The sequence below is a fragment of the Pseudomonas boreofloridensis genome (genome assembly GCF_030580795.1).
In the GTDB taxonomy this organism is placed as follows: Bacteria; Pseudomonadota; Gammaproteobacteria; order Pseudomonadales; family Pseudomonadaceae; genus Aquipseudomonas; species Aquipseudomonas boreofloridensis.
In genome coordinates this window covers 1-115,343 of record NZ_JAUQOQ010000001.1, presented here as the reverse complement: position 1 = coordinate 115,343, position 115,343 = coordinate 1, and the positions used below count along the sequence as shown (strand labels likewise).

The 115,343-nt window shown below is 64.5% G+C and carries 77 protein-coding genes, 1 tRNA gene and 1 riboswitch (1 of these 79 running past the window's edge); of the genes, 33 read left to right on the top strand and 45 right to left on the bottom strand.

Annotation, left to right across the window (positions count from 1 at the left end):
• Positions 1-9: the 3' portion of a hypothetical protein gene (locus Q6A47_RS00390; RefSeq protein ID WP_304482524.1), read on the top strand. 627 nt of this gene lie to the left of the window's left edge; the window shows 9 of its 636 coding nt (coding positions 628-636); its start codon lies off the left edge, out of view; its stop codon occupies positions 7-9.
• A 46-nt stretch (positions 10-55) separates the two neighbouring features.
• On the opposite strand, the gene Q6A47_RS00385 is transcribed toward Q6A47_RS00390, so the two are convergent.
• Entirely contained in the window at positions 56-601 is a 546-nt protein-coding gene (locus Q6A47_RS00385) for a hypothetical protein (protein ID WP_304482523.1), read from the bottom strand.
• 156 nt (positions 602-757) lie between these two features.
• On the opposite strand from Q6A47_RS00385, the gene Q6A47_RS00380 reads away from it, so the two are divergent.
• Both Q6A47_RS00380 and Q6A47_RS00375 read left to right on the top strand, forming a co-directional pair.
• The gene (locus Q6A47_RS00380; RefSeq protein WP_304482522.1) at positions 758-1,249 is read left to right on the top strand and encodes a GNAT family N-acetyltransferase; all 492 of its coding nucleotides are present in this window, start codon (positions 758-760) and stop codon (positions 1,247-1,249) included.
• A gap of 41 nt (positions 1,250-1,290) precedes the next feature.
• Positions 1,291-1,644: an SH3 domain-containing protein gene (locus Q6A47_RS00375; RefSeq protein ID WP_039578394.1), complete on the top strand. Its 354-nt coding sequence runs from the start codon at positions 1,291-1,293 to the stop codon at positions 1,642-1,644.
• 555 nt (positions 1,645-2,199) lie between these two features.
• Here Q6A47_RS00375 and Q6A47_RS00370 read toward each other — a convergent pair.
• Together Q6A47_RS00370 and Q6A47_RS00365 are read right to left on the bottom strand one after the other, a co-directional pair.
• A complete protein-coding gene (locus tag Q6A47_RS00370; protein WP_304482521.1) occupies positions 2,200-3,603 on the bottom strand; it encodes a GGDEF domain-containing protein in 1,404 nt (467 codons plus the stop codon).
• 162 nt (positions 3,604-3,765) lie between these two features.
• Positions 3,766-5,595, bottom strand: a complete 1,830-nt coding sequence (locus Q6A47_RS00365) for an SLC13 family permease (protein ID WP_039578391.1) — start codon at positions 5,593-5,595, stop codon at positions 3,766-3,768.
• A gap of 189 nt (positions 5,596-5,784) precedes the next feature.
• Here Q6A47_RS00365 and Q6A47_RS00360 point away from each other — a divergent pair, with 189 nt between their 5' ends.
• Positions 5,785-7,581, top strand: a complete 1,797-nt coding sequence (locus Q6A47_RS00360; protein ID WP_304482519.1) for a glycoside hydrolase family 15 protein — start codon at positions 5,785-5,787, stop codon at positions 7,579-7,581.
• Positions 7,582-7,668: 87 nt separating this feature from the next.
• On the opposite strand, the gene nuoN is transcribed toward Q6A47_RS00360, so the two are convergent.
• From nuoN to Q6A47_RS00285, 15 genes are all read right to left on the bottom strand, one after another.
• Entirely contained in the window at positions 7,669-9,138 is a 1,470-nt protein-coding gene (gene nuoN / locus Q6A47_RS00355; protein ID WP_029614119.1) for an NADH-quinone oxidoreductase subunit NuoN, read from the bottom strand.
• A gap of 7 nt (positions 9,139-9,145) precedes the next feature.
• A complete protein-coding gene (nuoM, locus tag Q6A47_RS00350; protein ID WP_029614118.1) occupies positions 9,146-10,678 on the bottom strand; it encodes an NADH-quinone oxidoreductase subunit M in 1,533 nt (510 codons plus the stop codon).
• 58 nt (positions 10,679-10,736) lie between these two features.
• Complete coding sequence (gene nuoL, locus Q6A47_RS00345; protein WP_039578386.1) at positions 10,737-12,590, bottom strand: NADH-quinone oxidoreductase subunit L; 1,854 nt, start codon at positions 12,588-12,590, stop codon at positions 10,737-10,739.
• Entirely contained in the window at positions 12,587-12,895 is a 309-nt protein-coding gene (nuoK, locus tag Q6A47_RS00340) for an NADH-quinone oxidoreductase subunit NuoK (protein WP_008096201.1), read from the bottom strand. The genes nuoL and nuoK overlap by 4 nt, the downstream gene beginning before the upstream one ends.
• 3 nt (positions 12,896-12,898) lie before the next feature.
• The gene (gene nuoJ / locus Q6A47_RS00335) at positions 12,899-13,399 is read right to left on the bottom strand and encodes an NADH-quinone oxidoreductase subunit J (protein WP_039578378.1); all 501 of its coding nucleotides are present in this window, start codon (positions 13,397-13,399) and stop codon (positions 12,899-12,901) included.
• A gap of 10 nt (positions 13,400-13,409) precedes the next feature.
• On the bottom strand, positions 13,410-13,958 hold the full coding sequence (gene nuoI, locus Q6A47_RS00330; RefSeq protein ID WP_016488223.1) for an NADH-quinone oxidoreductase subunit NuoI: 549 nt from the start codon (positions 13,956-13,958) through the stop codon (positions 13,410-13,412).
• Between the two features lie 11 nt (positions 13,959-13,969).
• Positions 13,970-14,977 (bottom strand): NADH-quinone oxidoreductase subunit NuoH, encoded by a 1,008-nt coding sequence (nuoH, locus tag Q6A47_RS00325; RefSeq protein ID WP_029614116.1) that lies wholly within the window; start codon positions 14,975-14,977, stop codon positions 13,970-13,972.
• Positions 14,974-17,688 carry an NADH-quinone oxidoreductase subunit NuoG gene (gene nuoG, locus Q6A47_RS00320; protein ID WP_304482515.1) on the bottom strand — a complete coding sequence of 905 codons (2,715 nt, stop codon included), beginning with the start codon at positions 17,686-17,688 and terminating at the stop codon, positions 14,974-14,976. Before nuoG ends, nuoH begins: the two co-directional genes overlap by 4 nt.
• A gap of 130 nt (positions 17,689-17,818) precedes the next feature.
• A complete protein-coding gene (gene nuoF, locus Q6A47_RS00315; protein ID WP_295481787.1) occupies positions 17,819-19,183 on the bottom strand; it encodes an NADH-quinone oxidoreductase subunit NuoF in 1,365 nt (454 codons plus the stop codon).
• A complete protein-coding gene (gene nuoE, locus Q6A47_RS00310; RefSeq protein ID WP_029614115.1) occupies positions 19,180-19,677 on the bottom strand; it encodes an NADH-quinone oxidoreductase subunit NuoE in 498 nt (165 codons plus the stop codon). Before nuoE ends, nuoF begins: the two co-directional genes overlap by 4 nt.
• A 2-nt stretch (positions 19,678-19,679) precedes the next feature.
• Entirely contained in the window at positions 19,680-21,461 is a 1,782-nt protein-coding gene (nuoC, locus tag Q6A47_RS00305) for an NADH-quinone oxidoreductase subunit C/D (protein ID WP_029614114.1), read from the bottom strand.
• A gap of 79 nt (positions 21,462-21,540) precedes the next feature.
• On the bottom strand, positions 21,541-22,218 hold the full coding sequence (locus Q6A47_RS00300) for a NuoB/complex I 20 kDa subunit family protein (protein WP_029614113.1): 678 nt from the start codon (positions 22,216-22,218) through the stop codon (positions 21,541-21,543).
• A gap of 10 nt (positions 22,219-22,228) precedes the next feature.
• The gene (locus Q6A47_RS00295) at positions 22,229-22,642 is read right to left on the bottom strand and encodes an NADH-quinone oxidoreductase subunit A (protein ID WP_029614112.1); all 414 of its coding nucleotides are present in this window, start codon (positions 22,640-22,642) and stop codon (positions 22,229-22,231) included.
• Positions 22,643-23,384: 742 nt separating this feature from the next.
• Complete coding sequence (aceA, locus tag Q6A47_RS00290) at positions 23,385-24,710, bottom strand: isocitrate lyase (protein WP_039578362.1); 1,326 nt, start codon at positions 24,708-24,710, stop codon at positions 23,385-23,387.
• A 266-nt stretch (positions 24,711-24,976) separates the two neighbouring features.
• A complete protein-coding gene (locus tag Q6A47_RS00285) occupies positions 24,977-25,711 on the bottom strand; it encodes a secretin N-terminal domain-containing protein (RefSeq protein WP_304482514.1) in 735 nt (244 codons plus the stop codon).
• A 212-nt stretch (positions 25,712-25,923) separates the two neighbouring features.
• Here Q6A47_RS00285 and Q6A47_RS00280 point away from each other — a divergent pair, with 212 nt between their 5' ends.
• Positions 25,924-27,366 carry a SulP family inorganic anion transporter gene (locus tag Q6A47_RS00280; protein WP_304482513.1) on the top strand — a complete coding sequence of 481 codons (1,443 nt, stop codon included), beginning with the start codon at positions 25,924-25,926 and terminating at the stop codon, positions 27,364-27,366.
• 21 nt (positions 27,367-27,387) lie between these two features.
• Here Q6A47_RS00280 and Q6A47_RS00275 read toward each other — a convergent pair whose 3' ends face one another.
• Entirely contained in the window at positions 27,388-27,816 is a 429-nt protein-coding gene (locus Q6A47_RS00275) for a hypothetical protein (protein ID WP_304482512.1), read from the bottom strand.
• Positions 27,817-27,972: 156 nt separating this feature from the next.
• Here Q6A47_RS00275 and Q6A47_RS00270 point away from each other — a divergent pair, with 156 nt between their 5' ends.
• Positions 27,973-28,275: a hypothetical protein gene (locus Q6A47_RS00270; RefSeq protein ID WP_039578349.1), complete on the top strand. Its 303-nt coding sequence runs from the start codon at positions 27,973-27,975 to the stop codon at positions 28,273-28,275.
• 4 nt (positions 28,276-28,279) lie between these two features.
• Here Q6A47_RS00270 and Q6A47_RS00265 read toward each other — a convergent pair whose 3' ends face one another.
• On the bottom strand, positions 28,280-29,530 hold the full coding sequence (locus Q6A47_RS00265) for a 2-aminoadipate transaminase (RefSeq protein WP_304482511.1): 1,251 nt from the start codon (positions 29,528-29,530) through the stop codon (positions 28,280-28,282).
• Positions 29,531-29,655: 125 nt separating this feature from the next.
• A complete protein-coding gene (gene gcvA, locus Q6A47_RS00260; protein WP_039578343.1) occupies positions 29,656-30,552 on the bottom strand; it encodes a transcriptional regulator GcvA in 897 nt (298 codons plus the stop codon).
• A 354-nt stretch (positions 30,553-30,906) separates the two neighbouring features.
• On the opposite strand from gcvA, the gene Q6A47_RS00255 reads away from it, so the two are divergent.
• Positions 30,907-32,037: an HPP family protein gene (locus Q6A47_RS00255; RefSeq protein WP_304482510.1), complete on the top strand. Its 1,131-nt coding sequence runs from the start codon at positions 30,907-30,909 to the stop codon at positions 32,035-32,037.
• Here Q6A47_RS00255 and Q6A47_RS00250 read toward each other — a convergent pair.
• A complete protein-coding gene (locus Q6A47_RS00250; protein WP_304482509.1) occupies positions 32,010-33,299 on the bottom strand; it encodes a leucine-rich repeat-containing protein kinase family protein in 1,290 nt (429 codons plus the stop codon). The genes Q6A47_RS00255 and Q6A47_RS00250 overlap by 28 nt on opposite strands.
• Positions 33,300-33,458: 159 nt before the next feature.
• On the opposite strand from Q6A47_RS00250, the gene Q6A47_RS00245 reads away from it, so the two are divergent.
• Positions 33,459-35,348: a propionyl-CoA synthetase gene (locus Q6A47_RS00245; protein WP_304482508.1), complete on the top strand. Its 1,890-nt coding sequence runs from the start codon at positions 33,459-33,461 to the stop codon at positions 35,346-35,348.
• A gap of 2 nt (positions 35,349-35,350) precedes the next feature.
• Here the strand turns inward: Q6A47_RS00245 and zapE are convergent, their stop codons facing one another.
• Positions 35,351-36,424 (bottom strand): cell division protein ZapE, encoded by a 1,074-nt coding sequence (zapE, locus tag Q6A47_RS00240; protein ID WP_304482507.1) that lies wholly within the window; start codon positions 36,422-36,424, stop codon positions 35,351-35,353.
• Positions 36,425-36,533: 109 nt separating this feature from the next.
• On the bottom strand, positions 36,534-36,776 hold the full coding sequence (locus tag Q6A47_RS00235; RefSeq protein WP_039578330.1) for a hypothetical protein: 243 nt from the start codon (positions 36,774-36,776) through the stop codon (positions 36,534-36,536).
• A gap of 289 nt (positions 36,777-37,065) precedes the next feature.
• Here Q6A47_RS00235 and Q6A47_RS00230 point away from each other — a divergent pair.
• Positions 37,066-37,140 (top strand) — tRNA-Gln (locus Q6A47_RS00230).
• Between the two features lie 100 nt (positions 37,141-37,240).
• On the opposite strand, the gene Q6A47_RS00225 is transcribed toward Q6A47_RS00230, so the two are convergent.
• The 5 genes from Q6A47_RS00225 to Q6A47_RS00205 all read right to left on the bottom strand — a co-directional run bounded on the left by Q6A47_RS00225 (position 37,241) and on the right by Q6A47_RS00205 (position 44,442).
• Complete coding sequence (locus Q6A47_RS00225; protein ID WP_304482506.1) at positions 37,241-39,625, bottom strand: PAS domain-containing hybrid sensor histidine kinase/response regulator; 2,385 nt, start codon at positions 39,623-39,625, stop codon at positions 37,241-37,243.
• A gap of 11 nt (positions 39,626-39,636) precedes the next feature.
• Positions 39,637-40,098, bottom strand: a complete 462-nt coding sequence (locus Q6A47_RS00220) for a response regulator (RefSeq protein ID WP_029613330.1) — start codon at positions 40,096-40,098, stop codon at positions 39,637-39,639.
• A gap of 23 nt (positions 40,099-40,121) precedes the next feature.
• Complete coding sequence (locus Q6A47_RS00215) at positions 40,122-42,401, bottom strand: ATP-binding protein (protein WP_295481765.1); 2,280 nt, start codon at positions 42,399-42,401, stop codon at positions 40,122-40,124.
• 297 nt (positions 42,402-42,698) lie between these two features.
• Complete coding sequence (locus tag Q6A47_RS00210) at positions 42,699-43,847, bottom strand: M14 family metallopeptidase (RefSeq protein WP_304482505.1); 1,149 nt, start codon at positions 43,845-43,847, stop codon at positions 42,699-42,701.
• A gap of 79 nt (positions 43,848-43,926) precedes the next feature.
• Complete coding sequence (locus Q6A47_RS00205; protein WP_029613329.1) at positions 43,927-44,442, bottom strand: DUF4880 domain-containing protein; 516 nt, start codon at positions 44,440-44,442, stop codon at positions 43,927-43,929.
• A gap of 545 nt (positions 44,443-44,987) precedes the next feature.
• Between Q6A47_RS00205 and Q6A47_RS00200 the strand changes: the two genes are divergently transcribed.
• The 4 genes from Q6A47_RS00200 to Q6A47_RS00185 all read left to right on the top strand — a co-directional run bounded on the left by Q6A47_RS00200 (position 44,988) and on the right by Q6A47_RS00185 (position 49,533).
• Entirely contained in the window at positions 44,988-45,503 is a 516-nt protein-coding gene (locus Q6A47_RS00200; RefSeq protein ID WP_029613327.1) for a sigma-70 family RNA polymerase sigma factor, read from the top strand.
• Positions 45,500-46,447 (top strand): FecR domain-containing protein, encoded by a 948-nt coding sequence (locus Q6A47_RS00195; protein WP_304482504.1) that lies wholly within the window; start codon positions 45,500-45,502, stop codon positions 46,445-46,447. The genes Q6A47_RS00200 and Q6A47_RS00195 overlap by 4 nt, the downstream gene beginning before the upstream one ends.
• 67 nt (positions 46,448-46,514) lie before the next feature.
• A complete protein-coding gene (locus Q6A47_RS00190) occupies positions 46,515-48,911 on the top strand; it encodes a TonB-dependent receptor (RefSeq protein WP_304482503.1) in 2,397 nt (798 codons plus the stop codon).
• 118 nt (positions 48,912-49,029) lie between these two features.
• Positions 49,030-49,533 carry a hypothetical protein gene (locus Q6A47_RS00185; RefSeq protein WP_304482502.1) on the top strand — a complete coding sequence of 168 codons (504 nt, stop codon included), beginning with the start codon at positions 49,030-49,032 and terminating at the stop codon, positions 49,531-49,533.
• Positions 49,534-49,678: 145 nt separating this feature from the next.
• Here Q6A47_RS00185 and Q6A47_RS00180 read toward each other — a convergent pair whose 3' ends face one another.
• The 4 genes from Q6A47_RS00180 to Q6A47_RS00165 all read right to left on the bottom strand — a co-directional run bounded on the left by Q6A47_RS00180 (position 49,679) and on the right by Q6A47_RS00165 (position 60,236).
• Positions 49,679-49,882 carry a cold shock domain-containing protein gene (locus Q6A47_RS00180; protein WP_304482500.1) on the bottom strand — a complete coding sequence of 68 codons (204 nt, stop codon included), beginning with the start codon at positions 49,880-49,882 and terminating at the stop codon, positions 49,679-49,681.
• A gap of 131 nt (positions 49,883-50,013) precedes the next feature.
• Positions 50,014-58,317, bottom strand: a complete 8,304-nt coding sequence (locus Q6A47_RS00175) for an RHS repeat-associated core domain-containing protein (RefSeq protein ID WP_304482499.1) — start codon at positions 58,315-58,317, stop codon at positions 50,014-50,016.
• A gap of 204 nt (positions 58,318-58,521) precedes the next feature.
• The gene (locus Q6A47_RS00170; RefSeq protein WP_116888470.1) at positions 58,522-59,343 is read right to left on the bottom strand and encodes an aldo/keto reductase; all 822 of its coding nucleotides are present in this window, start codon (positions 59,341-59,343) and stop codon (positions 58,522-58,524) included.
• Positions 59,331-60,236, bottom strand: a complete 906-nt coding sequence (locus Q6A47_RS00165; protein WP_304482498.1) for a LysR family transcriptional regulator — start codon at positions 60,234-60,236, stop codon at positions 59,331-59,333. The genes Q6A47_RS00170 and Q6A47_RS00165 overlap by 13 nt, the downstream gene beginning before the upstream one ends.
• A gap of 118 nt (positions 60,237-60,354) precedes the next feature.
• Between Q6A47_RS00165 and Q6A47_RS00160 the strand changes: the two genes are divergently transcribed.
• From Q6A47_RS00160 to Q6A47_RS00150, 3 genes are all read left to right on the top strand, one after another.
• A complete protein-coding gene (locus Q6A47_RS00160; protein ID WP_029613319.1) occupies positions 60,355-61,053 on the top strand; it encodes a CoA transferase subunit A in 699 nt (232 codons plus the stop codon).
• 34 nt (positions 61,054-61,087) lie between these two features.
• A complete protein-coding gene (locus Q6A47_RS00155; protein WP_295481738.1) occupies positions 61,088-61,744 on the top strand; it encodes a CoA transferase subunit B in 657 nt (218 codons plus the stop codon).
• A gap of 106 nt (positions 61,745-61,850) precedes the next feature.
• Positions 61,851-63,269, top strand: a complete 1,419-nt coding sequence (locus Q6A47_RS00150; protein WP_116888467.1) for a short-chain fatty acid transporter — start codon at positions 61,851-61,853, stop codon at positions 63,267-63,269.
• Positions 63,270-63,323: 54 nt separating this feature from the next.
• Here Q6A47_RS00150 and Q6A47_RS00145 read toward each other — a convergent pair whose 3' ends face one another.
• The 4 genes from Q6A47_RS00145 to Q6A47_RS00130 form a co-directional block, all read right to left on the bottom strand.
• Positions 63,324-64,451, bottom strand: coding sequence for a mechanosensitive ion channel family protein (locus Q6A47_RS00145; RefSeq protein ID WP_039578301.1), 1,128 nt, complete (start codon positions 64,449-64,451; stop codon positions 63,324-63,326).
• A 115-nt stretch (positions 64,452-64,566) separates the two neighbouring features.
• Complete coding sequence (locus Q6A47_RS00140) at positions 64,567-65,271, bottom strand: SDR family oxidoreductase (RefSeq protein ID WP_029613315.1); 705 nt, start codon at positions 65,269-65,271, stop codon at positions 64,567-64,569.
• 109 nt (positions 65,272-65,380) lie between these two features.
• Positions 65,381-66,265, bottom strand: a complete 885-nt coding sequence (locus Q6A47_RS00135) for a LysR substrate-binding domain-containing protein (RefSeq protein WP_304482493.1) — start codon at positions 66,263-66,265, stop codon at positions 65,381-65,383.
• The gene (locus tag Q6A47_RS00130; protein WP_304482492.1) at positions 66,262-68,907 is read right to left on the bottom strand and encodes an excinuclease ABC subunit UvrA; all 2,646 of its coding nucleotides are present in this window, start codon (positions 68,905-68,907) and stop codon (positions 66,262-66,264) included. The genes Q6A47_RS00135 and Q6A47_RS00130 overlap by 4 nt, the downstream gene beginning before the upstream one ends.
• Positions 68,908-69,076: 169 nt before the next feature.
• Between Q6A47_RS00130 and Q6A47_RS00125 the strand changes: the two genes are divergently transcribed.
• From Q6A47_RS00125 to Q6A47_RS00105, 5 genes are all read left to right on the top strand, one after another.
• Positions 69,077-69,580, top strand: a complete 504-nt coding sequence (locus tag Q6A47_RS00125) for a GNAT family N-acetyltransferase (protein WP_116888463.1) — start codon at positions 69,077-69,079, stop codon at positions 69,578-69,580.
• 50 nt (positions 69,581-69,630) lie between these two features.
• Positions 69,631-70,107, top strand: a complete 477-nt coding sequence (locus Q6A47_RS00120; protein WP_304482491.1) for an isochorismatase family protein — start codon at positions 69,631-69,633, stop codon at positions 70,105-70,107.
• A gap of 224 nt (positions 70,108-70,331) precedes the next feature.
• Positions 70,332-71,147 carry a substrate-binding periplasmic protein gene (locus Q6A47_RS00115; protein WP_304482490.1) on the top strand — a complete coding sequence of 272 codons (816 nt, stop codon included), beginning with the start codon at positions 70,332-70,334 and terminating at the stop codon, positions 71,145-71,147.
• A gap of 95 nt (positions 71,148-71,242) precedes the next feature.
• Positions 71,243-73,426 (top strand): OsmC domain/YcaO domain-containing protein, encoded by a 2,184-nt coding sequence (locus Q6A47_RS00110; RefSeq protein WP_304482489.1) that lies wholly within the window; start codon positions 71,243-71,245, stop codon positions 73,424-73,426.
• Between the two features lie 155 nt (positions 73,427-73,581).
• Complete coding sequence (locus Q6A47_RS00105; protein WP_295481720.1) at positions 73,582-73,980, top strand: NUDIX domain-containing protein; 399 nt, start codon at positions 73,582-73,584, stop codon at positions 73,978-73,980.
• A 31-nt stretch (positions 73,981-74,011) separates the two neighbouring features.
• Here the strand turns inward: Q6A47_RS00105 and Q6A47_RS00100 are convergent, their stop codons facing one another.
• Entirely contained in the window at positions 74,012-74,911 is a 900-nt protein-coding gene (locus Q6A47_RS00100) for a hydroxymethylglutaryl-CoA lyase (RefSeq protein ID WP_304482488.1), read from the bottom strand.
• 82 nt (positions 74,912-74,993) lie between these two features.
• Positions 74,994-75,878 carry a helix-turn-helix domain-containing protein gene (locus Q6A47_RS00095; protein WP_304482487.1) on the bottom strand — a complete coding sequence of 295 codons (885 nt, stop codon included), beginning with the start codon at positions 75,876-75,878 and terminating at the stop codon, positions 74,994-74,996.
• Positions 75,879-76,041: 163 nt separating this feature from the next.
• Between Q6A47_RS00095 and pobA the strand changes: the two genes are divergently transcribed.
• A complete protein-coding gene (pobA, locus tag Q6A47_RS00090; protein ID WP_295481714.1) occupies positions 76,042-77,226 on the top strand; it encodes a 4-hydroxybenzoate 3-monooxygenase in 1,185 nt (394 codons plus the stop codon).
• 9 nt (positions 77,227-77,235) lie between these two features.
• Here the strand turns inward: pobA and Q6A47_RS00085 are convergent, their stop codons facing one another.
• Complete coding sequence (locus Q6A47_RS00085; RefSeq protein WP_039578276.1) at positions 77,236-77,886, bottom strand: ankyrin repeat domain-containing protein; 651 nt, start codon at positions 77,884-77,886, stop codon at positions 77,236-77,238.
• Between the two features lie 165 nt (positions 77,887-78,051).
• On the opposite strand from Q6A47_RS00085, the gene Q6A47_RS00080 reads away from it, so the two are divergent.
• The 5 genes from Q6A47_RS00080 to Q6A47_RS00060 all read left to right on the top strand — a co-directional run bounded on the left by Q6A47_RS00080 (position 78,052) and on the right by Q6A47_RS00060 (position 85,911).
• Entirely contained in the window at positions 78,052-78,933 is an 882-nt protein-coding gene (locus tag Q6A47_RS00080; protein ID WP_304482485.1) for a LysR substrate-binding domain-containing protein, read from the top strand.
• 193 nt (positions 78,934-79,126) lie between these two features.
• A riboswitch (cobalamin riboswitch) is annotated at positions 79,127-79,329 on the top strand.
• A 99-nt stretch (positions 79,330-79,428) separates the two neighbouring features.
• Positions 79,429-80,493, top strand: a complete 1,065-nt coding sequence (cobW, locus tag Q6A47_RS00075) for a cobalamin biosynthesis protein CobW (RefSeq protein WP_116888457.1) — start codon at positions 79,429-79,431, stop codon at positions 80,491-80,493.
• Positions 80,494-80,496: 3 nt separating this feature from the next.
• Entirely contained in the window at positions 80,497-84,246 is a 3,750-nt protein-coding gene (gene cobN / locus Q6A47_RS00070) for a cobaltochelatase subunit CobN (protein ID WP_304482484.1), read from the top strand.
• 1 nt (position 84,247) lies between these two features.
• Complete coding sequence (locus Q6A47_RS00065; protein ID WP_304482482.1) at positions 84,248-85,246, top strand: magnesium chelatase ATPase subunit I; 999 nt, start codon at positions 84,248-84,250, stop codon at positions 85,244-85,246.
• 101 nt (positions 85,247-85,347) lie between these two features.
• Positions 85,348-85,911, top strand: a complete 564-nt coding sequence (locus tag Q6A47_RS00060) for a vWA domain-containing protein (protein ID WP_304482480.1) — start codon at positions 85,348-85,350, stop codon at positions 85,909-85,911.
• Positions 85,912-86,019: 108 nt separating this feature from the next.
• On the opposite strand, the gene Q6A47_RS00055 is transcribed toward Q6A47_RS00060, so the two are convergent.
• Positions 86,020-86,286: a hypothetical protein gene (locus tag Q6A47_RS00055; RefSeq protein WP_029613301.1), complete on the bottom strand. Its 267-nt coding sequence runs from the start codon at positions 86,284-86,286 to the stop codon at positions 86,020-86,022.
• Positions 86,287-86,620: 334 nt separating this feature from the next.
• Here Q6A47_RS00055 and Q6A47_RS00050 point away from each other — a divergent pair, with 334 nt between their 5' ends.
• On the top strand, positions 86,621-87,946 hold the full coding sequence (locus tag Q6A47_RS00050) for a sigma-54 dependent transcriptional regulator (protein WP_039578264.1): 1,326 nt from the start codon (positions 86,621-86,623) through the stop codon (positions 87,944-87,946).
• A gap of 26 nt (positions 87,947-87,972) precedes the next feature.
• Here Q6A47_RS00050 and Q6A47_RS00045 read toward each other — a convergent pair whose 3' ends face one another.
• On the bottom strand, positions 87,973-90,177 hold the full coding sequence (locus Q6A47_RS00045) for an LTA synthase family protein (RefSeq protein ID WP_304482479.1): 2,205 nt from the start codon (positions 90,175-90,177) through the stop codon (positions 87,973-87,975).
• A 196-nt stretch (positions 90,178-90,373) separates the two neighbouring features.
• Between Q6A47_RS00045 and Q6A47_RS00040 the strand changes: the two genes are divergently transcribed.
• Positions 90,374-90,820 carry a GNAT family N-acetyltransferase gene (locus Q6A47_RS00040; protein WP_304482806.1) on the top strand — a complete coding sequence of 149 codons (447 nt, stop codon included), beginning with the start codon at positions 90,374-90,376 and terminating at the stop codon, positions 90,818-90,820.
• A 311-nt stretch (positions 90,821-91,131) separates the two neighbouring features.
• Here the strand turns inward: Q6A47_RS00040 and Q6A47_RS00035 are convergent, their stop codons facing one another.
• From Q6A47_RS00035 to Q6A47_RS00025, 3 genes are read right to left on the bottom strand one after another with little or no spacing between them, the layout of a single operon-like run.
• Positions 91,132-91,518, bottom strand: coding sequence for a cupin domain-containing protein (locus Q6A47_RS00035; RefSeq protein ID WP_029613298.1), 387 nt, complete (start codon positions 91,516-91,518; stop codon positions 91,132-91,134).
• Between the two features lie 30 nt (positions 91,519-91,548).
• On the bottom strand, positions 91,549-92,415 hold the full coding sequence (locus tag Q6A47_RS00030; RefSeq protein ID WP_304482478.1) for an AraC family transcriptional regulator: 867 nt from the start codon (positions 92,413-92,415) through the stop codon (positions 91,549-91,551).
• Positions 92,412-93,146, bottom strand: a complete 735-nt coding sequence (locus Q6A47_RS00025) for a carbon-nitrogen hydrolase family protein (protein WP_304482477.1) — start codon at positions 93,144-93,146, stop codon at positions 92,412-92,414. Before Q6A47_RS00025 ends, Q6A47_RS00030 begins: the two co-directional genes overlap by 4 nt.
• Positions 93,147-93,333: 187 nt before the next feature.
• Between Q6A47_RS00025 and Q6A47_RS00020 the strand changes: the two genes are divergently transcribed.
• The 4 genes from Q6A47_RS00020 to Q6A47_RS00005 form a co-directional block, all read left to right on the top strand.
• Positions 93,334-94,317, top strand: coding sequence for a TauD/TfdA family dioxygenase (locus Q6A47_RS00020; protein ID WP_304482476.1), 984 nt, complete (start codon positions 93,334-93,336; stop codon positions 94,315-94,317).
• A 176-nt stretch (positions 94,318-94,493) separates the two neighbouring features.
• Complete coding sequence (locus Q6A47_RS00015; protein ID WP_304482474.1) at positions 94,494-97,904, top strand: non-ribosomal peptide synthetase; 3,411 nt, start codon at positions 94,494-94,496, stop codon at positions 97,902-97,904.
• Entirely contained in the window at positions 97,901-108,883 is a 10,983-nt protein-coding gene (locus Q6A47_RS00010; protein ID WP_304482472.1) for a non-ribosomal peptide synthetase, read from the top strand. Before Q6A47_RS00015 ends, Q6A47_RS00010 begins: the two co-directional genes overlap by 4 nt.
• A 15-nt stretch (positions 108,884-108,898) precedes the next feature.
• Positions 108,899-115,343, top strand: a 6,445-nt coding sequence (locus tag Q6A47_RS00005; RefSeq protein WP_304482471.1) for a non-ribosomal peptide synthetase, incomplete at its 3' end; no start/stop codon positions are given.

The following is a 115,343-nucleotide window of genomic DNA, read 5'->3' as shown; positions in this document are numbered from 1 at the left end:
CGTGCCTGATACAAGAAGAGCCGCTTTTGCGGCTCTTTTTCTTGAGGGCGTAGGCCTATTTCATCGCCCGGATGAATTGCGGGTCGCTGTACAAACTCTTGAGTAGTGCCTGCAACATTGGGTTGTAGTTGTTGGCAGCGGCCGGGATGGCAATTGGACCGAAGAAGCTGCTATCCCATTCGCGGGTCACGTCTTTGGTCGCCTCATAAACGACCTGTCCGCCTCGGCGAAGGGTAAATCGGGCAGCCAGTTCACCTTCGCCATTGGCAAGGCCGGCAGTCAGTTGGCTCTTGATCAACTGGACGTGCAACTCGCGGTCCGCCTGGGGATCGAGCAGGCCTGCGCGGCGCAACTCGTCGTTGATAGCCGTTTGAACATGCGCAGGGATACTGCCAATGGGTGACGAGATCGGATTCAGGCGAACCCTCAGCGAATCCTGTCCGGCATCGGCGTTGACTTGAGCGTCGCGCACAGGTTGCAAGGGGGCATGCTGCTTCAGTTGCTGAACGTTCTGGAAGTCAGGTTCGTAGCGGGCCATGGTTACACCGCAGCCTTGTAGCAGAAGGGCACAGAACGGCAGGGTCAAGTAGAGTTTTTTCACAGCAGATCCTTGCTAGCAGGTTAAGGCGCGAGATTATCGATACATAGCACTGAGCTATCAACCACTATAAGCAGGCCTTCGCGGCATATGGCGATGCATGACGGGGCCGCTGCGGTTAGGATGTCGACCTCCGAAATTCGCACCAGGGAAAACGTCATGACCGCCATTCGTTTGCGCTGCGCCACGCCTGCCGACACGGATCGCTGCTACCAGATAGAAACCCGCGCATACGAAGGCGATGAAGCCGCCACCCGTGAAAAGATCGCCACCCGTATCGCTCAGTACCCTGAAGGGTTTTTGCTGTTGGAGTTGGACGGCCAGATCGCCGGCTTCATCAACAGTGGTTGCGCCCATGACGTCGTGATGTCCGACGAGGCGTTCAAAGAACTGATCGGGCATGATGCGCAGGCTGCCAATGTGGTGATCATGTCGGTGGTGGTCGATCCGGCGTTCCAGGGGCGTGGACTGGCTGCGCAGTTGATGGCGCGCTTCGTCGAGCAGATGCGCGAGCGCGGCAAGTCGACCATTCATCTGATGTGTAAGGATCGACATGTTGGTCTTTACGAAAAGATGGGCTATCGCTATGTGCAGCCGTCCAGCTCCGAGCATGGCGGGATGGCCTGGCACGATATGGTCATGGCACTGTAAACCGACGTTGGGCATCTTCTCATTCAGCCAAGGAGTGGCGTGTGAACTACGTGGTCATCGAAAGGCATCGCAGCGAGTATCCGAAACCCATCAGCTTCGCACAGGGCGTGCGCTTGCAGATCGGTCAGCGCTATGAGGGAGACAAAGGCTGGGAGGACTGGTACCTGTGCCACTGTGCAGGTCAGGAGGCGGGATGGGTACCAGCGCAGGTGATAGAGCGCCTGGGAGTCGGCGAGGGCAGGTCGTTGGAGCCGTATTCGGCGCATGAGTTGGACGTCGATCCCGGTCAGGTCATGGTCGGGTTGCGGCCGCTCAATGGCTGGTTGTGGTGCCGCAGGCAGCGCAATGGCGAGCTGGGCTGGCTGCCGATGCACAAGTTGCGTCGACTGGACTGAAAGGCGTGTGCCGCACGGCATCTGATATGCTTTTTTTCCGCAAAGCTGAATCTGTAACCGTATCAGTGCAGGCCTGACAATAGCCCTCAAGCCCTGCAGTGCCAAGCATCATGCGCAGGGCAAGCAGGGCTGCACCGCAACCGTAGTGGGCAGCTCCGCCAATCAGTCCCTACTGTCTCGAGGTTCCAATGGGCAAGCTTGCGTTTTTCCTGGGTGGTTTCCTGCTGCTGACAATTGCGATTGGCCTGCTGGGCACCATTCCTCCGAGTTGAAACTCCCTTTACTACAGCCTTTCGAGCCTGTCTCTGGTTGAGACGGGCTCGCGGTGTTTGTGCGTGAAGCTGTCTCACTGAAAAGCATCAGCGACGGACGCTGTGCGATAAGTCGTTCTCCTGCCTGGGAATTCTGTCCACAGAAAACGTGGGCAGGTCTGTGGATAAAGCGCTGGAGACCAGAGGGGGAGCGGGCTTCGTTAGATTGAGCAGAATTTGTACAGCGTGTGAGGGCTAGCTCAGCGGCGTGACGGCTCCTGATACGGCTCAGGCGGCCGACGATTCAAATCACCTGGCGCTGGGCCTGCTCCACCCGGTTGCGACCTTGCGCCTTGGCCCGATACAGCGCTTGGTCGGCGTCGGCCAGCAGGTTGTCCAGGCTGGAGGCCGGTCGCTGATCGCTGCAACCGCTGATGCCGATGCTCACGGTGACGCGTAGTTGCTCTTCGCCCCCACGCACCTGCAATTCCTGAACGGCGCGGCGCAAGCGTTCGGCGGTGAAGCTGGCCTGTTCCGGGAGCAGCCCCGGCACGATGATTGCGAACTCCTCGCCGCCCAGGCGGGCAAGCAGTTCGCCGTCATGCAACTGCGCCTGCAGTACCTGGGCGCATTCACGCAGAACCTGATCTCCAACCGCATGGCCATGGCGGTCGTTGATCGCCTTGAAATGGTCGATGTCGAGCATCATCAGGGTCAAAGGCAGCATCTGACTGTGCTGTCGACGACCTTCCAGCAAGGCGTTGGCTTGTCGGGTGAAAGCACTACGGGTGAGGGCACCGGTGAGGTGATCGACGTTCGCCTGGTGAGCCAGGCGCGCCAGCAGCGCGCGGTTGGCGTGGCTGATACACGCCACGATCAACGGGCCGAGCACCAGCATGGCGATGCCCAGCCGTGCGGACATCAAGGCGGTCACTCCGGCCTGGCTCTGCGGCATGCTGAAGTGCATGAGGTTCTGCGCAACCGCCACGATCAACGTGCTTCCTGCGGTCAGGGTCAACAGCGAAAGCAGGAACGGTGAATAGCTCAGGGCGCACCACAGCAAGGCCGAGATCGGGAAGGCGATCGCACCCGGACCGCCGAAGCCGATGCTCAGGGCCAACGAGGCCAGCAGCATGAGCAGGGGAGACAGGCTGATCCGCTGGCCACTGCTGCGCAGCAGGGCAGGCAGGGAAGGCGCGGTGAGCATGATCGGCAAGACCAGCACGCTGGTGGAGAACTGCTCGCTGAACCAGGCCATCCAGGTCGAGCGCAGCGATTGGTCGAACCAGGGTGTTGCCATAAGGCAGGCGAGCGTGGCGGCGACCATCGCGCCGGCCGCACAGGCGGCGAACGTGCGCAGTACGCCATGAGGGGTGCGTAGACGCCGATGCTGGCGCGGCAAGTTGACCAACAGACGCCAGAAGGTGATGACTGCGCCAACATTGCACAGGTTGAACCACAGTGCCGGATACCATTGACTGCCGCACAACAGATCGGCACCCACCATCGCCAGGTACATCAGCGCAATGCCGACGAAACTGCCGTGGCGAGGATGGCGGAGCAGCACGCCGGCCAGCACCGCGTTCACAGGCCAGAACAGCGACAGCGATTCGATCGGCCGGGCCAGGATACCCCCGAGGGTCAAGGCGAAGGTCAGACCGAACAGCAGCAACGCAGGCAACAGGCGCGAATGGGCTGGAAAAACCATGAGCTCGACCACAAGCGAAAAGGTAGACCAGGACGACTGCGGCAACACCTGGGGCACGGCGTGAAGTGTGGTTCAAGCGATGAATTGATGTCAATTGGATATTATTTGGCACCTATCCTCGGTGATATCCGTTCATCGCGGCTCGAGTTTGAGCGTTGTGTGCTACAGACCATAAAACCAGGGCACCATGACCACACTGACGACCATGACCAGCAGTGTGAACGGCACGCCCACTTTGACGAAATCGGCGAAGCGGTATTGCCCGGGGCCCAGCACCAAGGTGTTGACTGGTGAGGAGACGGGCGTCATGAAGGCTGCCGAGGCAGCCAACGCCACGATCATGGCGAAGGGATAGGGCGACAGGCCCAGTTGTTGCGCCGTGCTGACTGCCACCGGGGCCATCAACACTGCGGTGGCGGTATTGGAGATGAACAAGCCGATCAGCGCCGTAAGGGCGAACAGGCAGGCGAGTATGGCCTGCGGCCCGGCGCCACCGAGCAGACTCACCAGCGCCGTCACCGCCAGGTCGATACCGCCGGTCTTCTGCAGGGCCAGGGCGAACGGCAGCATGCCGACGATCAGCACCAGGCTCTGCCAGTGGATGGCACGATAGGCGCTGTTCATGTCGATACAGCGCCCGGCGCCCATCAGCAGACAGCCGATCAGTGCCGCGATGACATTGGGCACCAGGCCACTCACCATCAAGGCGATCATCACTGCCAGGCTGGCCAGCGCCTGCGGCGCCCTGGCGCGAGCTGGCGCCACCTGGTCGATTTCCGCAGGCAGGCTCAGGACGATGAAGTCCCGAGGCTCGGCTTGCAACTGGCGTACCGATTTCCACGGGCCGATGACCAGCAGGGTATCGCCCAGGCGCAGCTTCTCTTCTACCAGGGGCGTCTGCACTGCGTTCTGCTCGCGGCGCAGGCCGACGACGTTGAGGCCGTAGCGGCTACGGAAGCTCAGTTCGAGGAGGTTTTTGCCGATCAGTTGCGAACCCGGCGGCAGCGATACCTCAGCCATGCCCACGTCCTGCGATTGATCGATGAAGTAGGCGGCCTTGAAATGCAGGGGTTCGAGCTGCATGGCCTGGCACAGGCTGCGCAGGTTGTCGTGATTGGCGAACAGATCGAGCAGCAGCACATCGCCTTGATGCAGCACAGTGCCGGAATCAGCAGCGATCACCCGGGTGGTGAACTTGTGCTGGCGTTCGATACCGACCACATTGGCGCCGTGTCGAGTCCGCAGTTCGAGTTCGCCGAGGGTATGCCCGATCAGGGGCGAGTGCGGGCGAATGCGCAGGCGGCGCTCGCGACCACTGAGTTTGTAGTCCAGCACCAGGTCGAGCAGGGTCCGGCGAGTCTCGCTGCGTCCGTCCTTGCGTACCTCACCGTTGAGCCAATGGCGAGTCAGCAGCATGTAGCCGATGCCGAGCACCAGCACCACCAGCCCGAACGGGGTGAAACTGAAGAAGCTGAAACCGGCCAGGCCATGGCGCACCAGTTCGCTGTGCACCACCACGTTGGGCGGCGTCGCCACCAGGCTGAGCATGCCGCTGATCAGACCGGCGAAGCTCAACGGCATCATCAGCCGGCTGGGCGACAGCTTCAGGCGCGCGGCAATGCTCAGCACCACCGGGATGAAGATCGCCACCACGCCGGTGGAACTCATCACTGCACCAAGCCCGGCCACCGCCACCATCAGCAGCACCAGTAAGCGCGCCTCGCTGCGGCCGGCGCGTTCGCTCATCCACTCGCCGATACGGTAGGCGATGCCGGTACGCACCAGACCTTCGCCGATCACGAACAAGGCCGCGATCAGCACCACGTTCGGATCGCTGAAGCCTGCCAGGGCCTGTTCGACGGTGAGAATGCCGGAGAGTGGCAGGAACAGAATCACCAGCAGCGCCACCACGTCCATGCGCGGACGGTTGACGATGAACAGGGTGACGACGACAGCGAGCAGGCCGAGGACCAGTAGCAGGTCAGAGGACATGGGGCAGGGTGATCCTTCACGGTTGAACAGGGAATGAAGCGCCACAGTGTGCCATGTGCACCGACAGGCGTCGTTGACGTGCTGCAGGATTTGTCCGGCTGGGCAGCTCGCGCCTCTACCGATGGCGCAAAGAGGAGGTTGTCGTGGTCACACGCAGAACGAACCGAAGCGCTTTCCCAAGGAGTCCCAATGCCCGCGCACATCGAAGACTATGCTTTGCTCGGCAATTGCCGCAGCGCCGCCCTGGTCAGCCGCGATGGCTCGATCGACTGGTTGTGCCTGCCGCGTTTCGACGCACCTGCGGTATTTGCTGCACTGTTGGGTAATGAGGAGAACGGACGCTGGCGCCTGGCGCCCAGCGATCCTGTGCAGCAGTGCACGCGGCGCTACCTGGATGACACGCTGGTGCTGGAAACCGTATGGACCACCGCCGCAGGTCAGGCGCGTGTGCTGGATTGCATGCCCATGGGCGAACAGAACGCCGTAGTGCGTATCGTCGAGGGCATTTCCGGGCAGACCCACTTCGAACTCGATCTGGTGATGCGCTTCGATTATGGTCGCAGCGTGCCGTGGGTGGAGCGGCTCGATCCGCTGAGTCTCAGCGCGGTCGCCGGGCCCGACCGGCTTATCCTGCGTAGCACGGTGGGTTTGCATGCCATGGACCACCACAGCGTCTGTCGATTCCGTGTCGGCGCGGGCGAACGCCAGGTGTTCGCCTTGCGTCATCAGCCTTCGCACCTGCCGGACGAGGCGGACTTCGACGCCGACGAGGCGCTGGCCCACACCATCAGCCATTGGCGGTCATTCGCTGCTCGCTGCCCCGACATCGGCCCGAACAGCGCGCTGGTGCGTCGTTCGCTGTTGACCCTCAAGGCGCTGACCTACGCCCCGACCGGTGGCATCGTCGCTGCGGCCACCACCTCGTTACCCGAGCGTATCGGCGGCGAACGTAATTGGGACTACCGGTTCTGCTGGCTGCGCGATGCGACCATGACCCTGCTGGCGTTCATGAACCTCGGTTACTTCGACGAAGCCCAGGCGTGGCGCGAATGGCTGCTGCGCTCGGTGGCCGGCAATCCGGAACAGATGCAGATCATGTATGGCCTGGCGGGCGAGCGCGACCTGGCCGAGTTCACCTTGCCCTGGCTGGCCGGGTATGAGCATTCCAGTCCCGTGCGGGTCGGCAATGCCGCCTCCGGGCAGCGGCAACTGGACATTTATGGCGAAGTGGCCGATGCCATGAGTCAGGCGCTCAAAGGGGGTCTACCACGACACCCGCGCAGCGCCGCCATCGCGCGGTTGATCATGCCCTACGTCGAGAGCATCTGGCGTGAACCGGACGAGGGCATCTGGGAGGTGCGCGGCGGGCGCCAGCACTTCGTGCATTCGAAGGTCATGGCCTGGGTCGCCTTCGACCGCGCGGCGAGTCTGGCTGAAACCACCGAAGAGGGCCGCGAGCAGGGACAGCATTACCGGCGGGTGGCCGAGCAGATTCATCGCGAGGTCTGTGAACAGGGACTCGATGCCAGTGGTCAGCATTTCGTCCAGGCCTACGGCTCCAAGGATCTGGATGCCAGCCTGTTGCAGATTGCGCTCACCGGTTTTTTGCCTGCTGAGGATCCGCGCTTTTTGCGCACGCTCGAGCAGATCGAGCAGCGGCTGATGAACAACGGCCTGTTGCTGCGCTACGACACCGACAGTGGCGGCGATGGCCTGACACCTGGGGAAGGTACCTTCCTGGTCTGTTCGTTCTGGCTGGCGGACGTCTATGTGTTGCTGGGGCGCCAGGAGCAGGCCCAGGCGCTGTATGACCATTTGACCGGACTGTGCAACGACGTCGGTCTGTTGGCCGAGCAATACGATCCGATCGGGCAGCGCATGCTGGGTAACTTCCCCCAGGCCTTCAGTCACATCGGTATCATCAACACCGCGCTCAATCTGCACCGGGCGCAGTGTCCGGCAAGGGATCGCGCGAGCAGCGGTTGACCTCGGCTGAACGATGCCTGGTGCAGTGCCTGCTCCTGAAACAAGACACCCCGCCGAAGCGGGGTGTCTTGTTTTGCGGTCAGTGTATCAACCGACCAGGTGCAGTCCAGCCTGCTGGACCAGGTCCAGCAGCGGTTGCGGGTACACGCCCAGCACGAACGCGAGGATCGCCACGGCCAGTAGCATCACGCCACCGGCACGTTGTTCCCAACGCAGCGGTGCATCGTGGCTGCGCAGGTTCGGCTCGGCCAGGTACAGGGTGACCATGACCCGCAGGTAGTAGTAGACGCCGATGGCGCTGCCGATCACCAGGGCCCCGACCAGCCACCACAGTTGCGATTGCACACCGGTGGCGATGATGTAGAACTTGCCGATGAAGCCTGCCGTGAGCGGAATACCCGCCAGCGACAGCATCATCACGGTCAACACCGCCGTCAGGTACGGACGACGCCAGAACAGGCCGCGGTACTCGTACAGCGCGTCGGCGTCACGGCCGGCGTAGGGCGAGGACATCAGGGTGATCACGCCGAAGGCGCCGAGGCTGGTGATCACGTAGGTGACCAGGTACACGCCCATGGCTTCCATGGCCAGGCCTTTGCTCGCCACCAAGGCGATAAGCAGATAGCCGAAGTGGGCGATGGATGAGTAACCAAGCAGCCGTTTGAGGTTGCTCTGGGTCAGTGCCAGCAAGTTGCCGACCAGAATCGAGGCTACCGCGATCACCGCCAGCACGGTGCTCAGCACGCCGCTGCTGGCAGCAGGGGAGAGCATGAACAGACGTACCACCACGGCAAATACCGCGACCTTGCTGGCGGTGGCCAGGAACGCGGCCACTGGCGCCGGGGCGCCCTCGTAGACGTCCGGGGTCCACAGGTGGAAGGGCACCAGCGACAGCTTGAAGGCCAGGCCAACCAGCATCATGCCCAGGCCCAGCTGGGCCAGCAGGCTCGGCATGCTGGTCGCGGCCAAAGCCTTGCCCAACTGGTCGAAGGTCAGGCTGCCGGCATCGGCGTACAGCAGCGCCATGCCGAACAGCAGGAAGGCCGAGCCCGCAGCCGACAGCACCATGTACTTGATGCCGGCTTCCAGTGAGCGCTTGTTGAAGAAGGCATACGCCACCAGGCCATAGACCGGAACCGACAGCAGTTCCAGACCGATGAACAAGCCGGCGAGGTGGTTGGCGCTGACCAGCACTAGACCGCCCAGGGCCGACATCAGCAGCAGCAGGTACAGCTCTTCACGGTTGCCTGGGAAACCTTTGGCGCCTTCGCCCAGGTAGGCGTGGGCCAGCGTCACGCAGGCCAGGGTCGCCACCAGGACGATCGCCATGTACAGGCAGGCGAACTTGTCGATGGTCACCAGGGAGGTGACCGCCAGTGGTGCCACTTTCAAGGCGGGCAGGATCGACAGCAGGGCCAGGTTCAGGCCCACCGTCGACAGCAGGAAGGTCTGCGAGTGATTGCGCTTGAAGGCGATCGCCAGCATCACCACCACCGTGGTGAGGGTGGTGATCAGCATCGGCGCCAATGCGATGAAGTGTTGAGTGGTGAATTCCATAGCGCTCTTACCGGGCCGAAGCGAGTTGAGTGAAAGCGGAACCGAGCCACTGCTGCACACCGCTCATGGTGGCGGCAGAGGTGTCGAGGAACGGCTGCGGATACACGCCCAGCAGGACCAGCAGTGCCGCCAGACCCAGCACCATGATCAGCTCGCGAGTGTCCATGCCGGCCAAGACGGTGTCAGCCTTGCTCGGACCGAAATAGGCGCGGTGGATCATGATCAGCGAGTAGACCGAACCAAACACCAGGCCAGTGGTGGCGATCACGGTGATCCATGGCACGTGGGCGAAGCTGCCGATCAGGATCAGGAACTCGCCGACGAAGTTACCGGTGCCTGGCAAGCCTAGCGACGCGGCGGCGAAGAACAGGCTGATGGCCGGCAGGTAGGCGATGCGGTGCCACAGGCCACCCATCTGGCGCATGTCACGGGTATGCAGGCGCTCGTACAGCTGGCCGGACAGGATGAACAGCGCGGCGGCCGACAAACCGTGGGCGAGCATCTGGATCACCGCGCCTTGCAGGGCTTGCTGGCTGCCGGAGTAGATGCCGATCAGCACGAAGCCCATGTGCGAGACGCTGGAGAAGGCGATCAGGCGCTTGATGTCGGTCTGCGCGAAGGCCAGGAAGGCGCCGTAGAAGATGCCGATCAGACCCAGGGTCATGGCGATGGGGGCGAACTCGGCCGAGGCATTGGGGAACAACGGCAGGGCGAAACGCAGCAGGCCGTAGGCGGCAGTCTTCAACAGGATACCGGCCAGGTCCACGGAGCCGGCGGTCGGCGCCTGGGCGTGGGCGTCAGGCAGCCACGAGTGGAATGGCACCACCGGCAGCTTGACCGCGAAGGCGATGAAGAAGCCGAGCATCAGCAGGTACTCGACACCTGGCGGCAACTGCGCCTTGAGCAGATCGCTGTAGTTGAAGGTGATCACGCCGGTGGTGTTGTAGTTGACCAGCACCAGGCCAAGAATCGCCACTAGCATGATCAGGCCACTGGCCTGGGTGAAGATGAAGAACTTGGTAGCGGCGTAGATCCGGGTCTTCTTGCCATCGGCCGAGCTGTGACCCCAGAGCGCGATGAGGAAGTACATCGGCACCAGCATCATTTCCCAGAAGAAGAAGAACAGGAACAGGTCCAGGGCCAGGAATACACCGACCACGCCACCGAGGATCCACATCAGGTTGAGGTGGAAGAAGCCGACGTGGCGCTGGATCTCTTTCCAGGAACACAGCACCGACAGCACGCCGAGCAGGCCGGTGAGCAGGATCATCAGCAGCGACAGGCCATCCAGGGCCAAGTGGATGCTGATGCCGAAGCGCTGGATCCACTGGACCTTGTATTCCAGCGCCCAGGCGGGCTCGGCGCCCGGAGCGGGGGCCAGGGTGTAGTTGCCGGTGCCCCACAGCCATAGGCCGATGCCGAGCAGCAGGGACATGGTCAGCAGCGCGATCCAGCGCGGCAGGGTGGCGCCGAAGCGCTCACCCAGCCAGCACAGGAAGCCGCCGATGAAGGGGATCAGGATCAGCCAAGGCAGAATCATGACGGGTTCGTTTCCTTTCGCAGAGTCGCAAGGTTCGCGAGGTTCGCAATATTCACGGTCATACCGCAGCCACAATCACGGCGCCGAGTACCAAGACGGCACCTACGGCAATGGAGGCGGTATACCAGCGCAGCTGACCGGTCTCGGTCTTGCTCATGGCGACGTGGCCACCGCGAGCCATGCGAGGAATCAGGCCAATACCACGGTCAACCGGATCCTTGCGCAGAAGGTGGCTGATCAGCAGGTAAGGTTTGACGAACAGCTTGTCGTAGATCCAGTCGAAGCCCCAGGCCGCGAACCACCAGGCCGACAGTACGCGACCGATGCTGCTGTGGGCGATGGCGGTGACCAGACGACGCTTGCCCAGGAACAGCACGGCGGCCAGCAGGATGCCCGCCAAGGCGATGGCGCCCGAGGCGATTTCCAACGAGTGCTTGGCTGCGCCACCGGCGTGACCGGCGCTTTCCGGCAGCACGCCGGCCAGCGGCGGATGGATCCAGGCACCGACGAAGGTCGACAGCACGATCAGCACGCCCAGTGGCAGCCAGTGGCTGATGCCGTGGCCGGCGTGGGCTTCGGTCTTGGCCTCGCCGTGGAAGGCGATGAAGATCAGGCGGAAGGTGTACAGCGAGGTCATGAAGGCGCCCACCAGGCCTGCGTAGAGCAGGTTGGTGTTGCCACTGGCGAACGCTTCCCAGAGGATCTCGTCCTTGGAGTAGAAGCCCACGGTCAGGATCGGCAGGGCCGACAGTGCCGCGCCCCCGACCACGAAGCTGGCGTAGGCCAGCGGCAGCTTCTTCCACAGCCCACCCATCTTGAAGATGTTCTGCTCATGGTGGCAGGCCACGATCACCGCGCCGGAAGCGAGGAACAGCAGGGCCTTGAAGAAGGCGTGGGTCATCAGGTGGAAGATGGCCGCATCCCAGGCTCCTACACCCAGGGCGAGGAACATGTAGCCAATCTGGCTCATGGTGGAGTAGGCGAGGATACGCTTGATGTCGGTCTGCACCAGTGCCGCGAAGCCTGCCAGCACCAAGGTGACACCACCCACCACGCCGACCAGGTGCAGCACGTCCGGGGCCAGGGTGAACAGACCGTGGGTACGGGCGATCAGGTAGACGCCTGCGGTGACCATGGTCGCCGCGTGGATCAGTGCCGATACAGGGGTGGGACCGGCCATGGCATCGGCCAGCCAGGTCTGCAGCGGCAACTGCGCCGACTTACCGACCGCACCCCCGAGCAGCATCAGGGTGGCCAGGACCATCCAGGTGTCGCCAGCCTGGAATTTCTGGGGCGCCAGTACCAGCAGTTCCTGAACGTTCAGCGTGCCCAGTTGGGCGAACAGGATGAACAGGCCGATGGCCATGAACACGTCGCCGATACGGGTGACGATGAAGGCCTTGAGAGCAGCATTGCCGTTGTTGCGGTTGCTGTAGTAGAAGCCGATCAACAGGTACGAGCACAGGCCCACGCCCTCCCAGCCGAAGTAGATGAACAGCAGGTTATCGCCCAGGATCAGGAACAGCATGCTGGCGATGAACAGGTTGGTATACGAGAAGAAGCGCGAGTAACCGGCTTCGCCGCGCATGTACCAAGAGGCGAACAGGTGGATCAGGAAGCCCACGCCGGTGACCACCCCCAGCATGGTGACCGACAGGCCGTCCAGGTACAGGGTGAAGTTCGGCGCGAAGCCGTCCACCGACATCCACTGCCAGAGCAACTGGCTGTACGCGCCACCGGCCGGCGGGGCGACGTTGAACTGCCAGATCACGTAGGCGGCGGTGGCGGCCGAGAGGCCAACCGAGCCGACGCCGATCAGGGCCGACAGGTTCTCCGAGAACCGCCCGCGCGAGAACGACAGCAGCAGGAAGCCGATCAAGGGGAAGACGAAAGTCAGGAAGAGAAGATTCATCCGCGCATCTCACTGGCAGCATCGATGTCGAGAGTGTGGAAGCGGCGATACAGTTGCAGCAGGATCGCCAGGCCAATGCTGGCCTCGGCGGCTGCCAGGCTGATCACCAGAATGAACATCACCTGACCGTCGGGTTGGACCCAGCGGGCACCGGCGACGATGAACGCCAGGGCAGAGGCGTTCATCATGACTTCCAGACTCATGAGCACGAAGAGGATGTTGCGCCGGACCATCAGCCCGACCAGACCTAAGCAGAACAGGATGCCGGCAACCGCCAGACCGTGTTCGAGAGGGATAGCACCCATGATTTACTCCTTCGCCTCGTTGCGGCCCAGGTGGAAGGCGGTGACGGCCGCAGCCAGCAGCAGCATCGAGGCCAGTTCGACCACCAGCAGGTAGGGGCCGAACAGGCTGATGCCGACTTCTTTCGGGGTGATGGTGGTGCCGCTGATGGCGGCGCCGCTAGGTGCCACGAACAGCACGTAGAGCAGTTCCAGCAACAGCAGTGCGGCGAGAATCACCGGCCCCGCCCAGATGCCGGGCTTGAGCCAGCCGCGTTCCTGGGCGACCGAGGCCGGTCCCAGGTTGAGCATCATCACCACGAAGACGAATAGCACCATGATGGCGCCGGCGTAGGCGATCACTTCCAGGGCGCCGGCGAATGGCGCGCCGAGGGCGAAGAAGATCATGGCTACAGAGATCAGCGAAATGATCAGGTACAGCAAGGCGTGCACGGGGTTGGTCCCGGTCACCACCCGAAGGGTGGAAACCACGGCGATCCCGGATGCGAAGTAGAAAGCGAATTCCATCTTTCTGTCCTTATGGGAGCAAGCTCTTCACGTTGATCGGCTCGGCTTCGTTCTGCGCGGCGCCTTTCGGCTTGCCGGCGATCGCCATGCCCGCAACACGGTAGAAGTTGTAGTCAGGGTTCTTGCCGGGGCCGGAGATCAGCAGATCTTCTTTCTCGTACACCAGGTCCTGACGCTTGAACTCGGCCATTTCGAAATCCGGAGTGAGCTGGATCGCGGTGGTCGGGCACGCTTCTTCACACAAGCCGCAGAAGATGCAGCGCGAGAAGTTGATGCGGAAGAACTCCGGGTACCAGCGTCCGTCCTCGGTCTCGGCCTTCTGCAGCGAAATGCAACCGACCGGGCAAGCCACGGCGCACAGGTTGCACGCCACGCAGCGTTCCTCGCCATCCGGGTCGCGGGTCAGGACGATGCGGCCGCGGTAGCGCGGCGGCAGGTACACGGGTTCTTCGGGGTACTGCAGGGTGTCGCGTTTGCGGAACCCGTGGGAGAACACCATGGCCAGGCTGCGCAGCTGAGTGCCGGTGCCCTTAACGATGTCGCCGATATACTTGAACATGGGTCAAATCCTCACTGGGCCGCGACGGCTGGCGTGTTGTAGAGCACGATCGCAGCGGTCACCAGCAAATTGATCAGGGTCAGCGGCAGGCAGAACTTCCAGCTGAAGTCCATCACCTGGTCATAGCGTGGGCGCGGGATCGAGGCGCGCAGCAGGATGAACAGCATGATGAAGAAGCCGGTCTTCAGGGCGAACCACAGGAACGACAGTTGCGGCAGGATGCCGAACGGACCGTGCCAGCCGCCGAAGAACAAGGTCACCAGCAGCGCCGAGATGAGGATGATGCCGATGTACTCACCGACGAAGAACATGCCCCACTTCATGCCGGCATACTCGATGTGATAGCCGTCGGCCAGTTCCTGTTCCGCTTCGGGCTGGTCGAATGGGTGACGGTGAGTCACGGCAACGCCAGCGATGAAGAAGGTGCAGAAGCCGAAGAACTGCGGAATGATGAACCACAGGTTCTGTGCCTGGTACTCGACGATATCGCGCATGTTGAACGAGCCCACCTGCACCACCACGCCCATCAGCGCCAGGCCCAGAAACACCTCGTACGACACGGTCTGTGCCGAGGCGCGCAAGCTACCCAGCAGGGCATACTTGTTGTTCGACGACCAGCCGGCGAACAGCACGGCATACACCGACAAACCGGCCATGGCGAAGAAGAACAGCAGGCCGATGTTCAGGTCCGCCACGCCCCAGGTCGGGGTGATCGGGATCACCACGAAGGCGATCAGCAGGGCGCTCATCGCCACCACCGGGGCCAGGGTGAAGATCACGCGGTCGACGAAGGGTGGGTTCCAGTCTTCCTTGAAGAACATCTTCAGCATGTCGGCGGCGATCTGGAACATGCCGAACGGGCCGACACGGTTCGGACCGTAGCGGTCCTGCCACCAGCCCAGCAGGCGACGCTCGACGAAGCTGAGCAGTGCACCGCAGACCACCACCGCCAGCAGCACCACGATGGCGCGCAGGACGGCGAGGATCGCATCGATCACTTCGGGGGTGAACCAGCTCATTGTGCTGCCTCCTGCAGACCTTCGACGAGTGCACCGAAGATGGCCGGGGGAATGCCGGCCAGGCCTTTCGGCAGCGCCACCAGGCCTGCGCCCAGTGCTTCATTGATGCGCAGTGGCAGGCGCAGCGAGACGCCGGCCACGTCCAGGCTCAGCAATGCGCCTTCATTGACGCCCAGGCGGTCGGCTTCGGACTTGGCCAGCGCGACGTAGGCCGCAGGAATGCGCTCCTGTACCGGGGTGGCGCGCGAAGAGTTCTCCTCGCTGCCGAACAGGTGGAAGAACGGTACCGCCGTCCAAGTGCCGCGAGCGGGATTGAACGCGCCTGGGATGGCCTCGAACCAGCTCAGACGATCGCCTTGCGACTCGATCAGGCGCACACCCGGATCACCGGCACGCAGGTGACCGCCGACTTCGTCCTGGAACTTGTTCCACGCCTGTGGCGAGTTCCAGCCTGGCGACCAGGCGAACGGCACTTGCTGACGCGGTTCGGTCGAGCCCGAGTAGCCTTCCATGGAGAAGGCGAAGGCAGTGTCCTTGTCTTGCGGAGTACGCGGCTCGTGCACGCTGATGTTGGCGCGCATGGCCGTGCGGCCGGAGTAGCGCAGCGGTTCGCGGGCCAGCTTCATGCCCTTGATGCGGAAAGCGGCGCTCGGTGCGGCATCGACGATGCCAGCCAACTGCGGCGCGGCGGCGGCGCAAGCGCTGGTGACATGGTCCAGTTGAGTCCAGTCCACCGGCTTGTCGAGCAGGGTGGCACGCAGGGCGTGCATCCAGCGCCAGCCTTCATGCACCAGGATGCTGCTGTCCAGGTATTGCGGATCGAACACTTGGAAGAAGCGCTGTGCACGGCCTTCCTGACTCACCAGGGTGCCGTCGCCTTCGGCGAAGGACGCGGCGGGCAGTACCAGGTGGGCACGGTCGGTGGTGGCCGTCTTGGAGTGATCGGCGACGATCACCACTTTGGCGGCAGCCAGGGCTGCGTCGACCTTGGCGGCCGGAACACGGGCGTACAAGTCGTTTTCCAGGACCACGATGGCGTCGGCCTTGCCGCTGATCACGGCGTCCAGCGCGCCGTCGACGGCGTCGCCACCCATCATTGCCATGCCGAGGCTGTTGGCTTCAGGCACCACCAGGCTCAGCGAGCCGTTCTTCTCGCGCAGCTTCAGGGCCTTGGCGATGTTGGCGGCCGCTTCGACCAGCGCAGGGTCGGCCAGTGAAGTACCGGCAATGACCAGCGGGCGCTGGGCGGCGATCAGGGCGTCGGCGATGCGTTGAGCGAGGGCTTGCGCGTCGGCGTCCAGACCTGCGACGGCCGGGGCGCTTGGGTCGATGGCGTGGGCCACGGCAAAGCCCAGGCGGGCGAGGTCGGCGGGCGCAGCGTGGACGCATTCCTCGGCGACGTCATCGAGCTTGGTCTCAGCCAGCGAGGCGATGAACAGCGGGTACAGCGCGTGCTGACCGATGTTCTTCACGGCGGCGTCGAGCCAGGGTTGCACTTTCATGCCCTCGGCCATGGCCTCGGCCTTGCCCTTGGTGGCCTGGCGCACGGCCAGGGCGACGCGGGCGGCGGTCTGGGTCAGGTCTTCGCCGAGCACGAACACGGCGTCGTGGTCTTCGATCTCGCGCAGGGTTGGCACCGGCAACGGGCTGTTGTTCAGCACGTCGAGCACCAGGCGCACGCGGGCCAACTCGCCGGCTTCCATACCCGAATAGAAGTACTCGGCACCGACCAGTTCACGCAGGCCGTAGTTGCTCTCCAGGCTGGCGCGAGGCGAGCCGATGCCGACGATGGTACGACCGCGCAGCAGGTCGGCGGCCTTGTCCAAGGCAGCGTCCAGCGAAAGCTTGGTGCCATCGGCCAGCAGCGGCTGGCGCGGGCGGTCGCTACGGTTGACGTAGCCGTAGCCGAAGCGGCCGCGGTCGCACAGGAAGTACTGGTTGACCGAGCCGTTGAAGCGGTTCTCGATCCGACGCAGTTCGCCGTAGCGCTCGCCGGGGCTGATGTTGCAGCCGCTGGAGCAGCCGTGGCAGATGCTCGGGGCGAACTGCATGTCCCACTTGCGGTTGTAACGCTCGGAGTGGGTCTTGTCGGTGAATACGCCGGTCGGGCAGACCTCGGTCAGGTTGCCCGAGAACTCGCTTTCCAGCACGCCGTCTTCGACGCGGCCGAAGTACACGTTGTCGTGAGCGCCGTACACGCCCAGGTCGGTACCACCGGCATAGTCCTTGTAGTAGCGCACGCAGCGATAACAGGCGATGCAGCGGTTCATCTCATGGGCGATGAACGGGCCGAGGTCCTGGTTTTGGTGAGTGCGCTTGGTGAAACGGTAGCGGCGCTCGTTGTGGCCGGTCATGACCGTCATGTCCTGCAGGTGGCAGTGACCGCCTTCCTCGCACACCGGGCAGTCGTGCGGGTGGTTGGTCATCAGCCATTCGACGACGCTGGCGCGAAACGCCTTGGATTCTTCATCCTCGATGGAGATCCAGGTGCCGTCGGAGGCGGGGGTCATGCAGGACATGACGATACGACCACGGGTGTCGTTCTCGTCGGTGTACTGCTTGACCGCGCATTGCCGGCAAGCACCAACGCTACCGAGCGCTGGGTGCCAGCAGAAATAAGGGATGTCGAGGCCGAGCGACAGACAGGCCTGTAACAGGTTGTCTGCACCGTTGACTTCGAGCGCTTTGCCGTCTACGTGGATAGTGGCCATTGTTCAAAGTTCTTCGTTGGCCCGCGTGAGCGGGCGTGGCTAATGGAAATCTGTGCGCCTGCGGCTCGCGTCATACCTGCGCGCGCCTGCAAAGCCGGCGGGTGGCACGGACCACCCGCGTTTCATCTTGTTATGCGCCAACCGTAATCGGCTGGGCCAGGTTCGGGCGCAGGGTGTCGGCAGCGCTTGCTGGCGCGACACCGGCCTCGAACTCGGACCGGAAGTATTTGATGGCACTGCCCAAGGGCTCGACGGCACCGGGTGCGTGAGCACAGAAGGTGCGGCCTGGGCCGAGGAAGTTGACCAGGCCCAGCAGGGTCTCGATGTCTTCGGCGCGGCCCTGGCCTTTCTCCAGGGCGCGCAGCATCTTCACGCTCCATGGCAGGCCATCACGGCATGGCGTGCACCAGCCGCACGACTCGCGGGCGAAGAACTCTTCCATGTTGCGCAGCAGCGAGACCATGTTGACGCTGTCGTCCACGGCCATGGCCAGGCCCGTACCCATGCGGGTGCCGACCTTGGCGATGCCGCCTGCGTACATCTGCGCATCGAGGTGCTCAGGGAGCAGGAAGCCAGTACCGGCGCCACCAGGCTGCCAGCACTTGAGCTTGAAGCCGTCGCGCATGCCGCCGGCGTAGTCCTCGAACAGCTCGCGAGCGGTGACGCCGAACGGCAGCTCCCACAGACCCGGATTCTTCACCTTGCCGGAGAACCCCATCAGCTTGGTGCCGTGATCCTCGCTGCCTTCGCGGGCCAGCGACTTGTACCAGTCGTTGCCGTTGGCAACGATGGCGGGCACGTTACACAGGGTCTCGACGTTGTTCACGCAGGTCGGCTTGCCCCACACGCCGACGGCGGCGGGGAAGGGCGGCTTGGAGCGCGGGTTGGCGCGGCGGCCTTCGAGCGAGTTGATCAGCGCGGTTTCTTCACCGCAGATGTAGCGACCGGCACCGGTGTGCACGAACAGCTCGAAGTCGAAGCCGCTGCCCAGGATGTTCTTGCCCAGCAAGCCGGCGGCCTTGGCTTCGGCGATGGCGCGGTTGAGGTTGTTGGCGGCGGTGGTGTATTCGCCACGCAGGAAGATGTAGCCCCGATAAGCCTTCAGGGCGCGGGCGCTGATCAGCATGCCCTCGACCAGCAGATGGGGCTGTTGCTCCATCAGCATGCGGTCCTTCCAAGTGTTGGGCTCCATTTCGTCCGCGTTGCACAGCAGGTAGCGGATGTTCATGGATTCGTCTTTGGGCATCAGGCCCCACTTCACCCCGGTAGGGAAGCCGGCGCCGCCGCGGCCCTTGAGGCCGGAGTCCTTGACGCTCTGCACGATGTCGTCGGCAGACATCTCGGCCAGTGCCTTGCGGGCGGCGGCATAGCCGTTCTTGGCCTGGTACTCGTCGAGCCAGATCGGCTCGCCGTCTTCACGCAGGCGCCAGGTCAGCGGATGGGTTTCGGCCGCACGCGCGATGCGGTTGGCCGGGCCGAAGGAAGTGATGGTCATGCGTAGCCCTCCAGCAGTTTGGAAACGCCAGCCGGCTGCACATCGCCGAAGGTGTCGTCGTCGATCATCAGCGCCGGGGCTTTGTCGCAGTTGCCCAGGCAGCACACCGGCAGCAGGGTGAAACGTCCGTCGGCAGTGGTTTGGCCGAGGCCGATGCCCAGCTCGCTCTGGATCTGGCTGACCACCGATTCATGGCCGCCGATGTAGCAGACCATGCTGTCGCAGACGCGGATGATGTGGCGACCGACCGGTTGACGGAAGATCTGGCTATAGAAGGTGGCGACGCCTTCGACATCGCTGGCCGGGATGCCCAGCACCTCGCCGATGGCGTAGATGGCGCCGTCCGGCACCCAGCCGCGTGCCTTCTGCACGATCTTCAGGGCTTCGATGGACGCCGCGCGCGGGTCTTCGTAGTGGTGCATCTCGTGCTCGATGGCCGAGCGCTCGGTTTCGCTCAGGGCGAAACGGTCGGTTTGGATCAGCGTGCTGTTCATGCTTAGCGGTCCACGTCAGCCATAACGAAGTCGATACTGCCCAGGTACGCAATGAGGTCGGCGACCATGCTGCCCTTGATCACCGAAGGGATCTGCTGCAGGTGCGGGTAGCTCGGCGTACGGATGCGGGTGCGGTAGCTCATGGTGCCGCCATCGCTCGTCAGGTAGTAACTGTTGATGCCCTTGGTCGCCTCGATCATCTGGAACGACTCGTTGGCCGGCATCACCGGGCCCCACGAGACTTGCAGGAAGTGGGTGATCAGGGTTTCGATGTGCTGCAGGGTGCGCTCTTTGGGCGGCGGCGTGGTCAGCGGGTGGTCCGCCTTGTACGGGCCTTCCGGCATGTTGCGCAGGCACTGGTCGATGATGCGGATGCTCTGGCGCATTTCCTCGACACGGACCATGCAGCGATCGTAGGCATCGCCATTGTGGGCCAGCGGCACTTCGAACTCGAAGTTCTCGTAGCCGGAATACGGGCGGGCTTTGCGCAGGTCGAAGTCGCAACCGGTAGAGCGCAGGCCGGCACCGGTGGTGCCCCACGCCAGGGCTTCCTGGGTGTTGTAGGCCGCGACGCCGATGGTCCGGCCCTTGAGGATGCTGTTTTGCAGGGCCGCCTTGGTGTACTCGTCCAGGCGCTTGGGCAGCCATTCGACGAAGTCCTTGACCAGCTTGTCCCAGCCGCGCGGCAGGTCGTGGGCAACGCCACCGATGCGGTACCAGGCCGGGTGCAGGCGGAAACCGGTGATCGCCTCGATCACGGTGTAGGCGCGCTGGCGGTCGGTGAAGGTGAAGAACACCGGAGTCATGGCGCCGACGTCCTGGATGTAGGTACCCAGGAACAGCAGGTGGCTGGTGATGCGGAAGAACTCGGCGAGCATGATGCGGATCACGTCGACCTTCTGCGGCACCTGGATGCCGGCCAGCTTCTCGACCGCCAGTACGTAGGGCAGGTTGTTCATCACCCCGCCCAGGTAGTCGATGCGGTCGGTATAGGGGATGAAGCTGTGCCAGGACTGGCGCTCGGCCATTTTCTCGGCACCACGGTGGTGGTAACCGATGTCCGGCACACAGTCGACGATTTCTTCGCCGTCCAATTGAAGGACGATACGGAAGGCACCGTGGGCCGAAGGGTGGTTGGGGCCGAGGTTGAGGAACATGTAGTCCTCGTTGGCGCCCTGGCGTTTCATGCCCCAGGCCTCTGGATTGAAGCGTGCCGACTCTTCTTCGAGCTGCTGCTTGGCCAGGGTCAGGCTGTAGGGGTCGAACTCGGTGGCGCGGGCAGGGTAGTCCTTGCGCAGCGGGTGACCTTCCCAGGTGGGCGGCATCATGATGCGGCTCAGGTGCGGGTGGCCGGCGAAGTCGATGCCGAACATGTCCCACACTTCGCGCTCGTACCAGTTGGCGTTGGGCCAGATGCCGGTGACCGAAGGCAGGTTCAGGTCACCTTCGCTCAGCGACACTTTGATCATCACGTCGCTGTTACGCTCGACCGACAACAGGTGGTAGAACACGCTGAAATCGGCCGCCGGCAAGCCGCGGCGCTGGGTACGCAGGCGTTCGTCGACGCCGTGCAGGTCGTAGAGCATGCTGTACGGTTTGGCGACACCGCGCAGGAAGCTGAGCACCTCTTTGAGCTGGGCGCGCTTGACCCACAGCACGGGCATGCCGGTGCGGGTCTCCTGGGCGACGAATGCTTCGGCGCCAAAACGGTTGTGCAATTCGACGACCACATCCTGGTCGTCTGCCTTGTAGGGCGGAATGAAAATAGCGTTGTCCGCTGTCATGGTCTCGGTCGCTTTGGGTCAGCGTTAAGAATGAAGCCAGGCCGCCGGCTCCTCGAGGAGCGGGCGGCAGGTCGCTGGATCAGACTTCGTCGGGGCTGCGCAGGTTGGTGACGGCAATGCGCTGCTCACGACGCAGGTCTTTCTGGGCGGGCATCTCGGCACGGTAGATGCCTTGATCACCCACTACCCAGGAAAGCGGGCGTCGTTCCTGGCCGATCGACTCCTGCAGCAGCATCAAGCCCTGCAGGAACGCCTCAGGGCGTGGCGGGCAGCCAGGCACGTAGACGTCCACGGGGAGGAACTTGTCGACCCCCTGAACGACCGAGTAGATGTCATACATGCCGCCGGAGTTGGCGCACGAGCCCATGGAGATGACCCACTTGGGTTCGAGCATCTGCTCGTACAAGCGCTGGATGATCGGCGCCATCTTCACGAAGCAGGTACCGGCGATGACCATGAAGTCGGCCTGACGCGGCGAGGCCCGGATGACTTCGGCGCCGAAGCGGGCGATGTCGTGGGGCGCCGTGAAGGCCGTGGTCATTTCCACGTAGCAGCAGGACAGGCCAAAGTTGTACGGCCACAGGGAGTTCTTGCGACCCCAGTTGACCGCGCCACGCAGCACATCTTCGAGTTTCCCCATGTAGATGTTCTTGTGGACCTGGTCTTCGAGCAGTTGGTCGGTGACGGTTTCCCGATCGCCTACCGGGTATTGCTCGTTGGGGGCATCCGGATCGATTCTGGTGAGATTGTATTGCATTGCCAAAGCCTCATTGTTTCAGCTTCGCTTGCCGCTTGCGGCGACTTTCGGGTGCCCAGTCAAGAGCTCCGACGCGCCATAGGTAGACAAGACCTGCCAACAGAATTGCTATGAAAACGAGTGCTTCGACGAATCCGGTCCAGCCGCTTTCGCGGACGGACACAGACCATGCAAAGAGAAAGAGGGCTTCGATATCGAAGATCACGAACAGCATCGCGACCAGATAGAATTTTGCGGAAAGGCGCAGACGGGCGCTGCCGACGGGCAGCATGCCGGATTCGAAGGGTTCGTTCTTGGCGCGGCCCCAAGCCTTGCTTCCGAGCAAGCTGGATAGGCCGAGCATGAAGGCGCACAGGCCGACGACACCCAAAAGGAAGATGGCAAAGCCCCAGTTGTGGGCGATGAGTCCTGCCGAATCGGACATGCTTGAAATCCTTATACAGAGACCCAGCTCTGCAGTCTGAAATAAGTAGAGCGGCGACGCGGTGTCGCGGACGCAGTGACCAAATGTCGCAGCTGAATCAATCGCGCTGATTTTATGGGTAAACCCACAGCAAGTAAAATTTCCAGCGCAAAATTATTCGTAGGATTAAGAACAAAAATCTTTCGTAAATCGCTGAAGGCCTTGATTTTAGGGGATTCTGACCCGTTTCGTTAATTATGTTTCCCTTACGCTGTAATGAATCCCGATATCAATAATGATAATTAATAGCATTTAGCTGAGATGCTGTTTATTCGCAGTTCTGTTGTGCAACTGACCTCCTTCGCAAATATGTCACTTGCAAATGAGAAAAACTCTCGTTCTAGCAGTTTCCGGCCGCGCGTGTACCGCGCTGGATCAATGTTTTTGCAAAGGATAGTGGTGCGTGGGAGCGATGAGCTCGGAGAGCCTCGTTGAAGAGGCGGTAGCAGGCGGTCGCGCGGGCATCAACCCGTTGGCTTGGACGAGGCATAAGACGGTCCTTGCTGGCTGTGCTGCCCCAAGCATAGACCTGATTCTGAGTTCTGCCTCGGCATCCGGCTAGAGGCGCGGGCTCGCCTGGTGAAGTGGGTACCAGGAGAAAAGTTGTCAGTGTTGCCGATGACTGCTGTAGAGGACGCGGGCAGATAAAACGACGAAGCCCGGCGCTTTTGCGAGCGCCGGGCTTCTATCGAGCCATTGACAGTCAGTGGAACTGTTCTTCCTCGGTAGAGCCGGTCAGTGCAGTTACCGACGACGCCCCACCCTGAATCACAGTAGTCATGTCATCGAAGTAACCGGTGCCCACTTCCTGCTGGTGCGCCACGAAGGTGTAGCCCTTGCTGGCGTCGGCGAATTCCTGCTCCTGCAGCTTCACATAGGCGGTCATGTCGTTGCGGGCGTAGTCGTGCGCCAGATTGAACATGCCGTGCCACATGTTGTGAATACCCGCCAGGGTGATGAACTGGTGCTTGTAGCCCATGGCCGACAGCTCGCGCTGGAATTTGGCGATGGTGGCGTCGTCCAGATTCTTCTTCCAGTTGAAGGATGGCGAGCAGTTGTAAGACAGGATCTGGTCCGGGTATTCCTTCTTGATCGCTTCGGCGAAGCGGCGTGCTTCGTCCAGATCCGGTTTTGCGGTTTCACACCAGATCAGATCGGCGTACGGCGCATAGGCCAGGCCGCGGGCGATGGCCTGGTCGAGACCGGCGCGCACCTTGTAGAAGCCTTCGCGGGTGCGTTCGCCAATGACGAAAGGCTGATCGTACGGGTCGCAGTCGCTGGTCAGCAGGTCGGCGGCGTTGGCGTCTGTGCGGGCCAGGATGATGGTGGGCACACCCGACACGTCCGCAGCCAGGCGCGCAGCCACCAGCTTTTGAACAGCTTCCTGGGTAGGTACCAGTACCTTGCCACCCATGTGGCCGCATTTTTTCACCGAGGCCAGTTGGTCTTCGAAGTGAACGCCGGCGGCGCCTGCCTCGATCATGTTCTTCATCAGCTCGTAGGCGTTCAGCACGCCGCCGAAACCGGCTTCGGCGTCGGCCACGATCGGCGCGAAGTAATCGATGTAGCCTTCGTCGCCTGGATTCTTGCCGGCTTTCCACTGGATCTGGTCGGCACGGCGGAACGCGTTGTTGATGCGCTTGACCACGGTCGGTACCGAGTCGACCGGGTACAGCGATTGGTCAGGGTACATGGACTCAGCGGAGTTGTTGTCGGCAGCCACCTGCCAGCCCGACAGGTAGATGGCCTGGATGCCGGCTTTTACCTGCTGCACGGCCTGGCCGCCGGTGAGGGCGCCCATGCAGTTGACGAAATCTTTTTCCGGGCGGAAGGACGGGTGGGCCCCTTGGGTGACCAGCTTCCACAGTTTTTCGGCGCCCAGGCGAGCCAGCGTATGTTCCGGCTGCAGGGAGCCGCGTAGGCGAACGACATCGGCGGCGGTATAGGTACGGGTCACGCCTTTCCAGCGCGGGTTCTCGGCCCAGTCTTTCTCGAGGGCTGCAATTTGCTGTTCGCGTGTCAGTGCCATGGAAATAAACCTCGTCGCATCGATCTTGAAGGTAAGTGTGCTGATGCTCCGGGCGCGCAGTCAGGGGGCGGATGTCAAAGCAGCGAAAGCGCGCGGCAAGGCCCTTCTCAGGGCCCCTGATCAGCAGGAGCGGGGCCATCATGCCCCTGGCGAAATTACCCTGTCAAACGTTTTGTAGTGGTTTTCTTATGGCACTACATCTTTGGTCTAATACGACTCCATAGTCACTTTTCAGGCCTTTGGTCGAGGCCTCGAACGGCGTGGGATCAGTCCACAAGATCGACTTTTACCCGAAGGGTCATGTTTTCGCCGCGTTGGGTGCTGTAGGTGAGGGTGGAAGGCGCGGTGTTGGCGTCACTCTGCTGGTTGTACCCCGCCAGATCGATCCATTGGCCCAGCTTGCCGGTGACCGTTGTGTCGGTGCTCTGCACATTCACTACATCCGGACGTTCCTGGCTCATTCGATCGTTATTGGTGCTGATTTGCAGACGAACCGTTTCACCCGTCACGCTGGGCGTGACATAGAAGCCCTGGGTCACATTGCGGTAGCGGGTGTCGCTCTGCACACGACCATAGCCGTCGCTGGAGGTGCTGGTGACGGGGATGCTCTTGCCCGTCTGGATCAAGGCAGGCTGGCCTTCGCTGGCCTGGATCTGCTGCAGTCCGCCTTCGCGGTTGCTGGTGCCGTACTGGATGATCCGCGCGTTGCCGCGGGTGTCCTGGTAGTTGCTGTCGTCATTGTCGACGCTGATCAGCAGGCGCCTGGGGGCGGTGTCGAGTTGTTGCAGCAGGCTGCGCAGATCATCGATGCGCTCGGGGCTGGCGTTGACGATCAGCTTGTCTTCGAAGGCGCTCACCGTGCCGTCCTTGCCCAAAAACGACTGGGCGGTGGGCAGCAGTTCGGCGCTGCTGCGGTGCTGCAGCGGCAGCACTTCGGTGGCGGCGCTGGCGCTGAGGCTGGCCGCCAGCAGCAGGGCGGCGACGAGGGGGCGTAGCGGCATGGGGGTGGTCTCCACAGATGGAACACACATGATGGCAAATTTGCCTGGATCGTGCCGGGTCTGGATCACAGCGATATGAAAGCAAGGTCACCTGGACGGGAACCACGGTGGCCGCTGCCTGACAAATTCCGTAACATCGCGCCCCTTCCTTTCGTTCCTGCTCCAGTGAGGCCTTGTGGCTTGGCTCTGAGCAGACCTCTCACAGGATTTTCATGAAACCTGCTCGACTTCGCGCCGACGTGCTCGCCGGCCTGACCACCTCGTTCGCCCTGGTGCCGGAGTGCATTGCCTTCGCCCTGGTGGCACACCTGAACCCGCTCATGGGCCTGTATGGCGCGTTCATCATCTGTACGCTGACCGCGTTGTTCGGCGGGCGTCCAGGCATGATCTCAGGCGCTGCCGGGTCGATGGCGGTGGTGATCGTCGCCCTGGTAGTGCAGCACGGTGCCCAGTACCTGTTGGCGACCGTACTGCTGGGCGGGGTGGTGATGATCCTGTTTGGCGTGTTGCGCCTGGGCAAGCTGGTGCGCCTGGTGCCGTATCCGGTCATGCTCGGTTTCGTCAACGGTCTGGCGATCGTCATCGCCATGGCCCAGCTCGAGCATTTCAAGGACGGCGAGCAGTGGCTCAACGGCCTGTCGCTGTACCTGATGGTCGCACTGGTGGCCTTGACCATGCTGGTGGTCTACCTGCTGCCGAAACTCACCCGCGCGGTGCCGCCAGCACTGGTGGCGATCCTGGGCGTGGGCCTGCTGGTCTACCTGTTCGAACTGCCGACCCGCACCCTCGGCGACATGGCGCACATCGCCGGTGGTCTGCCGCAACTGGCCTGGCCGGATGTGCCCTGGAGCCTGGAGACCCTGAAGATCATCGCGCCCTATGCCGTGCTGATGGCCATGGTGGGTCTGCTGGAGACCCTGCTGACCCTCAACCTTACCGACGAAATCACCGAGAGTCGTGGCTTTCCTGACCGAGAATGCGTGGCGTTGGGCGCAGCCAACATGGTCTCGGGGCTGTGCGGCGGCATGGGCGGCTGCGCGATGATCGGTCAGACGGTGATCAACCTCAGTTCCAACGGGCGCGGACGGCTCTCTGGCGTGGTGGCGGGGGTGATGATCCTGTTGTTCGTGCTGTTCCTGTCGCCGCTGATCGAGCGCATTCCGCTGGCCGCGCTGGTGGGCGTGATGTTCGTGGTCGCCCAGCAGACCTTCGCCTGGGCCTCCCTACGGGTACTGCACAAGGTGCCGCTGAGCGACGTGCTGGCGATCGTCGCGGTGACGGTGGTGACGGTGCTTACCGACCTGGCCATGGCCGTGATGTTCGGTATCGTCATCGCGGCGATCAACTTCGCCTGGCAGCATGCCCGCGAGCTGTATGCCGACAGCCATGAGGATGGCGAAGGCGGCAAGCGCTACCAGGTGCACGGCACGCTGTTCTTCGCCTCGACCACGCCGTTTCTCAATCAGTTCGACCCCGCCCAGGATCCGGTCAACGTCACGCTGGACTGCAAGCACCTGAGCTTCGTCGACTATTCGGCGATCGCCGCCTTGCAGACCCTGCGCGAGCGTTATGCCAAGGCGGGCAAGCACCTGCGGGTGGTGCATTTGTCCGAGCGCTGCAAGAAGCTGCTCAGGCGAGCGGGCGAGCAGCACTGAATGGGATAGGCTGCAGGCGCTTCAGTCGACCTGGGCCTGCAGCATCCAGACACCTTCGACTTCTCGGGCCAGACCGCTGGCCGGCAGCAGGGCCAGCAGGCGCGCATGCAGGGCGGCGTCGGTGAAGGTGCATACGGTGTCCAGGTCGAGCTGACCGGCCAGTGGCAGCTCATTCTTGGTGTACGACAGCCAAGCCTTCTTCAGCATCTGCAGTACGTCGCTGCCCGCGCTGTTGGCGAAGCGGCGGTGCACCGTCCGATCGTCGAAGGTGAAGGTGTGGCGGTGGCTGAAGCCGCTTTCGTCGCCGTTCAGTTCCAGGCAGCGATGGCAGCGGCAAGGGCCGTCAGCGAAGACGTTGCGCAGGTAGGCGTTGAAGTCCACGACAGGTTTGAGGGTCAAGCGTTTGTCGACCTCGAACAGGTCGGCGATCAGGGGTTGTTCGGCGCTCACGGAGTGTCCTCGTCTGGTGGGGCGTGCATCGCCGGGCACCCTAACAGATCAGGCCCTGCAGATCATCTCCCGCTTGGCCCGTCGGTTGGCTAGAGACAAGGGCGAGCGCCTGCCGTACTCTACGCGCCCCTTCACTCGCACCCCGAGGACTCGCGCTTGAGCACCCAGTATCCGTACATCGCCACCGTGACCATCAGCGCTGAAGATCGAGGCGGAGACGCCGAGGCTTCGGAGCATCCCGGCATGCGTGTCGGCCTGGAGGCAGTGACCGAAACCCTCAAGAAAGTGCATTTCGTCGGCACCCTGGCCGCACCCGAGAAGTCCGCCACGCACATCTGCGTCACGCTGGAGAACGGCCTGGTGTACTACGGCCCCATCGTCAACGGCCATGCCGAACTCGAAGGCGGCTGGATCGCGTTCGAATCGGACATGCTCACGCCGCAGGAACTGGGTCTTTAAAGCCTCAGTCCAGTTCCGCCAGGCACTGTTCGAGAATCGTCAGGCCCTGTTCGAGCACGTGTGGCTCGATGGTCAGCGGGGCCAGCAGGCGAATGATGTGGCGGGCCTTGCCGCTGGGCATCAACAGCAAGCCGCGCGCCCTTGCGCGTTCCAGCACTTGGGCCAATTGCGCGGGCGCCGGACTGCCGTCCTGATTGACCAGTTCGACGCCGCGCATGGCACCGACGCCAGTCAGTCGTCCCAGATACCGACACAGCCCGACCTGCTGCCAGCGTTGGTAGCGCTGCGCGATGGCCTGGGCCTGTCGTTCACCCCACGTGGTCAGGTTCGTGTCGCTCATCTGCTCCAAGCTGGCCAGTGCCGCCGCGCAGGCGATTGGATTGCCTGAGTAGGTGCCGCCCAGCCCGCCCTTGGGCAAGGCGGCGAGCAGTTCGCGGCGACCCACCACGGCGCCCAGGGGCATGCCGCCGGCGATGCTCTTAGCCAGCAACAGCAGATCCGGCTCGATGCCTAGGCGAGGGAAGTCGAAGCGCTGTCCGGTGCGACCGAATCCCGACTGGATCTCGTCGGCGATCAGCAGGATGCCATGGCTGTCGCACAGCCGGCGCAGGGCCTGGGCGAACGCTGGGTCGAGGGCGAGAAAGCCGCCTTCGCCCTGAACGGGTTCGAAGATGAATGCCGCCACGTCTTCGACGGCAATTTCCACGCTGAACAGGCGCTCCAGCGCAGCGAGCGCCTGGTCACAGGTGACGCCGGTATCGGCGCTGGGATAAGGCAGGTGGTAGACGGGGCCGGGCAGCTCGCCGACTCGCTGCTTGTAGGGCGCCACTTTGCCGTTCAGGTTCAGGGTGGCCAGGGTGCGACCATGGAAGCCGCCGTCGAAGGCAATCACCGCGCGTTTGCCGGTGGCGCCGCGGGCGACCTTCAAGGCGTTCTCGGCCGCCTCGGCACCGCTGTTGGTGAGCATGCCGGCCAGCGGATAGCTGAGTGGAACGAACGCACTCAAGCGTTCCATCAATGCCAGGTACGGGGCATGGGGCGCGGCGTTGAACGCGTAATGGGTCAGGCGGGTAGCCTGGGCCTGGATTGCTTCGACCACCGCTGGATTGCAGTGGCCCAGGTTGAGCACGCCGATTCCGCCGACGAAATCGATGTAGCGCTTGCCGTCGGTATCCCACACTTCGGCGTTGCGGCCGTGAGAGAGGGTGATGGGGTGAACGATGGCGATGGACTGGCTGATACTGTCCTGATTCATGGGCATGCGTAACCTTGTTCGAATGTCGCATTATCCAAGCGTGACGGGCCACGCCGGGCAAACGAATTATTCGATTGGGGTCATTCCCTCAATTCCTGACCCCGATGATGTGTGGTTCGCGGCGGTCAAGCCCCTGCTGCCACGCGCTCCTGAATCCACGCCACGAAGGCCCTGACCTTGGGCACTTCGGCAGCGTGTTCGGCATGGGCCATGAAGTGTCGGCCGTTGCTGGGCAGCGGATGATCCCAAGGCACCACCAGCTTGCCTTCTTGCAGTTCTTCGGCCACCAGGTAGCGCGGAATCAGCGCAATGCCGCAGCCGGCGATGGCGGCGCGGATGCACAGGTAGAAGGTGTCGAAGCGCGGGCCGTGATAGCTGTTCTGACTCTCCAGGCCCAGACCCAGGAACCATTCGTGCCAGGCCTCCGGGCGTGAGGCGCATTGCAGCAGACGGTGCTCGGTCAGTGACTGGGCGCTGTCGAAGCGGTGACTGTGCAGCAGCGTTGGGGCGCACACCGGCACCACTTCCTCGCTGAACAGCTCCAGGCAGGTCGCGCCCGGCCAGGTGCCCTGGCCGAAGAAAAACGCGATGTCGGCCTTGGCCTGCACCAGATCGAACGGCTCCAGTTCGTTGCGCACATCCAGGTGAATGCGTGGGTAGCGTTCGCCGAAGCCTTTGAGGTGCGGTACCAGCCAGCGCGCGCCAAAGGTGGGTTGGGTGGCGATGCGTAGCACCTCGGTCTCGTCGCCGTAGCTGAGGATGTAGCGGCTGGACATGTCGATCTGGGTGAGGATCTTGTTCACTTCGGTGAGGTACAGCGCCCCGGCGGGCGTCAGGTGCAGGCGCCGGCGGATGCGCTGGAACAGCGGGTGACAGAGCATGTCCTCGAGCTGCGCCACCTGCTTGCTCACCGCGCTCTGGGTGAGGTGAAGCTCCTGTGCCGCGCGGGTGAAACTCAGGTGGCGGGCTGCCGCTTCAAAGCACTGCAGGGCGGTGGTGGAGGGCATCAGGCGTTTGGACATGACGGGCATTTCCAGTGGGGTGAGATGAAGTTCATTCCGAGGTGGAATCAAGTGCGTCGAAAACCGCGTTTGTCGGCGGGCGTCACTGAAGTAATACTGACCTCGATCAAGGATTACAACTCATTGTCGTGAAAGGGAAAACTCAGGCGTGCTGGACCGATCGATTCAGCCCTTGCTCGGCGATAGGGCGCTCCGAGCGTTCACAGATCAAAAAAACTGTGCCCCGGCTCACCTTTTGCGGTGGTCGTGCTGCATGCCAAGCGGCAGAATGGTCCACCTTCGAATCTGCGGCCGGCCTATGCCCGTTGGCTGGGCGCGCTCCTTTGCTCAACCCTCAGGAACCTGTTCGCGCCCATGTCTGTCCCGCCTGCTGAACGTCGTCTGCGTCACCTGTTGCCAGCGCCCTTGAACATTCCGCCCGGTCAGTGGCTGCGCGCTGGCGTCGGCGCACTGGTGGCTCTGTTCTTGGCCGGCTGGCTGTGCAGCCTGGCATACGGCCCCTCAATCGCCCTGCACCTGCTGGGGCCACTGGCGGCTTCGGCAGTGCTGGTGTTCGCTGTGCACTCCGGCCCCTTGGCCCAGCCATGGCCAGTGTTGGGCAGTTATGCCGTGGCGGCGCTGCTTGGGCTGTTGCTGCGCGAGGCCCTGGGCGGGCAATTGTGGGTTGCCGCACTGGCGCTGGGCGTGTCGCTGCTATTGATGTGCCCGCTGCGCTGTCTGCATCCGCCGGGCGGCGGGGTGGCGGTCAGTGCGGTACTGGCCGATCCGGGGTTGGTGTCACTGGGCGATCATCTGCTCGAGCCGGTGATGCTCAATGCCGTGATCCTGGTGATCGTGGCCGTGCTCTACAACCGTCTGACCGGCGTGCGCTATCCCAAAGCTGCGGCGCCGCTCAAAGACCTGCATCACACCCATGATCCTGCACCTGCCGAGCGCGTCGGTATCAGCCGGGCCGATCTTGATCAGGCCCTGGAAGACCTCGGCGAGTTCGTCGACGTCACCCCCGACGAGCTCGAACGCATCATCCGGGCCACCGAACAGCGCGCGTTGCGGCGTACGGTCGGCGGCCTCACCGCGGCCTCGGTCATGTCGCGGGACGTGCAGGTCGCAGCGCCCGAGACCACGCTGGAGCAGGCATGCGCATTGATGGCTCAGCATCATTTGAAGACGCTGCCTGTGCGCGAAGGCGATCAGGTGGTAGGCGTGGTCGAGCTGGGCGATCTGCTGTCAGCCGTTATGGCGCGTGGACGCTTGGGTTGGCGCGGGATGTTCGGTCGCCGGCCGCTACGCGTGGCTCAAGTGATGAGCCAGCGGCTTGTCAGCGTCGGCAGCGACCATCCGCTGGAAGGCTTGCTGCCCCTGCTCAGCGAGCACGGCGTTCACTGTCTGCTGGTGCTCGATGAGCACAGGCTAGCTGGGGTCATCACCCAGACCGACTTGATCGCCGGGCTCAGGCGTCATCTGCTCAGCCATTGCACGAGCTGAGCAAAGCCTGGCCGAGCGCTGACATCGGGCTGTTGGCAGCGCTGCGCCAGGCTGCGCAGCGATGTGTCGTCCTGGTCGCAGCCGTCGAGCAATTCTTCGATCAGAATACCGAAGGCCCGGACTTCGAGCCGTTCGACGGCTGCCGTCTCGGTATCCGTGCTGGGCGGATGGAACGAGGCGGCGCCGAAGTCGCCGAGCAGGCAATCACCTTCGGTGTCGCAGAGGATGTTGTGGGCGTACAGGTCGCCGTGGTTGATCCCGCGGGCATGCAGGTGCGCCGATACCGAGGCGATGCCGGCGAGCAGACGGCGCGCGGCGGGTAGCGCCAGTCGCCGCGCGTCGGGATAGCTGTCGCGGGTGCAACTGCCCAGGCTCGGAGGGCCTGCGAGATTGAACCAGTTGGGGTCGATCAACTGCATCACCAGCGCTGGGCGTTGCAGTGGATGATCGTCGATGCGCCCGATCACTCGCACCAACTGACGATGATCGCCCGCGGCCAGGCAGGCGATCATTTCGGCCAGCGGCGAGCCGTCGCTGGTGATTTCGCCTTTGTAGAGCTTCACCGCGACCGGGTCTGGATGCGCATGCCAATGGGCCAGATGGATCAGGCCTGAGGCGCCGCGCCCGAGCTCCTTGCCTAATGCGATGTGTGCCCAGTGGATGCGCGGGCAGCTCGCCTGCACCGCCGGTGCGCGCAGTGCTTGAGGCAGCGGGTTGTCGGCGTAGGCCAGCCAAGCCAGACGAGGCATGCGCAGCAGCCAGTCGGGCAGGGCGGTGAGGCGGTTGCTGGCGATGCGCAGCAGCTCCAGTCGTTCGCAGCGCGCCAGGCTATCGGGCAGGGCGGTCAGGCGGTTGCCGGCCAGCATGAGTTTCTGCAGTTGCGAGCAGTCGCCCAATGCCTCGGGAAGGCGTTCCAGCCGGTTATCAGTCAGCACCAGCGCGCGCAGGCTGGCGGGCAAGGCGTGTGCGTCGAGCTGGTGGATACGGTTGCTCTTGAAGCCCACCGTCTCCAGGCGCTCGCAGCGACCGACAGCGCGGGGCACGTGCTCGAAACGGTTTTCCGAGCAGAACAGTACCCTCAGCCGAGTCAGCCGGTGCAAGTCCTCGGGCAGGTCGTGCAGGGCGTTGCCGGTGAGGTTGAGGACTTCGAGGGTGTCGGCCAGTGCAAAGATTTCCCGGGGGAATTCGCTCAGGCCCTGGCACAGGTCCAGGCGGGTAAGGCCGTGAAGGCGGCCGGCTTTGAGGTCTTCGAGGCTGTGCATGCGGGGCGTCTATGAGGCGTTGGACGGCCATTCTAGTGCCCGACCGGGGCATTGCAAATCTGCACAAGGGTTGCGAGCCAAGTCCGATTGCGCCTCGGCCGCGGCGGGCCATACTCAAGGCTGGCCCTTCGATAACAACAAGTAACGGGTTGCGAACCAATGACCTATCAGCACAGCTATGCCCAGTCCATTGCCGACCCCGCCCGCTTCTGGCAGAACCAAGCCGATTCGCTCGCCTGGTACCGCACGCCCAGCGTCACCTTGCAAACCAATGCCGACGGCACTCAGCGCTGGTTCGCCGACGGCCGCTTGAACAGCAGCTACCTGGCGCTGGATCGACAGATCGACCTGGGGCGCGGCGAGCAGGTGGCGTTGATCTACGACTCGCCCGTGACGGGTGTCGCCCAGCGCTTCACTTACTCCCAGTTGCGCGATGAGGTGGCGCGTCTGGCGGGGCTGCTGTGTGAGCTGGGGGTGGGCAAGGGCGATGGCGTGATCATCTACATGCCCATGGTGCCGCAGGCGGCCATGGCCATGCTGGCCTGCGCGCGGATCGGTGCGGTGCATTCAGTGGTGTTCGGCGGGTTCGCCGCCAATGAACTGGCCCTGCGCATCGATGATGCACGTCCAGCGCTGGTGCTCACCGCCTCCTGCGGCCTGGAGTTCGATCGGGTGATCGAATACAAGCCGCTGGTCGATCGGGCTTTGTTGCTGGCCCGGCATCAGCCTCGGCATGTGGTGGTGTTGCAGCGAGCTCAGGCCACGGCCGCGCTTGCGCCTGGTCGCGACCTTGACTGGGAGGCAGCCGTCGCTGGCGCGCAATCGGTGGCGCCGGTGGTGCTGGACGCGGGCGATCCGCTGTACATCATGTACACCTCCGGCACCACCGGAAAACCCAAAGGCATCGTGCGCGAGAACGGCGGCAACGCGGTTGCGCTGTGCTACGCCATGCGCCATGTCTACGGTATGCAGGCGGGCGATGTGTGGTGGGGCATCTCCGATGTCGGCTGGGTGGTCGGGCATTCACTGATCGTCTATGGCCCGCTGATGTGCGGGTGCACCACGGTGCTGTACGAAGGAAAGCCAATCCGCACGCCGGACGCGGCGGCCTATTGGCGGATTGTCGAACAGTACCGGGTCAATGGGCTGTTCTGCGCGCCCACGGCCATGCGCGCGATCCGCAAGGAAGACCCGCACGGCGAGGGGGTCCGCAGTCACGACCTGAGTTCGCTGCGCCAGCTGTTCCTGGCTGGGGAGAAACTCGACTCGGCTACGCATGAGTGGCTCGAGCGGGTCACGGGCAAGCCGGTGCACGACCACTGGTGGCAGACCGAGACGGGCTGGCCGGTGACCGCGCCCTGCGTAGGCCTGGAAGGCAGTGCAGCGCGCCCGGGGTCGAGCAATCGTGCGGTGCCGGGCTACCACGTGCAGGTGCTGGACGACGAAGGACGCCCCGTGGCGGCGAACCAGCAAGGCGCCATCGTCATCGCCCTGCCGTTGCCGCCAGGCTGCAGTCAGACGTTATGGGGCGACCATTCGCGCTACGTGCAGGCGTACCTGCAGCGCTACCCCGGCTATTACCACACCGGTGATGGCGGTTATCTGGACGACGAGGGTTTCGTCTACATCATGGGTCGCACCGATGACGTGATCAACGTCTCCGGCCATCGCTTGTCCACCGGTGAGATGGAGGATCTGGTGGCGCAGCATCCGGCCGTCGCCGAGTGTGCCGTGATTGGCGTGCACGACGAGATCAAAGGGCAGGTGCCGCTGGCGCTGGTGGTGCTCAAGGACGGGCAGGGCATCGGTGAGCAGCAGGTCCAGGCCGAACTGGTGGCCAGCGTACGCGAGCAGATCGGAGCGTTGGCGTGCTTCCAGCGCGTGCGTGTGGTCAAGCGCCTGCCCAAGACCCGCTCAGGCAAGATCCTGCGCGCTGTGTTGCGCAAGATCGCCGATGGCCAGGACTACGTGCCACCATCGACGCTGGACGATGTGGCGGTGCTGGGTGAAATCGAACAGGTGCTGGCGGGTTTGCCTCGGGCGGGATGAGCCTAGGTGAGTGGGCCGGTCTGCTGCAATTGACCCAGGCGGCTGCGGGTGCGTATCAGGTCGGCGATCGCGCCGTCCAGGCTTTGGTCGAGGCTGTGCTTGGCCAGCACCTGCAGGCGCTTGTCTTGGTCGTACAAGACATCGATCAGGTTGATGAAGCGCTGCTGTGCGGCGAGCGAACAGTTCGACAGATCGTCCAGCCCGTCGATGATCCAGTCATCGAAACGCTCAGCCAGGGCCAGGTAGTCGATCACCGCCGTGGGCTGCTCGCACAAATCGTCGAAGGCGAACATCACCTGTCGGTCTTGGCTATACAGGGCGCGCAGCGGACGCCGGTTGACCTCCAGCACCTGCGGCTGCACCTCGGGCAGCGCCAGGGCCTGGCGCTGCGCAGCGTCAGCAGGCCAGACGAATCGTCCCTGGGTGAAGCGCTGCTGCTGCCGGTTGGCTGGCAATGTGCGAAAGTCGGTGTCGCCACCCACTTCCAGCACCTGCATGCGCGCGTTGATCACGCGAATCACCGGCTCGAAGCGTTGATGGTACAGCGGGTTTGGCAGCAAGCCTTCGGGCGCGTAGTTGGAGGTGAGCAGCAGGAACACGCCGCGCTCGAACAGAGCGCCGAATAGTCGGGTAAGCAGCATTGCGTCGCCGATATCGTGGACGTGGAACTCATCGAAGCACAGCACCTGGCACTCGCCCAGCAGCGCGTCGAGTGTGGCCGCGAGGGCATCGGGCTGGCTGCGGTGCTCATGCATGCCTTGGTGCAGCCGAGCGAAGAAGTCGTGGAAATGCAGGCGTTTCTTGGCCGCGACAGGCACCGCTTGATAGAAGCCATCGAGGAGCCAGCTCTTGCCGCGGCCTACCGAACCATGCAGGTAGAGGCTGCGAGCCTTGCCGTGGGGCAGTGCGGCAAGCTCAGTGGCCATGCAGTCGATGACCTGGCGTTGGCTATCGCTTAGACGATAACCGCGAGCCTGGGCCAAAGACGTGAAGTGCGAGATCAGGGTCCGATCGGTATCGGATGTTTGCGGGCGCTGAGCCAGTTGACGCAGCGCAGTGGGCATCCAGGCAGGCAATGTGACGGCTCCAAGAGGCGGGTGCAGACGCAGCTTGCGCGAGCCTGCGTCGTTTGACCAGTCGCAAATGGGCGTGGGACCTATCGCATGTCGGGATGACACGCTTCGTTCAGGCTTTACGTTCCAACTGACGCTCGATCATGAACTTGATGCTCAGGCGGCGCTCCTTGAGACGGCGCAGATCGTCGTCCTCGAAGTTGCCGGCTGAAATGGCTTCGGCGGCCAGCACCTGGTTGTCGATGTCCGTGTAGTCGTCAAGCAGACGGTCGAGGTCTTTATCATGCTGGCGGCGTTGCTGAACGATTTCGCGTGGGTAGTGCAGGTCCTGATACAGATCGTGTGAGACTGGCATGGCGCTGTCCTTGTGATGCACAAGTGGGGTTAATTGCTTGGAATCAGCGGCGACCATTGTGTTGAAGCGAAGCGGTAAAAAAGCGACGGATGGTTGTGTAAACGATTGGCTGAGTCAGGCGCAGACGCTGGGAGGGTCGACAAAATGCACGTCGTGCGCTTGTCTGACCAGTAACTTGCTGTTTTCCGACAATTTTTTTTACGCTGGGGCTTCCCAGAGACAAATTTTGTTGGTAAAGTTCGGCCCATTCCAGCACAGCAGCACTCGCAGCTGTCAGTGAATTCTCTACAGGGGCGTCGCCAAGCGGTAAGGCAGCAGGTTTTGATCCTGCCATGCGTTGGTTCGAATCCAGCCGCCCCTGCCATTTCCTTCCAGATTTAAAGTTCTCCAGCCGAAGCTTCGGTCTGGGGATTTTTCGTTTCCGCTCGAAAAGCCTGACGCGCCGAAGCGCGCCGTTTCATGCTTCAGCCGCTTGCCAGCAATTCGTTCAAGGCGCGTGTCAGTTCCTCGGCTTGCACAGGCTTTTGCATCACCAGGCTGCCGGGCAGTTCGAGACCCTCCAGTTCAGCGTAGCCGGTGAGAAAAACCACGGGTAACTGTGGGTAGCGCTCACGCGCGGCCGCGGCCAACTGCGCGCCATTGAATTCGGGCATGGCAAAGTCGGTCAGCAGCAGGTCGATCTGTTCATCGAGCAGCGCCAGGGCCTGCTCGCCACTGTGCGCCTGACGCACTTGGTAGCCGTACAGGCGCAGCACATCGCCGAGCATGTCGCGCACCAGATGATCGTCGTCCACGAGCAGGACCACGCGGTCATGACCGTTGAACGAACTCGTCTGGGGTGTACCAGTGGTTTGTGGCTCGCTCGTCTCGATCTGCTTGACCGCTGGCAGATACACACTGACCCGTGTGCCGACCTCGGGCGTGGTCTCGATGCGCACGCCACCCCCGGACTGCTTGGCGAAGCCGAACACCTGGGCCAGGCCCAGTCCGGAGCCCTTGCCGATGTCCTTGGTGGTGAAGAAGGGTTCGAATACCCGTGCCACCACGTCCTCGCTCATGCCGCAACCCGTGTCGCGGATCGACAGCATCACGTAATCGCCCGGCTCGGGATCTTCGGGACGCTGCGCGCGGCTTTCGACCCGGGTGTTGCGCGTCGTCAGGGTCAGCTGACCACCGGCCGGCATGGCATCGCGAGCGTTGATTGCCAGGTTCAGGATGATCATCTCGGTCTGGGTCGGGTCGGTCATCGCCTGCCACAGGCTGTCGTCCAGATCCAGCCGCACCGAGATGTTGCCGCCCAAGGTACGGCGCAGCAATTCCTCGAGGCCGCCCAGCGTGCGGTTCATGTTCAGCGGCACGGGCTCGAGACGTTGGCGGCGGGAGAAGGACAGCAACTGCGAGGTGAGCTTGGCACCCCGCTCACCGGCTTCGCGCACGTGTTTCAGGCGGCTGCGCGCCTTCTCCAGGTCGCCTTTGTTCAGGTCGCGCTCGACGAAACTGGCGCCTGTGAGGATCACCGTCAGCAAGTTGTTGAAGTCATGCGCCACGCCAGCGGTCAGTTGGCCGACGGCCTCCAGGCGTTGCATCTGCTGCAGCGCCGCCTCGATACGCTCGCGTTCGAGAATCTGGTCGCGCAGGCGACTGTTGGCTTCGGCCAGGCCGAGGGCAGACTCGCGCTCGCTGGTGATATCGCGGGCCACCACATAGAGCAGGGTGTCTTCGGGTACCACGACCCAGGACAGCCAGCGTTGCTGGCCGCCCGCGTGCTGGATGCGGCCGACGAAACGGGCGCTGGTGCGGCCGTGGGCGAGGGCGGCGAGTTCTTCCAGGAAAGCCTCTTGTTCGTGCTCGGGCAGCAGGTGCAGCAGCGAGGTCTGACTCAGGCGTTCGCGGCTGATGCCCAGCACGGCCTCCCAGGCCGGGTTCAGCGCCACCGGTGTGAGGTCTTTATTGAGTACCGCGAGCAAGTCCTGCGACAGTTCCCAGGCGCGGTCGCGTTCGCGGGTGCGTCGCTCCACGCGCTCGCCGAGCATTTCGTTGAGTTGCTTGAGCGCTTGGGTGGCCTGGCGCTGTGTGTGGATGTCCTGTAGCACGCCGGAGAAGCGCACGCAGCGACCGTCGACGAATTGCGTCTGCCCGGTGGACAGCAGCCAATGAGGCTCGGGCCTGCCGGGGGCAATGCTGCGAAACTCGGCGCGGTAGTGACCATCGCTGTCAGGCTGCATCGATTGCATGACGGCCTGCTTTACGAAGGCCACGTCCTCGGGGTGGATGCCGGCGTAGAAGGTCTCCAGGCTCATCTCGGTGTCGATGGGCAAGCCGAACAAAGCCTTGCAGCGGTCGTCCCACAGCAGCAGGTCGTCAGCGGGGCGATAGTCCCAGGTGCCCATGCCGGCAGCATCGATGGCGATGCGCGCGCGGGCCTCGACATCGGCCAGCGCTTCCTCGGCACGGCGTCTGCGCTGACGCTCCTGGACTTCGGCCAGCGCCCGTCGCACCGCTTTGGGCAGCAACGGCAGGTTCTTCTTGAGCACATAGTCGGTGGCGCCCAGGCGGATCATCTCGACCGCGTGTTCTTCGCCATAGATGCCGGACAGGAAGATGAAAGGCACGTCCGGCGCCAGGTGCTGGGCGATGGCCAGTACGTCGGTGCCGGAAGACCCGGGCAACACGCAATCGCAGAGGATCAGGTCAAAGTTGCCCTCGCGCAGGGCTTTTTCGACCCCAGCGTGATCGAATACCACCTGCGCCTTGACATGAAAACCGCTGCGCTCCAAGCGCATCAAGCTCAGCTCGGCATCCATGGAGCTGTCTTCGACCATCAGCAGGTTCAATGCGGTGGGCTGCATCAAGGACGCCTTCAGTTGCTGCTGCGGCGATTCAGACGCAGCGAGCCGGGTGGAGGTTCGTTGAGTACGGCCCAAAAAATCCCCAGGTCGGAGATGGCGGCGACGAACTCCTTGAATTCCACCGGCTTGACCACATAGGCGTTGACGCCGAGTTCATAAGCACGCAGCAGATCGGGCTCCTCGCGCGAAGAGGTCAGCATCACCGTGGGGATGCTGCGCAGTTCTGGCGTATCGCGCACTTCCTTGAGCACTTCAAGTCCGTCGACCTTCGGCAATTTCAGGTCCAAGAGCATGACGGCAGGGTTGCCGTCGTCGCGGTCGGCATAGGCGTTGCGGCGTAGCAGATAATCGAGGGCGTCTGCGCCATCGCGCAGCACGATGACTTCGTTGGCCAACTGGCTGCGTTCCAGGGCCAGGAGGGTCAGCTCCAGGTCACGGGGGTTGTCTTCGACCAGCAAGATCGGTTTGAGCATGATGTGTCAGGTTACCTCAGGTGTTAACGGATGACGGGCAGGGCGAAATGGAAGGTGGCGCCCTTGTCGACTTCCCCCTCGGCCCAGACTCGACCGTCGTGCCGCTCGATGATGCGGCGCACGCTGGCCAGTCCGATGCCGGTCCCTTCGAAGTCCTCCATGCGGTGCAGGCGCTGGAACACTCCGAACAGTTTGCTGGCGTAGGTCATGTCGAAACCCACGCCGTTGTCGCGTACGAACACCTCGACCGTTTCGGGGTGCTGGAGCGCGCCGATCTCGATCCGCGCCGGCTGCCGTCCGCGTGTGTATTTGATTGCGTTACCGATCAGATTCTGCAGGACCAGATTGATGAACGCCGGGTCGGCGATCACTTTGGGCAAGCGCTCGACGTGCCATTCGATCTCGCGGTCGGCGTAGTCCGGGGCCGACTCCTGGAGAATGTTCTCCACCAGGGCATTGAGATCGACATCCGACAAGCGCAATGCCGAGCGCCCCATTTGCGAGAAATTGAGCAGGTTGTCCACCAGCGAGCCGGCGAAGTGCGCGGCCTCGCCAATGTGCTTGAGGAAGCGCTGGCCGCGTTCGGACAGGCCTTGGCCCTCGACTTCGCCGAGCAGCTCGGAGTAGCCGGCGATGTGCCGCAGCGGTGCACGTAGGTCATGCGAGACACTGTAGGAGAAGGCTTCGAGCTCCTTGTTCGAGCGCTGCAGCTCACCGCTCAGTTGCGCCATTTCCTCGGCCTTGCGCAGCACGATGCCCAGCACTGCGGTGCGCAGTTCGCCCGCGCCGTCGATCACCAAAGGATCCCATGGGGCGCTGAAGCCGCGTACCACCTCATGCCAGGCGTCGAAGCTGTGGCGCGGGCTGAGACTACCTTGAACGCTGATTTCCTTGAGTGGTCGGCCGGCCCAATCGACGGTGCGCACCTGCTCTGGACGGAACCACAGCAGGTAATGCGAGTGAATCTGCGAAATCGCGACGGCGAGCAGGCCGCCGGCGTACTTCGTCAGTTCTGGTACCTCGGCGATATCGCGACCCAGGTTGTCGCTACTGAAAACGGCATCGTCGCCACGGCGCGACAACCATTGCACCAGCTCGTTGATCACCGCCTCGCTGGGCGTGCTGCCGATCAGCTCGCACCGTTCGGCACTGATGATGGCCGCGCCCGTGGCGTCGGCGAAGTCCAGGAATACCTCGGGCAGGCTCAGCAGGCCGTCGCTGACGCTGTCATAGTCGGCCATGGCCGAGAGCATGTGGACGATACGCTGGCGCAGGTCGAGCAGGGTGCGCGTGGCGCTGTGCGCCTCGTGCGCTTCGAGTTGCAGCGAGAGCACGCTGCTCAGCAACTCGCAGGCGGCGCGGGTGCGGAAGTCCACCGCGCGCGGCTGCTCATGATGGCAGGAGATCAGGCCCCAGAGCTGACCTTCGACCACGATCGACAGCGACATCGAGGCCAGCGTCCCCATGTTTCGCATGTATTGAAGATGAACGGGGGAGACGCTGCGCAGCGCGGCGAAACTCATGTCCAGGGGTTTGCCTGTGCGCGGATTGAGCGTCGGCAGCAGGGGCGAGGGCGTGTAGTTGGCATCTTCGATCAGGCGAATGCGGTTGATGCGGTACAGCTCGCGAGCCTGACGTGGAATGTCCGAGGCTGGGAAACACAGGCCTTGATAGCGCGGGTAGCCAGCGTCTGCCACTTCGGCGAGCACCTGGCCATTGCCCTCGGCATCGAATCGGTAGGCTTTGACCCGTCCGAAGCCGGTGATGCGCTTGACCTGCTGCACCGACTGCTGCAGCAGTTCCTCGATACTGCTGGCCTGCTGAAGACTGCTGACGAACGCGCGCACCAAGGGGTAGTAGTCGTCTTGATCGCCTTGACCTGCGGACGGCATGCAGGGCTCGAATTCAGCGATCAGCACCTGATCATGGCGATGCACCAACAGGCGCAGACAATCGGTCCAGGGGGCGCCATCATGCAGTTTCACGTCGCCGATGTGGAAGGGAAAGATCTCGTCGACGGGTAGGCGTTCGAGTTGGCGACGGGCATCGAAACCGGCCTCCATCAGCGTAGGCAGGGTCTTGCCAATCAGGTCGGTGGCGGTACTGCCGAGCCACTGGCAGGCATTTTCGCTGATCTGGAGAATGCGCAGATCCTGCTCGTCGAGCACCAGCATGAAGCCGTGGGAACGGATGCTGCCAGGGATCTGGATGGGTTCCTGGGCGCAACGTTCAACGGCTTGATCGAAGGCATTTTCAGCGGTGGTCAAGGAAACTCTCCCGTCATGGCCACACAGGGCGGCCATAGGCGTCTGCGCAACAAGGTGTGTGCTATGCAAGGTATCAGAAAGTGACGGTTTTCGCCGGGAACATGGCCATTTGAGAGTAAGAATTAGGGTAGGTTCTGCTTCACGGCGAAATTTGTATAGCTTTCCCGTGACGCTGTGTCGAGATCACGTCGCGTCTGTGGCGGTGTGCGTTCAACTAATAACGCGGGCGCGAAGACGGCCAGCCCGTTGTTCGATCACAACGCCTACTGCCGACTCCGCCCACCACGTTCTACCGGGACAGCTCGATTCTTGATGTCCAGCGAAGAGACTGGCTCAACGCAGAACCGCGATCATCTGCTCCAGCGTCTGCAACACGGCACCGGCCAGGGCCGCCGAGCGGGCGCCCGACCAGCCGGTGCGTGGGTCGGGGTTGTCATCGTGATCCTTGAACGGCATCTCCAAGGTCAGCGCCAGGCAATCGTGGGTCTGTCCCACCGCATTGCAGGCCAGGGTCATGTTGGCCTGGCCAGGTTGGTCGCGGGTGTAGCCGTGAGTGGTCTGGAAGTCGGGTGTCAGGCTGCACAGCGTGGTGCGGAATTGATCCTCGAGTGCGGCGATGCGCGGCGTATAACCGGGGTTGCCTTCGCAGGCGGCGGTGAACACGTGGGGGATTTCCTCGTCGCCGTGCACGTCGATGAAGGCGTCGACGCCGTGCAGTTTCATCTGGCTCTGGGCGAAGAACACTTCCGGGCTGAGTTCGACGCTGGCGTCCTGCCACGCACGGTTGAGGTCCTTGCCTTTGAAGTTGGTGCGCAGATGGCCGTGGAACGCGCCATCCGGGTTCATGTTGGGGATCAGGTACAGGTCGGCGGCAGCGAGCAGGCGCTGAAGGCTGGGATCCTTGGATTCCAGGCGTTCGATCACGCCTTCCATGAACCATTCGGCCATATGCTCGCCCGGATGCTGCTGGGCGATCAGCCACAGCTTGCGCCGGGTACCCGTCCCCGAGCTGGCGCGCAGCAAGGGAATATCGCGACCTTGCACGCTGCGCCCGCTGGCCAGCAACTCGACGCCGTCGATCTTGAGGGCGCGTTCGATCAACTGGTTGTGGCGAGCGCGAGGGTAGGGCTCGAAGTAGGCGAACCAGGCGATGGGCTGTTCGGCGTCCAAGCTGAAGGTCAGGGCTGTGCCGTCGAAGGTGCTGGGGATGCGAAACCAGTGCTGTTGGTCGTAGGAACCCACCGCGTGATAACCCTCCCAGGCATTGGGATAGGACGAGCCATGGGCATTGTCGAGGCTGAAACTGTGGCGCTGCCCTGGCGTCAGCCCGCTGGCCTTGAAGTGGAACCATTGATAATGGCCGCTGTGGGTGTCGGGGCGAATAGCCAGGTGCACCTGATGCGGGTCGTTGGCATCCAGGACTTGGATATTGCCGGAATCGAAGTCGCAGTCGATCTGCAGGGGGGACAGCGTCACGGTCATTGCCAGGCTCCTATGGCGTTGTTGTGACGCTACTGTACACCCACGAGCGGTTCGGGGCAGGCGCGGGGCAGGTTCGATCTCAGGCCAAGAGTCCGAGCGCCAGTGCGGCAGCAACGCCCAGTACCAGCGCAACAGAGCAGCCGCCCAGGGAGAACGCGGCACGTCCGTGACGGTACCAGCCGTCTGCGCCTAGGTGTCTGGCCGGGGCCAACAGTGCGCGCCAGCGCAGTTCGGTCTGACGGAACGCGTGCAGGTGCTGTGGCGAGGCGTCCAGCCAGCGGCGGAAGTCGATGCGCTCGCACGTCGTGACCTGTGGACTCTGCAAACGCACATACCAGCGTCCGGCGACACCCGCCAGTTGATCGCCTCGCGGGCGAGCACTGTCCAGGGCCTGGAGCAGGTGACGTTCGACCGCCGCCAGGGGTAGGTCCAGGCGCTGGGCGATGTCGGCGATACCGAGCTGATCGAGTCGGCTGAGCAGGAAAATCTGCTGCACTCGGCGTGGCAAGCGTGCGAGGTGCTGTAGCAGCGCATTTTCGGTCGCGCACTGGGGGACATGCGGATCGTGCTCGAAGGGCAACAACAGGCGGCTCATGGACGGCTCCTTGCGCGGAGAGGGAACGAAGGGGGGCATCTTCCCTGATGCGCGGCTCAGCTTAATCTTAACGAGATTGATTCTCAAGTGCTGTTTGCGCAAATTGCTGCGCCACGCATTCACCGATTGCTATGCCTTTGATATCATCGCGGCCATTCAAAGCGGTAACCCTTCTTCATTAGCCTGAAGAGCCAAAAAAAAGACCCGGCAAAAAGCCGGGTCAAAAACCGTGATTAGCCTGATGAGGAGATAATCTGAGCGTCCGACCTGAGGACTCCAGGTTATCCAGCCAGTCTCTCGACCGGCTGAGTGCAATAATAATGGTTATCATTTGCAGGTCAAGTGATATTTCGTCTCATCAGAAAATAATTCTGTTTCAGCGCTGCCTTTGGTGCATGCCCGGTGCACTGCAGCGCGTCATGCACGACCAATCCCCTCCAAACACGGTTATCAAGCCGCCCATTGCAGCGGTGCGCTTGGCGCGCCCATGAGAACTAATTAGAATCACTCGCATTCGTACCCCGTTCTCTTCAGTGTGTCTTCGAATGTCCGAGCCTGCCGTGGCGCCCGATTCCAGCTTCGACACCCTTTACCGTGACCATCGCAGTTGGCTGCAAGGCTGGCTGCAACGGCGGCTGGGCGATACCTGGGCCGCAGCGGATCTGACCCACGACACCTTTCTGCGCGTGCTGGCGGCGCAGCAGACCAGCGCCTTGTCGAGCTTGAGGGAGCCGCGCGCCTACCTACTCACGGTGGGGCGTCGCCTGCTGGTCAATCATTACAAGCGGCGCAGCCTGGAGCAGGCGTACCTGCAGGCCTTGGCCAACCTCCCGCAGGCCTTGGCGCCATCGCCTGAGCAGCGCTGGCTGCTGCTCGAAACCCTGCAGGCGCTGGATGAGTTGCTCGACGGCCTGCCCAGTGCCGTACGCCGCGCCTTTCTCTGGTCGCAATTGGAAGGGCTGGATTACGCCGACATCGCTCAGCGCCTGGCGGTGTCCGAGCGCACGGTCAAGCGCTACATGGCCAAGGCTTACGAACACTGCCTGCTGGCGGACCTGTGACCAGCCCTGGCCGCGGCGATGCCCGCCAGTTGGCCCGCGAGGCTGCGCGATGGTTGTCCTTGCAGGACGCCGGCCCGCTGGATGGCGATCAAGCGCGTGGGCTCCAGCAGTGGCGCGCGCGCAGTGACGCCCATGAGGCCCTGTGGCAGAAGGCGCAAACCCTCAGGCAACGCTTCGCTCAGGTACCGGCGCCTCTGGCGGTAGCCTGTCTGGACCGACCCGATCCTGAGCGTCGGCGGGTGCTGCGGCAGATGTTGGGCGTCGCCATGCTGGCGCCGATCGCCTGGGCCGGCTACCGCCAGTTGCCGCTGTCGAGCTGGCGTGCCGACCTGCGCACGGCCACCGGCGAGCGGCGGGCAGTGGCGTTGGCCGATGGCACCCGCCTGCAGTTGAACACCGCCAGTGCGGTGAACCTGGACTTCGCCGAGGGGCATCATCGACTGCAACTGGTGCAGGGTGAAATCAGCCTGGACTCGCCCGGGCAGCTCTGGGTGCATACGCGCGACGGTGTATTGCAGGCCGAGGCCGCCAGCCTCTGCGTGCGCGAGCAGCCTCAAGGCTGCCTGGTGTCGGTCAGCCGGGGGCGGGTGAGCCTGCAACCGCTGGCCGGACCGAGGCTGCAGCTGCAGGCCGGGCAACGGGCGACCCTTGCGCCTGCCGCCGTGACCGGCGTGCAAGCATTCGATGCGCAACTGCCCGGCTGGCAACAGGGCCTGCTGATCGTCGACGACCGGCCGCTGGGGGAACTGCTGCGTGAACTGGACCGCTATCGCCCAGGGGTGTTGCGTTGGGACCCGGCCGTGGAACGCCTGCCGGTGACCGGCACCTTCCAGCTCGACGACACCGACCGCATCCTCGCACTGTTGGCCGCGAGCCTGCCTGTTCAGGTGCATTACCGTACCCGCTACTGGGTCTCGCTGACGCCAGGCAAGAAAATCGCCTGAGCGCTGTCCCCTTTTACTCACTCGCTTGTCATCACGGGTATCCACCCCTGAGCAGAGAACCTTGCGGATGTCCCGTTCCCCCTCGTTACGCCCTTTGTCCACGCAGTTGCTGCGTGCCGGTCTGCTGCTTGCGCTGGGGCTGCCTGCCAGTGCCTGGGCGGAGGAATCGCCACGGCGCAGCTTCCAGGTCGGCGGCGGCAGTCTCGGCGCAGTGCTGACCCGTTTTGCCGGTCAAGCAGGCGTCAGCCTGTCGGTCGACCCTGCACTGGTCGCCGGACGCAGCAGCTTGGGCCTTGAGGGCGAGTACGCTGTGGAAGAGGGCTTTGCCGCCTTGTTGCGCGGCTCCGGGCTGACGCTGGTGCCGGCCGGTCCAGGCAGCTATACCCTGGTACATCAGATCGAGCCGGTCGAGGGTGTGCAGGTACTGCCCGAGACCACCGTGCACGGCCAGGGACTGGGCATGGTCGACGACAGCTACGCCGGCGGCCAGGTGTCGCGGCGCAGCACCTTGGGCATGCTGGGCGAGCGCGACTACATGGAGACGCCGCTGAGCGTCACCTCCTACACCAGCGAACTGCTGCAGAACCAACAGGCCCGCACCCTGGCCGACGCCGTGGCCAACGACCCTTCGGTGCGCAGCACCAACCCGGCCGGCGGGCGTTTCGAGCAATTCTCCGTGCGCGGCTTCAGCCTCTACAACAGCGATGTCGCTTACGGCGGTTTGTATGGCGTGCTGCCGACCTATTCGATCGACATGGAAATGATCGAGCGGGTCGATATCCTCAAAGGCCCTGGCGCGCTGCTCGGCGGTCTGGCGCCCAACGGCAGCATCGGCGGCGGGGTCAACATCGAGCCCAAGCGCGCGGGCGACACCCCGCTGACCGAGTTCACCGCGTTGTACGCAAGCCCAGGGCAGGGCGGCGGGCACCTGGACATCGGGCGTCGTTTCGGCGAAGGACAGCGCTTCGGCGTGCGCCTGAACGCGCTGCGACAGGCCGGCGACACTGAATGGGATCACCAGCGCATCGAGCGTGAGGCCACGGTGCTGGGCCTGGACATGCAGGGCGATCGCACGCGGCTGTCCCTGGACCTCGGCCATCAGCAGCGCGATGTAGATGCACCGATGGAGCGCGTAGGCTTGGCCGCCGGGCTCAAGGTGCCGGATGCCAAGGACGTGCACCACAACTTCGCCCAGCCATGGAGCTATTCGCGGGCCAAGGACACCTTCGGCGCGGTGCGCGGCGAATATGACCTGAGCGACAACTGGATGCTGCATGGCGCCCTCGGCGCCCGCAAAGGCGACTACGATTTCATGCGCCACGCCGTGCAGGTGGTCAATTCGGCCGGGCGTTTCACCGTCAGTCCGCGCGCCTTCCAACGTGAAGAGGACGTGGTCACCGGCACTGTCGGCGTGCGCGGCTGGTTCGACACCGGGCCGGTCGGCCACACGCTGAATGTCAGCCTCAACCGTTTCGACCTGACCTTCGACAACAACGGCGCGCGCTATGCCAGCGGCATCAGCAACCTGTACCAGCCGGTCGCCTTGCCCGAGCCCGGCGCGCCGCTGGCGCTGGACAGTCCGGTGCACACCCACACCGTGCTGTCGAGCCTGGCCCTGGCCGACACCCTCAGTTTTGTCGACGACACCGTATTGCTGACCCTGGGCGCACGCTTGCAGCGTGTGGAGGTGGACAGTTCCGAACCCGGCGAGCCCGACCAGCGCTACGACGAGCACGCGACCTCGCCGTCGGTAGGCCTGGTATGGCGCAGCACGGATCAGCTATCGCTGTACTTCAACTACATGGAAGGCTTGACCCAGGGCCAGACGGCCCCGGAGACGGCGAACAACGCGGGTAAAGTGTTCGCACCTTATCGCAGCAAGCAATTGGAGGTGGGCGCCAAGTACGACATGGGGCGCTTCAGTACTACTGTCAGCCTGTTCCGCATCGACAAGCCGTCGTACTACACCGATGCGCAGAACAACCTCAGCGCCGACGGTGAGCAGCGCAACCAGGGCCTGGAGATCAGCCTGTTCGGCGAGCCGCTGGAGCGTGTGCGTGTGCTGGGGGGCGCGATGTTCCTCGACGCCGAGCAGACCCGCACCGCCAACGGCCGCAACGATGGCAACCGGGCCATCGGCGCGCCGGTGGTCAACGCCAACCTGGGTGTGGAATGGGACCTGCCCGCTGTCGATGGTCTGACCCTCAGTGCCCGGGTGATCCATACCGGAAATCAGTACCTGGATGCCGCCAACCGGCAGAAAATCGATGCCTGGCAGCGCTACGACCTGGGCGCGCGCTACGCCCTCAAGCTGGGCGACAAAGACCTCACGCTGCGCGCCAGCATCGAGAACATACTGGACAAGACCTACTGGGCTTCGGCCAACGTGCCCGATGGCACCGCCACCGGCCTGACCCTGTCGGCACCGCGCACCTGGCTGCTGTCGGCGACGATGGGCTTCTGACCCGGGTAGGGCTTCTCGCCGAAGTCGGTCAGACCTGTCTCTGTGGCGCCGAGTACCGCACCGCGCGGCCCTCGGCGCCTATGCTTGGGCCTTCATGCGCACTGAGAGGAGACTTGCGATGGACGCACGCCACATGCTGATGGGGGTTGCCTTGGGCCTGAGCGCGCTGGTGCAGGCCGAGGATGGCCCCGCCTCGCACATCAGCGTCAAGGTCGGCAAACCGACTTTCGTTCACCAGCTCAGGTACGAGGTGATATACAGCGAGAAGCCCTTCGAGCTGGCGACCATCTATTACTACGACAATGGCGTCTACAAGATCGTCTCGCCCGGCGAGGATCATTACGGCGTGTACCTGGTCATGGGCTCGATGACCGAACCTTCCTATGCCATCAGCTACCTGTCCCTGCCCTCGGACGACTGGGGTGGCAACGTGGCGCGGCATGACCTGCGGTTCGATGCGCGGCGCCAGGTGTTCGAGCAGCAGGCGCTGAGCTTCCAGGACCAGAACATCCCTGCGCAATCCGGCACATTCGTCCAATCCACCCATGATCAGGCTGATCCGACGCGCATCGTCTGGCAACAGCCATCCGCCCAGCCCGGGACGAACAGTGCCAAGCCGTAGACAGAAGATGGGAAGTCGCCACGGTGACGCGAACTGCCTGTCGAGCGTGATCGCAGTATCTGTCGCGGTCATGCACGGGCAGGCAGCGCGCGGTGGTCGGGCAGGTCCATAGTGCTCAACACAAGCCTTCAGGGTGCTGAAGGGGTTACTTGAGTTTGACGTTGGTGGCGTGATGCTTATCGCCTTTTTTGATCACCTCGAACGATACTTTGTCGCCATTCTTCAAATCCAGCGAACCCACGGCCTCGGATGGGAGGACGACATCGTCCTCATCGATCTCGTAGTCGAGGAAGCCTGCTTTCAGCTTGGTGTTGAACATCTTCACCTTTGCAACTTTTGCCTCGCTCATCATTCAGCTCCTTGTCGAAAAATGCCGGAGTGGCACTAGAACCCTAGCGACCCCGCTTATGTTCGACTACTGGCATTTCTGTCAGGTGCCGGCTGCGCGGACGGCGCAACAGCCGGCGATTTCACGCCTTGTCAGGTCAGCAAGTGCCCACCGCCGCCATGCTCCCAGAGGTTCTGCTCGCTCAACGGAATGGAGAAGCGTCCCCAGGGCGTGATCGGAGTGCTGGCGTCGTTGGCGGCCATGGCAATGAAGGCTTCGATCGATCCGCGTGTGATGTACAGGTCGATCGCGTTGCCGGTGACCCACGCCCCCGTGTTCGCCAGCCGTGAGCGGGTCGCGAAGTTGTTGAGCCTGTGAGCCTGTCGCAGCCCTTTGCCATACAGGCCCATGCGAGCGTAGCGAGGGTTGGCGAGGTCCATCGACGGCACCGCTCCCAGGTAATCGATCAGCCTCAGACCGGCGGACTTGATCGTCGCTCTTGCACCCAGATGGCCGGATTCGGCAACCGGAAGGCTGCCGAGTTCCTGGGTGGCGTACGCCATGGGCGACAGTGCGGGGCGGGGCACTCGAGCACCGGGCCTGATCCGCGAGAGCGTCTGGCCCAATCGACGCGTGGAGCGCATGACGTGCTTGATAAGACTCGGCACCTTCTTGATCAGACCCAGCGCACTTTCGTAAAGAGACAGCACGCCAAAGGCCAGCGACGCATAGCCCAATTTCCTCGACAGCTCGGGATTGACATCTTCGGTCAGGACGGACGCCACCTCGAAGCCGAACGACAGCACCGCGCAGGTCGTCATCGCGACGAAGAACACTGAGGCAGCGCCGCCCGTCATCACCGAAGCGGCGATACCGACAACGGTCAACACGGCGGAGAGTGCCAGACCGCGCCAGCGTCCACCGACGGGCATGGGCTTGGTTTCGCGCAGTACCTGCGCATAGTTGCTCAGTTCCTTGTCCTGACCCCAACGGCTGAGCATGATCGCGCCACTGGGGTCGTGCAGGTTGACCGGGTCGGGGCAGTGGGCGTAGTCGTTGACGCCGCCTTCTCCGAACGGGCTCAGCCAATCGGGCTGGACATGTCGACGCAACGCGGGGTCATAGCAGCGATAGCCATTGCCGACAGGGTACTGCCCCGTCACAGGGTCGCGGCGCATGCCGTTGTAGCCGCTGACCAGGTCCGGCAGGGCCGCGCCTTCGCCAAAAGGCAACAGGGGCGCGAGTTGCAGGTCGGCGTCGCTCACCTGGCCGACGATCCCCGCTTGTGGGTCGTCGATCAGCCAGCGCACCTGGTCGTCATCGTATTGCGCCAGCCCTGGGGAAAGATGGGTGGCGCGGGTGGGTTGGCCTGTCTTGTCGTAGCGGACCAGGCCGATCAGTTCGTCGTCGTCGTAGCGCAGCTCCTGAGTGCTCTGGTCCTGCTCGTCGTATTGCGCCGCCAGCCGTTGGAGCCCGTCGTACTCGTAGCGCGCGAGCAGAGCGCCTTGATCGTCCTTGACGCTGCTGAGCTGACCGGCGGCGGTGTAGGCCAATGCCCGTTGCTGACCGTCCTTTTGCAATTGACCGTTGCTGTTCCACGTCAGGGCCGTCGCCTGTTCGCCCGTCTTCACAGCCGTCAGGCGGGTGGGGTCGGACGCGGTGGCATAGGCGAAGGTTTCGGTGATGGAATCGCCCTCGAAAGGCGTGCTGACGCAGCGGGTCAGATTGTCCAGGCTGTCCCACGTGAACGCCTGGGCCTTGATCGGTACGCCATGGCGGTCCTGCGGACAGAGCTCCGCTCGGGTGGCGTCGCAGGCGTAGGTTTCCAGGCGGTCGAGCACGTCGTAGGTGAAGCGCTCGGTGCGCAGCAGTTCACCGTCCTGGTAGCTGGCCTTGCTTTCTAGCCGACCGTCGCCGCGCCAGGTCATCTGCTGGCTGAAGCAGGGCGCGCCGTTGCGCAGGAAAGTGCGCTCGGTTTCCCGGTCGAAGCTGTCGTGCTCACTGTCAACCTGCCACTGCCCGGCGCCGCTCAAGGCATGCACCTGGCGAGATTGCAGATGACCGAGTTCGTCGTAGCGGTAAAGCACGTCCTCATGCGCCTGGCAGGTGCGCAACAGGCGGCCTTCGCTGTCCGGGAACACGCGGCGCAGGCAGCCGTCGGCACGCAGGGCGGCGATTTGCTGTCCACGCAGGCTCTGCCATACAGCGCCTCTGACCGTGCCTCGGGGTGTCTTCTCGGTGGTGTTACGGCGGCCCGGAACTCGCGCATCTGCAACTACCTGCTGCCAAAGCGCAGTGCTGTCCGAATCCGCAGCGGCGCTCAGCACGGTCGAACCCTCAGCGCTGGCCTGGCTGTACAGCAGTTTGCCGTCAGCCTCGAAGCGCGAGCCCTTGGCGTCTTCTATCCGTTGGAGGCGGGTTTTGTCGGGGAGGGTCACCGAGCTCTCGTCGAACGCATACTCCCGGCTGCCGATCTTGCGTGTACTCAGCTTGCCCAGGTCGCTGAGGGATTGCGTTGCAACCAGCTTGCCATCGACGGTCAGCGTGTGGACCCGGTTGCTGAAGCCTTGGTAGGCGCGCTCCAGGGTCGTGGCGTCGGGGCGAATGACCTTGGTGACGCGGCCGAGGATGTCGCGCTCCAGCGTGTAGGTCTGTGTTTGGCCGCCGAGGGTACGGGTGTGGCTGATCACGCGGCCGTCGGTGTCGTAGTGTTCATCCACCTGCAAGTGCTGCTGGCCGGTTTCGTTGGTCCAATGCACCGCCTGCTGGAAAGACCCATCGGTTTCAGCGGTGCTGGTGGTGGTGCGTTCAGAGAGGCGGTGAGTGCCCAATAATTGTTGTTCGGTAAGTCGTACGGTAGAAGACGATTGCGTCGGCCGATGAAGTGACTTCATGCGTTCGAGTGCTCCAACTTGCGATACTTCAGTGTTGCCCAAGAGCATAAAGAGCTCGAGGATGTCCTGAATCACGGGCGTCAAGTCTATCGGGTATGCACCCAATGCCGAACGCTTACTGTCAAATCGTGCGCTAAACCACCCAACTATTTGCATATCCGTGAGTAAAGGTATGGCTGGAAATATACGGTGGAGGAGCTCACCTGCTTTGGCTCGATTGAATTCGTGGAATTCTTTGAGTAAGTTTTTTGACAGTATGTTGAGCATTGAACGGGTTCTCGATTCGAGACTCCCCTGTGAGGCGCGAAGTTTAAGTTGATCAAAGAACGTCGCAGTTCCACCGTATATAAAAATTCTTTTAACGGCTGCGAGCGGTAGAGTAGTTTCACTATCCACCTCATCACTCTCGGCGTTTTCTCCGATGTTAGCGCCCGACAGCTTCAACCATCGTTGCGAATCTGCGTTGCCCAGACTCCTTGCATCCATGCGTATGGCTTGTCCTCCTGGCAGATAATCCCACGACCAGTTGACTGACGCCGAAGACAGATTCAATGCTGCATAAGAATACGCCTCCAAGGGGACGTATGCCCCTTCAGGCGCTCGGCGCCAATGCATGCACTCTGTCCGCTGCAAGCCGTCAAGATGACAAAGGCTCTGACTGCCGTCCTTATGGCTGTGCTCCACGTGTCTCCCATCGACGCTGAACACCGATGTGATGTGCTCGTCGGCCTTCTGCTTCGCAGTCCTTCCAGTGCTTCCGGCTGCCAGCCTGTAGCGAATTTCTTGAATGACACGCCCCGACGCATCGCGCGTCCAATGCGTTTCGACGCCATTCTCGACCTTTTCCAGCGCGCGCCTGCTGTACCGGGAGCGAACCTCCTTGCTCACCTGGGTCGTGCCCTCGGCCGTGGTCGCGCTGACGATCACTTTAATGCCCGGCAAGGCGGGATTATCGATGAAGGTTTGAACGTTGCTCAGCGTGATGTGCTGGCCGTCAGCGTGCGAGGTTTGTGTGTTGGTGATCGACCACTCGAGCACCTTGCTCTGCTCACTGGGGGTTTTCTTGCTGGTGGGTGCCGAGGTGGACGTGCTGATCTGGTGCCACAGCACCTGCTCTCCCGTCAGTGACCACGTGGCAGTGCCATCGAGCGTATCGTCCGTCAGGGTGCCCGTCAGCCCTTCCACCAACACCACCTCGTCCAGCTCCAGGTAATCGCGGCCTGCACGGGTGACATTCCGATATCCGAACAATTTCAGCCCCTGTGGATTGCCAAAATCGTCACATTGATACTCCGCCATCAACGGCGCATTGGCGTAAGCCGGCATGAACGGACATTTCAGGGTCGGCACCGTGCTCAGGCCTTGCAGATCACCCAGCGCGATCTGGTTTTCTCCCTGGTCTGCGTAGTAGCAGTAGTGGATGGAATGCGAGCCCTTGACACGCAGACGCAGTGGATTGCCTTGAGCATTCGTCACGGCAGTGGTGGCATCCACGGTCTTGCCCAGACGCGCACGCTGGGTTTTCGGCGACAGACTCAACAGTTGCTTGATGTCGCTCGTCAGTTGTTTCCGGTACTTCGTCGAATATGCCCACAGCAGTTGAAGTACCGCCGTCTTGCGCTCCAGCGGCGCGGACGTTGCCACGGCTTCGATCTGTTCACCCTGGATTCTGACGCGTATGCCTTCGATCACGTCGACCAACTCGTCTCCCCAGCCTGAGTAACGGAAGGTGGTCCGGGTGTGCTCATCACCCAGTGAAAACTCCAGCCAATGATCCTGCGCAGAGCCCGAGCCCTGGAGCAGTTGTATGCGGTTGCCATACTCATCCAATCCGAATGCGTACAGGCTGTGCTGCACCGTGGCGTGGGTACCGCTGCGCACGGCGGCGATGAACAACTGATCGCTGGGGTGTTGGAAGCTGCCGGTGTAGGTATAGCGGTCGATATGGTTCTGCTGGCCACCGCTGGGCAGCAGCGCATGCAAGGCCACGCGAGGCAGGGCAGGTGAGCTTTTCAGTTGGGCGTCCTGCTTGACGTACTGGACGCATTCGACGGAGCCGTCCTGTTCCTGCAGGCGGCACAGCACCCTGTCCAAGGTCGGATCGTCGTCGTAGCCACAGTCCACCTGCTGCAAAACGGCGCCGTTCTGCTCACGTTTGAGCGTGCGTAACAGATAGTGTTCGAGCTCCAGTTCGACTTGGAACGCCTCGGCGCTGCCAGGCCACAGTTGCATCTTCACCTGACTGCCCACCTTGGCCTGCGGATTCAGATACTGCGCGCTGAACAACAGCGTTTCACCGCTCTTGATGCTCATCAGCAGAAACTGACCGTCCTGGCGCTTCCATTGCAGGTCCAGCGCTTCGCCGTATTGCGAGACGATACGCGAGGGCAACAGTTGCACGAACGGTCGCTCGTACAGTGCGATACGCCTGTCCAGTTCTCGGGTACTGCCATGCTTGGCCCAGGCCTTCACCGCCTCGCTGTAATCAATGGCCGCTGCGCTGAAATAGCCCGGCGGGCTGAGCACCATCAATACCCACTGTGTCCAGTGATCAGGTACGTCTGGAAATTCAGGCTTGCTCTTTTTCTTGATCGCCCTGAGCGCCGTGAGCACCTTCTGGCGGAAGGTGTCATTGGGTTCGATCTCGTCACTGCCGGGGGCGGAAGGCTTGCTCAGTATCTCCTGGGCACCGGTCGGGTACTCGACGGTGAAGGTGCTGTAGTCCTGGTTGCAGCTTACCCGGCAGGACGGTGTCTTGATGGCTTGACCTTTGCCCAACAGTGCCCATTGATCGTCGCTGAGCATCACTGGCGTGCCATTGGCGAGCGTGAGCAGGCGGTGATCGTTCTCCTGCAGGGAACTGGTGACGATGCGGGAGAAGCGCCAGGCCCAGCCATCGCCCAGGCCCGCCTCGTTGCCGCGCAGCGCCGAGTAATGCAGTGTCAGGTCGCACACCGGTCCCAGCCCATGCACGCCTTGCAGCGTGGCGATCGGATAATGGGCATGGAACAGGCCGCTGCGCTCATCCACGCCCGTGCGGTCGTGATGGCTGGTGTCGAAGACTTCGGAGTGGTTGGTGTTGCCATAGTCTTCGCACAGGAAGCTGATTTCCTCATACGCCCGCATGGCCGCCGGTGGCTTGAACGCCACGGCCTGTACGGCGTGCCAGAAGTGCCTGGGGTGCAGTGCGCCGATGTGGCCCACGGTGAGTGCCTTGGCATCGCGAGCACTTTCCGGATAGGTCAGGTGCAGGTCGTAGAGGCCGTTATCGATCGGCCCTGCCCAGGTAACCCGGGTATCGGTCACTTCCACCGGCCATTGCGGGTGCTCACAGGGACGGGGCACGCAGGCCGCCACTCGATACCCCTTGTCATGGGCCGCCTGGTTCAGGCGAAATTCCAACTCTCCGTTCAACGACTGCACCTCGATCTGCACGGAGCCTTCGCCTGCCTGGACCTTGAACTCGGCCTTTTCGGTCGGCAGGCGCCCAGGCCAGTCGTCGGTCTCGAGCAGGTACTTGACGTAGTCGCCGTCGCTCCAGGTTTCGCCGTCGCCGACGTTCTCCACTAGCACCTGCAGTTCGCTGAAGCGGGGCACGCTCAGCGCTTCGGCGCTGGTCCCCACCTGCAATTCCGGCCAGGCCTGCGCCTTGAGAAAATCGGCCAAGGCCTGGAGCCAGCCCGCACGGTCATCGAGCTTGACGCCGTCCTGAGGCTTGAACAGCGCCCGGTGCAGCAATTTGCGGCTGAACGGATGGCGGACGGTGACCAGCACGGCATGTTGGGGGTCGTTCTTCCAGGCCGAGTCCAGGGTAGGGCCCGCCTGGCGCCCGGCCGCGTCGGGCAGGGTGGTGAAGATGCGCAGCGCATCGCCGCGTTGCCACAGGTACAGTTTGTCGGTCTCATCGACCCGGCCCGCGTCGGGGTCGTGCGTCGCTACCCGCAGATAGGGCGACACAGGCGAGGCGTTCAGGTCGGTGAGCCAATCGCCGAGCCACTTGCCCGAGGCGCACTGGTCGCTGCGGGGTGTCCATTGGTGGTGAGCGAGCAGGCGATGGGAAAACTCATCGTAGACCCAAGCCTGCACGGGCTGACCCTGCTCGAGCGTCAGCCCGTCATCGATCGCCTGGCTCTGCCACCAGCGGGCCTGGGTGAGGGTGACGCACAGCTCGGCGCATTGAGGGACCCAGAACGCGTTGCCAGCCTCGGCAGGCGTCACGCGGCAGTCTTTGAGCACACCCCCCCGCAGCAGACGGCTGTCATGGTTGATCTGTTCGCACAAGGCCTTGGCCCAATGACTGCCGGCCTGGGTAGTCGTGGGCGTGAAGAAATGCTGCTCATACAGGGCTTGGCAGGTGAGGTCGCGCACTTGCAGGCACAGCGTATCGCCTGCTTCCGGCTTGAAGGTGCCGTCGCAGGCCAGTGCCTGCACCAGGTTGGCGGCGAAGGGGGCATTGCTGAAGGCACGGTAGCGGGCCGGACTCCAGAGCCGCAGGGGCTCGACATTGGTGGAGAAACTGTTGTCGGCGTTCCAGGCGCCCACGGTCATGGGTTCGCCGGCGGCTACCACGTGGTCGGCAAACGCCTTGGGCCAGTGCTTGGCCGAGCAGGCGTTCTTGGGTACCGGGTAATCGATTCGGCGGATATCGCCATCGAGCCTGTCGATGAGAAAGGCCGTCAGCACCTCGCCTTCGGCCAGCGCGCGCTCGGCTTTGAGGGTGCTGCTGGTGGTCCAGCCACCCTCGATGCTGCCCACCCGTTCGAGCGAGAAATCAGTCATGTCGGGGAGGACGCCATCAGGTTCGGTCGAGATCAGATAAGGTTCGGTCATTGCCCGCCGCACCCTTGAAGGCGTCTTCGTCTTCGTCGGCGTCGCGTGCGCGGCCTTGTGTTCGATCGCGAAGCGCCCGTTTTCAGTGGCGGTGACCGCCCATTCGCTTTCGACATGAAACTCACCCAGCACTCTTTTCAGAAGCGCCTGGTGTGCCGCCAGGTCGGCGTGGTAGTCCGGTACGGGCTGGGAGGGCGGTACGAAGCAAAAGATATGGTCGACATAGCTCCATGGCAACGACACGTTGTTGCGTTGTTGCGCGATGGCCTTGCGAATCAGGCTTGATTGCGCATGGGGGCCAAGCGTGTCGAGATTTCCATCTGCCAACCAAGTGAATTCGCCCAGGGCATAATTGCGTGCGAACGTCCCATAGTTGAGATCGATACCGAAGTTCGATTGCGAGGGGCGTTGCATCATCAGGACTGGGCCAGGCAGTTCGTACAGGGTTTCTCCACTGTTGCGATCGACCAATATCCAACCTTCTTTCAGCAGCGAAGCGAATGCCAGAAGTCGCTGTGTGCGCCGCTCCTTGAGTTGCACGATGTCCTTGACGTCTGTCCACTTCATATGGTGCTGCTTGCCGGTGCTTTGGTCGAGCAGCGTGATGCCATTATCGTCCGCCTTTACCCAAAGGTACTGTTGGCCATTGACCGTCACCTCGTCGTCCTTCGCGAAATAAGGCGCGACGGTGCTGCGGATGTACATTCCCTGGGTTACCGTTGATTTGGTCATGCGCGTAGCCTCGATGGACGGGCCAATGCCCTTGGATCATCTTGGCTATTGGAGAGCCCGCTCCGACCACTGACAACTGACAGATTTATCAGGCGCTCTCAGCGCCTGGCCCTCAGCCTCACGAAGGACCAAGACCAGGGCTGCGGGCAGAGGCGCGGCCCAAAGCAATGCGGCTGCGCTCGCCCGATCATCGCGCGCGCGGGTTCACTGCATGGCCAGGCGCTGCTTGCCTCTGGGCGGGGCGAAGGCCTGGTCGATCTCGCGCAGGTCGGCGTCGCTCAGCCGCAACTGCCCGGCCTCGGCATTGAGCCGCACATGCTCGGGGTTCACCGCCTTGGGAATGGCGATCACACCGTCCTGGCGGATCACCCAAGCCAGGCTCACTTGGGCCGGGGTCGCGTCGTGGCGCTCGGCGATCGTTAGCAGCACTGGATGACGCAGCAACCTCCCGCCCTGGGCCAGCGGGCAGTAGGCCATGGTCGGCAGATGCCGCGCTTGGCTCCAGGGCAACAGGTCGAACTCGATGCCGCGCTCGGCCGGGTTGTATAGCACCTGGTTCACCGCGCAGCGCTCGTCGTCCAGTGCCTGAAGGTCGTCGACATCGAAGTTGGAGACGCCCCAGCGGCGGATCTTGCCTTCGTCGATCAGACGCTCGAAGGCCTCGACGGTTTCCGCAAGGGGATACTGGCCGCGCCAGTGCAGCAGGTACAGGTCGATGCAGTCGGTGCCCAGTCGGCGCAGGCTGCGTTCGCAGGCCTGGGGAATGCCGCGACGGCTGGCATTGTGCGGATACACCTTGCTGACCAGGAACACCTGGTCGCGGCGCCCGGCGATGGCGGCGCCGACCACCTGTTCTGCACCGCCCTCGGCGTACATTTCGGCGGTGTCGATCAGTGTCATGCCCAAGTCGATGCCCTGTTGCAGGGCCGCTACTTCGGCGGCCCGCGACGCGGCGGACTCGCCCATGTACCAGGTGCCTTGGCCAATGGCCGGCACGTCGTGTCCTGCCAGTTTCACGTTACGCATGTCACCTCCGGGGGATGGGTATGGCTGAGCAGCACATCGAGCAGCGCCTGTGCTGCGGTAGACAGCTTGTGGTCGCTCAAGGCGATGACGCCGATGCGCCGCTCCACGGTCGGTTCCACCAGGGCCACGCAGCGTGCACCCAGCTCCTGCATCTGGGTGATGCACAGCGCCGGGACTGCGCTCACGCCCAGGCCCGCGGCAACCATGCGCCCGACCGTCGACAGTTGATGACTCTCGAAGGCCACGGTCAGTCTTCCCTGCTCGGCCGCCAGGTGCTGTTCGAGCAGCAGACGCACCGCCGAGGGGCGCTGCAGGGCGATGAAGTCCTCGGCCAACAGCGCCTCCCAGCTCACTTCGCTCTGCTCGGCCAGCGCTGAGTCGGCGGGCACCACCGCGATGAAGCGGTCCAGGTACAGGGCATGGAATTGCAACGCCTCGCTGCGCTCCGGCTCGAAGCCAATGCCCAGTTCGACGCGGCGGTGGCGCACCAGTTCAAGTACCTGTTCGTTGATCACGTCATGCACCGTGACATTCACCTTCGGGTAGCGCTGGCGAAACACCTTCAGCGACTGCGGCAGCAGGTTGCCGGCAAAGGCCGGCATCGCCGCCACGGACACCCGCCCCAGTTGCAAGGTGAAGCGCTGGCGCAGCAACTCTTCGGTGTCGTCCCAGTCGCCGAGCAGGCGCCGCGCCAGCGGCAGCAGCACCTCGCCCTCGGCGGTCAGGCTGACGCTGCGCGTGGTGCGGGTGAGCAGGGCACCGCCGAGGTTGTCCTCCAGCGCCTTGATGGTCAGGCTCAGGGCCGGCTGGGAGATGTGCAGGTGCTCGCCGGCCTGGGCGAAGCTCTGGTACTTGGCCACGGTGACGAAAGCGCGCAGTTGTTTGACATTCATGGCAATCGCCTGTTGTTTTGCAAAATTTATCAATCGATGACGAAAACAAAATTAACAAATCAGTCGCCAGCGGTGAAGATGGCTGCACTCGCTCCAATAACGATAAAGGCGGATCAGCATGGCCGGACTGGACAAGCGCGTAGCAACCTATGAACAAGCCCTCGAGGGCCTCACCGACGACATGACGGTGCTGGCCGGGGGCTTCGGCCTGTGCGGCATCCCCGAGAACCTGATCGCCGAGATCAAGCGGCGTGGGGTCAAGGGCCTGACCGTGGTCTCCAATAACTGCGGCGTCGATGGCTTCGGTCTGGGCGTGCTGCTCGAAGACCGACAGATCCGCAAGATGATTGCCTCCTACGTGGGCGAAAACGCCGAGTTCGAGCGTCAGTTGCTCAGCGGCGAACTGGAGGTGGAGCTGACGCCCCAAGGCACCTTGGCCGAGAAGATGCGCGCCGGCGGCGCAGGCATTCCGGCGTTCTTCACCGCCACGGGCTACGGCACGCCGGTGGCCGAAGGCAAGGAGGTGCGCGAGTTCGAGGGCCGCCACTACATCCTGGAGCGCGCTATCACCGGCGACTTCGCCATCGTCAAGGGCTGGAAAGCCGACCACTACGGCAACGTGGTGTACCGCCACACCGCGCAGAACTTCAACCCGCTGGCCGCCACGGCCGGGCGCATCACCGTGGTCGAGGTCGAGGAAATCGTCGAGCCCGGCGTGCTGCTGCCCAGCGAAATCCACACCCCGGGCATCTTCGTCGACCGGGTCATCGTCGGCACCTTCGAAAAACGCATCGAGAAGCGCACCGTCAAGGCCTGAGCGCCGCCCACAGAACAACAAAGAGATCCAGACCATGGCATTGACCCGCGAACAGATGGCTCAACGTGTCGCCCGTGAACTGAAGGATGGCTACTACGTCAACCTGGGCATCGGCATCCCGACTTTGGTGGCCAACTACGTACCGGCCGACATGGACGTGATGCTGCAATCGGAGAATGGCCTGCTGGGCATGGGCGAGTTTCCCAGCGAGAGCACGGTCGACGCCGACATGATCAACGCCGGCAAGCAGACCGTCACCGCCCGCGTCGGCGCCTCGATCTTCGATTCGGCGCAGTCCTTCGCCATGATCCGGGGCGGCCATGTCGACCTCACGGTGCTGGGTGCCTTCGAGGTGGACGTGGAGGGCAACATCGCCTCCTGGATGATTCCCGGCAAATTGGTCAAGGGCATGGGCGGTGCCATGGACCTGGTGGCCGGGGCCGAGAACATCATAGTCACCATGACCCACGCGTCCAAGGACGGCGAATCCAAGTTGCTGCCACGCTGCAGCCTGCCGCTGACCGGCGCCGGCTGTATCCGCAAGGTACTCACCGACCTGGCTTATCTGGAGATCGACAACGGCGCCTTCATCCTGCGCGAAACCGCGCCGGGGGTGAGTGTCCAGGAGATCGTCGACAAGACCGCTGGAAAACTGATCGTGCCGGACGATGTGAAAGAAATGACGTTCTAAGGCCGTGCTTCGCCCCCTGCGGCCGCAGCGTGATTTGCGGCCGCAGGGGGCTGTGTCGTTTTTTAGAACGACCTCCACCAATAAAACCAAAAAAGGAAAACACCCCGTGGCCGCTGAAATTCAAGACAGCCGCTCTGCTCGATTCGCCCTGCGTTGCTCCAACTGGGCCGAACGCTGGTTCCCCGACTCCTGGGTGTTCGCTGCCCTGGCGGTGATGCTCGTCTGCCTGGGCGCACTGGCCATGGGGGCCAAACCCACGGCCACCGCCAAGGCCTTCGGCGACGGCTTCTGGAGCCTGATCCCCTTCACCATGCAGATGGCCTTCGTGGTGATCGGCGGCTACGTGGTCGCCAGTTCTCCACCGGCCGCGCGACTCATCGACCGCTTGGCCCGACTGCCGAAGAACGGCCGGTCGGCGGTGTGCTGGGTGGCGTTGATTTCGATGCTCGCTTCCTTGCTCAACTGGGGCCTGTCGCTGGTGTTCGGCGGTCTGCTGGTGCGCGCCCTGGCACGGCGCCAAGACTTGAAGATGGATTATCGCGCTGCAGGCGCTGCCGCCTACCTGGGCTTGGGCGCGGTGTGGGCGCTGGGGCTGTCGTCGTCGGCGGCGCAGTTGCAGGCCAACCCGGCCAGCCTGCCACCGTCGATCCTGTCCATCACCGGGGTGATTCCGTTCACCGAGACCATTTTCCTCTGGCAGTCCGGCGTCATGCTGGCGGCGCTGGTGATCGTCTCATTGGTGATTGCCTACGCTACTGCGCCAGGCCCCAGCAGCGCCCGCAGCGCCCAGGACTGTGGCGTCGACCCCAGCTTCACCGCGCCGCCGCCGGCCCAGCGCACGCGTCCGGGCGAGTGGCTGGAGCACAGCCCGATCCTGATCCTGCTGCTGGTCGCCCTGGCGGCCGGCTGGCTGTACCAGGAGTTCGCCACCAAGCCTGCGATCACCGCCATTTCCGGGCTCAACACCTACAACCTGCTGTTCATCATGCTCGGGGCCTTGCTGCACTGGCGTCCGCGCAGTTTCCTCGATGCCGTGGCCCGCGCCGTGCCGACCACCACCGGGGTGCTGATCCAGTTCCCACTCTACGGTTCGATCGCCGCCATCCTCACCCAAGTCCAGGGCGCCGACGCCCAGACCCTGGCGCATCACATCTCGGTGTTCTTCACCCAGATCGCCACCCACGACACCTATGCCTTGCTGATGGGTGTGTATTCGGCGGTGCTGGGCTTCTTCATCCCCTCCGGGGGCGGCAAGTGGATCATCGAAGCACCCTACGTGATGTTGGTCGCCAACGACCTGCAGTACCACCTGGGTTGGGCGGTGCAGATCTACAACGCCGCCGAGGCGCTGCCGAACCTGATCAACCCGTTCTACATGCTGCCGCTGTTGGGCGTGCTGGGGCTCAAGGCGCGTGACCTGATCGGCTTTTCCTTCGTGCAACTGCTGGTGCACGTGCCGCTGGTGCTGGTGCTGCTGTGGGCGCTGGGCAGTACCTTACAGTACGTTCCGCCCGTGATGCCCTGACCTGCTGCAGGCGATGCAGGTTAGCCTGCATCGCCTGCCCAATGGTTGCGCTGCTTAGCCTCTTGAGTCGTGCTCGGTCCGCCCCCTGACCGCCGTCAGTTGGTTGGACGCCTCCGGCAATCCGGTGACCTTGATCGAGCGCGCGCCTACGGCGAACTTGGCGCCCACCTTGGAGAAGCGTTCGAGCAACTGGAAGTTGATCGCCTGCTGGATGTCCATGTACAGGTTGTAGCCAGGGTCCAGCACGATGTAGACCGCTTCGAACTCCAGCGCTTCCTTGCCGAAGCCGCGCAGGTGAGCACGGTCGAAGCGCACTTGGCTCTGCGCCTTGATCGACTCCTCGACGATGGCCGGGGCCTTTTTCACCGCTTCGGTGGGTGTGTCGTAGGACAGCCCGAACTCGAAGACGATGCGCCGCTCCTGCAAGCGCTTGTAGTTCTGAATGGTGCTGCTGATCATGCCGGCGTTGGCCATGACGATCTGCTCGCCGCCCAGGCTGCGAATGCGCGTGGTCTTCAGGCCGATGTTTTCCACCGTGCCGGCCAGCGAGCCGATGACGATGAAGTCGCCGACTTCGAAGGGTTTGTCCACGGCGATCGACAGCGAGGCGAACAGGTCGCCCAGCACGTTCTGCACCGCCAAGGCCACGGCGATACCGCCCACGCCGAGGCTGGCGACGAAGGCGGTGATGTTCACGCCCAGGTTCGACAGCATCGCCAACAGCACCACCGACCACAACAACACCCGCGCGCCCCAGCCCGACAGAGTGGCCAGGGCGCTGCCACGGTAGGCGCCAGTGGTGTCGTGGCGGGCGAAATAGCGGCCCAGGCCGATGGCGATGGCGCGGTTGGCCCACAGGCCGATCTGCAGCGCCGCGACCACGAACCACAGGCTGCCGACCCGGTCCAGCCAACGTTCGGGCAAGTCCAGCACGCCCAGGCCGACCAGCAGCGACGCGAGCATCAGCAGTGCGTTGCTGGTGCCTTCGAGCACTTCGGTGACCAGCCGCGCGAACTGGCTTTCATGGCTGGACCATTGATGGGCGCGGCGCTTGAGGAAACTCAGCGCCCAGCGGGTGAACAGGAAGGTAGCCACCGTGACGGCCAGCGCCAGCAGCAGGTTGAGGATGGAGATGCCGAATACCGTGGTGGTGGTCAGCAACTGCAGCAATCGTTCGTCCATCGGGTCTCCCTCCGAGGTAAAGAAAAAACAGACCGTGCCGTGAAGGCACAGTCTGTTTAGAAGGGTGCTTGCCTCGAGGGTTTAACTGGATTTGCCATCGATTGCCCTGGCGGCTTCACACGCTGCGGGTCAGCCCACCATCGACGCGCAGGTTCTGCCCGGTGATATAGGCGGCGCCGTCGCTGGCCAGGAAGGCGATGGTGGCGGCGATTTCCTCGGCTGTGCCGTAGCGCTTGAGCGGCACGCTGTCGCGGCGCTGGTCGGTGCCGGGCAGGCTGTCGATCCAGCCTGGCAGCACGTTGTTCATGCGCAGGTTGTGCGCAGCGTAGGTGTCGGCGAAGACCTTGGTGAAGGCCGCCAGCCCTGCGCGGAACACCGCCGAAGTGGGAAACAGGTCGCTGGGTTCGAAGGCCCAGGCGCTGGAGATGTTGATGATTGCGCCGCCGCCTTGCGCCTGCAGGGTCGGCGTCACCAGGCGGGTAGGGCGGATGACATTGAGCAGGTAGGTGTCCAGCCCCTGATGCCAGTCGTCGTCACTGATCGCCAGGATCGGCGCGCGTGGGCCGTGACCGGCGCTGTTGACCAGCACATCGATGCGCCCCCAGCGCTGCAACACGGCATCGACCAGGCGCTGCAGGTCGTCGTTGCTCTGGTTGCTGCCGGTGATTCCGATACCGCCGAGCGCGTGGGCCAGGGCCTCGCCTTTGCCCGAGGATGACAGGATCGCCACCTTGAAGCCGTCGCTGGCCAGACGACGTGCCGCTGCAGCGCCCATGCCACTGCCGCCTGCGGTGATGATCGCTACTTTTTCTACTGACATGCAGCCTCCGTGGGTGCGTTGATCGAATCGACGAATGCCAGGTTAGCAAGGCCTTTCAGTCGCCAGTCAGGCAGCGGTCAGCGGCTGACTCAGTAGAAAAACTATCTCCTCAGGCGTCCCCGATCTGGCGCCGCAACCAGTGGCGCACGGCACCCAGCGCTGTCGGCGCGCCGTCCTTGCGCGGCCAGACCAGATACAAATGCTTGTCCATGGGCAGCGCCTGCTCGAATACCTGCACCAGCCGCCCGGCGTGCAGGTCGTCCTTGACGAACAGTTCGCTGGACAGTGCCAGGCCTTGTCCGGCCAGGGCGGCTTCGATGGCCAAAGCGGTCTGGTTGAAGCGCAGGTTGCGCGGCATGGGCTGCGTCCGCTGGCCGAACAACTGCGCGATGTAGGTCGGCCACAGGTTATGCGCATCGTGCAGCAGCACAAACGGTTGCAACTGTTCGGCACTGCGCGGCGTACCCTGCTGGGCGAGCAGGGCGGGGCTGGCCACGGCCACCATCCGCTGCTCGGTCAGCAGCTCGGCGTTCAGCCCGGGGCCGAAGGGCGGTCGACCGTAGCGCACCGCCAGGTCCACGCCATCGGCCTGGAAACGTGACAGACGTTCGCTGGCCAATACGCGCAGGTCGATGTCGAGGTGGGCCTGGGTGAACGAACCCAGGCGCGGGATGAGCCAGCGCGAGGCGAAGGTGGGCGTGACGCTGACGGTCAGGTGACGGTCGTCCGGGCGCAGCGCGGCGGTCGCCTCACCGATCAACGCCAGGGCGCTGCGGATGCTGTGGCTGTAGGCCAGCCCGCCCTCGGTGAGGCGCAGCCCGCGTGGCAGGCGCTCGAACAGACGCGCTCCGAGATGCGCTTCCAGCCCACGGATCTGCTGGGCGACGGCTGCTTGGGTGACGTCCAGCTCGTCGGCCGCCAGGCGGAAATTGAGGTGGCGGGCGACCACTTCGAAGACGCGCAGGGCGTTGAGCGGCGGCAGCGGGCTGCTCATCGCCGCGCCTTCCCATCGGTCAGTGCTCGCGCCAGGAAGGGCGCGGTGCGGCTGTCGGCGCAGGACGCCACCTCGCGAGGGGTGCCACAGACCACGATCTGCCCGCCTGCCGTGCCGGCGCCCGGGCCGATGTCGATCACCCAGTCGCTTTGCGCCACCACGCGCATGTCATGCTCCACCACCACGACGGTATGGCCCTGATCGACCAGGCGGTTCAACTGCACCAGCAGCCGGTCGACATCCTGCGGGTGCAGGCCGTTGGTGGGCTCGTCCAGCACGTACAGCGTCGCGCCACGGGCACTGCGTTGCAGTTCGGTGGCCAGCTTGATGCGCTGCGCCTCGCCGCCGGAAAGCTCGGTGGCCGGCTGGCCCAGACGCAGGTAGCCCAGGCCGATGTCGGCCAGCACGCGCAGGCTGCGGCGTGGCGCGGGGTGTTCGGCGAACACGTCCAGCGCCTGATCGACGGTGAGCTGCAGCACCTGGGCGATGTTCAGGCCTTGCCAGGTGACGGCCAGGGTAGGCGGGTTGTAGCGCGCGCCATGGCACGTGGGGCAGGGCGCGTAGACGCTGGGCATGAACAGCAGCTCGACGCTGACGAAGCCTTCGCCCTCGCAGGTCTCGCAGCGGCCCTTGGCGACGTTGAAGGAGAAACGTCCGGCATCGAACCCGGCGGCCTGAGCCTGCTCGGTGGCGGCGAACAGCTTGCGCACGTGATCGAACAGGCCGGTGTAGGTGGCCAGGTTCGAGCGCGGGGTGCGGCCGATAGGTTTCTGGTCCACCTGCACCAGGCGCTTGAGCTGCTCGAGACCGGCGCTGATGTGCCCGCTGCTGGGCTGTTCGGGTTCGTCTTCCAGGCTCTGCTCCTGGGATTCATCGGCCCCCGCCTGCTGACCCAGATGGGCGCCTACCAGCTCCAGCAGGGCTTGGCTGACCAGGCTCGACTTCCCGGAACCGGAGATGCCGGTGACGGCGCTGAAACAGCCGAGCGGGAAGCGTGCGTCGAGCTGGTGGAGGTTGTTGCGACTGATGCCTTCCAGGCACAGCCATTGCCGTGCAGGCCGAGGTGCGCGCTGGCTGGGCGCCGGGTCGGCGAACAGGTAGGCGCCGGTGCGCGAGTCGGCCACCTCGGCCAACCCCGCCGGCGGGCCGCTGTAGAGGATGCGTCCACCGTGCTCGCCCGCGGCCGGGCCGACGTCCACCAGCCAGTCGGCGCGGCGCAGGGTGTCCAGGTCGTGTTCGACCACGAACACCGAGTTGCCCGCCTGTTTCAAGCGTTGCAGCGCATCGAACAGCGCCTCGCTATCGGCGGGATGCAGGCCGGCGGAGGGTTCGTCGAGCACGTAGATCACGCCGAACAGCTGCGAGTTGAGCTGGGTGGCCAGGCGCAGGCGCTGTAACTCGCCCGAGGACAGCGTCGGGGTGCTGCGCTCCAGCGCCAGGTAGCCCAGGCCGAGGTCGAGCAGGGTGTCGATGCGCGCCAGCAGTTCACTGGCGATGCGTTGCGCGGCCAAGCGCTTTTCCAGAGAGAGATTGGGCGTGTGGCGCACGTCCTGGCCGCCGGCATGCAGGGGCTCGCCGCGTGCGGCACGCTGCTCGCGGGCACTGCGGGTCTGCGCGTGACTGAGCGTCTCGCCTCCCTCGTCGCGGCACTGCAGGTAGCTGGGCGCGGCGACGTCGCGCAACACCTGGGCCAAGTCCTGCAGGGGCAGGCGCGACAGCTCGGCGATGTCCAGCCCGGCGAAGGTCACGCTCAAGGCTTCGTGCTTGAGGCGCCTGCCGGCGCACGCTGGGCACGGGCTGGGGCGCATGTACTGGGCCACGCGCTTGCGCATCTGTGCGCTCTGCGAGTGCATGAAGGTGTGCAGTACGTAGCGGCGGGCACCGCTGAAGGTGCCTTGGTAGCTCGGCTCGAGCTGCTTCTTTAGCGCTGCGCGGGTCTGTGCCGGGGTGAGGCCCGCGTAGACCGGCACGGTGGGCGTTTCATCGGTGAACAGGATCCAGTCGCGCTGTTGCTGGGGCAGGTCGCGCCAGGGCACATCGACGTCATAGCCCAGGGTGACGAGAATGTCGCGCAGGTTCTGGCCCTGCCAAGCCATGGGCCAGGCGGCAACGGCGCGTTCGCGGATGGTCAGCGACGGATCGGGCACCAAGGTGGCCTCGGTCACTTCGAACACTCGGCCGATGCCATGGCATTGCGGGCAGGCGCCTTGCGGCGTGTTGGGCGAAAAATCCTCGGCGTACAGCATCGGCTGCCCTGGTGGGTAACTGCCGGCGCGCGAGTAGAGCATGCGGATCGAACTCGACAGGGTGGTGACACTGCCCACCGACGACCGTGCGCTCGGCGTGCCGCGCTGCTGCTGCAAGGCGACCGCCGGGGGCAGGCCTTCGATCGAATCGACGTCGGGCACGCCGACCTGGTCGATCAGGCGCCTCGCGTAGGGCGCCACCGACTCGAAATAGCGGCGCTGCGCCTCGGCATACAGGGTAGAGAACGCCAGCGACGACTTGCCCGAGCCGGACACGCCGCTGAACACCACCAGGGCATCGCGGGGCACATCGACGTCGATGTTCTTGAGGTTGTGTTCGCGCGCGCCACGGACGCGGACGAAGCCCTGTGCGGCGGGCGGGGAAGTCTTGGGCATGGGCGTTCCTTGTCGACGTGCGCAGGCTATTTCAGCTCATTATCTGGGTCCAGACAAAGCCTAGGACAAGCGCGAGCCGTGGCAGGTCCATGCAGTTGCCCTGTATCAAGCGCGGCGCGCTCGCGGCAGCTACAGTACGGGATGTCGATACCACCCTGCGCAGGTGCCCATGTCCGATTGGTCCATTCAGAGCGTCACTGCCGATACCGTTGACGAAGTGGTCGCCTTCGTCGACCGGGCGCGCCGCGAGCTGTTTCCCATGCTCGCCCAGGCGCCGTTGCCGGACGATTTGGCGCGCTTCACCGAGACGTACCTGAACGGTGCCGGTCGCTTCCTGGTCGCGCGTGACCAGGGCCGGCTGATCGGCGCGATCGGTTATTTGCCCTACGACCACCGCTTCGCGCAGCTCGACTACCGGCACCTGCGCACCGTGGAAGTGGTGCGCTTGTTCGTGCTCCCCGAGTATCGCCAGCAGGGCATGGCCCGAGCGCTGTACCAGGCATTGCGCGACCAGGCCAGGCAGGCACACGTGCAGTGCCTCTATCTGCATACCCATCCATTCCTGCCCGGCGCCATCGAGTTCTGGCAGCGCCAGGGTTTCGTGATCGTCGATGTCGAGCACGATCCGCTATGGCGCACCACGCACATGCACGCGCTGCCCGAGCACGGCTGAAACGCAGACGGTATACTGCGCGCCCTTTGTCTACTCGCGCAGACCCCTATATGCGGCAGGCCTTGCTGATCGTCGATGTGCAGTCCACCTTCAGTCCACCGGAGTGGCTGGTCGACGGCATCCGTGCACTGGCTGCACGGTTGCCGGCCATCGCTTCGGTCGAGCTGCACGACGAGCAGGTCACCCCGTTCGAGCGCCAGCTCGGTTGGCACCCGGCGGCCGAGGACGAAAGTCTGGTCGAGGCCGACGCGGTGTTCATCAAGCATGGCTACGGGCAGCGTGCAGAGGCCATCGACTACCTCAAGCGTCTGCAGGTCGAGCGGGTACTGGTGTGCGGGCTGCAAACCGAGACCTGCGTGCTCGCCGCCGGTTTCGCGCTGTTCGATGCCGGGCTCGCGCCGACCTTGCTCACCGACCTGACGATAGGGTCCTCGCTGGACCGCTCGGGCAAATTGGGCATTGCGCTGTGGACCCACCATTTCCGTCAGGTGACCACCGCGGCGCAGGTGATTGCGACACTCGCGTAATCGATCGCGGTCACCACCGCCTCAACGCGCCTGGCCGTGACCACGATCACACTTTCTCCACGCCGCGCCTGGCATCATCGCCCGCGCGCCACAGGGCGGAATTCGCCGTCCTGGCGCGGGTGTCGCGTCCTCGTTGGAATTTGCTGAACCAAGTGCCTTCTGGCAGCACCTACACCTTGACGATCGCTGTTGCGTCGCTGTTCAGCCCAGAAGAGGGACTTCCCATGATCGCGTGCCATTTATGCAGGGCGTTGCTGCTGTTTTTCACGTTCGCGCTGCCGGGGCTGTCGTGCGCTGGCGACGACTGCTCACGCTTGACCGCCACCGGCAACCCGGAATATCCGCCGTATCTGTGGCGCGATCCGCAAGACCCTCAGCGGCTGATCGGCGCCAATGCCGACCTGCTCCAGCATCTGGCCAGCGAGCTGGGCCTTGAGGTGCAGATCACCTACGCCGGGCCTTGGGGCCGCGCCCAGGAGGAAGTGCGCCTGGGGCGGGTCGATCTGCTGGCCGGCTATTTTCTCACCCGGGCGCGGGAGAACGAGGTGGACTTCATCCAGCCGCCGTTCCTGCACACCCCGAGCGTGGTCTGGGTGCGCAGCGAGCAGGCGATGACCTACCAAGGCTGGGACGACTTGCGCGGGCTCAAGGGTGGCGTGCTGGTCAACAACAGCCATGGCGAGCGTTTCGACGAGTACGCGCGCACCAACCTCAACCTCGAAGCCGTGCCGGGCGCCCGCCAGGCGTTCGACAAGTTGCTGCACAAACGCAGCGACTACGTGATCTTCGAGCGCTTTCCTGGCATGGCCCTGACCCGTGTGATGGACATCGAGGCCAAGGTGCAGGGTCTGGAACCGCCGATCTCCAGCGAAGGGCTGTACCTGGCGATGTCCCGCGACTCGCCCTGCAACCTGCCGGCACTGCGCGCAAAGCTGGAGGCGAAGATGAAGGACATCGTCGCCAGCGACCTGCCCGAGCGCCTGGTCACGCAGAACTTGGCGCGTTGGAAGGCCCAGCAAGACGCCGCGAAGTCGCCCTGAGGCAGCGGCTGCGCGGCTCGGTCGCCTCGGCAAGACTTCACCCCGGAAAATCCGGATAATGGCGCCCATTTCGTTTTACGCGCTGGTGCCCCCGCATGGAAATCAAGGTCAATTTTCTCGACAACCTCCGACTCGAAGCCAAGTTCGACGACTTCACGGTGATCGCCGATCAGCCGATCCGCTACAAAGGCGACGGCTCGGCGCCTGGGCCGTTCGACTATTTCCTGGCTTCCTCGGCGCTGTGCGCGGCGTACTTCGTCAAGCTGTACTGCCAGACCCGCGACATCCCGACGGAAAACATTCGCCTGTCGCAGAACAACATCGTCGACCCGGAGAATCGCTACAACCAGATCTTCAAGATCCAGGTCGAGCTGCCCGAAGATATTTCCGAGAAGGACCGCCAGGGCATCCTGCGCTCGATCGACCGCTGCACGGTGAAGAAGGTGGTGCAGACCGGTCCCGAGTTCATCATCGAGCAGGTCGACAACCTCGATGCCGACGCCCAGGGCCTGCTGATGCCGGTAGCCGATTCCAGCACCACCATCGCGGGCAAGGATTTGCCGCTGGAGCGCACCATCGAGAACTTGTCCGGGTTGCTGGCCGACCTGGGCATGAAGATCGAAATCGCTTCGTGGCGCAACATCGTGCCCAACGTCTGGTCGCTGCACCTGCGCGACGCCCAGTCGCCGATGTGCTTCACCAACGGCAAGGGCGCCACCAAGGAAGCCGCGCTGGCCTCGGCCTTGGGTGAGTTCATCGAGCGGCTGAACTGCAACTTCTTCTACAACGATCAGTTCTGGGGCGAGGAGATCGCCAACGCAGCGTTCGTGCATTACCCCAACGAGCAGTGGTTCAAGCCTGGGCCGAAGGATGCGCTGCCGGCGGAAATACTCGACGCGCACTGTCTGGAGATCTACAACCCGGACGGCGAACTGCGCGGCTCACATCTGTACGACACCAACTCGGGCAACAAGGCGCGTGGGATCTGCTCGTTGCCGTTCGTGCGCCAGTCCGATGGGCAGACGGTGTACTTCCCCTCCAACCTCATCGAGAACCTGTACCTGAGCAACGGCATGAGCGCGGGTAACACCCTGGCCGAAGCGCAGGTGCAGTGCTTGTCGGAGATCTTCGAGCGGGCGGTCAAGCGCGAGATCCTCGAAGGCGAGTTGTGCCTGCCGGACGTGCCGGCGCAGGTGCTGGCCAAGTACCCGAGCATCCTGGCCGGTATCCAGGCCCTGGAGGACCAGGGCTTCCCGGTGCTGGTCAAGGACGCGTCGCTGGGCGGCGAATTCCCGGTCATGTGCGTGACCTTGATGAACCCGCGTACCGGTGGGGTGTTCGCCTCCTTCGGTGCCCATCCGAGCTTCGAAGTGGCGCTGGAGCGCAGCCTCACCGAGTTGCTCCAGGGGCGCAGCTTCGAGGGCTTGAACGACCTGCCGCAGCCCACCTTCGAGAGCCACGCGCTGATGGAGCCGAACAACTTCGTCGAACACTTCATCGACTCCAGCGGCGTGGTGTCCTGGCGCTTCTTCAGCGCCAAGGCCGACTTCGAGTTCGTCGAGTGGGAGTGGGCCGGTGACGACAGCACCGAGCTGCAGGCGCGCACCCTGTTCTCGTTGCTCCAGGGCATGGGCAAGGAGGTCTACATGGCGGTGTACGACGACCTCGGTGCCACCGCCTGCCGCATCCTGGTGCCGGGTTACTCGGAAATCTATCCGGTGGAAGACCTCATTTGGGACAATACCAACCGTGCCCTGGGCGTGCGTGCCGACATCCTCAACCTGCACAGCCTCGACAACCGCGCCTTGAAACTGCTGTTCAAGCGTCTGGACCAGTTGGAGGTGGACGAGTACACCACCATCACCACGCTGATCGGCGTGGAGTTCGACGACAACACGGTGTGGGGCCAATTGACCCTCCTCGAACTCAAGCTGCTGATCCAGCTGGCCTTGGAGCGTTTCGAGGACGCCAAGGAACTGGTGGAGATGTTCCTGCAGTTCAACGACAACACCGTCGAGCGCGGGCTGTTCTACCAGGCGCTGAACGTGGTGCTGGAAGTGGTGCTGGACGAGGACTTGGCGATGGCCGACTACGAGGCCAATTTCCGCCGCATGTTCGGCGACGCGCGCATGGATGCCGCGCTCGGCTCGGTGGACGGCAGCGTGCGCTTCCACGGCCTGACCCCGACCAGCCTCAAACTCGAGGGCCTTGAGCGTCACCAGCGCCTGATCGACAGCTATCGCAAATTGCACGCGGCGCGGGCGCGGGCGGCGAACTGAGGCGGATACGGGGAGGGCGCCACAGCGTTCTCCCCGGTGCTGGCGCGCCAATCATCGGCGCTGTGTGTCTTCAGTGGTGAACTTGGCGTCAGACTTGCCGGTCAAACTATGTAACAAAACTGTCACACAGTGATTTCCGGTCATGAGCAGGTCCGATGCCCCACGCCAATCTTCCTGAAAAATACAGAGCTACCGTCATTTGTTTCCACGAGGGGCAGGTGTTGCTCGTGCGCAAGAAAGGCGGACGCTGGAATTTCCCCGGGGGCACCGTCGAGCGCGGCGAGTCGCCGCGCGTGGCGGCAGCTCGGGAGCTTTACGAGGAAACCGGCCTGAGCGGCAAGGAACTGCTGCAGCTGTGCAGCCTGGAAATTGCCGGTGTGTGCCATTACCTGTTCATCACCCACTTGTATCCCGGCGACAAGCCCGCCGCGCGCAGCGAGATCGCGGCCTGCACCTGGGTGGCGCGCAAGGCCTTGCAACGGGCATCGCTCAACCCCACCGCCCAGGCGCTGCTGGCCAGCGGTATTCCGGCGCTGTCGCCCTGGGCAGCCTGAATAGTTGCGTGGGTTAGTTTGCCAAGCAGCCCTACTTGGCCAGTCGCGCCCGCGCCACCCGTGAGCCGTTGTCACGGCCCAGCACCTGACTGATCCGCTGACCGGCCATGATCAGCGTGTCCAGATCGACGCCGGTCTCGATACCCAGTCCTTGCAGCAGATACAGCACGTCTTCGGTGGCGATATTGCCGGTGGCGCCCTTGGCGTATGGACAGCCCCCCAGCCCCGCTACCGAACTGTCGAACACGCTGATGCCTTCGAGCAGGCTGGCATAGACATTGGCCAGTGCCTGTCCGTAGGTGTCGTGGAAGTGACCGGCCAACTGCTCGCGCGGCACCTGCGCCGACACCACCTCGAACAGGCGCCGAGTGTCGCCCGCAGTGCCGGTGCCGAGGGTGTCGCCCAGCGACACTTCGTAGCAGCCCATGTCGTACAGCGCTCGCGCCACTGCTGCCACTTGCGCAGGGTCCACCCGGCCCTCGTACGGGCAGCCCAGCACGCAGGAGACATAGCCGCGTACCCGCACCTGCTGCTGGCGCGCGGCGTCCATGATTGGCTCAAAGCGCTGCAGGCTCTCGCTGATCGAGCAATTGATGTTGCGTTGGGAAAAGGCTTCGGAGGCAGCGGCGAACACGGCCACCTCGCGCACACCCGCCGCCACGGCGTCCTCGAAGCCGCGCAGGTTCGGCGCCAGGGCAGCATAGGTGACGCCAGGCTGCTGGCGGATGCCGGCGAACACCTCGGCCGAGCCGGCCATCTGCGGCACCCACTTGGGCGAGACGAAACTGCCCACTTCGATGTAGCGCAGCCCGGCATCGCTGAGATCGTCCACCAGGCGCACCTTGTCGGCGACGCTGATCGGGCGGGATTCGTTCTGCAGGCCGTCGCGCGGGCCGACTTCGACCAGGCGGACCTGTGCGGGTAATGACATGGTGATGCTCCTATGGCGGTGCAGCGGTGGCGACTCCGGGCGTGCACGGTGCGGCTAAACTACTGGCAGCTTGACGTTTACGTCAAGGCACATCCTCGCTGGCGGTCCGTCGATAGGCATTGGGCGTCTGCCCGCTCAGGCGCTTGAAGAAGCGCGCGAAGTAGGTGGGATCGCTGAAGCCCAGGCGGTCGGACAACTGGCCAATGCTCATGCGCGTGTACACCAGGCTGCGCCGGGCTTCGAGCAACAGCCGCTGATGGATCACCTGCAACGCGCTCTGGGCGCTGAGGGCGCGGCACAGCTGGTTCAGTTGCAGGCTGGTAATGCCCAGGCGGGCGGCGTAGGTCTCGATCGGCAGGTGCTCGCGATAGTGCGCCTCGACCAAACGCAGGTACTGCCCGAGCAGATGGCGGTCGCGTTCATCGCGATTGCGCGGGGCCAGGCCCAGTTGCTGGCGTCGGCTGATCCACACCATCAAGGCGCTCACCAGTGCGTCGAGCATGGCCGCACGCCCTGGGGCGCTGCCGTCGTATTCCTGTTGCAGCGTTTCGATCAGGCCACGCAGACGCGCCCGGTCGCGGCCCAAGGCGTAGCATCCGGGCGAGGTCAGCACTGCCAGCGGCGCGCCCAGGCGCTGCTCGAGTTCGGCCACCAGCGCGGGGCCGAAGGTCAGTACATGCCCCTGGATATCGGCGCTGAAGTGAAAGCCATGCACGGTCAGTGGCGGTACCACCTGAATCGCCGCCTCGCCGATTTCGCGGCGGCGTCCCTCGATTTCCACCACCGCCCGGCCACGTTGCACGTAGAGCAACTGGAACAGCTCGGCATGCCGGTGCGGCTTGATTTCCCAGTGATGCAGGCGGCTACGGGCCGGAATCGATTCGCAGTGCAGCAGGTCGGTGCCAGGCCAGGTGTGGTTTTCGCCGTAGAGCTGGAACAGCGGCACGCCGGGAAGCGAGGATTTCATCGTGGGAACCTGTTCGCTGATCGCACAAGATTTTCGAAAGTGCAGTTTTTCTATTGGATAACACAGCTTTTCAGCAGATTTCGCCAGTAAAAATACAGGGGCATACCCTAATCATCCGTGCCGGCTATTGCCAGTCCGGCACCGACAAGGCGAGACAACAACAATGAAAACTCAGGTTGCAATCATTGGTGCCGGTCCTTCTGGCCTGCTGCTCGGCCAACTGCTGCACCAGGCCGGTATCGACACGCTGATCCTCGAACGGCAGACGCCGGACTACGTGCTCGGGCGCATCCGTGCCGGCGTGCTCGAACAAGGCACGGTCGATCTGCTGCGCGAGGCAGGCGTCTCGGCGCGCATGGACCGCGAAGGGCTGGTGCACGAAGGCGTTGAACTGCTGTTCGGTGGTCGTCGCCAGCGGCTGGACCTCAAGGCCCTGACCGGCGGCAAGACCGTGATGGTCTACGGCCAGACCGAAGTGACCCGCGACCTCATGCAGGCCCGCGAGCAGAGCGGGGCGCCGATCTTCTACGGCGTCAGTAACGTTCAGCCCCATGGCCTGAAGGATGAGCAGCCCTACGTCACGTTCGAGCACGAAGGCCAGGTGCAGCGTGTGGACTGCGACTATATCGCCGGCTGCGACGGCTTCCATGGCGTTTCGCGCCAGAGCATTCCCGAGGGCGTGCTCAAGCAGTACGAGCGGGTCTATCCATTCGGCTGGCTGGGGCTGCTGTCCGATACTCCGCCGGTCAACCACGAGCTGATCTACGCCCACCACGACCGTGGCTTCGTGCTGTGCAGTCAACGTTCTGCCACCCGCAGCCGCTACTACTTGCAGGTACCGCTGCAGGAGCGGGTCGAGGACTGGTCGGACGATCGCTTCTGGGACGAGCTCAAGGCGCGGCTGCCCGAAGAGGTCGCCGAGCGCCTGGTCACCGGACCTGCGCTGGAGAAGAGCATCGCCCCGCTGCGCAGCCTGGTGGTGGAGCCGATGCAGTACGGCCACCTGTTCCTGGTCGGCGATGCGGCGCACATCGTCCCGCCGACCGGGGCCAAGGGGCTCAACCTGGCCGCCTCCGACGTCAATTACCTGTACCGCATCCTGCTCAAGGTCTACCGCGAAGGCCGCACCGATCTGTTGCAGCGCTACTCCGAGCTGGCGTTGCGGCGAGTGTGGAAAGGCGAGCGCTTCAGCTGGTTCATGACGCAGTTGCTGCACGATTTCGGCGAGCACAAAGATGCCTGGGACCAAAAGATGCAGGAGGCCGACCGCGAGTACTTCCTGAACTCGCCAGCCGGCCTGGTGAACATCGCCGAGAACTACGTGGGCCTGCCGTACGAGGCCGTGTAGGGGGCGGCGTCAGGGTTCGAGCAGCGCCACCATCTGCGCATAGCCGCGCGCCTTGGCATGGGCCAGCGCGGTGACGCCGTCCTTGTCGGCGATCGTTGGGTCGGCGCCGGCGGCCAGCAGCCGTTCCACGATCTCGACATGCCGAGGGCCGCCATCGCCGAGAATCACCGCCTCCAGCAGGGCGGTCCAATGCAGGCGGTTGAGGTGGTTCACCTCGACCCCGGCGTCGATCAGCATCTGCACCGTGTCCACATGGCCGCGCTCGGCAGCCGGGATCAGCGCCGTGCCGCCATAGCGGTTGGTGCTGGCCAGGTCGGCGCCGTGGTCCAGGGTCAGGCGCAGGATCTGGTTCAGGCCCCGCGCGCCGGCATACAGGTAGGGGCTGTCGTGGATGGCGTCCTTGGCGTTGACGTCCGCCCCGGCCTCGATCAATACCCGGGCCGCCTCGACATGGTTGCCATGGGTTGCCAGCATCAACGGTGTGCGACCTTGCGCATCGCGACGCTCAAGATCCACCGACTCTTTGAGCAGGCGGCCGATGGCGGGAGCATCGCCGCGCTGGGCGGCGTACAGCAGGCGGGTGTCCATGGGCGAGGTCTCGGCGTGGGCCATAGGGCAGGTGAGCGCAGCCAGCAGGCAGGCGATGAGGGGCATACGCATGAGGCGGTCTCCTGGTTACGAAGGTTCATCCTAGGAGATCAGGCGCAGCGGACTGAAACGAATTATCTGGATGACGCGCAGTGGCTTTGCGAATACCTGCGCGATTGCCGGGGCGGCGGGGCTGTGTTAGAACGCCGTTCTTCCATTCGCGAATCGAATACTGCGATGCACACCAGCGTCAAACCGAATAGAGCGCTGTTCGACCTCGACTTGCTCCGCGCCATCGTCGTGGTGGCCGATTGCGGCAGTTTCACCACCGCCGCTGCTCGCCTGCACTCGACCCAGTCGACCATCAGCCAGAAGGTCCGCCGCCTGGAAGAGATGGTCGGCCATCGCCTGCTGGTGCGCGGTCACCGCGACGTGCTGCCCACCGACGCCGGCCAGACCCTGCTCGGCTACGCCCGGCACATGCTTGCGCTCAACGACCAGATGCTCGAGGCCCTGGCCGGGGCCTCGGTCGGCGTGACCGTGCGCCTGGGTGTACCCGAAGACTTCGTCGGCGGCCGTACCACCCATGCACTGTCAGCCTTCAGCCGCCAGTACCCGCAGGTCAAGCTGGAGGTCACCAGTGGTCTGTGCCGCGACTTGAGCCAGGCCTACGACAACGGCGAACTGGACCTGGTGCTGCTCAAACAACGGCGCAACAGCCGCGAGGGCCTGGCTTGCTGGCCGGAGCCGCTGCAATGGATCGACAGCCTGCAGCTGCCCACCTTCGAGCTGGACCCGGTGCCACTGGTGACGTTCCCGCCGCGCGGCCTGTACCGCGAAGACATGATCCAGGCCATCGAGGGCATGGGCCGCCGCTGGCGCATCAGCTTCACCAGCTCCAGCCTGTCCGGCATCCAGGCGGCAGTCGCCAACGGCATGGGCGTGAGCCTCCTGCCACCGCGCGCAGCCACCGCCGAGCACCGCGTACTGGGCGCAGCGCAGGGGCTGCCGGAGGTGGACAGCTACGAGATCGTCATCGTCCATCGGCCCAGCGCCGACGGTATGGTCAAGGCCCTGGCCGATACGCTCAAGCAGCTTCTGGCCGGGGAAGGGTGGTAGTGGCCGCCTGTCGGCGCGAGACGGTTGACCACCTGCGCCCCACTGCGTAGCCTTGCCGGTTCGAGGTTCTCCGGCCCGACCGGAGCTTGGGTCTGTCTGAAATGTGTCTGCGCGAAGGCCAGACAAGGCGAAACGGGGTGAGAAACGGCCGGGGTCGCGCCCGACTGTACTGGAGTACATGAGCATTTCGAGCCCCGTTTCAACGCCGTATGGGCGAGTGCAGACACATTTCAGGCAGAGCCTAAGACGGGAACGCGGTCCAAGCCGCGGCTGCCCCCGCAACTGTAAGCACTGAACAGGTTCGACACAGCCACTGCACGTGCGGGAAGGCGTCGAACTAACGGCCCGCAGCCGTGCAGTGCAAGCCAGGAGACCTGCCTCGTGACGTTTTCGACCTTCAACCGGGCGGGGTGATCCGGTGGCGAACGTGCCCGGCCGCTCGGCCGAGGCGCTCGTCCCGCATGCCCGCACCATTGCTGCCAAGGGCATTGCCACATGAAAACACTGGCCAAACTTCCGGTCACCATCGTCACCGGCTTCCTCGGCTCGGGCAAGACTACCTTGCTCCGGCACATGCTCGACAACGCCCAAGGCCGGCGCATCGCGGTCATCGTCAACGAATTCGGCGAGCTGGGCATCGACGGCGAGATCCTCAAGCAGTGCAGCATCGGCTGTAGCGAGGAAGAAGCCAACGGCCGCGTCTACGAGCTGGCCAACGGCTGCCTGTGCTGCACGGTGCAGGAAGAGTTCTTCCCGGTGATGCGCGAGTTGGTGGCGCGCCGTGGCGACCTGGACCACATCCTCATCGAGACCAGCGGCCTGGCGCTGCCCAAACCCTTGGTGCAAGCCTTCCAGTGGCCGGAAATCCGCAACGCCTGCACCGTCGATGCAGTGATTACCGTGGTCGACAGCCCGGCCGTGGCTGCCGGCACCTTCGCCGCCTATCCCGAGCAAGTCGATGCCCAGCGCAAACTCGACCCTAATCTGGATCACGAGTCGCCCCTGCACGAGCTGTTCGCCGACCAGTTGGCCAGCGCCGATCTGGTGGTGCTGAACAAAGCCGACCTGATCGACGCCGAGGGCCTGGCCAAGGTCCGTGCCGAGGTGGCCGAAGAACTGCCACCGGCGGTCAAGGTGATCGAGGCCAGCAGCGGTCGTCTGCCGCTGGACGTGCTGCTGGGCCTGGACGCGCAAGCCGAAGCGCACATCGATGCGCGCCGCACCCATCACGATTCGCACCATGACGGCGAAGAGGACGACCACGATCACGACGCCTTCGACTCCATCTCCATCGACCTGCCCGAAGCCGACGAGCGCCTGCTGCTCGACGCGCTGGCGCAGTTGGTGGGCGAGTTCGGCATCTTGCGTGCCAAGGGCTTTGCCGCAATTCCCGGCAAACCGATGCGCCTGCTGATCCAGGGCGTCGGCACGCGCTTCGACAAGCACTTCGACCGTGCCTGGCGCGCCGACGAGCCGCGCATCACCCGGCTGGTGCTGATCGGTCAGGACCTCGATGCCGCCCAGCTCGAAGCGCGCCTGCGCCAGGCCCTGGGCGCCTGATCGATGCACCTGCTGCGGACCCAGCCCGGCGGCTTCGTGCCGGACGACAGCATTGCCGACCTCGGCCAGACCCCCGCCGACCTGGTGATTCTCTGCAGCGGTGATTCGCACCTGGCGCTGCTCGCCGACACCGCCGAGCAGTTGCCGGACGACTTTCCCAGCCTGCGCCTGGCCAATCCCATGCAGGTGCAGAACCATGCCTCGGTGGACCTCTACTTCGATCAGGTGCTGCGCCACGCCAAGGTGATCCTGCTGTCGCTGCACGGCGGCGTCGGCTACTGGCGCTATGGCGTGGAGCAACTGGTCGAACTGGCCGCCAGCGGTGTGCAACTGATTCTCGTACCAGGCGACGACCGACCCGACCCCGAGCTGAGCCGCCTGGGCACGGTGCCCGACGCTCAGGCCGAGCGGCTCTGGCACTTTCTGCGCCAGGGCGGTCGGGCCAATGCCCTGAACCTGTTCAAGTGCCTGGCCAACCTATGGTTGGGCCGCGACTACAGCTGGGACGCGCCGCAGCCGCTGCCGCGTACCAGCGTCTACCATCCCGACAAACCCGCCGCGCAGTTGCAGGACTGGTATGGCCACTGGAAGCCCGAGCAGCCGGTCGCCCCGATCCTGTTCTACCGCTCGCACCTGCAGGCGGCCAATACCGGTTTCATCGACGTGTTCTGCCAGCGCTTGCAAGCCGCCGGGTTGAATCCGTTGCCGATCGCGGTTGCCAGCCTCAAGGAAATGGCGTGCCTGGAGCAGGTCGAAGCCTGGCTCGATGAGGTCGGCGCCGAGGTGGTGATCAACACCACCGGTTTTGCCCTGTCCAGTCCCGAGCGTCCTAATCTGCGACCGCTGCGCCGCGACGTGCCGGTGTTGCAGGCTATCTGCGCCCAGGACAATCAGCCCGGCTGGGAAGCCAGCGAGCAGGGCTTGGGGGCGCGCGACCTGGCGATGCATATCGTGCTGCCGGAGCTCGATGGGCGCATCATCACGCGTCCCGTGAGCTTCAAGGACCTGGCCTGGCGCAGCGAACGCAGCCAGTCCGATGTGGTGTGCTACAAGGCCCACCCCGAGCGCATGGATTTCGTCGCCGAACTGGCGCGGCGCTGGGTCGAGCTGGCGCGCCTGCCCAATGCGCAAAAGCGCGTGGCGCTGGTGCTGGCCAATTACCCCACCCGTGACGGCCGTATCGGCAACGGCGTCGGCCTGGACACGCCAGGCGCGGCCCTGAACATCCTCAAGGCCCTGCAAGCTCAGGGCTATCCGGTGGCCGACCTGCCGTCGAGCGGCACCGCACTGATCCACCGCCTGCTCGGCGGCGTGACCAACGACCTGGACCATCTCGACCAGCGCCCGTGTGCCCAGAGCCTGGTCCTGGACGATTATCTGGCGGCTTTCTCCCGACTGCCCGAAGCCAACCAGCGGGCAGTGCGCGAGCGCTGGGGCGCACCCGAGCAGGACCCCATGTTCCGCAGCGGGCGGATGATGGTGGCAGGACTGCGCCTGGGCCTGACCTTCGTTGGAATCCAGCCGGCGCGCGGCTACCAGGTGGACCCCAGCGCGGTCTACCACGATCCGGACCTGGTGCCCCCGCATGGTTACCTGGCGTTCTATTTCTGGTTGCGCACGGTCTACGCTGCCGATGCGCTGATCCATGTCGGCAAGCATGGCAACCTGGAATGGCTGCCCGGCAAGGGCGTCGGCCTGTCCGCCGAGTGCTGGCCGGATGCACTGCTCGGCCCGTTGCCGAACATCTATCCATTCATCGTCAACGACCCAGGCGAGGGCGCCCAGGCCAAGCGCCGGACCCAGGCGGTGATCATCGATCACTTGATGCCACCGTTGACCCGCGCCGAAACCTACGGGCCTTTGCGCCATTTGGAGCAACTGGCCGACGAATACTATGAAGCGCAGTTGCTCGACCCACGGCGAGCCCGCGAGCTTCAGCGCGACATCGTCGAGTTGGTGAAGGCCAACCACATTGACCGCGACCTGCAGCTCGAAGGTCAACTGGACGATGCTGCGGTGTGGCTGCCGCGCCTGGACACCTACCTGTGCGACCTCAAGGAATCGCAGATTCGCGACGGCCTGCACGTGTTCGGCCAGTCGCCCCAGGGGCGCCTGCGCAGCGACACGCTGCTGGCGTTGCTGCGGGTCGACCGTGGCGACGGTCGCGACGGCAATGCCAGCCTGTTGCGGGCGTTGGCGCGGGCGCTGCAACTGGACTTCGATCCGTTGGATTGCGACCTGGGTCAGGCCTGGGACGGACCACGTCCGGCGCTGCTGCAGGACGTGGTGACGAGTGCCTGGCGCACCCAGGGCGACACCCGCGAGCGTCTGGAGCTGCTTGCCCTGGCGTTGATCGAAACGCGCCAGCGCGCGCCCGATACCCCGAGCTGGCAGGGTGTGCAGGCGGTGCTGCATGCGCTGCACGAGCAGGTCGCACCGAGCCTGGATGCCTGTGGCGATGCCGAGATCGACGGCCTGCTGGCGGCCCTGGCCGGGCGCTTCGTGCCTGCCGGGCCGAGTGGTGCGCCAAGTCGCGGGCGTCTGGACGTGCTGCCCACCGGGCGCAACTTCTATACCGTGGATGTGCGCAACCTGCCCACCACCACGGCCTGGAGGCTGGGCTTCGCCTCGGCCAACCTGATTCTGGAGCGTCACCTGCAAGAGCATGGCGATCACCTGCGCCAGTTGGGCTTGTCGGTGTGGGGGACGGCGACCATGCGCACCGGCGGCGACGATATCGCCCAGGCCATGGCCCTGATGGGCGTGCGGCCGGTTTGGGCCACGGGCAGCCAGCGGGTCGATGACTTCGAGATCCTGCCGCTGAGTGTGCTCGACCGGCCACGGGTGGATGTGACCTTGCGCGTCTCCGGCTTTTTCCGCGATGCCTTCGGCAACCTCATCCGCCTCTTCGACGCAGCGGTGCAAGCGGTGGCGGCACTGGACGAGCCGGACGACCTCAACCCGCTGGCGGCTCGCGTTCGTGCCGAGCGTGAAACCCTATTGGCGCAAGGCATGGCGGCCGAACAGGCGCAGCGCCAGGCCGGCTGGCGGGTGTTCGGTGCCAAACCCGGCGCCTATGGTGCTGGGGTGCAGAACGCCATCGACGGGCGCCTGTGGCAGGCCCGCGCGGACCTCGCCGAGGTCTACCTCAACCATGGCGGCTATGCCTATGGCGGCGCCGACGAGGGGACTCCGGCACGCGCCCAGTTCGCCCAGCGCCTGGGCCAGGTCCAGGCGGTGTTGCAGAACCAGGACAACCATGAGCATGACCTGCTCGACTCCAACGACTACTACCAGTTCCAGGGCGGCATGCTGGCGGCTGCCGAAACCCTGGCGGGGGAGACCGTGGCCAGTTACCACGGCGATCACAGCCAGGTCGATCGACCGCGCATCCGCACCCTGAAAGAAGAGCTGAACCGGGTGATCCGCGCCCGAGCGCTGAACCCCAAGTGGATCGACGGGGTCAAGCGTCATGGCTACAAGGGCGCCTTCGAGTTGGCCGCGACCGTGGACAACCTGTTCGCCTTCGACGCCACCACGCATCTGATCGACGATCACCATTACCAGGCGCTGGCCGATGCCTATGTGCTCGATCCTGGTACCCGCGATTTCATGCGCCAACACAACCCGCATGCCCTGCATGACCTGACCGAACGCCTGCTCGAAGCCCAGCAGCGCGGTTTGTGGCAGGCGCCGGGCGACTACCGCGAAGCCCTCGAGCAGCACTTGCTCGACGGTGAGGAACACGCCTGAGATGAGCGAACCTATGCAGTTTCCGCTGGCCGCCGTGGTCGGCGCCGACGACCTCAAGTTGGCCCTGTGCCTGACGGCCATCGATCCGAAGATCGGCGGTGTGCTGATCGAAGGCCCACGTGGCATGGCCAAGAGCACCTTGGCCCGAGGGCTGGCCGACCTGCTGGGTGACGGCCCTTTCGTGACCCTGCCGCTGGGCGCCACCGAGGAGCGCCTGGTCGGCACCCTCGATCTGGACGCCGCGCTGGGCCAGGGCCAGGCGCGCTTCTCGCCGGGGGTGCTGGCCCACGCCGACGGGGGCGTGCTCTATGTGGACGAGGTCAACCTGTTGCCTGACCCGCTGGTGGACCTGTTGCTCGATGTGGCCGCCAGCGGCACCAACCGCATCGAACGCGACGGCATTTCCCACCGCCATGCGGCGCGCTTCGTGTTGATCGGCACCATGAATCCCGAAGAAGGCGAGCTGCGTCCGCAGTTGCTCGACCGTTTCGGCCTGAACATTGCCCTGGAAGGGGTGCCGGCGCCGGCTGAGCGGCAGCAGATCATCCGCCGCCGCCTGGCCTTCGACAGCGACCCGCAGGCGTTCTGTGCGCAGTGGGCCCAGGCTCAGGCGCAGTTGCGCGACCGCTGCCGCGCGGCGCGCGAGCGTCTGTCCGACATTGCCCTGGACGACCAGACGCTGGCCTGGATCACCGAGCGTTGCTTCGCGGCGGGTGTCGATGGTCTGCGTGCCGACCTGGTCTGGCTGCGTGCCGCGCGTGCCCATGCCGTCTGGCGCGGCGCCGAGGCCATCGCCGAGGAGGACGTGGAGGCGGTGGCCGAATTTGCCCTGCGCCATCGCCGTCGTCAGACCCCGTCGCCAGAGAACGAAACACCGCCTTCGACAGGCAGTTCGGCAGCGCCGGGGCAGGGCGGTCAGGGCGATTGGGGAGCGTTGGCGGCGGAACCGGTGGCGGCCGAGGCGCGGCGTGAGGTGCCGAACTGGGCAAAAAAGCCCTGAGCATCCGCGCCCGCGCCGCTGCGGTCGCGGATGCCAGCCCGCGCAGCGACAAGCGCGTCGGTGCCCACCGTGGGCGCGCCCAGGCGGCTTCGCGCGGCCGTGTGGCGTGGGTGCCGACCTTGCTCAAAGGCAAGCCGCGGCGGCTCGACCAACTGTGTTGGCAGCAGCGCCTTGGGCAGGCGCCGCAGTTGTGGCTGGTGATCGTCGACGCCTCGGCCTCGACGCGCCGTCATCGCGCGTTGGCCCAGGCTAAAGGTTTGCTGGAGAGTTTCTTCGACCAGGCCTACCGCCAGCGTGCGCGTCTGACGCTGCTGACCGCCAGTGGCAAAGCGCCGCGCTGGCAACGCCATGGCCTGAAAGCGTCCGCCGCGTTGCAGCCGTGGCTGCGTGAGCTGGGCGCCGGTGGCGGCACGCCGCTGCTGGCGGCGCTGGAGCAGGCACGACAATGGTTGCAGCGCCGCGCCAAAGCCTATCCGCACGAGGTGCAGCGTTGCCTGGTGCTCACCGATGGCCGTCTGCAGCGCTGGCAAGCCCTCGCGCCCTGGCCATGCCCGTGCGAGTTGGTGGATATCGAGATGACGCCGGTGCGTCTGGGTCGCGCACGACAACTCGCCGCGCAACTAAAAGCGAACTATCAGCATATCGAGCAGTTCAAGCTGTGTTGAACAATTGACCGGCGCGGCAATAAACCGCACCGTTTTAAAGTTGCCAGCCAGGCCATTGAAAGTTGCCCGCCTGACACAGGTCGATGTCAGGCGGGCGGGTAACACGGATTACTTGGGCATCGACCAGGGTTGCAGGTCATAGCCTTTGTGGAACAATTCGGCACGCACTTCCTCGATCAGGTTCACCCATTGCCGGCGGTCGGAATAGATGCGCGAGGACACTTGTTTGCTGCCGATGCGGGTGCTGGTCCGGTCGATCACTGCCAGGCTCAACTCACCAGTACCGTTGGGTGCATCCCAGGCAACGCACTGGAAAGGTTCGAAGGCGTGGTCGGCGATCAGCAGTGCTTCGTTGACACGGAGCGGGGCATTCATGGTTCGGTCTCTCTTTGGTCCCAAACAGCGAAGTGTAAGTCCGCGGTGCGTGAATGTATGAGTGCGTGCAGCGCGGGGTTATGGGTACTGATGCTCCAGGTTGCAGGTGAAGTCACATGACAATGGAAAAATTTTAAACAGCGCCATGTCTGCATCCATGCCGTACGCCGCGTGTGACGACAGTTGTTCAAATAAATTCCCCAGCGCTCTTTTTTGGCGGCCATTGGCAGACCAACGGTAGTGGGCAGCGTCAAGTTCATTGCTACTGTTAATCCGGGCGCCGCAAGTCACTGTTTCTAGTCGGAAAACGGATAATTGGCGCCAAGGATAGGTCATGCCCGAACCCGCCACGCCACGCCGTTTGCTGATCGTCGATCCGTGTGATGAGTGTCATCGTCTGCTTCCTGGCCTCAAAAGCGCCGGTTGGGCGGTGCGCAGTTCTACCCTGGGCGCTGCACTGGAGCATCCCTGCGACATCGGCCTGTTGCGTCTGCAGGCCTCTCACCTGCGTCACCCCGATGCCGTCAAAGACTTGATCAAGCGCAGCAATACCGAATGGATCGCGGTGCTCAGCGCCGAAGAATTGCGTTTGCAGAATGTCGGCGATTTCGTCTGTGAGTGGTTTTTCGACTTCCACACCTTGCCCTTCGACGTGTCGCGCGTGCAGGTGACCTTGGGGCGCGCGTTCGGTATGGCGCGCCTGCGCGGGAAACAGACACTGCCGCTGGAGCAGCCCGAGCATGAACTGCTGGGCGAGAGCCGTCCGGTGCGCGAACTGCGCAAGCTGCTCGGCAAGCTGGCGCCGACCGAGTCACCGGTGCTGATCCGTGGCGAAAGTGGCACCGGCAAGGAACTGGTGGCGCGCACGCTGCACCGCCAGTCGCAGCGACACAACAAACCGTTCATTGCCATCAACTGCGGCGCGATCCCTGAACACCTGATCCAGTCCGAGCTGTTCGGACACGAAAAGGGTGCCTTTACCGGTGCCCATCAGCGCAAGGTCGGGCGGATCGAAGCGGCCAACGGCGGCACCCTGTTTCTCGACGAAATTGGCGACCTGCCTCTGGAGCTGCAAGCCAATCTGCTGCGCTTCCTGCAGGAAAAGCACATCGAACGGGTCGGCGGCAGCCAGCCCATTGCGGTGGATGCGCGGGTGCTGGCAGCCACCCACGTGGACCTGGAGCAGGCGATCGAGCGCGGGCGCTTTCGTGAAGACCTGTACTACCGGCTCAACGTCCTCCAAGTGGTGACCGCCCCGCTGCGCGAGCGGCATGGTGACCTGTCGATGCTGGCTCATCATTTCTCGCATTTCTACAGCCTGGAAACCGGACGACGGCCGCGTTCGTTCAGCGACAACGCGCTGGCGGCCATGGGCCGGCATGAGTGGCCGGGTAATGTGCGTGAGCTGGCCAACCGAGTCAGGCGCGGGTTGGTGCTGGCCGAGGGCCGGCAGATCGAAGCCCACGACCTGGGCCTGCAAGACCTCGACGATGCGCAGGCGCCGCTGGGCACGTTGGAGGACTACAAGCACCGGGCCGAGCGCCAGGCGCTGTGCGATGTGCTCAACCGGCACAGCGACAACATGAGCATCGCCGCGAAGGTGTTAGGGGTTTCGCGGCCCACGTTCTATCGGTTGTTGCACAAGCACCAGATCCGTTAGCCGTCAATAGCGCGCCGCTCGGTCGATCAGCTCGACTGGGCGATGTGCCCATCGTCCTGCAACTCTTCGATCACTTCATCTTCGCTGGGCACGGCGGTGATCACGCTGAAATCGCTGACCTCGACTTCGCCGCCACCATAGCCCAGCAGATGGAAGGAAAACGCCTTGCGCTCGATCGGATTGTCGAAACCGAACTCCAGCTCCATGGGCTGATCGGCAGTCACCAGGATTTCCTCGGGCAGGCCCAGCGGTACGTCCTGTTCCTGCTGTTTGGCCTTGAGCTGGATGTGCGCGCGGTGGTCGGGGTCGAGCGAGCGCACCTTGACCCGCACCCGGGTGTGGGTGCCTTCGGGCATCTCCAGGTATTGCGCGCCGATCAGGTTGTCGGCCCAGTCGTCACGAATGTCCTGATTCAGTGCGATCGCTGCCGGCCCGCCGAACTGATAACGCAGGTTCAGTGGCGTGTGCAGCAGCGATTGATCGAGCACCCCGGCCAGCGCGCCGATCTGTCGGCCCAGCGCGCTTTCGCCACGCCCGAGCGGGCGCGCCTGGTCGGCGATGAAACCGTCGCTGGCGTAGCGTCGGCAGCGTTGCTGGAAATCGCACTCGCTGAAGGTGCCCTGGCCGTCGTGGTAGCGCAGCAGGCCATTGGTGAAGGAGATCATTTCCCGGCCGCTGTCATAGTCACGCAGCAGCGAGCGCCCGGCCAGCGCGGCGGGGATGGGCAGGGCGAAGTAATCGAGCACCGAAGTGGCCAGGTCGACATGACCGTAGGTGCCTTGCTTGAGGCGAGGCAGGGCTTTGTGCTCGGGCGCCAGGGTCAGGTTGAAGCCCCAGGCCGAGGCCAGGCGCACGCCATCGATGCCGTGCGATTCGTCTGAAGTGACGACCACCAGGGTATCTTCGAGCACGCCTTGGCGTTCGAGGTTGTCGAGGAACTGCCCGAGCGCATCGTCCAGATAGGCCACAGCCGCCTGTTTCGGTGTGTCGTAGCGCTCCAGGTAGTCCTGCGGTGCGGAATAGGGCTGATGAGTACCGACCGTCAACAAGGTAAGCATCCACGGCTGGCGCTGTTTGCGCAGTTCACCGACGTAGCTCAGCGCACCGTCGAAGAAGGCGCGGTCATCCTTGCCCCAGGGGAACTCCAGGTAGTTGGCATTGGTGAACCACTCGACACCGTGCACCGCCTCGAAGCCCACGTGCGGCATGATCCGGTCCTTGGCCATGAAGCGCAGTCCGGCGCCTTGCAGGTAATGAGTGGTGAAGCCGGCCTGGCGCAATTGCGCCGGCAGGCAGGCCTGATTGCGCACGTCTTGAGTAAGCAGTTCGACGCCCTTGGGCGTGCCATTGGCGAGCTTGTCGTAGTCGCCGCAGAGCATGGCGTACAGGCCGCGAATGGTTTGATGGGTGTGCAGGACATAGTCCGGCGTGTTCATCCCGCGTTCGGCCCAGCGGCTGAGATTGGGCATCAGCTCGTCGTCGAAACCGCTGTGCAGTGCCTGCCGATTGGCACGCAGGTAGGCGCCGGGAATACCTTCGAGGGTGATCAGCAACAGATTGCGCGCTCGACCGGGGGCGTCCAGCAGCCTGTGCCCGTTCAGGTCGCTCTGGGTCAGGCCGGCGCTGGGCAGTGGCGTCACGCTGAGGTCGTGGCCCAACCAGCCTTGGGCCTTGAGCTGCAGGTCGGCGCCAGCGGTGCTGAGCAACTGGTGGGAGAGGCTGTATTGACGCCAAGGGTCGGCGTCCGAGGGCAGCAGGTGCTCGCTGCCCCAGTGGGCGGCGAACAGCACCATTGGCGCCACCCAGGCGGCGTGGGGCAGCGCCGGACGGGGCTGGCGTCGCAGCCGCCAGTGCACGAGCAGCCAGCCAAGGATGCCGGCGCCCAAGGTCCAGGGTAGCCAGGGGTGGGCGAGGGCGCCCGAGGTGGAGTTCTCCATGAACTGCGGGTCGAACAGGTAGGTCAGGTCGCCGCTGTCGGGCAGGCGGCCAACGGCGTTGACCAGTTCTGCCGAGGCCACCAGCAATCCAGCCCAGGCCAGCAGCAGCGGCAGCGCCAGCCACCAGGGGCTGCGTTGCAGGAGCAGCAGCAACAGGCTGCCGAGCGCCAGATCGGAAAGGTAGCCCTGCGGGGCGGACCAGCCCAGGCAGGCGCGGATGGCCAGAGGTAGACCCACCACCAGCAATGCCAGGGCGGCAAGGCGTGCGTGGGGGTGGCCGAGAATCTTGTTCACGAAGCGGGGTTCCTTGCCATGAAGACGTCACAAAAATGTGCTGCATCATACCAGCGCGTCGGGCTCGAAGCCGGCAGTGACAAGGATGGTTACCATTGCGCCACAGGCCCACGGTGATCTTGCACAGCACACCGGCTCGGCTTTCAAGGCGCTTTCTGCTATCAATGGCGATCCATCGTTTTCACGGACGACGACCCTGCACATTCGCGCGCTTCTTCCCTCCGACCTGCCCGACGCCAGTGCCGTGTGCCTGGCTGCATTCACCCAGGCCGTCGCCCCTGCGCTGTCGGCGCAAGGCGTGGACACCTTCGCCAAACTGGTCACCGAGCAGGCGCTGGCCGAACGCATGCACGGCGACAACCTGCTGCTGGTGTGCCTCTCGGACGCGACCATCAATGGCGTGGTGGAGCTCAAGGAAGGCCGCCATGTGGCACTGCTGTTCGTCGAGCCAGGCTGCCAGCGTCAAGGCATTGGCCAGCGTTTGATGAGCGCGGCGCTGGCTCACGCGCGCGTTGAGACCGTCACGGTGAATGCCTCACTGCCCTCGGTGCCGGCTTATCGACGTTTCGGCTTCGTGCAGGCCGAGGAGATCGGTGAGCATCTGGGGTTGGTCTATCAGCCTATGGTCAAGTCGTTGTCGTAGGGCTGGGCTAAATGTGGCTTGCTGAAACGGCTGACGTGAAAGGCCGAAGTTGCTTGCCGATTGAGGACGGAGTGGATCGGTAGGGTGCGTGGTGCGATTGCTACACACCCTTGTATTGGCTAGGTTTGAACTTAGGCCTGTTATCCGTCATGGCGGTGGGAATAGGGGGCGCACTGATGGCGAGGCGGCGCAGGTTCGCCAAGCAAGGGTAAGTGCACTTCCCGCGTGAACTCGCCTCCGTGCTCGCCCGGCATCGCGGTTGGCAACCGTAACGGTGCTACCGCTCACCGCTACAGTTGCGAAACATCCCCTCAGATCCACACGTCATTCAACGCCGTGCGCTCACCGCCTTCCTGGCCGGTATTCAATACACCCTGCGGCTCGATCATCATCAGCTTGGCCTCGCCTTCAGCCGCCGTTCGGTGCTTCACGCCTTTGGGCACCACATAGAGCTCACCGGCGGCGACGTGCACTGACCGCTCTGGCAGGTCGATGCGCAGGATGCCTTCGAGCACGATGAAGGCTTCGTCGGTTTCGGGGTGCGAATGCCAGATGAATTCGCCTTCGATGCGCACGACCTTGAACTGGTAATCGTTCATCTGCGCCACGACCCTGGGACTCCACTGTTGGTCGATCAGGTCGATTTTCTGCAACAGGTTCACCGGTTGCGTGGCGTATGGATTCTGCGAAGGGGACATGAGCGTTCCTCATTGAATGGAGCGCTCAGCCTAGAGTGGGGAGATCGGTCGTTTCTTGTACGATCCTGCAACGTGGTGGCTCGCATGCAGCCGCTCCAGCCAGCGCATCGGCGGCACCCCATAACAACGGGTGAAATGCCGGGTCATGTGGCTCTGGTCATGGAAGCCGGCGGCCAGGGCGGCATCGACCAAGCTGAACCCATCGAGGATCAGGCGCCGGGCGTTGTCCAGTCGGCGCAGGGTGACGAAGCGGTAGGGGCTGGTGCCGTAGAGCGTGCGAAAGTCCCGCGACAGGCTCCAGCGCTCGCGCCCGCTGGCCTGTTCGAGCATGTCCAAGGTGATGCCCTGGTGCAGGTGTTCGAGGATGAACGCCCGGGCGCGCTCGGCCGACACAAAGTCCAGGCGCTTGCGACCGCGCGGTTTGCCGGCCACGGCGCGCATGGCCATGGCCAGGTCGTACAGCGCATCCTGTTCCTCCAGCGCGTCGAGCGGATGGTCCAGTGCCTGCACGAAGGTTTCGCTGGCCCGGTAGAGACGCGGATCCTCCGACAGCCCGGCGCCAATGAAAGGCAACGGCTCGCCACCGAGCACGTTCTGGATCAGTGCCGGATCGATGTAGGCCATGCGATAGCGAAAACCGGCCTCGGTACCGGCCATGCCGTCATGCACCTCGTCCGGGTGCAGCACCAAGGTGTTGCCAGGCAGGCCGTGGCGCAGCGAACCCTTGTAGTGGAAGCTCTGCACACCGGCCAGGGTGCGGCCGATGGAATAGGTGTCGTGGCGGTGCGGGTCGTAGCCATGACTGCCGAACCACGCCTCGATTCGCTCGACGCTGCCGGGTTGAGCCGTGCGAATCACCCAGTCGGCGACGGGAGGCTGGGGGCGCTGACGACTCATGCACACAGTCCCACGATATCCCCTGTCCCAGCCCGCGAGTCGTAGATCACCAGCGCCTCTTCCTCCCCGTCGGCCTGGACAATCAGTTCCCCGCTGGCATCCCACGCCGCCGAGCCACCGGCACCGACGTAGTCGGCCGTCGCGCCCACGCAGTTGGCCATGACCACCGCCATGCCGAATGTGCGGGCGATCTCGGGGTAGTGGCTGTAGGCGGCAGCGACACCGCGTGACGACTTGGCCACGCTGGTGAAATACAGCGTCGCACCGGCCGCGGCGGCCTGCTGCGCGTGGCACGACTGCAGCGATTCGTAGCAGATGGCAGGCGCCAGCACCTGGTCGGCGCAGGCATAGGTGCGCAGCCCATGACCTGGCGTAAACACGCTCCGTTCGTCTTCGTGCAGGTGCTGTTTGGCGTACGTGGTACGCGGCCTGTGCGGCTGGAACACGAACAGCGCGATCGCCACACTATGGGCCACGCGCAGAGGCGCGCTGGTGGCAATCAGCAGGCCGAATCGATCGCTCAATGACTGGAACACGTCCAGTCGAGCGTCGTCTGTCTCGATGGCCAGACGCGCGGCGAGCGCGGGCTGGTAGCCGGTCAGTGACAGTTCCGGGAAGAACACCGCCTGCACCTGCGCGTCGGCCGCCTGGCGGATCGCCGCGACCTGCCGGGCGATGTTGTGGCCGATCAGGCCGCAGGCGGAGGCGATTTGTGCGGCAGCGATTTTCATGGTCACGGCTCTGCAACAGAGGGAACACGCATCTTATACGCTCCCCAGTCAGTCGCCCCAGGACAGCCAAGGCCGGGAGCACGACTAATTTGCTCCGGGTGCGATCCGTCTCCTACAGCAATACCGATCCGCGGGCCCTGGCGACCTGCGCGAACCTGCCATGAAAGTGTGTACAAGGAGGCCCGTCATGGGTGTTGCCGTGGGATTCAACGTGCGTCCGTTGCTGCCGGCGCAGGGGCGTTTGCCGCTGCTGGTCGAAGCGACCGAGGAGGGCGTCGGGCTGCTGGAGGTGTTCGATGAACTCAAGGCGCTGGTGGACGAGCACCTGCTGCGCGATGGCGGCGTGCTGTTCCGCGGTTTCCAGCTCGACGGCGCCGAAGCGTTCCGCCAGTTCGCCGCGCGCTTCGGCCATCCGCTGCTCAACTACGAGTTCGGCTCCACGCCGCGCACCAACGTGACCCAGGGCGTGTACACCTCCACCGAGTACCCGGCGCACCAGAGCATCCCGCTGCACAACGAGCAGGCCTACTCGCGCGACTGGCCGATGAAGATCTGGTTCTACAGCATGATCGCCGCACGCTCCGGCGGCGAAACGCCGATCGCCGACAGCCGTGAAGTCTACCGCCGCGTGCCGGCGCACATCCGCGAGCGTTTCGTCAGCAAGGGGCTGATGTACGTGCGCAACTTCGGCAACGGCCTGGACGTGTCCTGGGAGCAGGTGTTCAACACCGAGGACCAGGACGAGGTCGAGGCCTACTGCCGCGCCCACGGCATCACCTGCGAATGGAAAGACGACGGTGAACTGCGCACCCGCCAGGTGTGCCAGGCGGTGGCGCGCCACCCCACCACCGGCGACATGGTCTGGTTCAACCAGGCGCACCTGTTCCACATTTCCAACTTGCCGCCAGAGGTGCGCGAAAGCCTGCTGGACATCGTCGATGAAGAGGACCTGCCGCGTAACGTCTACTACGGTGACGGCACGCCCATCGAAGATGAGGTGCTCGAGCAGATTCGCGCCGTGCTGGACGACTGCATGATCAGTTTCCCCTGGCAGGAAGGCGACGTGATGATGCTCGACAACATGCTCGCTGCCCACGCTCGTTCGCCGTTCGAAGGCAGCCGCAAAGTGATCGTGGCCATGGCCGAGGGCCATTCGGCCGACCTGGCCTGAAGCCTGCAATGCCCCTTCGCCCGAGCACTGCGTCTCGGGCGAAGTCATGTCTGCGCCGGTGTCGCGCAGCCTCGCAAACACGGGTCATTGCTCGCTAAATCAGGCCCAGGGCCATTCGTTCTTGTTGATGCGAGCGGACCTTCCGCTCGCGCCGCCGACCAGCAAGGACCGAAGACATGAATGCCGCAGACGCCCAGACCCTCTCCCGTCGTTTCATCGAGCTGCCCGAGGACAAGCGCCGCCTGTTTCTCGACGGGATGCGGCGCGAGGGCATCGACTTCGCGCAACTGCCCATGCCGTCCTGCGAGGGGCTGGCCGAGCGCGATGGCCTGTCCTATGCCCAGCAGCGCATGTGGTTCCTCTGGCAACTGGAACCGCACAGTGCCGCCTACAACCTGCCGATGGCGGTACGCCTGGACGGCGAGCTGCAGGTGGCGGCGCTGGAGCAGGCCTTCAGCGTGCTGGTCGAGCGCCACGAGTGCCTGCGTACCACCTTCGCCCAGGACGGCGAGCGCGCGGTGCAGCGGGTGGCGCCTGCCGCGCCGCTGCGCCTGCAACTGATCGACCTCAGCGACTGGCCCGAAGCCTCGCGCTGGACGCAGGCGCAGCAGCAGATGGCGGCCCAGGCCAACCAGTCCTTCGACCTGGAGCGCGGGCCGCTGCTGAGCATCGTGCTGCTGCGCCTGGGCGCGCAGGAGCACGTGCTGCTGCTGACCTTGCACCACATCATCGCCGACGGCTGGTCGATGAATATCCTGATCGATGAATTCATGCGCAGCTACGACGCCCTGGTGGCCGGCCAGTCGCCGTCGTTGCCGGCGCTCAAGGTGCACTACCGCGACTACGCCCTGTGGCAGCGCAGTTGGCTGCAGGCCGGCGAGCGCGAGCGCCAGCTTGACTACTGGCGCGATCAATTGGGCGATGAGCACCCACTGCTGGAACTGCCCACCGACCGCCCGTACCCGGCGCAACCCAGTCATCAGGGCGAGCGCCTTGAGCGCGTGCTCGACAGCACGCTGCGCCAACAGCTCAGGCAACTGGCGCAGGCCCACGGCGTGACCCTGTCCACGGTCCTGCTGGCGGCCTTCAAGACCCTGCTTTTGCGCTACAGCGGCCAGACCGACATTCGCGTCGGCGGTCTGATCGCCAACCGCACCCGCAGCGAAACCGAGGGGCTGGTCGGCTTCTTCGTCAACACCCAGGTGCTGCGCAGCCAGCTCGACGCGCAACTGCCGTTCGATGCGCTGCTGGCGCGGCTGCATCAGGCCGTGGTCGGTGCCCAGGCCCATCAGGACCTGCCGTTCGATGCGCTGATCGAAGCCCTGCAACCCAACCGCAGCCAGAGCCACACACCGCTGTTCCAGGTGATGTTCAACCATCAGCCGCTGGTCACCGACCTGCACAGCGTGCAGTTGCAGTCAGGTTTGCGGGTCGGTTACCTGAGCGAGCAGCAGCTGGCCGGCAGCGGTCGTCGTCATGCCGCCACCAGCGACCTGATGCTCGATACCCGCGAGGAAGGCGAGCAGGTGTTCGCCGCCTTCACCTACGCCACCGACATTTTCGACCACGCCACCATCGCGGCGCTGGCTGATCACTGGCAGCAGGTGCTCCAGGCGGTGTGCCGCGATGCCGGCCAGCGCCTGGGCGAACTGGCGCTGATGAGCGACGCCCAGCGCCAGGCGCTGCTGTACCCGGTCGTGCCGAGCGAGGCACTGCTGCCGGCCCACCGCTTGTTCCAGGCCCAGGCCGCGCGCACGCCCCAGGCTCAGGCGCTGGTGCTGGCCGGCGTCGACCAGGCGCCGTCGATGAGCTACGCCGAGCTCGACGCCCGCAGCAACCGCCTGGCCCATCACCTGCGTCAGTGCGGTGTCGGTCCTGACCGACTGGTCGGGGTCGCGCTGGAGCGCTCGCTGGAACTGGCCGTGGCCTTGCTGGCCGTGCTCAAGGCCGGCGGCGCCTACGTGCCGCTGGACGTGCAAGCCCCGGCCGAGCGCCTGGCTCAGGTCTGCGAGGACAGCGGCTTGCAGTGGCTGCTCAGCGACAGCACCGTGTTGCCTGCGTTGCCGACCCAGGCGGGCCTGACCTGCCTGTGCCTGGATCGCCTGGCCCTGGACGCGCTGCCCGCCGAGCCACTGCCGTGCAGCGTCGAGCCGCAGCACCTGGCCTACGTCATCTACACCTCCGGCTCCACCGGACGCCCCAAGGGCGTGGCGGTGAGCCATGGCGCCCTGAGCGAATTCATCGCCCGCGCCATCGACTACAGCGACCTGCGTGAAGGCGACCGCGTATTGCAATTCGCCACCAGCAGCTTCGACGGCTTCATCGAGCAGTTCTTCCCACCGCTGTGTCACGGCGCCTGCGTGGTCATGCGCGATGGCCGGCTGTGGGACAGTGCGGCGCTGCACCAGGTGCTGATCGAACACGGCGTGACCCTCGCCGACCTGCCTGCGGCCTATTGGCACTGGCTGGTGCAGGACTTCGCCGCGCAGCCGCCGGCCAGCTACGGCGCGCTGCGCCAGGTCCACGTCGGCGGCGAGGCCATGGCGGTGGACGGTCTGCGCCTGTGGCACCTGGCCGGGCTGGGTCACGTGCGCCTGCTCAACACCTACGGCCCCACCGAAGCCACGGTGGTCAGCACCGTGCACGACTGCAGCGCGCTGCGCCACGACGCGGTGTCCTGGCGTGGCATCCCCATCGGCCGTGGCTTGGCGGCCCGTCGCCTGTACCTCCTGGACGACGATCTCAACCTGCTGCCGCCAGGCGCGGTGGGCGAGCTGTACATCGGCGGTCCGGGCCTGGCGCGCGGCTACCACCGCCAGAGCGCACTGACCGCGCAGCGCTTCGTCGCCGATCCGTTCGCCAGCGGGGAGCGGCTCTACCGCACGGGCGACCGCGCCCGGCTGAATGCCGAGGGCGCGATCGAGTACGTCGGCCGGGTCGATCACCAGGTCAAGGTGCGCGGTTTCCGCATCGAGTTGGGCGAGATCGAGGCGCGCCTGCAGCACTGCCCGGGCGTGCGCGAGGCCGTGGTGCTGGCGTTGCCACTGCACGGCGGCCTGCAGTTGGTGGCCTACGTGGTGCCGGAGGGCGCGGTGCTGGATGAGGCGGCCGAGCAGACGCGCGTGCGCCAGCAGGTGCGCAGTCTGCTGAAGGCGCAATTGCCCGAGTACATGGTGCCGGGCCATCTGCTGCTGCTGCCGCGCCTGCCGCTGACCGCCAGCGGCAAGCTCGACCGCAAGGCATTGCCGATCCCGGACCCCGGTCAGTTGCAGGCCCAGTACCGGGCGCCGCAGAGCGACCTGGAGCAGCAATTGGCGCAGATCTGGTGCGAGGTGCTGCAGGTCGAGCGGGTCGGGCTGGACGATCACTTCTTCGAGTTGGGCGGGCACTCGTTGCTGGCCGCCCAGGTATTGGCCCGGATCAAGGATCGTCTGGGCCAGGTGGTGGCGCTGCGCAGCCTGTTCGAACGGCCGACGCTGGGCGAGCTGGCTGCTGAGCTGACGCAACAGGCGGCAGGCGGCGCCGACGCCGACGATTGGTCGGAAATGGACGCGTTTCTGGGTTCCTTGGAAGGGGTTGAAGCATGAGCGGCAGCACGGCGGTACGTATTGCACAACGGTTCGTCGGCTTGCCCCTGGAGCAACGCCGGCAATTCCTGGCCAAGCTGCTCGAGCAGGGCAAGGACTTCAGCCTGTTGCCGGTGGTGGAGTCGCGCCACGGCGTCGACAGCCTGCCGCTGTCGTTCGCCCAGCAGCGCCTGCTGTTCCTCTGGCAGTTGGAGCCGCACAGCGCGGCGTACAACATGGCGGCCGCCCTGCGCCTGCGCGGGCGACTCGACGAACAGGCGCTGCAACGCGCCTTCGACCACCTGTTGGCGCGTCACGAAGTGCTGCGCACCGTGTTCGTCACCGAGGGCGAGCAACCGCGTCAAATGGTCCTGCCGCCATCGCCACTGCCGTTGCAGCGCATCGACCTGAGTACCGTACCCGGCGAGCAGCGCGAAGCCGCTTTGGCGGCGCAGGTCGAGCAGGCCAGCGAGCAGCCTTTCGACCTGCTCAGCGGGCCGCTGCTGCGCGCCAGCCTGTACCGGCTGGCGGACGAGGAGCAGGTGCTGCTGGTGAGCATGCACCACATCGTTTCCGACGGCTGGTCAATGGACGTCATGGTCCGTGAGTTCGTGCACGGCTACCAGGCCTTCAGCCAGGGCCAGATGCCGCAATTGCCGGACTTGCCGGTGCAGTACGCCGACTACGCGATCTGGCAGCGGCGCTGGCTGGAAGCCGGGGAGGGCGAGCGTCAGCTCGACTACTGGCGTGGACAACTGGGCGAGGAGCAGCCCTTGCTGGACGTGGCCAGCGACTTTGCGCGTCCGCTGACCCAGAGCTTCGAAGGCCAGACCTTGAGCTTCGATTTCGGCGCCGAGCTGTCGCGGCGCCTGAGTGCCAGCGCTCGGGCCCAGGGCATGACGTTGTTCATGCTGGTGCTCAGCGGCTTTTCGCTGTTCGTCTCGCGCCTGTCGGGCCAGCGCGATATCCGCATCGGTGTACCCAACGCCAACCGTGGACGCGCCGAGGTCGAAGGCCTGATCGGCTTCTTCGTCAACACCCAGGTGTTGCGTTGCCAGGTGGACGAACGCCTGAGCTTCGATGCCCTGCTGAGCCAGGTGCGTGAGGCGGTGCTCGGCGCCCAAGCGCATCAGGAACTGCCGTTCGAGCAACTGGTGGATGCCCTGGTGCCTGAGCGCAACCTGGGCCACAACCCGCTGTTCCAGGTCAAGTTCAACCAGAACGTCGGCATGCAGCGCCAGCGCACCTTGGCGCTGCCGGGGCTGAGCGTGGCCGAGTACCCGCTGGACAAAGCCGGTACCCACTTCGACCTGGCGCTGGACATCACCGACGACGGGCAACTGATCCATGGCCAGATCACCTACGCCAGCGACCTGTACCGCGAGGACACGGTGCAGGCGTTCATTCCGGCTTTCCTGCACTTGCTCGGGCAGCTGCTCGACGCGCCGCACCTGCCGCTGCACCGCCTGGCGCCGAGTGTCGCGCCGGTCGCTGCGTTCGCCGCGGTGCCCTTGGTGCTGGAGCAGTGGCAACGGCAGGTGCAGGCGCAGCCTGACGCCCTCGCGGCGCGCAGCCCCGAACAGCGCCTGAGCTTCGCCGCCCTCGACCAGGCGGCCAATCGCCTGGCTCACCACCTGCGCGCCCAGGGCATTGCCCCAGGCCAGCCGGTGGCGGTGCTGATGGAGCGGTCGCTGGATTGGCTGACCGCCTTGCTGGGCATCCTCAAGGCCGGGGCGGTGTATATGCCGCTCGACACCAAGGCGCCGGATGCGCGCCTGCAACAGATGCTCGCGGCCGCCCAGGCCAAGGCGCTGCTGGTCGCCGCCGATGACCCGCGCGTGCAGCGCCTTGAGGTGGCCGGTTGCCAGGGCCTGGTGTTCTCGCCCGGGCAATGGCAGGCGCAGCCCGACTGCGCGCCGACCCTGAGCCTGTGGGCGGAATCGCCGGCCTACATCATCCATACCTCCGGTTCCACCGGGCAGCCCAAGGGCGTGCTGGTCAGCCATGGCGCCCTGGCCAGCTACGTCGCCGGCCTGCTCGAGCGCTTGGCGCTGGCGCCGCAGGCGAGCATGGCGCTGGTCTCGACCATCGCCGCCGACCTGGGTCATACCGTGCTGTTCGGCGCGTTGTGCTCGGGCCGCACGCTGCATGTGCTGCCCGAGGCGCTGGGCTTCGACCCGGACGCCTTCGCCCGCTACATGGCCGAGCAGCGCGTGGGTGTGTTGAAGATCGTGCCCGGCCACTTGGCGGCCTTGCTGCAGGCTGGTGAGCCAGCCGCCGCGCTGCCCGAGCATGCCTTGATCCTCGGCGGCGAAGCCTGCCCGCCGGCGTTGCTGGAGCAGGTGCGTCGGCTCAAGCCGGGTTGCCGGCTGATCAACCACTACGGCCCGAGCGAAACCACGGTCGGCGTGCTCACCCACGAGATCGCCGAGCTGGCCGCCGATGCGCGCAGCGTGCCGGTCGGCCAAGCGTTGCCCGCTGCCCATGCGCTGCTGCTCGACGACGTGCTCAATCCGGTGGCCGATCAGGTCGCCGGCGAGCTGTACATCGGCGGCGCCAGCGTCGCCCAGGGTTATCTGGGCCAACCGGGACTGACCGCCGAGCGCTTCGTGCCAGACCCGGCGCAGCCGGGGGCGCGGCTGTACCGCAGTGGCGATCGCTTGCGGCGTAATCGCTTGGGCCAATTGGAATTCATCGGCCGCGCCGACGACCAGGTCAAGGTGCGCGGCTACCGCATCGAGCCGGCCGAAGTCAGCCGGGTGCTGCTGGGCCTGGAGGGTGTCGGGGAGGCGGTGGTGCTGGCGGTGCCGATGGACGGCGATGCCGAGCGCCTGCATCTGGTGGCCTGGTGCGTACCGCGTGCTGGCCATGCGCTGGAGGCCGAGGTGCTGCGTCAGCAGCTGCAGGCCCTGTTGCCCGACTATATGGTGCCGACCCAGCTCGTGCTGCTCGAACGCCTGCCCCTGACCGCCAACGGCAAGCTCGACAAGCGCGCGCTGCCAGCCCCCGGTGCGCCACGGCAGCAGTTCGTGGCGCCGCAGGGCATCGTCGAGCAGACCCTGGCTGCGATCTGGTGCGAGGTGCTCAAGCTGGAGCAAGTGGGCAGCACCGACAACTTCTTCGAGCTGGGCGGCGACTCGATCCTCAGCCTGCAGATCATCGCTCGCGCCAAACGCCAGGGCCTCAAGCTCAGCCCCAAACAACTGTTCGAGAAACAGACCATCGGCCAGTTGGCAGCGGTGGCCAAGATCATCGAGAAAAAGACCGCGCAGCCGGTCGTGGAGCAGGTCACTGGCCACCTGCCGTTGTTGCCGATCCAGGCGCGCTTCTTCGACACCGACATTGTCCAGCGTGGGCACTGGAACCAGGCGTTGATGCTCCAACCGGTGCAGCCGCTGCGCGCCGAATGGCTGCGCACGGCCTTGCATGCGCTGGTCATGCAGCATGACGCTTTGCGTCTGCGCTTTGTCCAGGGCGAGGCCTGGCAGGCCGAATTCCACAGTGCCGTGGACCCCGACCTGCTGTGGACCCGCCAACTGGACGACCCTGACACCTTGACCGCGCTGGCCGACAGCGCCCAGCGCAGTCTCGACCTGAGCCACGGGCCGCTGCTGCGCGCCGTGCTGGTGACGTTGCCCGACGCTACCCAGCGCGTGTTGCTGGTGATTCACCACCTGGTGGTCGACGGCGTGTCCTGGCGGGTGCTGCTCGAAGATTTGCAGCAGGCCTACCGCGCCGTCGCCAGCGGGCAGGCCGTGAGCCTGCCGGCCAAGACCAGTTCGCTCAAGGCCTGGGCCGAGCGCCTGGGCCTGTATGCCCAGTCTCCGGCGCTGCAGGCCGAGGCCAAGTACTGGCTGGCCTGCCTGGAAGCGCCTGTCAGCCCCTTGCCGCTGGACGATGCCAACGCTGCCCGCACCCAGCGCGAGGTGGCCCACGCCACATCACGCCTGGACGCCCAGCAGACCCGCGCCTTGCTGCAAGTGGCGCCGGCGGCCTACCACACCCAGGTCAACGACCTGCTGCTGACCGCCCTGGCGCAGGTACTGTGCGAGTGGACCGACAGCCCGTCGGTGCTGATCCAGCTCGAAGGGCATGGTCGCGAAGACCTGTTCGACGAACTCGACCTGAGCCGAACCGTTGGCTGGTTCAGCAGCCTGTTCCCGGTGCGCCTGACGCCCGGCAGCGGCGCGCTCGGCGCCGGCCTGTGCGCCATCAAGGAGCAATTGCGTGGCGTGCCGAACAAGGGCATCGGCTACGGCATCCTGCGCTACCTGGGTGAGCCGGCACTGCGCGCACGTCTGCAAGCGGCGCCACAGCCCCAGGTCACCTTCAACTACCTGGGCCAGTTCGACGGCAGCTTCGCCGAGGCCGAGGGCGCGCTGTTCAGGCCTGCCCGGGAGTCGAACGGCGCCACACAGGCCGAGGACAGCCCCCTGGGGAACTGGCTGAGCATCAACGGTCAGGTCTACCAGGGCGAGTTGGAACTGGACTGGAGTTTCAGTCAGGCGGTACTGCGTCCGGCGACCGTCCAGGCCCTGGCCCGGCGTTACGAGCAGGTGCTGGGCGAACTGGTCGAGCACTGCGCTCGGGCACCGCACCAGGGCGTGACCCCCTCGGACTTCCCGCTGGCGAGCGTGACCCAGGCCCAGCTCGACAGCCTGGCGCTGCCCGCCAGCGATATCGAAGACCTCTACCCGCTGTCGCCCATGCAGCAGGGCATGCTGTTCCACAGCCTCTATGCCCAGGCGTCCGGCAACTACATCAACCAGTTGCGGGTCGATGTGCAGGGGTTGGACGTGGCCCGCTTCCGCCAGGCTTGGCAGGATGCGGTGAACGCCCACGCGGTGCTGCGCAGCAGCTTCCCGCAGGACCTGCCGGTGGCGCTGCAAGTGGTGCGCCGCCACGTGTGCGTGCCGTTCAGCGAGCATGACCGCTGCGCGTCGGCGACATTGGTCGAGGACCTCGACGCGCTGGCCCTGGCCGAGCGCCAGGCAGGCTTCGACCTGGCGACAAGTCCGCTGCTGCGCCTGAGCCTGGTGCGCACGGGCGATGGCCGTCATCACCTGATCTACACCAGCCACCATATCCTCATGGACGGCTGGAGCAGTTCACGTCTGCTCGGCGAGGTGCTGCAGCGCTATGCCGGTGTCACGCCGGCGCTGGGCGAGGGCCGCTACCGTGACTACATCCAGTGGTTGCAGGTCCAGGATGTGCAGGTCAGCGAAGGCTTCTGGCACGAGCGCCTGGCGGCGCTGGACGAGCCGACTCGCCTGGCGCAGGCGCTCAAAGGCGGGGCGTCGGGCGAAGGGCAGGGCCTCCACGCGCTGGAACTCGACGGGGCGCAGACCCAGCGCTTGGCCGAGTTTGCCCGCGAGCAGCGGGTGACCCTCAATACCCTGGTGCAGGCGGCGTGGCTGATGCTGTTGCAGCGCTACACCGGGCAGTCGAGCGTGGCCTTCGGTGCCACGGTGGCGGGGCGTCCGGCGGACCTCCCAGGTATCGAAGAACAGCTCGGGCTGTTCATCAATACCTTGCCTGTGGTCGCCAGCCCACGTCCGGAACTGAGCGTGGCGGACTGGGTGCAGCAGGTGCAGGCGTTGAACCTGGCCTTGCGCGAGCACGAGCACACGCCGCTGTACGACATTCAGCGCTGGGCCGGTCGCGGCGGCGAGGCGCTGTTCGACAACATTCTGGTGTTCGAGAACTACCCGGTAGCCGAAGCCCTGCAGCAGGCTGCACCGGCTGGACTGCGCTTTGGCGAGGTGCGCACGCAAGAGCGCACCAATTACCCACTGACCGTGGTGGTGCAGGTGGGCGAGCGCTTGCAGGCGAGCCTGGGCTTCGATCTTGCCTGCTTCGATTCATCGACCATTGCCCAGGTGGCCGAGCACTTCCAGCACCTGCTGCTGCAGTTGCTCGATGACGCCCAGCGTCCGTTGGGCGAGGTGGCATTGCCGCCCTTGCCGTTGCAGGCCATTGCTGACTATCCGAGTACGGAGTCGATTCACGCGTTGATCGAAGCCCAGGCGGCGCGCGTGCCCGAGGCCATTGCGCTGACGTTTGCCGAGCAGTCGCTGAGCTATGGCGACTTGAACCGCCGTGCGAACCGCTTGGCGCACAAGCTGCGCGAGCAGGGTGTTGGACCGGATGTGCTGGTGGGCCTGGCGGTGGAGCGCGGGATCGAGATGATCGTCGGGTTGTTGGCGATCCTCAAGGCGGGCGGGGCGTATGTGCCGTTGGACCCGGAGTACCCGCAGGATCGCTTGAGCTACATGATTGAAGACAGCGGTATTGCGCTACTGGTGACTCAACAGCGCCTGCTGGCCGATCTGCCCGCGCCGGCTTCGGTGCGCAGCCTTGTGCTTGAAGCCGATCTTGATGGCTACAGCGATGAAAATCCTGAGCACCTGACTCAGCCGGACAACTTGGCGTATGTGATCTATACCTCCGGTTCGACTGGCAAACCAAAGGGCACCTTGCTCCCGCATCACAACGTGTTGCGCTTGTTCAAGGCGACCGAGAACTGGTTCTCTTTTGACCAGAATGATGTCTGGACCCTGTTCCACTCCTACGCCTTCGATTTCTCGGTCTGGGAAATCTTCGGCGCGCTGCTGCATGGCGGGCGTTTGGTGATCGTGCCGCGTGAGGTGACGCGCTCTCCTGAAGACTTCCATCAGCTGCTGGTCGAGCAGGGCGTTACGGTGCTGAACCAGACGCCCTCGGCGTTCAAACCGTTGATGCGTGTCGCGTGTGAAAGCGCTTCCGACCTGGCCCTGCGCTCCGTCATCTTCGGCGGCGAAGCCCTGGATGTACCTGCCTTGCAGCCCTGGTTCGAGCGTTTCGGCACAGGCTGCGACAACCTGGTCAACATGTATGGCATCACTGAAACCACGGTGCACGTGACTTATCGCCCGATTCGTTTCGAAGACACGCAACAAACCAGCAGCCCCATCGGCGCTGCGATTCCTGACTTGTCGATGTACGTATTGGACGCCGATTTCAACCCAGTGGCCCCAGGTTGCAGCGGCGAACTGCACGTCGGCCACGCGGGCTTGGCACGCGGTTACCACAACCGGCCTTCGCTTACTGCCGAGCGCTTCGTACCAGACCCGTTCTCAAACGAAGGCGGTCGTCTGTATCGCACCGGCGATCTGGCCCGTTACCGCAGCCAGGCAGTGATCGAATACGTCGGCCGCATCGACCACCAAGTGAAGATTCGCGGTTTCCGCATCGAGCTGGGTGAAATCGAAGCCCGCCTGCACGCTCACGAGGCCGTGCGCGAAGTGCTGGTGCTGGACATCGACGGGGCCGGGGGCAAGCAGCTTGCGGCTTATCTGATCGCGCAGGATGCGCAAGTCGATCACAGCGAACTGCGCGAAGTGCTCAAGCAACACCTCAAATCGCAACTGCCGGATTACATGGTGCCGACCCATTTCCTGGTGCTGGAGGCCTGGCCTCTCACCGCCAACGGCAAACTGGACCGCAAGGCCCTGCCCAAACCAGACGCCAGCCAATTGCAAAAGGGCTACGTGGCACCGCGCACGGCACTGGAACAGCAACTGGCCGCGATCTGGAGCGAAGTGCTCAACGTCGAGCAGGTGGGTCTGCACGACAACTTCTTCGAGCTGGGCGGTCATTCGCTGTTGGCCACGCAAGTGACCTCACGCATCCGCCAGCGCCTGAACCTGGAAGTACCGCTGCGGGCCTTGTTCGAATCTGCGGATCTGGCGACCTTCGCCCAGGCCGCCGCCGAGGCCAGCGCCAGTCAGGCACCCGCCTTCACCCACGCCGACCGCAGTCAGCCCCTGGCGCTGTCCTACGCACAGCAACGCCAGTGGTTCCTCTGGCAACTGGAGCCCGACAGCGCGGCCTACAACATTCCCTCGGCCCTGCGCTTGACCGGCGAGCTGGACGTGGAGGCCTTGCGCTACAGCTTCGCCTCGCTGACGGCCCGTCACGAAACCTTGCGCACCACCTTCCGCCAGCAGGGCGTCAGCGCCGAACAGATCGTCCATGCAGCGTTGCCGGTCGCGCTGGACATCGTCGAGGCCTCTGCGGTCAGCGCCGATCTGCCGCGCTGGATCGAGCAGCAGGTGCGCCAACCGTTCGACCTGGAGCAAGGCCCGCTGCTGCGCGCACGCCTGCTGCGCCTGGCTGCCGACGAACATGTGCTGGTGCTGGTGCTGCACCATATCGTCGCCGATGGCTGGTCGATGCCGATCCTCATCGAGGAGTTGGTCGACGGTTACCAGAGCCACCTTCAAGGCCGTGAACCCGTGCGCCCGGCCCTGGCCTTCCAGTACGCCGACTACGCGGCCTGGCAACGCCAGTGGATGGACGCCGGCGAGCAGCAGCGTCAGTTGGACTACTGGCAGCAGCAACTGGGCGGCGAGCAGCCGGTGCTGGAACTGCCCACCGACCGACCGCGCCCGGCCGTGCAGCAGTACGACGGCGCACGCTTGCCGATCGACTTGCCACCGGCGCTGGTGGTGCAACTGCGGCAACTGGCGGCACGTCAGGACGTCACCTTGTTCATGCTGCTGCTGGCCTCGTTCCAGACCCTGCTGCACCGTCACTCCGGGCAGGCGGCCATTCGTGTCGGCGTGCCGGTGGCCAACCGCACCCGTGCCGAGACCGAGGGCTTGATCGGATTCTTCGTCAACACTCAGGTGCTCGATGCCCATTTCAGCTCGCCACTGCGCTTCGACGCGCTGCTGCAGCAGGTCAAGCGCACCGCCCTCGGCGCGCAGGCCCATCAGGAGCTGCCGTTCGAGCAACTGGTCGAGGCCTTGCAGCCGGAGCGCAGCCTGAGCCACAGCCCGCTGTTCCAGGTGATGTTCAACCATCAGGCCCAGGTCTCGGGCGAGGCGCGTCAGATCGCCGGACTGCACCTGCAGGCCATCACCGCCGACAAGCACAGCGCGCCGTTCGACCTGACCCTGGACACTGTCGAGCACCAGGGCGGGCTGAGCGCGACCTTCACCTACGCCACCAGCTTGTTCGATGCCGTCAGCGTCGCCCGACTGGCCGAGCACTGGCGCAACCTGCTGCAGGGCATCTGCGACGACGCCACGCAACCGGTCGAGGCGCTGCCGTTGCTAGCGGTCGCCGAGCGCGAGCGCACGCTGTACCAGTTCAATGACAGTGCCACGGTCTATCCACGCGAACAGAGCGTGGTGCAGTTGTTCGAAGCCCAGGTGGCTCGCACGCCGCAGGCCACGGCTGCGGTACTTGGCGAGCAGTCCCTGAGCTACGAAGCACTCAATCGACGGGCCAACGCGCTGGCTCATCACCTGCGCTCATGCGGTGTCGGCCCCGAAGTGCTGGTGGGCATCGCTGTGCCGCGCAGCTTCGATTTGCTGGTCGGTCTGCTGGCGGTGCTCAAGGCCGGCGGTGCCTATGTGCCGCTGGACCCGCAGTTCCCTCGCGACCGCTTGGCCTACATGCTCGAAGACAGCGGCGTCGAGCTGCTGCTGACCCAGAGCGCGCTGCTGCAACAATTGCCGATCCCGCAGCAGGTGCAGTGCCTGTGTCTGGACCAGGCGCTGCCAGGCAGCCTGCGCGAGGACAATCCACCGTGCCTCACCCAGGCGCAGAATCTGGCCTATGTGATCTACACCTCTGGCTCGACCGGCAAGCCCAAGGGCGTGACCATTCGTCACGACGCGTTGGTCAACTTCCTTTGCAGCATGGGCCGCGAACCAGGGCTGGCGGCCCATGACAAGGTACTGGCGCTGACCTCGCTGTCGTTCGACATCGCGGCATTGGAGCTGTACCTGCCACTGCTGAGCGGCGCCTGTGTGGTGCTGCTGGACGAGCAGGTCAACAAAGACCCGCAGGCCCTGCTGGCGGTGATCGCGCGGCAGGGCGTGAGCGTCATCCAGGCCACGCCATCGACCTGGCGCATGCTGCTGGATGCTGCCGCGCCCCGGGCCTTCGCCGGCAAGACCGTATTGTGCGGCGGCGAAGCGCTCAGCGCCGAACTGGCCCAGCGGCTTATCGACCACAGCGGTCATGTGTGGAATGTCTACGGGCCGACCGAGACCACCATCTGGTCGGCCTGTCACTACCTGACCCACAGCGACGATGTCTGGTTGGGCCGGCCGTTGGCCAACACCCGCCTGCATGTGCTGGGTGACACGTTGCAGGTGCTGCCACAGGGGGCGCGCGGCGAGCTGCTGATCGGCGGCGACGGCCTGGCCCGTGGTTACCACCAGCGCCCAGGCCTCACCGCCGAGCGCTTCGTGCCCGATCCTTACGCCCGCGAGCCGGGGGCGCGGTTGTACCGCACCGGTGACCTGGTGCGCTACCGCGAGGGTGGAGTGATCGAGTACGTCGGCCGTCTGGACCACCAGGTGAAGATCCGAGGTTTCCGCATCGAACTGGGCGAAATCGAAGAGCGTTTGCTGGCGCACCCGGCCGTGCGCCAGGCGTCGGTGATCGATATCGACGCTGCCACCGGCAAGCAACTGGTCGCCTACCTGGTGCTGCACCACGCCGAGGACAGCGCGGACAGCCTGCGTGCGGCGCTGCGCAGTCACCTCAAGGCGGGCCTGCCGGACTACATGGTGCCCAGCCACTGGGTGGACGTACCGGCCATGCCGTTGACGCCCAACGGCAAGCTCGACCGCAAGGCCCTGCCCATGCCTGACCCGCGCGCGTTGCAGCCTGGCCACGTGGCGCCGGTCAGCGAACTGGAGCAAACCCTGGCGGCGATCTGGGCGCAGGTGCTGCACGTTGAGCAGGTAGGGCTGCAGGACAACTTCTTCGAGCTGGGCGGCCATTCGTTGCTGATCGTCCAGGTGATCGCCCAGGTGCGCGAGCAGTTGGGTGTCGAGCTGAGCCTGAACCAGTTGTTCGAACAAGCCACCTTGGCCGACTTCGCTCGACTGGTCGACAGCCTGCGTGGGCAGCGTGCCAGCGCCCATGACGAACTGACTAAATCCCTGGAGGCACTGAAACGTCTTACAGCACAGGAAATAGATAATCTGATCGCTTAGCGGGAGACCTTCAAAGTGCAAGAGCTGCTCGACTCCGTGAAGTCGCTGTCCACCAAGGAGCGCAAGGCGTTGGCTGCCTTGCTCAAGCGACAGGGTGTCAATCTCTACGGGGTCACCCCGATCTTCAGGAGGGAACCTGCAGACGGGACAGCGCTCTCCTACGCGCAGCAGCGCCAATGGTTCCTCTGGCAGCTCGACCCGCACAGCGCCGCCTACAACATCCCGGCGGCGCTGCGTTTGAACGGCCAGTTGGACAGCGCGGCGTTGCAGCGCAGTTTCGACCAGTTGCTGGCACGCCATGAGACCCTGCGCACCACCTTCGCCCAGGACGGTGACGAGGCGGTGCAGATCGTCCATGCGAGCCTGCCCATGGAGGTGGTGGTCGAATCGTTGTCGCTGAGCGACCCTGGCGAGCGTGAGGCGGCCATCAAGGCGCGGGTCGAGGCGCACATGCAGCAGCCGTTCGACCTGGAGCGCGGGCCGCTGCTGCGGGTGCGTCTGCTGGCACTGGGCGCCGATGAGCATGTATTGATGCTGTGCGTGCACCACATCATCTGCGATGGTTGGTCGATGCCGATCCTGATCGACGAGCTCATCCGTCTGTACCAGGCCGAGTGCCAGGGTGTGCCGGCGGCGCTGGCGGCGTTGCCGATCCAGTACGCCGACTACGCCCTGTGGCAACGCGACTGGATGCAGGCTGGCGAGCAGGAACGTCAGTTGGGTTACTGGCGCGAGCGTCTGGCGGGTGAGCAGCCGGTGCTGGAATTGCCCACCGATCATCCGCGTCCGCTGGTGCAGAGTTTGCGCGGCGCACGCCTGCCCATCGCCTTCGAGGCGTCGCTGGCCCAGGCGCTCAAGGACCTGGCCCGGCAGCAGGGCGTGACCCTGTTCATGTTGCTTCTGGCCTCGTTCCAGACCGTGCTGCACCGCTACAGCGGTCAGGGCGAGATCCGCGTCGGGGTGCCGGTGGCCAACCGCAGCCGCGCCGAGACCCAGGGCCTGATCGGCTTCTTCGTCAACACCCAGGTGCTCGATGCCCGCTTCACGCCGACCCTGACCTTCAACGACCTGCTGCAACAGGTGCGCCAGACCGCCTTGCAGGCCCAGGCGCACCAGGATCTGCCGTTCGAGCAACTGGTCGAAGCCTTGCAGCCGGAGCGCAGCCTGAGCCACAACCCGCTGTTCCAGGTGATGTTCAACCACCAGGCCGCCCAGCGTGGCGCCGCCCGGCAATTGCCGGGCTTGAGCGTGCAAGGGCTGGAGTGGGACAGCTACACCGCGCAACTCGACCTAAGCCTGGACACCTACGAAAGCGACGACGGCCTCACGGCGGCCATGACCTACGCCTGCGACCTGTTCGAGCGCAGCAGCATCGAGCGCCTGGCGGGTCACTGGCAGGCCCTGCTGCGCGAGATCGTCCGTCAACCGAGACAACTGATCGGCGAGTTGGCCCTGATGAATGCCGCACAGGTGCAGCAGCTCAAGGACCAGGGTGCCCATCGTGTCGACTTCAGCGACCAGCGCTGCGTGCACGAACTGATCGCGGCGCGTGCGGCCCAGACGCCGCACGCTGTTGCGCTGGACTGTGAGGGTAAGTCCCTGACCTACCAGGCCCTCAACGGTCGCGCCAACCGTATCGCCCATCGCCTGCGCGCACTGGGCGTTGGCCCGGACGTGGCGGTCGGCATCGCCATCGAGCGCAGCCTGGACATGGTGGTGGGCGTGCTGGCGGTGCTCAAGGCCGGGGGCACCTATGTGCCGCTGGACCCGGAATATCCCGCCGAGCGCTTGAGCTACATGATGCAAGACAGTGGCCTGCACCTGCTGCTGACCCAGGCCCCGGTGCTGGCCCGGCTGAGCGTGCCCGAGCAGGTGCGCAGCCTGTGCCTGGACCAGGGCGACGACTGGCTGCAAGGCTGCAGCGAGGACGATCCGCAGAACCTGACCGAGCCTGCGAACCTGGCCTACATCATGTACACCTCCGGCTCCACCGGTCGTCCCAAGGGTGTCGGTATCAGCGCCGCGGCCCTGACCGAGCATGCCCTGGGCTTCGCCGCGTTCTGCCAACTGAGCGATGCAGACCGCGTGCTGCAGTTCTCCACGTTCAACTTCGATGCCTTCGTCGAGCAGTTGTACCCCTCGCTGATCGTCGGCGCGCGCATCCTGCTGCGCGGCCCGACGCTGTGGGACAGCGAGACCTGGTATCGCCAGGTGCTGGAGCACGGCATCACCTTCAGCGATCTGCCGACGGCCTACTGGTACATGCTGGCCAAGGATTTTGCCGTCAAGGGCCCGCGCGCCTATGGCGCGCTGCGTCGCGTGCACATGGGGGGCGAGGCGATGGCCGCCGACGGGGTGCCGGCGTGGCGCGCGGCGGGCCTGGCTCATGTCGAGCTGATCAACACCTACGGCCCGACCGAGGCGACGGTGACCATCACCAGCCAGGACTGCACCGCCTATGTCACTGAACAGGCGCCGCTGCCTAGCCAGATTCCGATCGGCAAGGCCTTGGCCGGGCGCAGCATTTACCTGGTCGATGCTGCGGGCAACCTGGCCCTGCCGGGCGCCATCGGCGAACTGCTGGTCGGAGGCGAACTGCTGGCGCGCGGGTATCACCAGCGTCCTGGGCTCAGTGCCGAACGCTTCATTCCCGACCCGTTCGGCGACCGGGCAGGCGGGCGCCTGTACCGCACCGGCGATCTGGCGCGCTACAACGCCGACGGCGTCATCGAATTCGCCGGCCGGGTCGATCATCAGGTCAAGATCCGCGGTTTCCGTATCGAACTGGGTGAGATCGACGCCAAGTTGCGCGAACACCCGGGCATTCGCGAAGTGCTGGTGGTGGACATCGACGGTCCGGCCGGTAAACAGCTGGCGGCCTACCTGGTGCCGAGCGCGCCGCTGCAGCCGGAGCTGCGCGGCGACCTGCTGCGCCATCTGAAGGCCAGCCTGCCGGACTACATGGTGCCTGCGCACCTGATCTTCCTCGACGCCTTGCCGCAGACGCCCAACGGCAAGCTCGACCGCAAGGCCCTGCCCAAGCCCGACAGCAGCCAGGTGCAGGCTGACTATCAGGCCCCGCGCAGTGTGCTGGAACAGCGTCTGGCCGAGATCTGGGCCGAGGTACTGAAGGTCGAGCGCGTGGGCCTGGGCGATAACTTCTTCGAGCTGGGTGGGCATTCGCTGCTGGCCACCCAAGTCACTGCGCGTATCCGTCAGCGCCTGAACCTGGAAGTGTCGCTGCGCAGCCTGTTCGAGGCTGCCGACCTGCAAGCTTTCGCCGAGCGCGCCGAGCAGGGCACGGGCCAGCAGGCGCTGGCATTCACTCATGTCGACCGCAGCCAGCCGCTGGCGCTGTCCTACGCCCAGCAGCGCCAGTGGTTCCTCTGGCAATTGCAGCCGGACAGCGCGGCCTACAACATTCCCTCGGCCTTGCGGCTCAATGGCGCGCTGGACGTGCAGGCGCTGCGCCGCAGCTTCAGCGCGCTGGTCGCCCGCCACGAGACCCTGCGCACCACTTTCCACGAGCACGGCGATCAAACCTGGCAGCGTATTCATGCGCCGAGTGAATTCGACCTGCCGGTCGAGGCCGTCACCGAAGCCGCCGTGCTGGCACGGGTGGCGGAGGAGGTCGCACAGCCGTTCGACCTGGAGCAGGGGCCGCTGCTGCGGGCGCGTCTGCTGCGCCTGGAGGAAGACGCGCATGTGTTGGTGCTGACCCTGCACCACAGCGTGGCCGACGGTTGGTCGATGCCGATCATGGTCGATGAGGTGGTGCGCCTGTACGCCGGCTTCTGCCAGGGGCAGGCGTGCGTATTGCCGCCCTTGGCGTTTCAGTACGCCGACTACGCGGCGTGGCAGCGCAACTGGATGGAAGGCGGCGAGCAGGTCCGGCAGTTGGCCTACTGGCGCCAGCAACTGGGCGAGGAGCAACCGCTGCTGGAGCTGCCGCTGGACCGCCCGCGCGGCCAGGTGCAGGACCCGGCCGGCGCGCGCCTGAACGTCAACCTCCCGCCGGCGTTGGCGCAGGCCTTGAAAGTCACGGCGCGCCAGCATGGCGTGACCCTGTTCATGGTGTTGTTGGCCTCGTTCCAGACCCTGTTGCACCGGGTCTCCGGGCAGCGCGATATTCGTGTCGGGGTGCCGATCGCCAACCGTACGCGTGCCGAAACCGAGGGCCTGATCGGCTTCTTCGTCAACACCCAAGTGCTCAAGGCCGAATTCTCGCCCCAGCTGACCGTCGCCGATCTGCTGCAGCAGGTCCGGCACACGGCCTTGCAGGCCCAGGCCCATCAGGACCTGCCGTTCGAGCAGTTGGTCGAGGCGTTGCAGCCGGAGCGCAGCCTGAGCCATAACCCGCTGTTCCAGGTGCTGTTCAACCATCAGACCTACGGCGACGACCCGATTCGCGAGGTGGCGGGCCTGTGTGTCGAAGCGCTGGAGTGGGGCAGCCAGACCAGCCAGTTCGACTTGACGCTGGATACCGCCGAGCACGCCCAAGGCCTCGACGCTACGCTGACATATGCCACGGCGCTGTTCGACCGTAGCAGCGTCGAGCGCCTGGCCCGGCAGTGGCGCAACCTGCTGCAGGCCCTCTGCGACGATGCGGCGCAGCGCGTGGCGCAGTTGCCGCTGCTTGACGACGCCGAGCGCGTACAGCTGCTCGCTGAGTGTGGCGCTAGTGCGCAGTATCCGCGTGAGTCGTGCCTGCCAGCATTGATCGAAGCCCAGGTTGCGCGGGCACCGCAGGCCATTGCGCTGACGTTTGCCGAGCAGTCGCTGAGCTATGGCGACTTGAACCGCCGTGCGAACCGCTTGGCACACAAGCTGCGCGAGCAGGGCGTGGGGCCGGATGTGCTGGTGGGCCTGGCGGTGGAGCGCGGGGTCGAGATGATTATCGGGTTGTTGGCGATCCTCAAGGCGGGCGGGGCGTATGTGCCTTTGGACCCGGAGTATCCGCAGGACCGTCTGAGCTACATGATCGAAGACAGCGGTATTGCGCTACTGGTGACTCAACAGCGCCTGCTGGCCAATCTGCCGGTGCCGGCTTCGGTGCGTAGTCTTGTGCTTGAAGCCGATCTTGATGGCTACAGCGATGAAAATCCTGAGCACCTGACTCAGCCGGATAACTTGGCGTATGTGATCTATACCTCCGGTTCGACTGGCAAACCAAAGGGCACCTTGCTCCCGCATCACAACGTATTGCGCTTGTTCAAGGCGACCGAGAACTGGTTCTCCTTTGACCAGAATGATGTCTGGACCCTGTTCCACTCGTACGCCTTCGATTTCTCGGTCTGGGAAATTTTCGGTGCGCTGCTGCACGGTGGGCGTCTGGTGATCGTGCCGCGTGAGGTGACGCGCTCTCCTGAAGACTTCCACCAGTTACTGGTCGAGCAGGGCGTCACGGTGCTGAACCAGACGCCGTCGGCATTCAAGCCGCTGATGCGTGTCGCGTGTGAAAGTGCTTCCGACCTGGCCCTGCGCTCCGTCATCTTCGGCGGCGAAGCTCTGGATGTACCTGCCTTGCAGCCCTGGTTCGAGCGTTTCGGCAAAGACTGCGACAACCTGGTCAATATGTACGGCATCACCGAAACCACGGTGCACGTGACTTATCGCCCGATCCGTTTCGAAGACACGCAACAAACCAGCAGCCCCATCGGCGCTGCAATTCCTGATCTGTCGATGTACGTACTGGACGCCGATTTCAACCCAGTGGCCCCAGGTTGCAGCGGCGAATTGCACGTCGGCCATGCCGGTCTGGCGCGCGGTTACCACAACCGGCCTTCGCTTACTGCCGAGCGCTTCGTACCGGATCCGTTCTCCCGCGAGGGCGGTCGTCTGTATCGCACCGGCGATCTGGCCCGCTACCGCAGCCAGGCAGTGATCGAATACGTCGGCCGCATCGACCACCAAGTGAAGATTCGCGGTTTCCGCATCGAGCTGGGTGAAATCGAAGCCCGCCTGCATGCCCACGAGGCGGTGCGTGAAGTGCTGGTGCTGGATATCGACGGGGCCGGGGGCAAGCAACTCGCGGCCTATCTGATCGCGCAGGATACGCAAGTCGATCACAGCCAACTGCGTGACGCGCTCAAGCAGCACCTGAAAGCTCAACTGCCGGACTACATGGTTCCGACCCATTTCCTGGTGCTGAACGCCTGGCCGCTCACCGCCAACGGCAAACTGGACCGCAAGGCCCTGCCCAAGCCAGACGCCAGCCAACTGCAAAAAGGCTACGTCGCCCCGCGCACGGCACTGGAACAGCAACTGGCTGCGATCTGGAGCGAAGTGCTCAACGTTGAGCAAGTGGGTCTGCACGACAACTTCTTCGCGCTGGGCGGTCATTCGCTGTTGGCCACGCAAGTGACCTCACGCATCCGCCAGCGCCTGAACCTGGAAGTACCGCTGCGGGCCTTGTTCGAATCTGCGGATCTGGCGACCTTCGCCCAGGCCGCCGCCGAGG

Bases quoted from the DNA above. Each gene is read 5' to 3' on its own strand.
- Q6A47_RS00380 (WP_304482522.1), top strand. From the start codon at position 758: ATGACCGCCATTCGTTTGCGCTGCGCCACGCCTGCCGACACGGATCGC.
- Q6A47_RS00370 (WP_304482521.1), bottom strand. From the start codon at position 3,603: ATGGTTTTTCCAGCCCATTCGCGCCTGTTGCCTGCGTTGCTGCTGTTC.
- Q6A47_RS00365 (WP_039578391.1), bottom strand. From the start codon at position 5,595: ATGTCCTCTGACCTGCTACTGGTCCTCGGCCTGCTCGCTGTCGTCGTC.
- Q6A47_RS00360 (WP_304482519.1), top strand. From the start codon at position 5,785: ATGCCCGCGCACATCGAAGACTATGCTTTGCTCGGCAATTGCCGCAGC.
- nuoN (WP_029614119.1), bottom strand. From the start codon at position 9,138: ATGGAATTCACCACTCAACACTTCATCGCATTGGCGCCGATGCTGATC.
- nuoM (WP_029614118.1), bottom strand. From the start codon at position 10,678: ATGATTCTGCCTTGGCTGATCCTGATCCCCTTCATCGGCGGCTTCCTG.
- nuoL (WP_039578386.1), bottom strand. From the start codon at position 12,590: ATGAATCTTCTCTTCCTGACTTTCGTCTTCCCCTTGATCGGCTTCCTG.
- nuoK (WP_008096201.1), bottom strand. From the start codon at position 12,895: ATGGGTGCTATCCCTCTCGAACACGGTCTGGCGGTTGCCGGCATCCTG.
- nuoJ (WP_039578378.1), bottom strand. From the start codon at position 13,399: ATGGAATTCGCTTTCTACTTCGCATCCGGGATCGCCGTGGTTTCCACC.
- nuoI (WP_016488223.1), bottom strand. From the start codon at position 13,958: ATGTTCAAGTATATCGGCGACATCGTTAAGGGCACCGGCACTCAGCTG.
- nuoH (WP_029614116.1), bottom strand. From the start codon at position 14,977: ATGAGCTGGTTCACCCCCGAAGTGATCGATGCGATCCTCGCCGTCCTG.
- nuoG (WP_304482515.1), bottom strand. From the start codon at position 17,688: ATGGCCACTATCCACGTAGACGGCAAAGCGCTCGAAGTCAACGGTGCA.
- nuoF (WP_295481787.1), bottom strand. From the start codon at position 19,183: ATGACCATCACTTCCTTCGGCCCGGCCAACCGCATCGCGCGTGCGGCC.
- nuoE (WP_029614115.1), bottom strand. From the start codon at position 19,677: ATGAACAGCACGCTGATCCAAACCGACCGTTTCGCCCTGAGCGAAACC.
- nuoC (WP_029614114.1), bottom strand. From the start codon at position 21,461: ATGACAGCGGACAACGCTATTTTCATTCCGCCCTACAAGGCAGACGAC.
- Q6A47_RS00300 (WP_029614113.1), bottom strand. From the start codon at position 22,218: ATGCAATACAATCTCACCAGAATCGATCCGGATGCCCCCAACGAGCAA.
- Q6A47_RS00295 (WP_029614112.1), bottom strand. From the start codon at position 22,642: ATGTCCGATTCGGCAGGACTCATCGCCCACAACTGGGGCTTTGCCATC.
- aceA (WP_039578362.1), bottom strand. From the start codon at position 24,710: ATGGCACTGACACGCGAACAGCAAATTGCAGCCCTCGAGAAAGACTGG.
- Q6A47_RS00285 (WP_304482514.1), bottom strand. From the start codon at position 25,711: ATGCCGCTACGCCCCCTCGTCGCCGCCCTGCTGCTGGCGGCCAGCCTC.
- Q6A47_RS00280 (WP_304482513.1), top strand. From the start codon at position 25,924: ATGAAACCTGCTCGACTTCGCGCCGACGTGCTCGCCGGCCTGACCACC.
- Q6A47_RS00265 (WP_304482511.1), bottom strand. From the start codon at position 29,530: ATGAATCAGGACAGTATCAGCCAGTCCATCGCCATCGTTCACCCCATC.
- gcvA (WP_039578343.1), bottom strand. From the start codon at position 30,552: ATGTCCAAACGCCTGATGCCCTCCACCACCGCCCTGCAGTGCTTTGAA.
- Q6A47_RS00255 (WP_304482510.1), top strand. From the start codon at position 30,907: ATGTCTGTCCCGCCTGCTGAACGTCGTCTGCGTCACCTGTTGCCAGCG.
- Q6A47_RS00250 (WP_304482509.1), bottom strand. From the start codon at position 33,299: ATGCACAGCCTCGAAGACCTCAAAGCCGGCCGCCTTCACGGCCTTACC.
- Q6A47_RS00245 (WP_304482508.1), top strand. From the start codon at position 33,459: ATGACCTATCAGCACAGCTATGCCCAGTCCATTGCCGACCCCGCCCGC.
- Q6A47_RS00235 (WP_039578330.1), bottom strand. From the start codon at position 36,776: ATGCCAGTCTCACACGATCTGTATCAGGACCTGCACTACCCACGCGAA.
- Q6A47_RS00225 (WP_304482506.1), bottom strand. From the start codon at position 39,625: ATGCAGCCCACCGCATTGAACCTGCTGATGGTCGAAGACAGCTCCATG.
- Q6A47_RS00220 (WP_029613330.1), bottom strand. From the start codon at position 40,098: ATGCTCAAACCGATCTTGCTGGTCGAAGACAACCCCCGTGACCTGGAG.
- Q6A47_RS00215 (WP_295481765.1), bottom strand. From the start codon at position 42,401: ATGGCCGCCCTGTGTGGCCATGACGGGAGAGTTTCCTTGACCACCGCT.
- Q6A47_RS00210 (WP_304482505.1), bottom strand. From the start codon at position 43,847: ATGACCGTGACGCTGTCCCCCCTGCAGATCGACTGCGACTTCGATTCC.
- Q6A47_RS00205 (WP_029613329.1), bottom strand. From the start codon at position 44,442: ATGAGCCGCCTGTTGTTGCCCTTCGAGCACGATCCGCATGTCCCCCAG.
- Q6A47_RS00200 (WP_029613327.1), top strand. From the start codon at position 44,988: ATGTCCGAGCCTGCCGTGGCGCCCGATTCCAGCTTCGACACCCTTTAC.
- Q6A47_RS00190 (WP_304482503.1), top strand. From the start codon at position 46,515: ATGTCCCGTTCCCCCTCGTTACGCCCTTTGTCCACGCAGTTGCTGCGT.
- Q6A47_RS00185 (WP_304482502.1), top strand. From the start codon at position 49,030: ATGGACGCACGCCACATGCTGATGGGGGTTGCCTTGGGCCTGAGCGCG.
- Q6A47_RS00180 (WP_304482500.1), bottom strand. From the start codon at position 49,882: ATGAGCGAGGCAAAAGTTGCAAAGGTGAAGATGTTCAACACCAAGCTG.
- Q6A47_RS00175 (WP_304482499.1), bottom strand. From the start codon at position 58,317: ATGACCAAATCAACGGTAACCCAGGGAATGTACATCCGCAGCACCGTC.
- Q6A47_RS00170 (WP_116888470.1), bottom strand. From the start codon at position 59,343: ATGCGTAACGTGAAACTGGCAGGACACGACGTGCCGGCCATTGGCCAA.
- Q6A47_RS00165 (WP_304482498.1), bottom strand. From the start codon at position 60,236: ATGAATGTCAAACAACTGCGCGCTTTCGTCACCGTGGCCAAGTACCAG.
- Q6A47_RS00160 (WP_029613319.1), top strand. From the start codon at position 60,355: ATGGCCGGACTGGACAAGCGCGTAGCAACCTATGAACAAGCCCTCGAG.
- Q6A47_RS00155 (WP_295481738.1), top strand. From the start codon at position 61,088: ATGGCATTGACCCGCGAACAGATGGCTCAACGTGTCGCCCGTGAACTG.
- Q6A47_RS00145 (WP_039578301.1), bottom strand. From the start codon at position 64,451: ATGGACGAACGATTGCTGCAGTTGCTGACCACCACCACGGTATTCGGC.
- Q6A47_RS00140 (WP_029613315.1), bottom strand. From the start codon at position 65,271: ATGTCAGTAGAAAAAGTAGCGATCATCACCGCAGGCGGCAGTGGCATG.
- Q6A47_RS00135 (WP_304482493.1), bottom strand. From the start codon at position 66,265: ATGAGCAGCCCGCTGCCGCCGCTCAACGCCCTGCGCGTCTTCGAAGTG.
- Q6A47_RS00130 (WP_304482492.1), bottom strand. From the start codon at position 68,907: ATGCCCAAGACTTCCCCGCCCGCCGCACAGGGCTTCGTCCGCGTCCGT.
- Q6A47_RS00125 (WP_116888463.1), top strand. From the start codon at position 69,077: ATGTCCGATTGGTCCATTCAGAGCGTCACTGCCGATACCGTTGACGAA.
- Q6A47_RS00120 (WP_304482491.1), top strand. From the start codon at position 69,631: ATGCGGCAGGCCTTGCTGATCGTCGATGTGCAGTCCACCTTCAGTCCA.
- Q6A47_RS00115 (WP_304482490.1), top strand. From the start codon at position 70,332: ATGATCGCGTGCCATTTATGCAGGGCGTTGCTGCTGTTTTTCACGTTC.
- Q6A47_RS00110 (WP_304482489.1), top strand. From the start codon at position 71,243: ATGGAAATCAAGGTCAATTTTCTCGACAACCTCCGACTCGAAGCCAAG.
- Q6A47_RS00105 (WP_295481720.1), top strand. From the start codon at position 73,582: ATGCCCCACGCCAATCTTCCTGAAAAATACAGAGCTACCGTCATTTGT.
- Q6A47_RS00100 (WP_304482488.1), bottom strand. From the start codon at position 74,911: ATGTCATTACCCGCACAGGTCCGCCTGGTCGAAGTCGGCCCGCGCGAC.
- Q6A47_RS00095 (WP_304482487.1), bottom strand. From the start codon at position 75,878: ATGAAATCCTCGCTTCCCGGCGTGCCGCTGTTCCAGCTCTACGGCGAA.
- pobA (WP_295481714.1), top strand. From the start codon at position 76,042: ATGAAAACTCAGGTTGCAATCATTGGTGCCGGTCCTTCTGGCCTGCTG.
- Q6A47_RS00085 (WP_039578276.1), bottom strand. From the start codon at position 77,886: ATGCGTATGCCCCTCATCGCCTGCCTGCTGGCTGCGCTCACCTGCCCT.
- Q6A47_RS00080 (WP_304482485.1), top strand. From the start codon at position 78,052: ATGCACACCAGCGTCAAACCGAATAGAGCGCTGTTCGACCTCGACTTG.
- cobW (WP_116888457.1), top strand. From the start codon at position 79,429: ATGAAAACACTGGCCAAACTTCCGGTCACCATCGTCACCGGCTTCCTC.
- cobN (WP_304482484.1), top strand. From the start codon at position 80,497: ATGCACCTGCTGCGGACCCAGCCCGGCGGCTTCGTGCCGGACGACAGC.
- Q6A47_RS00065 (WP_304482482.1), top strand. From the start codon at position 84,248: ATGAGCGAACCTATGCAGTTTCCGCTGGCCGCCGTGGTCGGCGCCGAC.
- Q6A47_RS00055 (WP_029613301.1), bottom strand. From the start codon at position 86,286: ATGAATGCCCCGCTCCGTGTCAACGAAGCACTGCTGATCGCCGACCAC.
- Q6A47_RS00050 (WP_039578264.1), top strand. From the start codon at position 86,621: ATGCCCGAACCCGCCACGCCACGCCGTTTGCTGATCGTCGATCCGTGT.
- Q6A47_RS00035 (WP_029613298.1), bottom strand. From the start codon at position 91,518: ATGTCCCCTTCGCAGAATCCATACGCCACGCAACCGGTGAACCTGTTG.
- Q6A47_RS00030 (WP_304482478.1), bottom strand. From the start codon at position 92,415: ATGAGTCGTCAGCGCCCCCAGCCTCCCGTCGCCGACTGGGTGATTCGC.
- Q6A47_RS00025 (WP_304482477.1), bottom strand. From the start codon at position 93,146: ATGAAAATCGCTGCCGCACAAATCGCCTCCGCCTGCGGCCTGATCGGC.
- Q6A47_RS00020 (WP_304482476.1), top strand. From the start codon at position 93,334: ATGGGTGTTGCCGTGGGATTCAACGTGCGTCCGTTGCTGCCGGCGCAG.
- Q6A47_RS00015 (WP_304482474.1), top strand. From the start codon at position 94,494: ATGAATGCCGCAGACGCCCAGACCCTCTCCCGTCGTTTCATCGAGCTG.
- Q6A47_RS00010 (WP_304482472.1), top strand. From the start codon at position 97,901: ATGAGCGGCAGCACGGCGGTACGTATTGCACAACGGTTCGTCGGCTTG.